Origin of the sequence: Thalassospira lohafexi, from assembly GCF_002844275.1 — a bacterium.
Lineage (GTDB): Bacteria > Pseudomonadota > Alphaproteobacteria > Rhodospirillales > Thalassospiraceae > Thalassospira > Thalassospira lohafexi.
The window spans coordinates 461,373-576,715 of record NZ_NXGX01000004.1 but is presented as its reverse complement, the minus strand read 5'-3'; the positions used below and the strand labels follow the sequence as shown (position 1 = coordinate 576,715).

General features: G+C 53.2%; 98 protein-coding genes (1 of these 98 only partly in view). 43 read left to right on the top strand and 55 right to left on the bottom strand.

Annotation, left to right across the window (positions count from 1 at the left end; genetic code table 11):
- The 4 genes from COO92_RS12435 to COO92_RS12420 form a co-directional block, all read left to right on the top strand.
- Positions 1-1,129, top strand: the 3' portion of a protein-coding gene (locus COO92_RS12435; RefSeq protein ID WP_165792342.1) for a glycosyltransferase family 4 protein. The gene continues 95 nt to the left of window position 1, outside the view; the window shows 1,129 of its 1,224 coding nt (coding positions 96-1,224); its start codon lies off the left edge, out of view; it ends in the stop codon at positions 1,127-1,129.
- Positions 1,092-2,060: a sulfotransferase domain-containing protein gene (locus COO92_RS12430; RefSeq protein WP_165792341.1), complete on the top strand. Its 969-nt coding sequence runs from the start codon at positions 1,092-1,094 to the stop codon at positions 2,058-2,060. Before COO92_RS12435 ends, COO92_RS12430 begins: the two co-directional genes overlap by 38 nt.
- Entirely contained in the window at positions 2,057-2,851 is a 795-nt protein-coding gene (locus tag COO92_RS12425) for a glycosyltransferase family 2 protein (protein ID WP_101302497.1), read from the top strand. The genes COO92_RS12430 and COO92_RS12425 overlap by 4 nt, the downstream gene beginning before the upstream one ends.
- 172 nt (positions 2,852-3,023) lie before the next feature.
- Positions 3,024-3,860: a sulfotransferase domain-containing protein gene (locus tag COO92_RS12420; RefSeq protein WP_165792340.1), complete on the top strand. Its 837-nt coding sequence runs from the start codon at positions 3,024-3,026 to the stop codon at positions 3,858-3,860.
- A 132-nt stretch (positions 3,861-3,992) separates the two neighbouring features.
- Here the strand turns inward: COO92_RS12420 and COO92_RS12415 are convergent, their stop codons facing one another.
- From COO92_RS12415 to COO92_RS12355, 12 genes are all read right to left on the bottom strand, one after another.
- Entirely contained in the window at positions 3,993-4,835 is an 843-nt protein-coding gene (locus tag COO92_RS12415) for a glycerophosphodiester phosphodiesterase family protein (RefSeq protein ID WP_101302494.1), read from the bottom strand.
- Positions 4,836-4,867: 32 nt separating this feature from the next.
- Entirely contained in the window at positions 4,868-6,238 is a 1,371-nt protein-coding gene (locus COO92_RS12410) for a sulfatase-like hydrolase/transferase (protein ID WP_101302492.1), read from the bottom strand.
- Positions 6,239-7,016: 778 nt separating this feature from the next.
- Entirely contained in the window at positions 7,017-8,066 is a 1,050-nt protein-coding gene (locus COO92_RS12400; protein WP_101302488.1) for a sulfotransferase family protein, read from the bottom strand.
- Between the two features lies 1 nt (position 8,067).
- Positions 8,068-10,071, bottom strand: a complete 2,004-nt coding sequence (locus COO92_RS12395) for a sulfatase-like hydrolase/transferase (RefSeq protein WP_101302487.1) — start codon at positions 10,069-10,071, stop codon at positions 8,068-8,070.
- 282 nt (positions 10,072-10,353) lie between these two features.
- Positions 10,354-11,034, bottom strand: a complete 681-nt coding sequence (locus COO92_RS12390) for a class I SAM-dependent methyltransferase (protein WP_101302485.1) — start codon at positions 11,032-11,034, stop codon at positions 10,354-10,356.
- A gap of 4 nt (positions 11,035-11,038) precedes the next feature.
- Positions 11,039-11,722: a WbqC family protein gene (locus tag COO92_RS12385; protein ID WP_101302483.1), complete on the bottom strand. Its 684-nt coding sequence runs from the start codon at positions 11,720-11,722 to the stop codon at positions 11,039-11,041.
- A complete protein-coding gene (locus COO92_RS12380; protein ID WP_101302481.1) occupies positions 11,719-12,786 on the bottom strand; it encodes an N-acetylneuraminate synthase family protein in 1,068 nt (355 codons plus the stop codon). Before COO92_RS12380 ends, COO92_RS12385 begins: the two co-directional genes overlap by 4 nt.
- Before the next feature lie 132 nt (positions 12,787-12,918).
- On the bottom strand, positions 12,919-13,854 hold the full coding sequence (locus tag COO92_RS12375; protein ID WP_101302479.1) for an aldo/keto reductase: 936 nt from the start codon (positions 13,852-13,854) through the stop codon (positions 12,919-12,921).
- Positions 13,854-14,840 (bottom strand): hypothetical protein, encoded by a 987-nt coding sequence (locus COO92_RS12370; protein ID WP_133125067.1) that lies wholly within the window; start codon positions 14,838-14,840, stop codon positions 13,854-13,856. The genes COO92_RS12375 and COO92_RS12370 overlap by 1 nt, the downstream gene beginning before the upstream one ends.
- 62 nt (positions 14,841-14,902) lie before the next feature.
- Complete coding sequence (locus tag COO92_RS12365; protein WP_101302475.1) at positions 14,903-15,604, bottom strand: PIG-L deacetylase family protein; 702 nt, start codon at positions 15,602-15,604, stop codon at positions 14,903-14,905.
- The gene (locus COO92_RS12360) at positions 15,594-16,559 is read right to left on the bottom strand and encodes an SDR family oxidoreductase (RefSeq protein ID WP_165792339.1); all 966 of its coding nucleotides are present in this window, start codon (positions 16,557-16,559) and stop codon (positions 15,594-15,596) included. The genes COO92_RS12365 and COO92_RS12360 overlap by 11 nt, the downstream gene beginning before the upstream one ends.
- 11 nt (positions 16,560-16,570) lie before the next feature.
- A complete protein-coding gene (locus tag COO92_RS12355; protein ID WP_101302471.1) occupies positions 16,571-16,930 on the bottom strand; it encodes a hypothetical protein in 360 nt (119 codons plus the stop codon).
- 692 nt (positions 16,931-17,622) lie between these two features.
- Between COO92_RS12355 and COO92_RS12350 the strand changes: the two genes are divergently transcribed.
- From COO92_RS12350 to COO92_RS12340, 3 genes are all read left to right on the top strand, one after another.
- Positions 17,623-19,116, top strand: a complete 1,494-nt coding sequence (locus tag COO92_RS12350) for a lipid II flippase MurJ (protein WP_165792338.1) — start codon at positions 17,623-17,625, stop codon at positions 19,114-19,116.
- A 127-nt stretch (positions 19,117-19,243) separates the two neighbouring features.
- On the top strand, positions 19,244-20,008 hold the full coding sequence (locus COO92_RS12345; protein WP_276307564.1) for a glycosyltransferase family protein: 765 nt from the start codon (positions 19,244-19,246) through the stop codon (positions 20,006-20,008).
- Positions 20,008-21,222, top strand: coding sequence for a DegT/DnrJ/EryC1/StrS family aminotransferase (locus COO92_RS12340; RefSeq protein ID WP_206186405.1), 1,215 nt, complete (start codon positions 20,008-20,010; stop codon positions 21,220-21,222). Before COO92_RS12345 ends, COO92_RS12340 begins: the two co-directional genes overlap by 1 nt.
- Before the next feature lie 706 nt (positions 21,223-21,928).
- On the opposite strand, the gene COO92_RS12335 is transcribed toward COO92_RS12340, so the two are convergent.
- Positions 21,929-23,389: an exopolysaccharide biosynthesis polyprenyl glycosylphosphotransferase gene (locus tag COO92_RS12335; RefSeq protein WP_133125065.1), complete on the bottom strand. Its 1,461-nt coding sequence runs from the start codon at positions 23,387-23,389 to the stop codon at positions 21,929-21,931.
- A gap of 696 nt (positions 23,390-24,085) precedes the next feature.
- Here COO92_RS12335 and COO92_RS12330 point away from each other — a divergent pair.
- A complete protein-coding gene (locus COO92_RS12330; protein ID WP_206186404.1) occupies positions 24,086-24,277 on the top strand; it encodes a hypothetical protein in 192 nt (63 codons plus the stop codon).
- 102 nt (positions 24,278-24,379) lie between these two features.
- Here the strand turns inward: COO92_RS12330 and COO92_RS12325 are convergent, their stop codons facing one another.
- The 3 genes from COO92_RS12325 to mobA all read right to left on the bottom strand — a co-directional run bounded on the left by COO92_RS12325 (position 24,380) and on the right by mobA (position 26,642).
- Positions 24,380-24,850 carry an NfeD family protein gene (locus COO92_RS12325; protein ID WP_101302464.1) on the bottom strand — a complete coding sequence of 157 codons (471 nt, stop codon included), beginning with the start codon at positions 24,848-24,850 and terminating at the stop codon, positions 24,380-24,382.
- Positions 24,851-24,871: 21 nt separating this feature from the next.
- A complete protein-coding gene (locus tag COO92_RS12320; protein WP_022732194.1) occupies positions 24,872-25,798 on the bottom strand; it encodes an SPFH domain-containing protein in 927 nt (308 codons plus the stop codon).
- Positions 25,799-25,994: 196 nt separating this feature from the next.
- Positions 25,995-26,642: a molybdenum cofactor guanylyltransferase MobA gene (gene mobA, locus COO92_RS12315; protein ID WP_101302462.1), complete on the bottom strand. Its 648-nt coding sequence runs from the start codon at positions 26,640-26,642 to the stop codon at positions 25,995-25,997.
- Between the two features lie 198 nt (positions 26,643-26,840).
- On the opposite strand from mobA, the gene sugE reads away from it, so the two are divergent.
- Positions 26,841-27,161 carry a quaternary ammonium compound efflux SMR transporter SugE gene (gene sugE, locus COO92_RS12310; RefSeq protein WP_022732192.1) on the top strand — a complete coding sequence of 107 codons (321 nt, stop codon included), beginning with the start codon at positions 26,841-26,843 and terminating at the stop codon, positions 27,159-27,161.
- A gap of 78 nt (positions 27,162-27,239) precedes the next feature.
- On the opposite strand, the gene hydA is transcribed toward sugE, so the two are convergent.
- The 7 genes from hydA to aptA form a co-directional block, all read right to left on the bottom strand.
- The gene (gene hydA / locus COO92_RS12305; protein ID WP_101302461.1) at positions 27,240-28,691 is read right to left on the bottom strand and encodes a dihydropyrimidinase; all 1,452 of its coding nucleotides are present in this window, start codon (positions 28,689-28,691) and stop codon (positions 27,240-27,242) included.
- A gap of 162 nt (positions 28,692-28,853) precedes the next feature.
- Complete coding sequence (locus COO92_RS12300) at positions 28,854-29,840, bottom strand: ABC transporter substrate-binding protein (protein ID WP_101302460.1); 987 nt, start codon at positions 29,838-29,840, stop codon at positions 28,854-28,856.
- 62 nt (positions 29,841-29,902) lie between these two features.
- The gene (locus COO92_RS12295) at positions 29,903-31,060 is read right to left on the bottom strand and encodes an ABC transporter permease (protein ID WP_101302458.1); all 1,158 of its coding nucleotides are present in this window, start codon (positions 31,058-31,060) and stop codon (positions 29,903-29,905) included.
- Positions 31,057-31,986, bottom strand: a complete 930-nt coding sequence (locus tag COO92_RS12290; RefSeq protein WP_101302618.1) for an ABC transporter permease — start codon at positions 31,984-31,986, stop codon at positions 31,057-31,059. Before COO92_RS12290 ends, COO92_RS12295 begins: the two co-directional genes overlap by 4 nt.
- On the bottom strand, positions 31,976-32,767 hold the full coding sequence (locus COO92_RS12285) for an ABC transporter ATP-binding protein (protein ID WP_028791527.1): 792 nt from the start codon (positions 32,765-32,767) through the stop codon (positions 31,976-31,978). Before COO92_RS12285 ends, COO92_RS12290 begins: the two co-directional genes overlap by 11 nt.
- A gap of 213 nt (positions 32,768-32,980) precedes the next feature.
- Entirely contained in the window at positions 32,981-33,847 is an 867-nt protein-coding gene (locus COO92_RS12280) for a nitrilase-related carbon-nitrogen hydrolase (protein WP_022732186.1), read from the bottom strand.
- 253 nt (positions 33,848-34,100) lie between these two features.
- The gene (aptA, locus tag COO92_RS12275; protein ID WP_101302457.1) at positions 34,101-35,432 is read right to left on the bottom strand and encodes an omega-aminotransferase AptA; all 1,332 of its coding nucleotides are present in this window, start codon (positions 35,430-35,432) and stop codon (positions 34,101-34,103) included.
- Positions 35,433-35,907: 475 nt separating this feature from the next.
- Here aptA and COO92_RS12270 point away from each other — a divergent pair, with 475 nt between their 5' ends.
- The 3 genes from COO92_RS12270 to COO92_RS12260 all read left to right on the top strand — a co-directional run bounded on the left by COO92_RS12270 (position 35,908) and on the right by COO92_RS12260 (position 39,290).
- Complete coding sequence (locus COO92_RS12270) at positions 35,908-36,588, top strand: TetR/AcrR family transcriptional regulator (protein ID WP_101302455.1); 681 nt, start codon at positions 35,908-35,910, stop codon at positions 36,586-36,588.
- A gap of 294 nt (positions 36,589-36,882) precedes the next feature.
- Positions 36,883-37,587, top strand: coding sequence for a substrate-binding periplasmic protein (locus COO92_RS12265; RefSeq protein WP_240626420.1), 705 nt, complete (start codon positions 36,883-36,885; stop codon positions 37,585-37,587).
- A 191-nt stretch (positions 37,588-37,778) separates the two neighbouring features.
- Positions 37,779-39,290 (top strand): alkaline phosphatase D family protein, encoded by a 1,512-nt coding sequence (locus COO92_RS12260; protein WP_101302454.1) that lies wholly within the window; start codon positions 37,779-37,781, stop codon positions 39,288-39,290.
- Between the two features lie 97 nt (positions 39,291-39,387).
- Here the strand turns inward: COO92_RS12260 and COO92_RS12255 are convergent, their stop codons facing one another.
- From COO92_RS12255 to COO92_RS12245, 3 genes are read right to left on the bottom strand one after another with little or no spacing between them, the layout of a single operon-like run.
- Positions 39,388-40,665 carry a Zn-dependent hydrolase gene (locus COO92_RS12255; protein WP_101302452.1) on the bottom strand — a complete coding sequence of 426 codons (1,278 nt, stop codon included), beginning with the start codon at positions 40,663-40,665 and terminating at the stop codon, positions 39,388-39,390.
- A 47-nt stretch (positions 40,666-40,712) separates the two neighbouring features.
- Complete coding sequence (gene preA, locus COO92_RS12250) at positions 40,713-41,990, bottom strand: NAD-dependent dihydropyrimidine dehydrogenase subunit PreA (RefSeq protein ID WP_101302451.1); 1,278 nt, start codon at positions 41,988-41,990, stop codon at positions 40,713-40,715.
- A gap of 22 nt (positions 41,991-42,012) precedes the next feature.
- Positions 42,013-43,374, bottom strand: coding sequence for an NAD(P)-dependent oxidoreductase (locus COO92_RS12245; protein WP_101302450.1), 1,362 nt, complete (start codon positions 43,372-43,374; stop codon positions 42,013-42,015).
- A gap of 529 nt (positions 43,375-43,903) precedes the next feature.
- Here COO92_RS12245 and COO92_RS12240 point away from each other — a divergent pair.
- Positions 43,904-44,320 carry an acyl-CoA thioesterase gene (locus tag COO92_RS12240; protein WP_101302449.1) on the top strand — a complete coding sequence of 139 codons (417 nt, stop codon included), beginning with the start codon at positions 43,904-43,906 and terminating at the stop codon, positions 44,318-44,320.
- On the opposite strand, the gene COO92_RS12235 is transcribed toward COO92_RS12240, so the two are convergent.
- The 6 genes from COO92_RS12235 to COO92_RS12210 form a co-directional block, all read right to left on the bottom strand.
- Positions 44,311-45,375, bottom strand: a complete 1,065-nt coding sequence (locus COO92_RS12235) for an osmoprotectant NAGGN system M42 family peptidase (protein WP_101302448.1) — start codon at positions 45,373-45,375, stop codon at positions 44,311-44,313. The two genes, COO92_RS12240 and COO92_RS12235, sit on opposite strands and share 10 nt — an antisense overlap.
- A 43-nt stretch (positions 45,376-45,418) precedes the next feature.
- Positions 45,419-46,288, bottom strand: coding sequence for a FadR/GntR family transcriptional regulator (locus COO92_RS12230; RefSeq protein WP_101302446.1), 870 nt, complete (start codon positions 46,286-46,288; stop codon positions 45,419-45,421).
- A 55-nt stretch (positions 46,289-46,343) separates the two neighbouring features.
- On the bottom strand, positions 46,344-47,345 hold the full coding sequence (locus COO92_RS12225; RefSeq protein WP_101302445.1) for an ABC transporter ATP-binding protein: 1,002 nt from the start codon (positions 47,343-47,345) through the stop codon (positions 46,344-46,346).
- Positions 47,338-49,287, bottom strand: a complete 1,950-nt coding sequence (locus COO92_RS12220) for a dipeptide/oligopeptide/nickel ABC transporter permease/ATP-binding protein (protein ID WP_101302443.1) — start codon at positions 49,285-49,287, stop codon at positions 47,338-47,340. The genes COO92_RS12225 and COO92_RS12220 overlap by 8 nt, the downstream gene beginning before the upstream one ends.
- Positions 49,284-50,231 (bottom strand): ABC transporter permease, encoded by a 948-nt coding sequence (locus COO92_RS12215; protein WP_028791526.1) that lies wholly within the window; start codon positions 50,229-50,231, stop codon positions 49,284-49,286. Before COO92_RS12215 ends, COO92_RS12220 begins: the two co-directional genes overlap by 4 nt.
- An 86-nt stretch (positions 50,232-50,317) precedes the next feature.
- Positions 50,318-51,886 (bottom strand): ABC transporter substrate-binding protein, encoded by a 1,569-nt coding sequence (locus COO92_RS12210; RefSeq protein ID WP_101302442.1) that lies wholly within the window; start codon positions 51,884-51,886, stop codon positions 50,318-50,320.
- Positions 51,887-52,127: 241 nt separating this feature from the next.
- Here COO92_RS12210 and COO92_RS12205 point away from each other — a divergent pair, with 241 nt between their 5' ends.
- From COO92_RS12205 to COO92_RS12185, 5 genes are all read left to right on the top strand, one after another.
- Positions 52,128-52,793, top strand: a complete 666-nt coding sequence (locus COO92_RS12205) for a DUF1028 domain-containing protein (protein WP_101302440.1) — start codon at positions 52,128-52,130, stop codon at positions 52,791-52,793.
- Between the two features lie 13 nt (positions 52,794-52,806).
- Entirely contained in the window at positions 52,807-54,036 is a 1,230-nt protein-coding gene (locus COO92_RS12200) for an allantoate amidohydrolase (RefSeq protein ID WP_101302438.1), read from the top strand.
- A 349-nt stretch (positions 54,037-54,385) separates the two neighbouring features.
- Complete coding sequence (locus COO92_RS12195; RefSeq protein WP_022732168.1) at positions 54,386-54,820, top strand: universal stress protein; 435 nt, start codon at positions 54,386-54,388, stop codon at positions 54,818-54,820.
- A gap of 37 nt (positions 54,821-54,857) precedes the next feature.
- Positions 54,858-56,378: an alanine/glycine:cation symporter family protein gene (locus tag COO92_RS12190; protein WP_206186403.1), complete on the top strand. Its 1,521-nt coding sequence runs from the start codon at positions 54,858-54,860 to the stop codon at positions 56,376-56,378.
- Positions 56,379-56,661: 283 nt separating this feature from the next.
- Positions 56,662-58,308 (top strand): U32 family peptidase C-terminal domain-containing protein, encoded by a 1,647-nt coding sequence (locus COO92_RS12185; protein ID WP_101302437.1) that lies wholly within the window; start codon positions 56,662-56,664, stop codon positions 58,306-58,308.
- Positions 58,309-58,371: 63 nt separating this feature from the next.
- Here the strand turns inward: COO92_RS12185 and COO92_RS12180 are convergent, their stop codons facing one another.
- The 3 genes from COO92_RS12180 to COO92_RS12170 form a co-directional block, all read right to left on the bottom strand.
- The gene (locus COO92_RS12180; protein WP_101302435.1) at positions 58,372-58,965 is read right to left on the bottom strand and encodes a DedA family protein; all 594 of its coding nucleotides are present in this window, start codon (positions 58,963-58,965) and stop codon (positions 58,372-58,374) included.
- A 143-nt stretch (positions 58,966-59,108) separates the two neighbouring features.
- Positions 59,109-59,522, bottom strand: coding sequence for a DUF3830 family protein (locus tag COO92_RS12175; protein WP_101302433.1), 414 nt, complete (start codon positions 59,520-59,522; stop codon positions 59,109-59,111).
- An 8-nt stretch (positions 59,523-59,530) separates the two neighbouring features.
- Positions 59,531-60,766, bottom strand: a complete 1,236-nt coding sequence (locus tag COO92_RS12170; RefSeq protein ID WP_101302432.1) for an SLC13 family permease — start codon at positions 60,764-60,766, stop codon at positions 59,531-59,533.
- 580 nt (positions 60,767-61,346) lie between these two features.
- Between COO92_RS12170 and COO92_RS12165 the strand changes: the two genes are divergently transcribed.
- Both COO92_RS12165 and COO92_RS12160 read left to right on the top strand, forming a co-directional pair.
- Positions 61,347-62,480, top strand: coding sequence for a type III PLP-dependent enzyme (locus tag COO92_RS12165; protein ID WP_101302430.1), 1,134 nt, complete (start codon positions 61,347-61,349; stop codon positions 62,478-62,480).
- A 23-nt stretch (positions 62,481-62,503) separates the two neighbouring features.
- Positions 62,504-63,010, top strand: a complete 507-nt coding sequence (locus COO92_RS12160; RefSeq protein ID WP_101302428.1) for a GNAT family N-acetyltransferase — start codon at positions 62,504-62,506, stop codon at positions 63,008-63,010.
- 83 nt (positions 63,011-63,093) lie between these two features.
- On the opposite strand, the gene COO92_RS12155 is transcribed toward COO92_RS12160, so the two are convergent.
- A complete protein-coding gene (locus COO92_RS12155) occupies positions 63,094-64,659 on the bottom strand; it encodes a YbaY family lipoprotein (protein ID WP_101302426.1) in 1,566 nt (521 codons plus the stop codon).
- 276 nt (positions 64,660-64,935) lie between these two features.
- Positions 64,936-65,826 (bottom strand): SMP-30/gluconolactonase/LRE family protein, encoded by an 891-nt coding sequence (locus COO92_RS12150; RefSeq protein WP_101302424.1) that lies wholly within the window; start codon positions 65,824-65,826, stop codon positions 64,936-64,938.
- A 285-nt stretch (positions 65,827-66,111) separates the two neighbouring features.
- Here COO92_RS12150 and COO92_RS12145 point away from each other — a divergent pair, with 285 nt between their 5' ends.
- From COO92_RS12145 to fhuB, 4 genes are read left to right on the top strand one after another with little or no spacing between them, the layout of a single operon-like run.
- Positions 66,112-66,888 (top strand): ABC transporter ATP-binding protein, encoded by a 777-nt coding sequence (locus tag COO92_RS12145; RefSeq protein ID WP_101302422.1) that lies wholly within the window; start codon positions 66,112-66,114, stop codon positions 66,886-66,888.
- Positions 66,889-66,898: 10 nt separating this feature from the next.
- Positions 66,899-67,834, top strand: coding sequence for an iron-siderophore ABC transporter substrate-binding protein (locus COO92_RS12140; protein ID WP_101302420.1), 936 nt, complete (start codon positions 66,899-66,901; stop codon positions 67,832-67,834).
- Between the two features lie 3 nt (positions 67,835-67,837).
- Positions 67,838-68,782, top strand: a complete 945-nt coding sequence (locus COO92_RS12135) for an ABC transporter substrate-binding protein (protein ID WP_101302418.1) — start codon at positions 67,838-67,840, stop codon at positions 68,780-68,782.
- Between the two features lie 14 nt (positions 68,783-68,796).
- Complete coding sequence (gene fhuB, locus COO92_RS12130; RefSeq protein ID WP_240626419.1) at positions 68,797-70,800, top strand: Fe(3+)-hydroxamate ABC transporter permease FhuB; 2,004 nt, start codon at positions 68,797-68,799, stop codon at positions 70,798-70,800.
- Between the two features lie 58 nt (positions 70,801-70,858).
- Here fhuB and COO92_RS12125 read toward each other — a convergent pair whose 3' ends face one another.
- The 10 genes from COO92_RS12125 to kdgD all read right to left on the bottom strand — a co-directional run bounded on the left by COO92_RS12125 (position 70,859) and on the right by kdgD (position 81,223).
- Entirely contained in the window at positions 70,859-71,260 is a 402-nt protein-coding gene (locus tag COO92_RS12125) for a GFA family protein (RefSeq protein ID WP_101302415.1), read from the bottom strand.
- Positions 71,261-71,363: 103 nt separating this feature from the next.
- Positions 71,364-71,774 carry a hypothetical protein gene (locus COO92_RS12120; protein WP_101302613.1) on the bottom strand — a complete coding sequence of 137 codons (411 nt, stop codon included), beginning with the start codon at positions 71,772-71,774 and terminating at the stop codon, positions 71,364-71,366.
- A 67-nt stretch (positions 71,775-71,841) separates the two neighbouring features.
- Entirely contained in the window at positions 71,842-74,256 is a 2,415-nt protein-coding gene (locus COO92_RS12115; protein ID WP_240626418.1) for a TonB-dependent receptor, read from the bottom strand.
- A gap of 86 nt (positions 74,257-74,342) precedes the next feature.
- Positions 74,343-75,437 carry a FecR family protein gene (locus tag COO92_RS12110; protein WP_101302413.1) on the bottom strand — a complete coding sequence of 365 codons (1,095 nt, stop codon included), beginning with the start codon at positions 75,435-75,437 and terminating at the stop codon, positions 74,343-74,345.
- 89 nt (positions 75,438-75,526) lie between these two features.
- Positions 75,527-76,051: an RNA polymerase sigma factor gene (locus tag COO92_RS12105; protein WP_101302609.1), complete on the bottom strand. Its 525-nt coding sequence runs from the start codon at positions 76,049-76,051 to the stop codon at positions 75,527-75,529.
- 158 nt (positions 76,052-76,209) lie between these two features.
- A complete protein-coding gene (locus COO92_RS12100) occupies positions 76,210-77,004 on the bottom strand; it encodes an NAD-dependent epimerase/dehydratase family protein (RefSeq protein WP_101302412.1) in 795 nt (264 codons plus the stop codon).
- A 34-nt stretch (positions 77,005-77,038) separates the two neighbouring features.
- Complete coding sequence (locus COO92_RS12095) at positions 77,039-78,328, bottom strand: TRAP transporter large permease (RefSeq protein WP_101302410.1); 1,290 nt, start codon at positions 78,326-78,328, stop codon at positions 77,039-77,041.
- Entirely contained in the window at positions 78,329-78,874 is a 546-nt protein-coding gene (locus COO92_RS12090) for a TRAP transporter small permease (RefSeq protein ID WP_101302408.1), read from the bottom strand. It abuts the gene before it with no gap.
- A 174-nt stretch (positions 78,875-79,048) separates the two neighbouring features.
- On the bottom strand, positions 79,049-80,041 hold the full coding sequence (locus COO92_RS12085) for a TRAP transporter substrate-binding protein (RefSeq protein ID WP_101302406.1): 993 nt from the start codon (positions 80,039-80,041) through the stop codon (positions 79,049-79,051).
- Positions 80,042-80,296: 255 nt separating this feature from the next.
- On the bottom strand, positions 80,297-81,223 hold the full coding sequence (kdgD, locus tag COO92_RS12080; RefSeq protein WP_101302404.1) for a 5-dehydro-4-deoxyglucarate dehydratase: 927 nt from the start codon (positions 81,221-81,223) through the stop codon (positions 80,297-80,299).
- 292 nt (positions 81,224-81,515) lie between these two features.
- Between kdgD and COO92_RS12075 the strand changes: the two genes are divergently transcribed.
- Complete coding sequence (locus COO92_RS12075) at positions 81,516-82,280, top strand: 2-keto-4-pentenoate hydratase (protein ID WP_101302403.1); 765 nt, start codon at positions 81,516-81,518, stop codon at positions 82,278-82,280.
- A 98-nt stretch (positions 82,281-82,378) separates the two neighbouring features.
- Here the strand turns inward: COO92_RS12075 and COO92_RS12070 are convergent, their stop codons facing one another.
- The 3 genes from COO92_RS12070 to COO92_RS12060 all read right to left on the bottom strand — a co-directional run bounded on the left by COO92_RS12070 (position 82,379) and on the right by COO92_RS12060 (position 85,308).
- Positions 82,379-83,278, bottom strand: coding sequence for an SMP-30/gluconolactonase/LRE family protein (locus tag COO92_RS12070; protein WP_101302401.1), 900 nt, complete (start codon positions 83,276-83,278; stop codon positions 82,379-82,381).
- Positions 83,279-83,509: 231 nt separating this feature from the next.
- The gene (locus COO92_RS12065) at positions 83,510-84,226 is read right to left on the bottom strand and encodes a FadR/GntR family transcriptional regulator (protein WP_101302399.1); all 717 of its coding nucleotides are present in this window, start codon (positions 84,224-84,226) and stop codon (positions 83,510-83,512) included.
- Positions 84,227-84,321: 95 nt separating this feature from the next.
- Positions 84,322-85,308: an aldose 1-epimerase gene (locus tag COO92_RS12060; RefSeq protein ID WP_101302398.1), complete on the bottom strand. Its 987-nt coding sequence runs from the start codon at positions 85,306-85,308 to the stop codon at positions 84,322-84,324.
- 162 nt (positions 85,309-85,470) lie between these two features.
- Between COO92_RS12060 and COO92_RS12055 the strand changes: the two genes are divergently transcribed.
- Entirely contained in the window at positions 85,471-86,202 is a 732-nt protein-coding gene (locus COO92_RS12055) for a FadR/GntR family transcriptional regulator (protein ID WP_101302396.1), read from the top strand.
- Between the two features lie 57 nt (positions 86,203-86,259).
- On the opposite strand, the gene COO92_RS12050 is transcribed toward COO92_RS12055, so the two are convergent.
- Positions 86,260-87,039, bottom strand: coding sequence for an HAD family hydrolase (locus COO92_RS12050; RefSeq protein WP_101302394.1), 780 nt, complete (start codon positions 87,037-87,039; stop codon positions 86,260-86,262).
- Between the two features lie 193 nt (positions 87,040-87,232).
- On the opposite strand from COO92_RS12050, the gene COO92_RS12045 reads away from it, so the two are divergent.
- The gene (locus COO92_RS12045) at positions 87,233-88,831 is read left to right on the top strand and encodes an FGGY-family carbohydrate kinase (RefSeq protein WP_101302392.1); all 1,599 of its coding nucleotides are present in this window, start codon (positions 87,233-87,235) and stop codon (positions 88,829-88,831) included.
- Between the two features lie 241 nt (positions 88,832-89,072).
- On the opposite strand, the gene COO92_RS12040 is transcribed toward COO92_RS12045, so the two are convergent.
- Both COO92_RS12040 and COO92_RS12035 read right to left on the bottom strand, forming a co-directional pair.
- On the bottom strand, positions 89,073-92,219 hold the full coding sequence (locus COO92_RS12040; protein ID WP_101302391.1) for an efflux RND transporter permease subunit: 3,147 nt from the start codon (positions 92,217-92,219) through the stop codon (positions 89,073-89,075).
- Positions 92,220-92,230: 11 nt separating this feature from the next.
- The gene (locus COO92_RS12035; RefSeq protein ID WP_240626417.1) at positions 92,231-93,385 is read right to left on the bottom strand and encodes an efflux RND transporter periplasmic adaptor subunit; all 1,155 of its coding nucleotides are present in this window, start codon (positions 93,383-93,385) and stop codon (positions 92,231-92,233) included.
- 182 nt (positions 93,386-93,567) lie between these two features.
- Between COO92_RS12035 and COO92_RS12030 the strand changes: the two genes are divergently transcribed.
- The 6 genes from COO92_RS12030 (at position 93,568) to COO92_RS12005 (ending at position 98,945) form a co-directional block, all read left to right on the top strand.
- Positions 93,568-94,236 (top strand): TetR/AcrR family transcriptional regulator, encoded by a 669-nt coding sequence (locus COO92_RS12030; protein WP_101302387.1) that lies wholly within the window; start codon positions 93,568-93,570, stop codon positions 94,234-94,236.
- Between the two features lie 216 nt (positions 94,237-94,452).
- Positions 94,453-95,616: a hypothetical protein gene (locus tag COO92_RS12025; protein WP_101302385.1), complete on the top strand. Its 1,164-nt coding sequence runs from the start codon at positions 94,453-94,455 to the stop codon at positions 95,614-95,616.
- A complete protein-coding gene (locus COO92_RS12020; RefSeq protein ID WP_101302383.1) occupies positions 95,606-96,001 on the top strand; it encodes a VOC family protein in 396 nt (131 codons plus the stop codon). Before COO92_RS12025 ends, COO92_RS12020 begins: the two co-directional genes overlap by 11 nt.
- Before the next feature lie 118 nt (positions 96,002-96,119).
- Entirely contained in the window at positions 96,120-97,106 is a 987-nt protein-coding gene (locus COO92_RS12015) for an ABC transporter substrate-binding protein (RefSeq protein WP_101302381.1), read from the top strand.
- A 116-nt stretch (positions 97,107-97,222) separates the two neighbouring features.
- The gene (locus tag COO92_RS12010) at positions 97,223-98,008 is read left to right on the top strand and encodes an ABC transporter ATP-binding protein (protein ID WP_101302379.1); all 786 of its coding nucleotides are present in this window, start codon (positions 97,223-97,225) and stop codon (positions 98,006-98,008) included.
- Between the two features lie 4 nt (positions 98,009-98,012).
- A complete protein-coding gene (locus COO92_RS12005) occupies positions 98,013-98,945 on the top strand; it encodes an ABC transporter permease (protein ID WP_022732126.1) in 933 nt (310 codons plus the stop codon).
- Positions 98,946-99,025: 80 nt separating this feature from the next.
- Here COO92_RS12005 and COO92_RS12000 read toward each other — a convergent pair whose 3' ends face one another.
- Positions 99,026-100,828 carry a hypothetical protein gene (locus tag COO92_RS12000; RefSeq protein WP_133125064.1) on the bottom strand — a complete coding sequence of 601 codons (1,803 nt, stop codon included), beginning with the start codon at positions 100,826-100,828 and terminating at the stop codon, positions 99,026-99,028.
- A 218-nt stretch (positions 100,829-101,046) separates the two neighbouring features.
- Between COO92_RS12000 and COO92_RS11995 the strand changes: the two genes are divergently transcribed.
- From COO92_RS11995 to COO92_RS11950, 10 genes are all read left to right on the top strand, one after another.
- Positions 101,047-101,424 carry a c-type cytochrome gene (locus tag COO92_RS11995; RefSeq protein WP_101302375.1) on the top strand — a complete coding sequence of 126 codons (378 nt, stop codon included), beginning with the start codon at positions 101,047-101,049 and terminating at the stop codon, positions 101,422-101,424.
- 283 nt (positions 101,425-101,707) lie between these two features.
- Complete coding sequence (locus tag COO92_RS11990) at positions 101,708-102,502, top strand: alpha/beta fold hydrolase (protein ID WP_101302374.1); 795 nt, start codon at positions 101,708-101,710, stop codon at positions 102,500-102,502.
- Between the two features lie 247 nt (positions 102,503-102,749).
- Positions 102,750-103,484 (top strand): substrate-binding periplasmic protein, encoded by a 735-nt coding sequence (locus COO92_RS11985; protein WP_240626416.1) that lies wholly within the window; start codon positions 102,750-102,752, stop codon positions 103,482-103,484.
- Positions 103,485-103,802: 318 nt separating this feature from the next.
- Complete coding sequence (locus tag COO92_RS11980; RefSeq protein WP_022732118.1) at positions 103,803-104,525, top strand: FadR/GntR family transcriptional regulator; 723 nt, start codon at positions 103,803-103,805, stop codon at positions 104,523-104,525.
- Positions 104,509-105,696, top strand: a complete 1,188-nt coding sequence (locus COO92_RS11975; RefSeq protein WP_101302370.1) for a PLP-dependent transferase — start codon at positions 104,509-104,511, stop codon at positions 105,694-105,696. Before COO92_RS11980 ends, COO92_RS11975 begins: the two co-directional genes overlap by 17 nt.
- A gap of 49 nt (positions 105,697-105,745) precedes the next feature.
- A complete protein-coding gene (locus COO92_RS11970) occupies positions 105,746-107,014 on the top strand; it encodes an ABC transporter substrate-binding protein (RefSeq protein ID WP_101302368.1) in 1,269 nt (422 codons plus the stop codon).
- A complete protein-coding gene (locus tag COO92_RS11965) occupies positions 106,993-107,952 on the top strand; it encodes a carbohydrate ABC transporter permease (RefSeq protein WP_101302366.1) in 960 nt (319 codons plus the stop codon). Before COO92_RS11970 ends, COO92_RS11965 begins: the two co-directional genes overlap by 22 nt.
- Positions 107,953-107,964: 12 nt before the next feature.
- Positions 107,965-108,816, top strand: coding sequence for a carbohydrate ABC transporter permease (locus tag COO92_RS11960; protein ID WP_022732114.1), 852 nt, complete (start codon positions 107,965-107,967; stop codon positions 108,814-108,816).
- Between the two features lie 13 nt (positions 108,817-108,829).
- A complete protein-coding gene (locus COO92_RS11955) occupies positions 108,830-109,951 on the top strand; it encodes an ABC transporter ATP-binding protein (RefSeq protein ID WP_101302365.1) in 1,122 nt (373 codons plus the stop codon).
- Positions 109,952-110,378: 427 nt separating this feature from the next.
- The gene (locus tag COO92_RS11950; protein ID WP_101302363.1) at positions 110,379-114,044 is read left to right on the top strand and encodes an autotransporter outer membrane beta-barrel domain-containing protein; all 3,666 of its coding nucleotides are present in this window, start codon (positions 110,379-110,381) and stop codon (positions 114,042-114,044) included.
- Between the two features lie 82 nt (positions 114,045-114,126).
- On the opposite strand, the gene COO92_RS11945 is transcribed toward COO92_RS11950, so the two are convergent.
- The gene (locus tag COO92_RS11945) at positions 114,127-115,050 is read right to left on the bottom strand and encodes an arylamine N-acetyltransferase family protein (RefSeq protein ID WP_206186402.1); all 924 of its coding nucleotides are present in this window, start codon (positions 115,048-115,050) and stop codon (positions 114,127-114,129) included.
- Positions 115,051-115,343: the final 293 nt, after the last annotated feature.

Sequence of the window (115,343 nt, the reverse complement as noted above, 5' to 3'; positions counted from 1 at the left end):
CCATGACGTCGTCGTCCTGACCCCGATCGCCGAGAACATCGACCACCTTCGAGAGCGCAAAATAGAGGCTCATCTCTATGCCGATGGGGCCTGGACGCGTTTTTGCGATACCATAGGCGGTCTCATGCCCAGAAGTGAACGGGTACTGCGTCTCATCCGACGTTTGGGGCTCAAACGCCTTGGACAAAATTTGGACATTCGCCTGGACGGGCTTGGCATCGACATCGCTTTTTTTAATGCGCGGTCCGCCACACCTATCAGGTTGTCCAGACATTCCTACATGTTCACCGTCTGGGACTTATGCCATCGGGACCATCCCGAGTTTCCCGAAGTCTTTGCCAATCGGGAATTTGAACGCCGCGAGCAAATCTTGAAGGCCGTTCTGCCCAAAGCCGTGGCAGTAATTGCAGATTCCGAGATAGGTGCTGACAAAATTGCTTCGTGGTACGCGGTTGATCGGGCCCGCGTGCACGTCATTCCCTTTCTCCCCTCGGCTAGTGTGCGTACATACGCGCGCGGGGAAAGCACGTCCTCACCTCAGGCTGTCCGGGAGAAATATGGTCTTCCCAACGACTACATTTTCTATCCAGCACAAATGTGGGCCCATAAGAATCACGTTTATTTGCTCGAAGGGATCGCAGAACTTAAATCCCGCTACGGCCTGACAATCGGAGCGGCCTTAAGCGGCGGCGACAAGGGAAATAAAGACTACCTTCGCGCTTGCGCACAAAAGCTTGGCATCGCAGATCAGGTCTTTTTTTTGGGGTTTGTCGATGATGACGAGATTCCCGCTTTATACGACGGCGCAAAGGCATTGGTGATGCCCAGCTATTTTGGCCCCACCAACCTGCCCCCCGTTGAGGCTGCGTTATTAGGTTGCCCTGTGATTTATGCTGATCAGCCAGCCTTCCGCGCTCAAATGGGCGATGCTGCGCTTTATTGCGACCTCACCGCCCCGCCAAGCCTTGCAGAACACTTGCGTACAGTCATTGAAGACGCGTCTAAAGTTAGGCGCCTCAAAGCCGCAGGACACACTCTAGCGGAAACGTTGAGAGATGACACGACACCCCAAAAGCTTAAGGGTATTTTTGATGCTTACGACCTTAAGCGGCGTCGGTGGAAGAACTGAAAATTCAGGTTTAAATATAATGCCATCGTTACCAAATTTCATTTGTGTGGGCGCCCCAAAAACCGGCACCACGGCCTTATACGAGGACATCGCGGCCCACGCTGATGTCTTCGTGACTAAGGTTAAGGAAACGCACTTTTTCCGCCTAGCTTTCGATGGTTTGCCTTGGAATGGCCCAGGTACACCACCGCCCATGCAGGTAGATAGCCTTGAAAAATACAAAGCTCTGTTCGCCGACATAAAAACCGAAAAGGCAATCGGCGAGGTTTGCCCGTCTTACTTCTCAGATGCCCGCACGCCCGGTCACATATACAACACACTGGGCAGCATAAAGATTATTATTATGCTGCGTGATCCAGCAGAGAGAGCTTTTTCGCAGTTTCTCCATGCTCGTCTCATCGGTTGCGAACCAGAACCGTCTTTCTTGAAAGCCGTAGCCTTGGAGCCAGAGCGGCATGCTGCGCAATGGGGTGAATTTTGGTCGTATTTAGGACAGAGCTATTATGCACCGGTTCTGGAAAGATATTTTTCCACCTTCGGCAGTGAGAACGTACTGGTTCTCCGCCACGAACGCTTTGTTCGCGAACGCAAAAAAAGTCTGCAGGACATTTATAACTTTATTGGCGTCAGCCCAGATATTGCCCAGCAACAATGTGCTCCAAAGCGACAGGTTAATATTTCTGGCGTCCCGACCAATAGGACAGCGGCATTCGCCTTTCGGCACATCGAAAAGATGGGAACGATCGCTCGATTTTTATTCCCTACGCCCATTCGCAGAAAAGTGCGCTCTATAATGGATCGGTCCCTTACAAAAGCAACCCTGACCCAAGAAGAACGACGCTACATTATATCCCGCCTGTCCAACGACCTCACGCAGGTCGAAAAGCTTACCGGATGGGACGTTAGCGACTGGAAAGCACCTTATCAATGAGCGACACTGCCTTCACCAAAAGCATCAAGCCGCTGATTTCGATTATCACGTCTACCTATAATGCAGGAAAGCACTTATCGGACCTGATCGACTCGCTGCGTGTCCAAGATCGGACCGGGATAGAATGGATTGTTGTCGATGGGGGATCTAACGACAATACCATAGCACTTGCCAATGACGCGCCCGACGTGATTGACGTGCTCATCAGCGAACCTGATCGCGGTATTTATGATGCTTGGAACAAAGGTGTCGCCGCTGCTAAAGGCGACTGGATCGCCTTTATGGGTGCTGACGATTATTACCTTCCAAATGCCATGGACATCTGCCGCGAGGCGGCACTAGGCGCCCCTTCCGAGATCAATATGATTGTCGGGACAATCCACTGGGTTGACGCGTCAGACAGCCATATTGTCCGTACCATCGCTTCACCTTGGGATTGGCAGAAGATGCAAAAGTGGATGAATATTGGCCATCCTGGGACCCTACATCATCGCACACTGTTTGATCGCTTTGGAATGTTCGACATCTCGTTTCGCAGCGCTTCTGATTATGATTTTCTGCTTCGGGTCGGCCCAAATATCTGTGCATCTTTCATCGCGACACCGCTTGCCCGTGTTCGCATTGGCGGAGCCAGCCAGCAGACACAAGCATTGAAGGAAGCACAGCAAGTCCGCCGTCGCAATTTGAGACTATCGGAGTTTCAAGTCGGCATGGCCTATGTCATAGCATTGACTAAACTAGCCATCCGCAGGAGAATTCAGAGCTTGAAAAACATGATGACCTCCCGATAACAGATTTTGCCGAAAAACAGTATCGAGGCTCCGCAAGCGCTGTGCATTCATGGGACATTCGGTATTTTTGGGTCTTTGTTTCCCTAAATTGGTTTAGACTTTTATTCTCCGGCTGATCATTTACCCAAAAAATCAGCTTGGCATATTAAAGCTGTTAAAAGGATTTTCTTTCGTGGCGGACAAGTTCAAGAAAATCAAAGCAACCTCAAATGCATTTTGCCGCGGGTTGCGAAGGCGTTTACGTGACCAGCCTCATCTTTTGACCACGCCGTCCACACCGCGTATCGACGATACCTTTTTGGTCGAGTTCCCCAAAAGCGGGATCACTTGGCTCACATTTCTGATTGCGTCCGTCAATCTGCAAAAAAGCGGTATTGACCGTCAACCAACATTTTTTGCCATAAATGATTTAGTCCCGGACATCCACACATCACGGCACCTGCCCAAACCACTCCCCTTTCCGGGACATCGTTTTATTAAAAGCCACGCTCCCCATAACCCGCTTTACAGCAAAGTCATTTATTTGGTTCGTGACCCCCGCGACGTGATGGCCTCTTACCATGCCTTTGCTACTAAGCTGGGGTGGTACCAAGGGTCGTTGAGCGACATGATCCGCGATCAACACTTTGGGATAGAGGCCTGGGTCAACCATGCTCAAAGCTGGCTGACGCAAACGCGGCCGAGTGTTTCTTTTAATGTCATCAGATACGAAGACCTACGCAGCGATACGGCTGGCGTTTTAAAGCATATTTACGCGCTACTAGGCTTCACCATAGAACCGGAGGTCATCCATACTGCTGTTGAGAGTTCGTCATTTTCTAAGATGAAAGCGAACGAAGATTTCTGTACGGACAGAAATCTAACCCTCCCCAGCGACTTTACCTTCGTGCGCAAAGGAGGCAACTCTCATAAAGAAGAAATTTCAGCAGAAGATCTGGGCTATATCGAACAGCTCGCTGGCGAAACCATGAAGGTTTTTGGCTACGAATGCCACCCTAATGAAGAATGAAGCCTAGTGTTATTGCTCGCGGAAAAAACCTATGCTTCAAGACATTGAACCTGATAGTTGATTTTTGCATTGCTACAGTAAGTGCATGCCGCGTTTTCTCGCGATTAGCTTAGAAACTTTACTGCCCCACCTCTACGTCGGGGGCAGTTCGTTGCTATAAACGCCCTTAAATCCGCGCTGCAAAAATCTACCAGCCTCAATTGGATCATCAATCGTGTGCGTAAAAACAGAAATGTTCGAAGGTACAGACGCAAGCTTTAACGCGCGTTCTTCGGTTAACGTCACGGCTTCTATATGCGTCTCCTTCGCATAAAAAAACATTTGTTCCGTGGTTAGGGCACTTAGATATGAAGTGAACAAAGCGCCTGAGAAATGGTGCTGACGGACCCAGACAATTTGTTCGAAATCGTATAGTTGTGGAATGAGTTGACGCACAATGTCTGGCGCTATTTTGAGGATTGAGCTGTAAGTCGCCACAAAATCGTCCTTGGCATCTACAACAAAGTAAACCTCCGGATGTGCGCGCAAAAGGTTCGCGATATCTGAAAAATAGCATGGGGCTTGCTGCCCTTTCTCTATCGCTTTCAGATAGCTTTTAGTTGAGATTGGCTTTGCATCCTCGCCATGAAAGCAGACCAAATCGCCATCCGTCGTCAGGCGCAAATCGCCTTCGATAATGGTGTATCCTGCCGCGATGCTATTTTCAAAAGCTCCCACCGAGTTTCGCGAAAACATGGGTGTCCGTCCCATGGCATGCTTAATAATACGCGCGCCATCGTGTTCGAGCCAGGCATAAGCATTTGGTTTCGGTGCAGGAACTGTCGCGGGCAGAACCGGCAACCGTTGGTGATGATAAACGCGACGAAGTGCGCCATCGAACACGATTGCATCGGCTTCAATAAGCCGCTCCTTCACGCTCTCATCTAAAGCGAACAGTGCAGCCGAACTTACAACGACAACCGCAATAGCGATCATCAGACAAACTCGCCAGATCCAGCGCGCGCATTTCATTTGGGCACCAATTCAAGGAAGGGGACCTCATGCGTTGAAAATTCCTTGCGGCTCTTTAAATCCGCAAAGGGTGGCGCATGATCGCCGACAAGTAACACCTGCATCGGAGGCACGGTCGGATCAGCCAAAATACGCCCCAAAGCAGCAAAAAACTCTTCATGTAATTTTAGAAGCGTGCAAATTTCCTGTGTTGGCACTCCATCACAGGAAGCCGGAGACTTGTTTGCCAATTTGGGACTGTTGGGAAGATGCGTATTCAGCGTCAAATAATAAACGAACGTTTTTTGATTTTTACGTTCGCGCATAAGTGAAGCGATCTTGGATAGAATGTTCGTATCGCATTCGCCGCGAAAAACAATCCCACATTTTTCCTCGGATGTATCATCCCCAAAATTTAAATGTTCGAAGCCGACAAGAGGAAACCATTCCTGACGTTTTAAGAAAGCTTTTGCGAAACCATGAAAAGCATACGCCTCATAACCAGCCGAAGCGAAACGACCGGGTAAACAATTTGCTGACCCCAATTCTATTGCATTCGTAAAACTGGCGCGAATGCCGCAAAATTCTCGCATTTCGCCGCTGGTCGTCGCGCCAGAAAAAGGAACACGGCCACGATTCACATCATATCGCTGCAAGACCGATGGAACCAACAAACGATTAAGCGGAATACTGTTTAAAAGGGGATTGTCCGATACCCCCCAAGATTCAACAACAATCAACATCTTATGATCGTTAGAGGGGGCACCTTGATTAGGAATTAAGCGCGTTTCGGACGCACTGTCGATTTGGACCGGGACAACTGTTTTTCGCTTACGCGCAAGATTAAAGGCAAGCTTTCCAATCTGTGACGTACCTATATTTTCAGGAAGGACCGCCAAATTGATAGTCGCTTGGATTGAACCGGGAAGAACGCCGTTTGTCCCGTTTATGAAATCGAGTCCCAAAACCACAACAATTGCTATGACCATAAACTTGATATTTTTACAATTTCTATAAAACAAACGCGATATAAAATAAGAAACAGAAGTCAGGAGTATTGCCAAAATCGAGGTTAAAATGAATAAATTGCTTTGGAATATTTGTATTAAATTTATTTGCGACATCGACATCGCAACGGAATTCACGTCGAAATAAAATATTCCTTTGGCTGACATAACAACGTCGACAGCAAGGAATACTACAAATATTAGACAGGAAAAAAAGGGACGCATAAAACACGAAACGATCACATACAGCAGATAGTCTACATTCAAAAACGCCCTATCGATAAAAAAATAACTTGAATAAAAAATGAACAAAAAGTTCATTGAAATAAAATACAGAAGCAACAAAAAAATATTTAATACATCTTTACCCAAATACTTCATTAAAAATATATCTTATACCAACAGAAATAAAAAAAGATACTTAACACAAAAAAAATCATTATTAAATCAAGATCACAAAAATAAATATGCTTATCAAGATAATTTGTTAAATTTAATTTTTTAATGTGAATACAACTTTATATGGCGAAGCACCTTTATTTAACCAACCGACATGTTAGCACTTAATGAGCCCCCCCTTCATCTATCAGATCATGCGATCCCTTCTCACCACCTTTCAAGCCGCAAGCCCCCCCCTACAACAGCCACTCAGAGAGAAACAATCGGCACCAACATCTCGAACATAAAACAGAAATATTGAAAATATACCTATAAGAGCGAGGAATTGAAGTTTTAAGATCAGCTATCCCCTGCTAAGCTTCAAGACTTGAACCAAATCACTTAAACTGCTCAGTCAAAACACGATTCAGCAAACGCACGATAGGCGCCTTTTACAAGCCAGCCTGTCTTAGGAACGCGACAACAGCCATGGCTACGGACATGAAATTTATCAAAGATTTTCTAAAAACATCTCTCTTTTCATGCTTCTTACTTTTGTCTATTTGCCCTGCACACGCCTACATAGACCCAAATACTGGCAGTCTTTTACTGCAAATACTAACGCCCATCGTTGGTATCGTAATATTCACATGGAAATTTATCGTCGCCTATGTAAACAAGGCAATATCTAAGCTGTTCAGAAATAAAAAAATTCGACACATAGCGCGCCCACCGCATCTGCCAGACCCTAGCGACAACTAAGACGATCAGGCCACCATCTTTAAAAGAAATCACCCCATTGAGAATGTATACGTCGCTGCCACTCAGGCGATGGGACATTATTTCCAGCTCGGTACAACCGGCTCCGCTCAATTTGTTGCGCGAAAAACTCGGATGTTAAAAATTCGGGATCAAGCTCCAACCTTGCATAAAGGCTTTGCATCTCTCGCAGCGGGTCCCTGACAAGCCGCTCGTACTCAACTTGAGCAACCATATGTGCAGGCAAAGCTGCTAGCTCCCGAGAAAGCTTTCGCTCCATAATCACCCTGTTCTCAAGGATAATCTCTCGCAAATCGTCATCCCCTATGGGCTCGCCCAGGCGATATAGGTCAAAAAGCACTTTCCACATCCGAAACGTTGATTCAAACACCTCCAACGGATTTCGCCGTATGGAAATGAATTTCGCATTGGGAAGCAAGGCAGAAATAGCTTTAACCCGATAAGAATGAGTTGGCGACTTCACAACAACAGCACGTCGTCCCCCGACAAACGAAACACCCTTGATAAAATCACAGAATGTACGCTCCCACACCTGTCGATCAAGCTCTGGAAGCTCGGCAGGATCGGCTAAAGACAGAGCATCAAAAAGACTTCTGGGAAACATCAAACCTTCATAAGGTGAACGCGCGCCCAACGCGAGCAATGCAAATTCATCCTCCTGCGGAGAGTCCGCCGCTACTTGCACGTCGTCCATTGGCCTATTTGTTTTCCTGTTCGCCCCGCTAGGAATACCCAACATAAAAGCATGAGGATTCATGCAAGCCTGGGTAGAACAGAACGTAAATTGCGGATCACAAGATATGAGATTATGAAGGTATGTCGTACCAGATCGCCAGTGCCCAGTTATCACAAGATGCGGAAGCGATTGAGCTGATACGAGCTCACTCTCAAGAATCTTAGACTGCAAGCGTCCGCAAATTGAGAACAAGCTTCCAAGCAAACCTTTCCGCACAAAGGATGTGTACGGATCCAATTTCCCAAAATTTAAAACATTCTCCCAGGCCAATTTATTAAGGTTAATATACGCTTTTTTTTTTTGAAATCTGACCATGTTAGATATTCAATTCAGGAAATTTTTCTTTCACTTCTTGCCTGATACTTCTCATCATATCTGGCATATCCCGCTTAACATCTTCCCGCACACGATCAAAAGCACCCAAACCCGAAGCATTATCTTCGAATTGGTAAAGTTTTTCTTCGCCTGTCGCGAGTTCCCGCACATACTGCATGCCACTGGTCACCGCCCCTATGGTACCGGTAGATATGGGTTCAAAGCTGCTATTTTGTTCCAAGTACTGAGTGAACGAGATTTCTGAAGACGCAGCTGCATCGCCCTGATAGCTACGATACATTGCACCACCCTGCATCCATTCAGGCACAGACAGGCCGGCGATCTCCAATACTGTAGGGGCGATAGATGTCTGATCGGCAACAGCGTGCAAACACCTTCCAGTTTTTTGCCCCGGCATTCTGACAATCATCGGAATATTGACCAAAGCCTTGTGAAAAACATTGCCCCCATGCCCGTAAGAATCAGGCATAAAAAATTCACCATGGTCTGCAGACAATATCGTTGTCGTATCATCTAGCAGCCCGGATCCGCTCATATAGGCCATAAATTCTCCGAAGGCGCTATCTGCCTCTGAAACCCATTCGTTATAGCGGAGCCGTAAATGTTCAATATCCGTTTGGATCTTTGATTTTCCCTTTGCCCGATCCATAATCCGCGGGCGTAGCATATCTTGCCTTGTCTCAAGCAAGCCGGGCTTAAGAAAGCGGTGACGAAACTCCTCCGATGGAAGAAACGGGCCGTGCGGCGCCATAACATGGATCCAGATAAAGAATGGACTTTCTGTTTTGGAAATTAGTTTTTTTGCCGCTTCAAAAGTAGCATGCGGCGGAGTTTGTGAGAATTCTTGCCGTAAGGCAGGAACGACAAGCCCCGAGACAGTGACCGTACGCTCAACCAAATCCATCATATCCGTCATTCCAGGAAGCGCGACGAGTTCTGCTGGGGGAATATCACTCCACCCGGACCTAGGTGCCGCCCACAAATGATCAAAAGCCCCATGTGTTGAGCCTATTAAAGGCATCGCGTAAGGATTGCCGCAGATCATACCTGTCTTATATCCCGCCGCCTTCAAGATCGCTGGCAGTGTACGATAAATATCCTGTTCATGTAGCATCCCGTGCAACTGATGAACATGAGATCTTGAAGGATATCGGCCTGTCAAAATGGTCGATATACATGGCGTTGTAAAAGTCGAACATGCATAAAAATTCGTATGCACATCCGACAAATCGGCAAATGCGTCAATATGGGGGGTCGTTTTCAGACCATACCCATAAACCGACATATCCGCCGCGGCGAGCGCATCAAATGTAATAAGAAGAACGTTTTTACGATCTTCTTTTTTTTCAAAAGAAGAAGCAACGGGCAAACCGAAATGATTTCCCATTACTATCTTAGAGCCAACAGTTATCGCCGCCGCAGCTGATGCAGAAGAAGTCAGAAGAAGCCGACGCTTTAAGCCATCTACTTTATATTCTTCCGCCCCCCTCTTATCCGGTCCATTTTGCAAAAGGGCTTCCCTCTTACTAGACCTCAGCGCCAGATACAGAACGACCAAAAGTATTGCAATACCGTAGAAAAGCTCGAATACAGCACGCCACACTTCTGTAAAATGAAATTTATTCAGCCAATATTGATCAATAAAAATACGTTCAACAGAAAAAACAAACGAAAATAAACTTATAGAATACCCAAACGAAGAAATTAACTTATAAAAAACACTGAAGTATCCACGCCCCCCCAAAAACCTCTTTGCGAAAAAAAATGCAGAAAACAAAAAAACCGATACAAACAAAGAAAAAAGCTGAGATAATAAAAAAGAAATTGAAAAATAAATAAAAAAGTCAAAAAAATTCATGTAAAAAGTAAACGAATTTATCTTGTAAACAACAAAGAAAAACAAAACTATTAAGACATTCTTGCTTACATTCAAGAATGTTTTCTGAAAATTTTCAGCGTTTATTTCAGAAAAAATATTAGTCATGCGAGTTCACTTTTGAATATTATGTAAAATAAAAATAATCTACACGAAAGAGATTCCTAAAAAATCTCACAAACTTCTAGCGCAATTTATCTGTGTCCTTAGTCCGATTAAAACCCAATGAATATAGGCCGGATAAAATAGCTGACGATACGCGCGCAATATGCAGTCGAAGAGATCGCCATCAGGCGCAGAGACACAAAATTCATTCAGATCATTTGCTGGACATAATACCACGCCCCAAAGGAAAATTTGTTTAACTTAAGTAAGAAGAGGTTCTTAACATTACACTCGGTTGTCCTCTTTTTTTCTTGCGACAATATTCCACCACCCTAATCGCTGCGGATGGGGTATTTTTGTCTCGCTAATTACATGGTCCATCACCTCAAGAGTGAACCGTGAAAAAAGCTGCTCTAAACGGGCTTGATCAGAAAAGTGGATCAGACCAACGCCTGCGAAATCACCACTTGTATAGCCTTTTCGTACATATCGATCTTCCGTAGGTTCTCCACGACTGAAATCATCACAATCGGTCGAAAACCAATGGGTGCCGACATAGACACCGCCCGGCGCCAAACGCGCTTCCAACATATCCAAACTGCGCCTGATGCCCGCGGTATGGTTATGCGTGAGCGACGCACGGTCGATAATGATGTCGAAAGGCCCCGCAAAGGGAATCTCTTCACAAAAATCAGCTTTGGCCAACCGCACTTGATCTTCGTATCTCTGACGAATGCGTTCTAATGCACTCGCGCTGTTATCAACACCATGGAACTCACCTCCAAACCATTGAACCAGCGGAATATTAGCGCCAACACCACACCCAATCTCTAAAACCTTCGCTGGCTTTTCGCTCTGGTGCGGTCGCGCATGCCGCATGACCAAAGATATCAACTCGCTCCATGGCCAAACGCTTTGATGCGCCCCGGCGGCGTAAATATCTTCCCACTCAGGAGAAAAAAACATCCTGCTATCCTCTCAGAAAAGCTGCTGGCTGAGGTTCGTTCATCAAAAGATCGATCACCCCCATATATGGCTCAAACCCTGAATAGGTCTGAACATATGTCGGATGTTTGTAATCCTGATAAACCACCGAGATACCATTATGCGCAAATGAGGCTTCATCCAAATACCTACGCCCTTGCGAACCGGAAAAATAGGTATCGGCCTCGACCGCGTGACAAAGGTTCCGAATGAGATCGCTCTTTGGCCCCTCAACAGAAGGCAGCTTCGAGGTTTTCTGGATCGGGGTGGTAATCTCCAAAGCTTGATTGAAGACCATCATCATATCCCAACACAGATCGCTCAGCCGGTCATAGGGGGTATGGTAAAACGGCTCCAAACGCGGCAACCACTCTTTAGCAAAGGGAGCTTTGCGGTAATTTTGGGTGATCGCCGCCCAATGTTTGGACTGCCAACCCATTTGATTGTTGATCTCCAGGTCGGCAATTGTCTGGTCAAAATGCTTGCCCTTTGTTTTCACCGGCACCGTTTGCCAGATCCATCCCTCTTTGGTGCGGATCTTATTGCGGTTTTGAAAGCTGCCCTTCTGAAACTGGACTGTATCAAGATATAGAAAAATATCGGATTTTTTGATCTTCTCAAAATACCCCAACCAAGGCAAATACGCTGGCTGATGAATGGAAACGATCATTTTCCATCCACCGGTTCCAAATCATTCATATCAATCCCTTCGGTCGCCGCCTTAGCCGTGCGTAAGGTACGCCCCGTCACGTCGTCCCAATCTCCGACATACAGTCCTTGTTCAGCGCGCTTAAACGTCACCGCACTATCGTCCAGAACTGTACCAGCGGGCAAATCGTGGCGTGCGATAATCCGTCGGCGCATAATGGCTCGGCTTTTTTCTTCTTCCACATTTGGCGCAATTTTATCGCTGCCCTGTGCAGCTTCCGCAAAACGGATATGTGCCACCATTTCCGTTAATTCTTTTGGATCCATTGAAAACCAATGATCCGGTCCAGCCATGCCGTGACTTAGTGTGAAGTGTTTTTCAATGATGCGAGCGCCCAAAGCCACAGCCAAGGCAGGCGCGACCGTTGACCGACTGTGATCAGAGAAGCCCCAAACGACATCGGGATGACGCTCACGCAATGCGGGGATCTGCGCCAAATTCAAATGCTTAGGCTCTGACGGATAAAGCGATACGCAGTGAAGAACCCCCAAGTCAGCACAGCGACTTTTCAAATCTCCAACTATTTTATCGACTTCCTGGGCATCCGCCATGCCTTTGGAAATAATCAACGGCAAACCGGTCGCAGCAAAGTTACGTAGATTGGGTAAATGATCGAAATCATCTGATCCAACTTTAATCGCCAAAAGCCCCAGTTCCTGCATCATTTCCAGATTAACAGGGTCCTGAACCGTCGTCAGGAACATGATACCTTGGGCTTCACAGTAAGCCATAAGCTCGACCCATTCCTCACGGGTGAATTCCAACCGGCGAAACATCTCGTATTCGCTTTCGGTAACTTCTTTCCCTTGACTAAAATAGGTAAAGTTTTTGGTCCGGTCGGCACAAAATTCGGCTGCAGTGAATGTCTGGAACTTAACGCAATCGGCACCAGCAGCCTTGGCAACATCCACGAGCTGCTTTGCCAACGACAATTCGCCATTATGATTGGCACCCGCCTCCGCCATCACAAAAACCGGATGGTCATCTCCGATCAACCGTGAGCCAATTTTCATCTGCGCCGCCATACGCCATCACCTTTTCATTCTTAACGCTATATCTGTGCCATAGGGCTTATACCCTGCAGGCGATTTGAGCAGGTACATAACAGCTCGCCCAATTGCTTACCAGTCGTGCAAAGAATATTCAGCAACGCGCTTTCACCACAAACCAGGATTGAGCAAAGCAGAAGGAACCCGAGGTATTAAGCTATCGACCAAAAGCCGTTCTTCCGCGCTCAATGGAGAATGAGACACCAAAGCAAGATTTTCCTCGAGTTGCTTGGCAGTTTCCATTCCCAGAACGAGGCCCGCAATCTGAGGATAACTCAAAACATAAGCGATACAGAGATCCGCAACAGACGAACGACCAATCGCTTGCTGCGCTGTTAGCAACGCGTCCCGCACAGCGGGGCCTACCCCATTTGCAACGGCAGGCCAAGATATCCCATCCCCACCGAGCAACAACCCCTGTAAAAACACCGAGCGAACATGCACGGTTAAGTCTGGACGGTCAGATATGCGATCAAGAACACTAGTCTCTCTCCAACGGTAGTCCAGAACATTAAACGGTATTTGCAAGTGACCGATGTCACTACAGCCCGCAGCAAGTTCTCCTTCTTCAACCGTTTGGGCCGATAAGCCTAAGATGCCAATCACCCCCGCAGTGCGTAACCTCAACAAGGCCCGCCAAAACCCATTGGGATGCTCCAACGGCCATGCTTCCCGGATGAGCAGGACGGGTATTCTATCAATACCCAATGCGCAGCAGGATGCGCGTACACCATCTTCAGCAAAACGCTCTAACGCGGCATCATTCATGATAGCCGCTTCTTCAGCCGAAGGAGTGTTCACCTTGGTAATCACTATGGTTCGCAGCGAGTTTCCTTGATTGGCAGATGAAAGAGCCTCCTTAAGAACGTCTTCGGAGTCTCCGTAACACCGCGCAGTATCCAGGACACACACACCGGCTGCCAACGCAGTGTGAACCAACTTCACCGCAGCTCTTCGATCAGGCTTTCCGCTTTGATTGGCGATCCCATAGGACAATCCTAGCTGAGCGGTCCCTAAAACTAACTTTTCGGCATTTGCAGACATTACGGCAAAATCTCCATCAAAGATCGCGCCAAATATCGCCCTCCAGGGGCTGGAAACAACGTTTTTCCCAGGGTAATACGCTCGTTGCGCCAAGCGGCATCAGACAACAGGCGGCGTAAGATGGTTCTGACAGGTTCGGCCGGGCGCGAAGAACAAACAGGTGCAGGCCCGGCCAAGGGGACAATTCCACCCAAATGCTCCAGCGCCTTGATAAAGGTAATTTGATGCTCTTCAACTGCCAACGCCGCAACGGCCACGCCCGCTGCCTGAAGTTCACAGCAACTCGTCCCGCCCGCTGAAAGTGCCAAAAATGAGCGTTCGGCAGCCGGAATTAACGACGGTGGTGCATGAATAATTTCTGCTTGCGGAAGATACTGACGAATGGCTGTAATAGCCCCGGCCCGATCAGGATGGGCCGGTCCGATTACCACCAAAACCCTATAACCTGTAAGCATATCGCCGACCGTACGGGCAATCCACGCCGTATCGTTTGCCGGATCTTCTCCGCCCATCGTGATCAAAACAGCCTGACGGTCGGTTTTTTCGGCAGCAGCAAAATAGTCAGGATGAATGGCGTTATAGCGGCCTCCGGCTAAAATCCACCGCCCAGTGCGATCCAGGTAATCCTGTTCGTCAGTCCATGGTTGAGCATTGATAATCACGGTAGCGGGGAAATCGCGGTACGGAGTGTCATCGTAACAAATGAGCCGAGACTTCTCGGCTAAGGGAACTAAAGCCGACGGATCTGCATATTTTCCGTCCACAACGACCCAAGGCTTCGCGGCTTGGGGGCCACCATTTTTCTGACACCATTCCAGAAGCTGAGAACAATCATGCCCTGCGGATCCAGCAACTGACGACGTCGCCAATACCGAAAATCCGGCGTCGCTTACCCTTTGGAGAATGTCGTCTGGGGCCTGCATTACAAACTGTGCGACCGGCCCGCCCTCGGCGCGCAAGGATTCCGCCAAGGACAAGCAGCGCATCAAGTGCCCTAAACCATGATCCGTCCCGCCGTCACACCGGATAAGAAGCGCTGGCCACACCATTACAAATTAATGCCACGAATCAGCGCGAAACCCTCAGCATAGGGTAAACCCGCTTGTGCTCCACGGAAACGCCCCAAGGCGCGGATGACTTCTGGAGAACGCGGATGGGGTGCGGGATGCATCTCGTCGTCATAAGCCGTCATCGCAGCAACTTTCTGGTCCATATGATCCGTGATGTCATGGAAGACGGTTGGTGCAAAAGGTTTTAACGGGTTCCATTCGGTGCTGGACAAAACCTCAAAGGAAAACACAGCACGCAAACTTTGTCCACTCAGAGGGCGCACCGCAGGCAAGACGGCGCGATGAGCAACCCCATGGTCAACATTTGGATCATCCGCAGAGTGCGTAAATAAGCGTGTCGGCAGGAAATCGCGAATATGAGATTCTATTTGCTTGGTCAGATCAAGAAGCGGTACCTGATCCAGCCGGCAACAAGGACGTTCGGAAAAAAACATCTGGTCAGCCTCGACCCCCAAAACTGCCATAGCCTTGACAGCATTCGCATTTCGCCGTGACGATTTTTCTATTACTTCAGAGGCGTCAAACTGCTCAGGTGTGAAGCGGGCGGTGACACCTTCCGCCAAAAAAACCACTCGCACCGCCCCCCCATGAGCACGGTATCTCCCGATGGCCCCACCACACCCTAGCACTTCATCGTCGGGATGCGCGGCAATCACTAGAACCCGCTCTTCAGCAAACATTATGCTTTCCCACTTCTCGCCATTCAGCCACCAGCGCCTCGAGGGTTTCCAGAAGGGATGGCAGCTTTTCTCCCAAGGCGGCCTCCGTCAAAGAAACATCCATACGCATATCTAAAGAGCGCGGCGCGTTTAAGGACAAGTCGCTCAATCGACCAAGCTTCGCAGTTTGGGTCGGCAAGCTGAGCTTTTGTGCAACCCCCAACAAGAAATCTGCTTTGGACAGTCCTCCGCCGCGTGACCCAAGATTAAAAGTCCCTTTGGTCTGCGCCATGATCATACGTTCGACGACCTGCGGTACCAAGGCTCCGTGGCAGGGATTAAAAAGCGCGTCCTTAAGCAAAGTGACAGGTTTCTCCGCTCGCAGGCTATCGACCAGCCAAGTGACCAATCCCGGACGAGCAGAAGTCCCCCGCCCCACATAATTAAGTCGGAGAACAGTCGTATCCTTATGCTCACGGGCGATATCTTCGCTCCACAGCTTTGTCCATCCATACAAGTTGACGGGACCGAGGTCCCCCCTGCATCCGCCGCCGTCGCGATATACTTGATCGGTGGAAATATGCACCAAATGGCAGTCTGGCGCATGGCGCCGCAAAGCGTCGACGATTGATAGTGTCCCTTCTACATTGTCACGAAACGCCGCATCCCGATTTTCCTCGCAACGATCCACATTTGCCAAAGCAGCACAATGGATAACAACGCTGGGTCTCAAACGGGCAATCAAACCCGCGGTTTGCGAGTGGTCCGCAAGATCAACCCGCTCAATCGGTGCAAGGTAACGTCCTGTCATAACAAGCGTGCATTTCTGTTGCGGTCCGCTGCGAATAAGAGGAACGATGCAACGCCCTGCCAATCCACTATCGGCCCAAGCAGCGCAGAAATAAAAACCCAAAGCACCACCTGCGCCAGTTATCAGGACGGGCGATTGCTCTTTGTGATTATCGATGAGTGCCATTTTAACCGTCTTCATCTAACAAACTGACACATTTTGGCCGTTGAACACTCTGCCTCTAGACGGTCCGAATTGTTGTCGCTAACGCGATGTAACCCGTCCGCGATAGGTATGCTTTTGCTTTTGTTTTTGCCATAGCTGCGGCAAATGAAGGTCAGACTTGATACCAAAAAGAACACGCACTGCGCCAAGATCAACCCGACGAGGCTCAATGAGCTAGAGGCCGTGTTGATAAAAAATCCAACCACTTTTTTCTCATCAGTCCAAAGGCATGCCGCCACCGAGTTTTCGGAGGTGATGACGTTCGTCCGGATACATTCGAAGAGGTTGAGTTCAGCAATCACTTCATGCTTTAGCTCTTTGGGGGGGATCACGATATAAACATCCCGGAATCCTCGACAAGACGGTCGATATCGCACATATCTCCAAGGACAAGGCACCCAACTAAACATAGGATGAAATTGGAAATCATAATCCATCTATTAATATTTTAACTCGTAAAACGTCAAAGATTACAACTATACAATGGAATACAAGATCGGGCAATGTGAGAGAAAATTTTTGCTCATAAGATACTCCCCCACCGCTAAGCTAGGCATATTCACCTTTGAAAATCGGCCAATCGGTATTTTCGCCCTCGAAGCAACCTGCACTCATACTTTCTGTCTTTTTGATTAAGTGGCCATCCCCTATTTAGTCGACACGGACCCACACCACAAAGATGCTGTTCTCTTTGACGATGCCTATTCTTGCACCTCACTTTCTGAAATCCTGGGCGATAAATTGCCACAATTTGCAAACTGACGGCCTCTGGTAAGCTTTAAACAGTACAGCAATTTATGTTCGATTGTTTTATGAGGCCATAGGCCTTGCTGAAAATTTTTAGCGAACGATACAGCAAAGAGGTTGACTAGGCCCCTTAACCATCATTCGCCCAAATTTTAAAAGTAAAACATGATCGGCAGAAGGTTCATTTTCCTACAGACGTCGATCATGCTATAGGGTGCATTCTCTGTAAGATTTTCTGTGGCACTTAAATATCTATGCGCATATTTCAGGAGGCATGATGTCGGTTGGTCGATCTATAGCAAAACAAATTTTGCTTGGAGGCCTTACCCAATTTTTGGTCAGCTTCCGTGGCCTGATCATCATGCCCATCATCGTCAAAACAGCCGGCGATTCCGTTTTTGGTGCGTACGTCCTTCTTTCATCGATCGTTGTATTTATTAGTGGAATTTCATCATTCGGCACCAATTACACGTTCCGCCGTGAACTTCCTTCGACAGACACAGGACGTCAGCGTTGCGCATTGCTGATGCCGCCACTCACATTCCGGATTTTTTCAACTGCTGCCTTTGCAACCCTGCTCTACTTTGGCAGCCCCGGCTTGTTTGGTATGTTCGGAGAGAGTATCCCCTTCTCCCCGGAGTATCTGGTCATCTGGCTGCTGGGATTATTGTTTCAAGAAAAGGCCACTGACTACTATCGATACACGTCGCGTTTTGGCATCTATAATCTGCTGACCTTGGGCCAAATCTACATTCATATCGGCGCAATCATCGGCGTCGTTTTGTTTTGGCATGATCTCAGTTTGGACACCCTTTTGCTGCTACAAGGCAGCTCACTCGTGATTTTGTCACTGCCAACACTCGTACTTGGTGTTTTCCGTGAAACAGGGCTAAGTTGGCCTCAGTGCAATTGGCGAAATTTTTGGACAGACGCGCGCTTGGGCCTTCCGCTGACTGGCGAATTTATTGTCGATTTTTTGGTGGCCTTCGGCGACAGATACCTCATCGGTCTTTTTCTCTCCTTGGCGGCGGTGGGACAATATCAGTCATCCTATGCTTTGGCAGGCCTGCTTGCTTTTTTACCCAAGGTCTTAGGCTCCGTTTTGCCCCCGCCGCTATGCCGCTTGTGGGACGATAAGAAACATCAACAAGCAGAACAGCTCGTTTCAAACGCCCTACGTTTATTTTTAATCATCGCCATCCCCTTTATGGTCGGCGCCCTGATTATCGGCCCTTCTGTTGTGGCAGCCCTCACCACACCAGAAATGGCTTTTGCTGGGCGGTGGGCGGTAGCATTAATTGCGATAGGGATGCTGTTCTATGGCATCATTATCCTTCTTTCGAGCGTCGCCTTTGTCACTCGTCAAACATCGGTTATTTTTACGGCGAACCTTATAGCTATTGTTGGGAATGTCGCTTTAAACTTAGTATTTCTCTCAATTTGGCCCACAGTGACCGTCCCAGCAGCTGTCTCGGCCATCGTCTATGGAATAGCGTTTTCATATGCACTCTATAAAGTCCGCAAGCACTTCAGTATCTCTTTCCATTGGTCGAGCCTGATCCGCTCGATTTTGGCAACATTGGTCATGAGTGCTGTCTTATGCTTAACCGGCTACACACCTGGAACGATCGGCTCCACAGACATCTTGGTACTCGGATTGACCGTTTTTGCCGCGATGGTTAGCTATTTTGCGGTATTTCTTGTGATCGGGGGCCTTCCAGCAGTTGACAGGGCTGCACTCGCTATTTTGATCCGGCAACATCGCAACTAGCAGCCCCCGCCAGTCGTTTTATCGGCTCTACGCCAACCCGGTTCTTATTGAATCCCAGATACCAAAAGAGTACTTTGCCGAACTCCTGCAACTGTGAACAAGCATAAAAGGCAAAACAACATTGACAGTGACTGCTATTATTCAGGCGCGCATGGGATCAACACGCCTCCCAGGCAAGAGCCTAATGGATCTCGCAGGAAAACCGGTCGTTATGCATCTGGTGGACAGGGCCAAATCAGCCCGGTTGATTGATCGGGTCATTGTCGCCACAACGACTGCAGCCACGGATGATATTCTTGAGCAAAGGCTGAAAAAAGCTGGCGTTTTGGTTTTTCGAGGCGCGAAAAATGATGTTTTAAACCGATATGCGCAAACGGTACGGGCCATCATTCCAGAAAAGGAAAGAGACGCCGGTGCTGTCGTTCGCCTGACCGCTGATGACCCGCTGAAGGATCCGGCGGTGATGGATGCAACGATTGATACCTTTCTGGCCGAACGAGGGCGCTGGGATTACGTGAGCAATAATCAGCCCCCTTGGCTACCTGAAGGTCAAGACACCGAAATATTGTCAATTAAGGCATTGCTCGCCGCCGACGATGCATGCGACGACGCCGATGAGCGCGAGCACGTAACACCTTATTTGTACAACCATCCGGAGAAATTCCGATGTCACAACCTGCATGGTACGCCCGATCTTTCCGCGTGCCGCTGGACCTTGGACACCGCTATGGATATGGCTTTCTTTAAAGCCGTTTTTGCGCAATTCCCCAATGAGCCCATGCCTCGCATAGATCAAATTCTCAGCCTGTTAGACAGAAAGCCGGAAATTGCCGCCTTGAATTCACAGGTTGCACGCTCCGCCCTTTACCGCACAGAAACAGGTGATCACTGATGTTTTCCTATCCCGCCCCTAAAAAGCGCATCATTGAGCGCGTCTCTGACTTGGAACGCAGCTATTTGTTACAATGTCTGGACTATGGGTTTGAAACATCGAAAGGGTCAGAATTCTGCACCCGCCTCGAAAAAGCTTTCGCCGAACACCTTGGAATGGAATTCGGCATTTCCTTCATGAACGGCACCTGCACGATGCATGCCGCCTTGGAGGCCGCTGGCGTCGGCCCCGGAGACGAAGTGATCGTCCCTCCTCTCACCATGTCCTCAACGACTTTTGTCGTTTTACAGGCTCATGCCGTGCCAGTTTTTGCGGATGTCGACCCAGACACCTTCCAAATCGATCCAGCAAGCATCCACGAACGGGTCACCGAGCGGACCAAAGCGATTATTCCCGTAGCCCTTTATGGCCTGTCGCCTGATATGGATGCCATCATGCAGATCGCCAAAGACCATAACCTTGTGGTGATAGAAGACGATGCTGAAGCCATCACCAACACTTATAAAGGTCGAAAAATGGGAACCGTCGGCCACATGTCGAGCTTTAGCTTCCAAAGCTCCAAGCACCTGACCGCGGGAGAAGGTGGTATGATCGTCACCAACGACGAAACGCTCGCCAACAATATCCGGCGCTTCAACAGCTTGGGTTACGCAGGTGTTGGGTCACGCAAAGGGAAGATTACAAAAAACGATATTCAAGATCCCAATTATTCCCGCCACGTTTCGACAGGCTTCAACTACCGAATGCCGGAACTCTGCGCCGCAGTAGTGTTGGCCCAACTTGAACGGATCGACGAATTGGTGCAGCGCCGCGTTGATGTCGGCCTCCTGTTTAAAGAGGCCATCTCGGGATGTGACTGGTTCGTACCGCAGAAAACCCCTGAAGACTACACCAACAGCTACTGGACTTTCGTCGCCAAATTGGAACACCCGGATGTGACGTGGCATCAATTCCGCGACGCGTTCCTTGCCCATGGGGGCGATGGTGTCTATGCAGCATGGAAGCTTAGCTATCTGGAACCGATGTTTGCAAAGGGTTGCCCGATTACCCATCCCGCATATACCGGCACCTATCAGAATTTTGCGCTTGGCTTATGCCCCAACGCGGAATTGGTGCAACCAAAAATCTTCCAGTTTAAAACCAACTACTGGAACTGGGGTGAAGCCGAACAACAAGCTGAAATATTGCGTAAAACCATCAATCAGTTTTCGTAATTTTTTCTGCGTCACGAAGCGAGACAGGCCCCAATGAGTTTCCTATAGGATTTGCCGGAACTGAGACGCATTTCTTCGAAATTTCGTCTCTATTGATCGAATTTTCCAAGCCATAGAGCTATTCTCTAATGTCCCATGATTGAGGAAAATGCGGCCATATTTTTTCAGGTTATATCTCAAATGGTCCAACCCACAGAGCATCGCATAGACGGAATGCCGAAAGACCGACCTTCCAAGATTATGCTTTCCCGACCCTAGCGAAGAGAAATGTGATCCCGTCACAACCGCCCCCTGCTGCTGCGGCAGCAGGTCGATACTTTATATTCCCTGTTTCACTTAGGACCGGGACGGAAAACGCCCCATCTACCTCACCATGCTCAACAGAACGTTTGCAAATATCAAACATTTCCGGAACGTGTCCTTTCAGATATTATCAGAGAACTCCCGGGCACACCGTAAACATCCCGGAACTCTCAAGACATTTCTTGGAAACTGTATATTCCATCGCCCGTTTCTGGTCCGGTTTTTCCCAAAACCGCAGCCCCGCCATCCACCGTTTGACAGGCCTTCTCCAAGTTCAACATATCCAAAGGCCGTGCTTGAAAAGCAAGGTTCGAGACCAATGGGTTGAAACATGATACAGGGATGCCACTTCAAACTGGAACGGCATGAACGATTTATTGCGCCCAAACCATTAGAGAAAATATCAAAAAGCGTTTTTATTCGCGAATCCCGACAGTAGAGTCAAAAACAGAATACGGATATCAAACCAGATTGACCAATGCCGTATGTAGTAAAGGTCACATGCAATCCTCTGCCGAATTTTTTCGTCAGTATCTGTTTCTCCACGCCAACCATTAACTTGCGCCCACCCTGTGATCCCTGGGCGGACACGATGTCTCGAGAAATAGGTATCAACCTTTCCCTGGTAAAGCGCATATTGATTAGTCGCATGTGGACGAGGTCCAACAAGTGACATTTCCCCGTTCAAGACATTGAAAAGTTGGGGCAACTCGTCCAAACTTGTGCGCCGAAGAAACAAACCAAATCGGGTTACGCGGGGATCCCCCCTTTTTACTTGAGATAGCTCTCCTGAGGTGACGGGATCACAACATTCCGTATACATTGACCGGAATTTAAGGACTTGGATGTCCTTACCGTTGAAGCCATGACGCAGTTGACGATAGAGGATTGGTCCAGGGCTTGAAAGCTTAACCCCAACGGCTGCAACAAACATAACAGGCGAAAACAGAACGATTAAAAACGCCCCCAAAATAATATCTTCAAGTCTCTTGATCCACCACCCTCGTCCAGAAAGAGGTTGCTCTGCACTTCGAACAAGAGGCAATCCAGCGACAACGACCCATTCAGTTGGTTGTCCAGAACTCATATTTATCGTGCCTCTTTCAGATTTCAGGTTATCTGTCGTTAGGGTAGAAAATTCCAATATTTCTGATGGCATAGCGGAAATTAAGGGGAGAAAAGCTGAAAACCTGCTGCGATCTTCTTTGGAAAGCGCGAGAATCAGCACATCTGGTACGGACTTGCGAAGTAAAGCTATCTCAGCTTCAAGTTGATCTTCAAAATGACTATCAGCCTTTAAATCCGGCAATTCAATGCATTTCAATACATTGATACGATGTGTATCTGTCGCCGCAGTAATTGCATCCATCACATTCCTGTATGACTTGCTATAGATAACAGAAAATGCCGGACGCAACTTCTTGATGGTGCCAGTTTTATATAAAACATACCCAAAAACCAATCGATATGATGTAAAAAGAACAAGGCAAGCAACAAAATTATACGCAAACCACAACCGGGAAATGTCACCTGACGATTTTGTAAAATAAGATAGAGATAGGAAGACGGCATACGCAGATATCAATGATATTGTCAGTCGAACAATACCAAACCTAAGGAAACTCAAGTCCAGCTTTGTATAGGCTTGCATTATAACCATAAATGCAATGTAAAATAACGAAACAAAACATAGGGGAAAATACAAAAATTCGGGAATAATGAAACTATCAAACCGAAAAAAAGATGAAATTGATGCCGATACAAACAAAACAATTACATCTCCTATCGACATCACATCTCGAACAAATAATCTATTTCTTCCGTATACATATTCGACATCACCTCTTTTTAATTTATCTCTCACTTCAAACCTCTACGCACGATAATTACTAATTAAATATAAAAATGAATTTTATCATGCAGTTATATTGATAAACATATCCATTCAGGGAATGACTTCAGACAGAAGACGAAAGCCCAACGTGATCCACATTCATAAAAGCTGAGGTACACAAAAAAACAAATATTGTCCAAAAGGAAAGATAAAAATTCAAATTCTCTGTAACAGACCTTCTTTAACACACAGCAAACACCATTTGAAATTGTTAGAGAAATTCAATATTTTTTATTTTATGCAAAATTTCCTTCTTAAAACACATCTGCCTCTTCTCATTCCAACCTGGCTTGCATCAACCAAAAGCCCAATTGCCATTGCCACCTCACTGACGGTTCACATCAAACGTTGAAGTTTTGCTGCGACAGATAATAACGCAGTCGTTATCGATTGCGCAGTCAAACTTACGGAAATTTCCTACACCTAAGGCCTAAATGAGATGAGGCATGGACTGATCATATTATTTAACAAATCGGAGCCAAATTGGAGACAGCGGTGTAGTCTTTGCGTATTGGCAACCCTTGATACGTCTAAAATAAAAGGAATGACATAAAGGTTATTGTTACCGGTGGTGCTGACTTTATCAGGACCACCGGCTGCGCCTTCTTGATGGCAAAAGAGCTATGACTTAATCTTGATAAGATGATTTATCCTGCTGATTTACGCATGCCAAAGTGGTTTCTGACCGAGGAAGCCAAGTCCCTTATCGATGCGGTCGAAAATAACTGCTCGAAGTATGATAAGGACCTTGAACCGACGGAGCGCGCAGCCAACCGCGAACGGGTTGATCAGTTCCTGGCCCGGTTCTTTGACGGCTATAAGCCTTGGACACCGTGGCGCGCCTGTTCGGTCAACTAACCAAATCAAGAAGGCCCCGCCCACCCAAGATCGGAGCCTTTAATTTACCAGAAACGCGACTAGGGTCTGAACCCAATTGAATGCTTGAAATGGGTTCAGACCCTAGCTTGGCGCGTCGGCTTTGACCGCCTCGATAAGAAGCGTACTGCCTTCGATGCCGCACACACGGACTTTCTGTCCTTTGGCAAGGTCTTCTTCTGATTTCAGGATCCAGCTTGAACCATAGACACTTTGGCGCACACGGCCATTGGTGGTTTTTTCGGTCAGGACCGTTGTTTTACCAACCAGAGAAGAACTGGCACTACTGACATCTTGCTCGTTCGCACCGGAAATCCCGGGACGAAAGAACCGCCGTCCGATCACGAACGACAGCACACTAAACACGCCAAACGCAATCAGTTGCAGTTCCACCGAAATGTCGGGAACCAACAAAACGACAAATCCCACGGCCGCCGCCGCAACGGACAGCCACAAGAAAATGATCCCGGGCAACACCATTTCAAGCACGAGCATCAGGCAGGCCAAAATCCACCAATGCCAAAACTCGATACTCAGATCAGCAAACAAATCCATTACAGCGATCCCAAGGTCACGTTAGCTTTTATCCGTCTGCGAAATCGTTTTGATCAACTCGGCAACACCGCCAATCGATCCAACGACACCTGACGCATCAAGGGGCATGAAGACAAGTTTACTATTGGGGCTTGATGCAATTTGGCCCAGTGACTCAACATATTTCTGAGCAACAAAGTAATTGATCGCCTGAACATCGCCTTCGCGGATGGCTTTGGACACCGTTTCGGTTGCTTTGGCTTCTGCCTCGGCCGTACGTTCACGGGCCCGTGCATCCAGCTCGGCAGCGGCCATGCGGCCTTCGGCGGCCAGAATGGCAGCCGATTTTTCACCTTCGGCGCGTTTGATGTTGGCTTCACGTTCACCGTCCGCTTCAAGGATAAGCGCGCGCTTCTCACGTTCTGCCTTCATCTGACGGTTCATGGCATCGGTCAGATCTTCTGGCGGATTGACGTCCTTGATCTCAACCCGGGTGATTTTAACACCCCAATCGCTTGTCGCTTCGTCAAGAACTGCCAAAAGCAACAGGCTGATCTTTTCGCGGTTTGACAGCATCTCGTCGAGTTCCATCGAGCCGAGCACACTGCGCAAATTGGTCATTGCCAAATTCTGAACCGCATAATCAAGCCGTTCGACTTTATAGGCCGCATCTTTGGTGGTGGTCACCCGGATGAAGACGACACCATCAACCGCAACGGACGCATTATCCTTGGAAATGACTTCCTGACTGGGAATGTCGAGCACCCGTTCCATCAGGCTCATACGCTGTCCGAGCCGATCAATAATCGGGACCAGAACGTGCATACCGGGATCAAGCGTGCGCAAATAGCGCCCCAGTCTTTCGACGGTAACTTCGTAGCCCTGCGGCACGATCTTGACACTCATGAAAGTCAGAACGACTGCCAGCACAACAAAGGCGAGCGAGAATATTGCAAACGTCGATTGCATCTTTAGCCCTTAGAATGTCGAATCTGATAACGAAGATTCGGTGTTTAGGTGGCCAGATCGGCGCAAAACATAGCCAAACGAGAACCACCAGAAATGAACAAGTCCAATCATACCTGCAACCTGCATTTGGTGTGCAATAATATTGTTCGAACTTTGATTTTCTAGAACATCACCCAAATGCCGTCCGGGGGAAGGGTTAGCCCCCCTTGCCGCCGACAAAGCCAGACAGCATTTTATGAAGTGCGTTCAAATCCTCTGGCGAATTAACATTGGTAAAGGGCTCAAGTACCCCGTCGGAAACAGGAAACGTAACCTTTGCTGCATCCATCACCCGCAAGGCCGCCCCAACGCGGCGGTTATCGTCGGCAAGCTGCCTTGCAATAACCGGCGCACTGCCGCGATGCCAGATGCTTGAAAGATAATGATCCCGATCCGCGTGACTGGCAAAGGCGGCTTTGACGTCTGCATTTCGGGCACCGTTCAACAGCTGCGCGACCATATCATCGGGCACAATCGGGCAATCGACTGGAAAACTCACAAGCCAGTCAATGTCGCCCGGCAACGCATCCAGCCCGCCCAGAACGCCGCCCAACGGTCCCTGCCCGGCTTTGGGAAGATCCCGCACCACGGGCACGTCATTTTCGGCAAAGATCGCGGTATCTTCGTTTGACGAAATCATCACATGATCGCATTGGGTCCGTGCTGCTTTGATCACGCGCGCCAGCAATGTCATGCCGCCCACTTCGCGAAACGGTTTATTACCGCCCATGCGCCGCCCTTCGCCGCCCGCAAGGATCAGGGCGGCGGTCTTTGGTATGGCACGGGTATCAGATGATCTCGTCATGTCGCCCAGAATGCTCAGAGTAATGACAAAGTGGCATAGCGCCATTGCCAATCAGACAATTGCCCACCGGTGATTTGTCGCCTATAAATCCTGTTAGCACAATGGTGACCTTGCGCGCGTAAGGCACCCAGAAAACCGGACGACCGGTTTTCGGTATCAGAGCAACGGGGACGGCCCCTTTTTTAAAGGAGGCCGCCGATGGCCTGGATTGCATTGATCATTGCCGGTGTTTTGGAAGTTTGCTGGGCATCTGGCCTGAAATATTCCGAAGGTTTCACCAAACCCGTCCCGACCATTTTTACCCTTGTCACCATGGCGGGGAGTTTCTGGCTGCTCGCACTTGCCATGCGGACCATTCCGCTGGGCACGGCTTATGCCATCTGGACCGGCATCGGGGCGGTTGGTGCGGTGATTTTTGGCATCGTCATGCTGGGCGAAGCGGCAAATATTGGCCGTTTGATCGCAATTTGCATGATCCTTGGCGGGATTGTGATGCTGAAACTGTTTAGCCCAAGCTAACAGCCCCAAACACAGCGCAGAATGCAAAACGGGGCAGCCGATGACTGCCCCGTTTGTCGTGCGATATCTGAACGAACCTTAGACGCCCGCTGGAATGCCTTTTCGTTCGACTTTGCGCGGTGAGGTCAGCTCTTTCCACTTTGAAAGCGCCTTATTGACTGCCGGGTAAGCATCACGACGGACAAACTCGCCATCCCCACATTTGGCAACAACAACGCCTTCTTCGGCCGCGATGCGGCCACGGCTGATGGTGTAGCGCGGAAGACCGGTGACTTCGATGCCTTCAAACACATTGTAATCAATTGCCGATTGCTGGTGTTTCGCCGTAATGGTTTTTGAAACCTTCGGATCCCAAACCACAAGGTCCGCATCCGCCCCGACAAGGATCGCCCCCTTACGCGGATAGACATTCAAAATCTTGGCAATGTTGGTCGATGTGACGGCCACGAATTCATTCATGGTCAAACGACCGGTATTCACACCGCGCGACCAAAGAAGCGGCATGCGGTCTTCAAGACCACCCGTCCCGTTCGGGATTTTGGTGAAATCACCAACGCCCATGCGTTTCTGTTCCGTCGTGAACGCGCAGTGGTCGGTTGCCACCACCTGAAGGCTGCCCGATGCCAGACCGTTCCAAAGACCGTCCTGATGTTCCTTGCTGCGGAATGGCGGGGACATAACCCGGCGTGCGGCGTGATCCCAATCGGTGTTTTTATATTCGCTGTCATCCAAAACAAGATGCTGGATCAGCGGTTCGCCAAACACACGTTTGCCGTTCTGACGCGCACGACGGATGGCCTCGTGAGCCGGTTCGCACGACACATGCACGATATAAAGCGGCACATTGGCCATATCGGCAATCATGATCGCACGGTTACATGCTTCGCCTTCGACATCCACGGGGCGGGAATAGGCGTGCGCCTCGGGCCCGTTATTGCCTTCGGCCAGCAGCTTTTGCTGCAAGGTCGCGACCACATCGCCGTTTTCGGCATGAACCAGTGGCATTGCCCCCAGTTCGGAACAGCGCTGGAAGGATGCAAACATTTCATCATCATCGACCATAAGCGCGCCCTTATAAGCCATGAAGTGCTTAAAGGTGTTGATGCCCTTTTCCTCGACGACGATTTTCATTTCGTCAAAGACCTGCTCGCTCCACCAGGTCACCGCCATATGGAAGGAATAATCACAAACGGCTTTGGATGATTTGTTATCCCACGCCTGAAGCGCTTCAAGCAGCGACTGGTTCGGGGCAGGCAAACAGAAATCGACCACCATGGTCGTGCCACCGGCAACAGCCGCCTTGGTACCACTTTCAAAATCGTCTTCGGAATAGGTGCCCATAAAGGGCATTTCCATGTGGGTGTGCGGATCAATCCCGCCGGGCATGACATAGCAACCGTCGGCGTCAATCACCTTGTCACCGGTCAGATTGTCCCCGATCGCGGCGATCTTGCCGTCTTCGACCAGAATGTCAGATTTATATGTCAGATCGGCGGTAACAATGGTTCCGCCACGAATAACCATGGACATGGGTGGCTCCTTGTCTGTCTCTTGCGGAAAGGTGCGGGCAGCCCGGCATTCCGTCTGTTTCCCCAACTATGTCGGGGCATCACGATAAGCATTTTCGGAAGGTAAACCCGTCCGGCGAACCGATGTCCGCCGGACGGTTTAAAGTCGCGGTTCAAGAACCGATTACATTGCCGATTTATCGGTTACGGCATGGGTCCAGGCACCTTCCGGTTTTTTGGTAATCACCGGATCAGAACCACCCGACAGCAGGCTATCGACGGTCCGCTGATAGGCCGCTTCGTCCAATGCACCGCTATCACCAAGCAGTTTGGCAACTTCGGTCATCATGCGGACCTGATGTTTTTCGGTCTGGGCACCGGTCATATCGTTATCAAGAACGATCATGGCCGCGTCTTGCGGGTTTTCTTTCGCCCACATCCAGCCTTTCATGCTGGCATCGACGAAGCGCGCCATTTTATCGACAAATGCCGGATCCTTGAGGTTGTCCTCAAGCACATAAAGACCGTCTTCAAGGGTCGCAACACCCTGATCTTCGTATTTGAAGACCTTCAGGTCATCGGCTGAAATACCGGCATCAATCACCTGCCAGTATTCGTTATAGGTCATGGTCGAAATGCAATCGGCCTGTTTCTGGATCAGCGGATCAACGTTAAAGCCCTGTTTAAGGACGGTAACACCCTTGTCGCTGCCATCGGTCGGAATGCCAAGTTTCGACATCCAGCTTAGGAACGGATATTCATTGCCAAAGAACCAGACGCCAAGGGTCCGGCCCGGGAAATCGTCCGGGCTTTCAACGCCGGTTTCTTTCAGGCAGGTCAGCATCATGCCCGATTTGGCAAATGGCTGTGCGATATTGACCAGCGGAACGCCTTTTTCACGTGACGCCAATGCCGATGGCATCCAGTCAACAATCACATCCGCACCACCGCCCGCAATGACCTGAGGCGGGGCCACATCCGGGCCGCCCGGATTGATGGTAACGTTCAGATCGGCGTCTTCGTAGAAGCCTTTATCAAGTGCCACGTAATAGCCGGCAAACTGAGCCTGCGTAACCCATTTAAGCTGCAGGGTTACGTCATCTGCTGCCATCGCCGAAAGCGATGTCAAACCGAAACTCAACCCTAGTGCAGTCGCCAATAATTTCTTCATTCGTCGATGTCTCCTCAAGGTTATCGTCAAGTCCTCCCGGTGGGTCGTCTTTGATTGTGCCTTTAATGGCGACGTACCCTAAAAGACGGATGCCATGACGTTGCTTTTCTCTCAACATACGCAACGGCCCCGTAGAAGGCGGTCCCCGCAAGGGCCGCCAGTGCGATTTCCGCCCAGACCATGTCGATATTCATGCGGCCCACCTCGGTCGAGATGCGAAAGCCCATACCAACAATCGGGGTGCCGAAAAATTCGGCGACGATTGCACCAATCAGCGCAAGCGTGGAATTGATTTTAAGTGCGTTGAAAACAAACGGCATGGCCGCCGGCAACCGCAGACGGAAAAGCGTCGACCAATAGCCCGACGCATAGGTCGCCATCAGGTCCTTTTCCAGTTTGCCCGCCGCATTCAACCCGGTCACCGTATTCACCAGCATCGGGAAAAACGTCATGATCACAATGACTGCGGCCTTCGATTGCCAGTCAAAGCCAAACCACATCACCATGATCGGCGCGACCCCAATGATCGGCAAGGCCGAAACCATATTGCCCAGCGGCAAAAGCCCGCGTTTAAGGAACGGCACACGGTCCACTGCAATCGCGACCAGAAACGCAGATCCGCAGCCCATGACATAGCCACTGAGTGCTGCCTTAACAAAAGTCTGGTAGAAATCGGCCATCATGGTGTCGGTCGAAGAAACGAAACGTACCCCGATCATGCTGGGCGGCGGCAGCAAGACCTGCGGCACACCAAAGCCCGACACAACAACTTCCCAGACAAACAGCAACCAGACGCCAAACGCGATGGGCACAATAATATTGGCCGATTGCTGTTTGACGGTTTCAAGGCTGTGGTAATTGGCGATCACATCAATCGCGCGCCAGACAAACGCCCAAAGCGAAATGATAAACAGCCAGAACCCAGTGCTGGCATAGCCCGCCACACCGTAATCATATAGCGCATCAATCGCCTGCCAGGCGCCAAACACCGCCACCGCCAGAAGGATTCCAGCATGCAATATGGTGCATACCCCAATCCAGGTAAACGCCGCCCCGGCAATCACGCACAGCGCCATCGCACTGGCAAGACCGGGAATATCACCGACAAAGGCAACCTGTTTACCCGTGTCACCATCAATGCCCGCCAGCGGGAAAATCAGGGCCAACAGGGCAGCAACGGCACCAACAAGGCAGAATTTATCAAGCTTTACCTGTGTCATGCGCTTACCCCCATCCGGACGAGAACACGCCGTTCACACCAGCCAACAATCACCACCATCATCGCGGCCAAAAAAGCTGCGGTGAAAAGGGCTGACCAGATTTGAATGGTTTGGCCATAATACGACCCGGCAAGAAGTCGTGCGCCAAGGCCAGCTTGCGCACCCGTTGGCAATTCGCCAATAATCGCGCCGACCAGACTGATCGCAATCGCAACCTTCAGGCTCGCAAACAGGTACGGCATGGCGGATGGCAACCGCAGTTGCCAGAATGTCTGCCATTTTGATGCGTTATAGGTCCGCATCAGATCAAGCTGGATCACCTGCGGGGATCGAAGGCCTTTAACCATGCTGATCGTGACCGGGAAAAAACAAAGATAGGTCGAAATAATCGCCTTTGGCACCAGCCCCTTGATCCCGATCGCACCCAGTACAACGATGACCATCGGCGCAATGGCAAGGATCGGGATGGTTTGTGATGAAATCACCCACGGCATCAGGCTTTTTTCCAGCGTCATGACATGGACAATCCCCACCGCCAAAACAATGCCCAGCAAGGTTCCGATGCTAAACCCCAGAAGTGTCGACGAAAGCGTGACCCAACTATGATAGACCAAGGACCGCTTTGACGTGATCTTGATCGCAAAGATGGATTTATACATCTCCTCGACGACTTGATGCGGCGCAGGCAGGATTGGACGTTCCTGTGCCAGCGTATCTTCAATCAGCTGACTGGTCGTCCATGTTTGATCCGCCCGGTCATATCGGTCGATCTGGGTCGGCGCATTCATGAAAACCGCACCGACGTACCAAAGAACCAACAGGGCCAGCAGAACAACACAGACCGGCCCGCTGTGCCCCGACATCATCCGGGTCCAAAGCGACGGTCCTCCAACTGATCCAGACAGGGTTGCGGTGTTACTCGTCATGGCCATGCCCCGCGCGCAGTCCTTCGCGTACCCGATGGGCAATCTCAAGGAATTCCGGCGTTTCGCGAATATCGAGTGTTCGGTCCTTGGGGAATTTGGTTTCGATCACATCAATGATCCGCCCCGGGCGCGGTGACATCACGACAATCTTGCTTGAAAGATAGACCGCCTCGGGGATGGAGTGGGTGACAAAGGCCACCGTCTTGTTGGTCCGCGCCCACAGTTTCAAAAGCTGTTCGTTCAAATGATCGCGGACAATTTCATCCAGCGCGCCGAACGGCTCATCCATCAATAGCAAATCAGCATCAAAGGATAACGCACGCGCAATGGAGGCGCGTTGCTGCATCCCACCTGAAAGCTGCCATGGGAATTTCTTTTCAAACCCGTTGAGTTCGACAAGCTTGAGCGCGTCATGGGCGCGTTTGATGCGTTCTTCCTTGGACAGGTCCATGATCTCAAGCGGCAAGGTCACATTGCGTTCAATGGAGCGCCACGGCAACAATGCCGGCGCCTGAAACACATAGCCATATGCGCGCGCTTCGCGGGCTGCCTCGGGCGAGACGCCATTGATCGAAATTTCACCGCCGGTGGCTTTTTCCAGATCGGCAATCACGCGCAAAAGCGTTGTTTTGCCACAGCCCGACGGACCAATGAACGATACGAAATCGCCTTCTTCAATCGTAAGGTCAACTTCTGACAGCGCGTAAACCGGGCCATCAGCGGTTTGAAAAGTCAGCGATAAATCTTTGATATCAACAACGGCTTTTTTCGATGCGGGCATCGCGGCAACGTTATCGACAACTTGTTTTAGCGTCATGGGGTGTCCCCTGATCGTATGTCTCTCTCGGAACCAAAAGAGTTTCTTTTGGCACACTCGATGGAAGCCTCCCTCAGGGACGTTGCCCTGAACTTTGCCGGAATTTCGGGGTCATTGCCCCATATGTCGGTCAAAGCAAAACGGCGAGCGGGTTTCCCCGTTCGCCGGTATTCAATGTCAATTTCCGTCTGTCAGTCGGGTATAGGTCGATGGACGACGATCACGGAAGAACTGCCAGTTATTGCGAATTTCACGCACCATCGACATGTCCATGTCATGGACCAGAAGTTCGTCATTCTCACGCGATGCCTGTGCTTCGATTTCGCCGCGCGGATTGACGAAATAGCTTTGTCCATAGAACTCGCCAATATCCCAGGGCTGTTCGCGGCCAACCCGGTTGATCGCCCCGATAAAGCAGCCATTGGCAACGGCAGATGCGGGCTGTTCGAGTTTCCAGATATATTCCGAAACCCCGGCAACGGTGGCCGATGGATTGACGATATATTCCGCCCCATTTAAGGCCAGCGCACGCCAGCCTTCGGGGAAGTGGCGGTCATAGCAAATGTAAACGCCAAGCTTGCAATACTGGGTTTCAAACACCGGCCAGTTTGACGCACCGGGTTTGAAAAAGAATTTTTCCCAGAAACCGGCGACATGGGGGATATGGGTCTTGCGGTATTTACCAAGATAGGTGCCATCGGCGTCAATCACCGCAGCGGTATTGTAATAGACCCCGGTGATGTCTTCCTCATAGATCGGAACAACAATCACCATTTTGTATTTGGCCGCCAACTCACACATCAATTGCGTGGTTGGGCCATCGGGGATCTTTTCCGCCGCCGCATACCATTTCTTGTCCTGACTGGGACAGAAATAGGGCTGGGTGAAAACTTCCTGAAAACACAGGACCTGCACACCTTTTTTACCCGCCTCTTCGATATAGGGCAGATGTGCCTCGATCATGGCTTTGCGGATTTCTTCGGGGGTCTGATCGGTTGAACCTTTCAGGCTCATTTGAATCAGGCCGCCTCTCAGCTTTGACATCCGAGATAACCTCCTTGATCTGATATTTTAATGTCCTTTTGCCGGCTTATGCCGATCTTCGGACTTATGTCCAATCGCGCCCCAAAGACCCCTTGTTTTTATGCGGGTCTATTTCCCAGTCGGGACGAGATCAGAAAAATCGCGAAACAGATGTTTCCTCATCATGCGCCGATCTGCTGTCGTTTTTGCAATCAGCAGACCGGGCTTTTGTCCCCTGCCCGATCCGGGCAAGGGACATAGGTCAACGACCGACTTAGTCGATTTCTTTAAGCACTTCGCGCAGCGTGCCAAACAGCTGATCAATGTGTGATTTTTCAATAATCAGCGGCGGCGACAGCGCAATGATATCCCCGGTGGTGCGGATCAGGATGCCTTTTTCAAACGCCTTCAGGAACGCGTTAAAGGCCCGCTTGGTCGGGAATCCTTCGATCCCTTCAAGCTCAATCGCACCAATGAGGCCAAGGTTACGGACATCCTTGACCAATGGCAGGTCGATCAGGCTATGCACCGCATCTTCCCAATACTGGCCAAGTTCCTTGCCCTTTTCATACAGACCGTCTTCTTCATAGGTCTCAAGCGTTGCCATGGCCGCCGCACAGGCAACAGGATTGCCCGAATAGGTGTAGCCATGGAACAGCTCGATCATGTTTTCCGGGCCGGTCATGAAGGCATCATGAATATCATCGGTGGCAAACACTGCCCCCATCGGGATGGTGCCGTTGGTAAGGCCCTTGGCCGTTGTCACCAGATCAGGCTGAACACCGAAATAATCCACCGCAAACGGCGCACCAAGGCGACCGAAACCAGTGATGACTTCATCAAAGATCAGAAGGATGCCGTGTTTGGTGCAAATTTCACGCAGGCGTTCAAGATATCCCTTTGGCGGGATCAAAACGCCGGTGGAGCCTGCAACCGGCTCGACAATCACGGCCGCAATGGTTGATGGATCATGCAGTGCGCAAATGCGTTCCAGATCATCGGCCAAAAAGGCCCCATGTTCTGGCATGCCGCGCGTCACGCCGTTTTCTTCTGGAAGGTATGTGTGGCGGATATGGTCAACACCACCCAGCATCTGGCCGAATGTCTTACGGTTGCCCGAAATACCACCCACCGAAATGCCGCCAAAGTTCACACCATGATAGCCGCGCTCACGCCCGATCAGGCGGGTGCGCTGGCCGTCGCCGCGTGCACGGTGATAGGCAAGGGCGATTTTAAGGGCGGTCTCAACCGATTCCGAACCAGAGTTGGTATAGAACACATGATTAAGGTTCCCCGGCATGATCTGTGCCAAACGATTGGCAAGCTCAAACGCCTTGGGGTGGCCCATCTGGAAGGCTGGTGCATAATCCAGCTCGTCCATCTGCGCCTTGACCGCTTCGACAATTTTCGGACGTTTGTGGCCAGCGTTGCAGCACCAAAGACCCGCCGTCCCGTCAAGGATCTGGCGGTTGTCATCGGTTGTGTAATACATGCCTTCGGCCGCGACCAGCATACGCGGGGTCTGCTTGAACTGGCGGTTGGCCGTAAACGGCATCCAGAATGCCGAAAGATCATTCGGCCGGCTGATTTTCGTGGTGGCTGTCATAAAAGGTCTCCCGTACCTTTTCGCATTGCTTCCCTGATATCGGTCGGGGGACTTTCCCCAATCGCCGATACCTGACTTCTTCATCCAAACGTATGTTTTTCATCCAGCCCAAAGACCAACGCAGTGACCGAAATGTCGAACATTTTTAATTTGGGGTTGTCCGGCATACGGACACGCAAAAATCGTTAGCATGAGACACGCCCATGCACTAGAGCTTTAACACCACCGGGGAATTGTTTCGAATTTTCGACCGTCAAATGCCATTTTAGGAACCCTGATTTTTGTTTACGGCGCCTTTTTTCTGTTTATCTTTCATCGGGAGTGTTCGATATTTCGGACAAAACCGACTCTGGAACCCTTTTTCGGGTCCCCAAAACATGACGCGCATAAAAAAGTTTCTTTTGCATATTTAAGGTAGAGGTTATTTTAACCTGACCAAACGGTCAAGATAAATGACGCAAATCAGAGAGCATGAATGACCCCACTTAAAACCGGCTCAAAAACAGACAGCAAGACAGCGGTAAAACCGGCGCAAAATGGGGCACACAAAGCCGCCATTCGCCAGGAAAACGAAGAGCAAATTCTTGCTGCCGCCGAGAAGGTTTTTGCTGATTACGGCTTTAAGGGGGCCACCACCGCATTGATTGCCGAAGTTGCCAACGTCCCCAAGGCAAATGTGCACTATTATTTCAGCACCAAAGAAGCACTATATCGCCGGATTATGGAAGATGTCTGTGATCACTGGCTTGAAGCGGCCATGACGTTCGACAACAGTGCCGATCCGGCCATCATCTTGCGCGGATACATCGAAGCCAAGATGGATTTATCGCGCGCCCGGCCCTATGGCTCGCGGCTTTGGGCGCATGAAATCATTCGTGGGGCAAAATTCTCGTCTGATTACATCTCGACCACGGTGAAAAACTGGCTTGATAGCCGCGTTGTCGTCATTCGCGGCTGGATTGCCGAGGGCAAGATGGACCACATTGAGCCCTACTCACTGATGTATATGATCTTTGCCACCACCCAGCATTACGCCGATTTCGGGGCCCAGATCGAGATTTTCAATAATGATCAGCCACTGAGCGAAACCCAATTCGCCGAGGCCAAGGAAAATGTCGTGCGCATTATCCTCAAAGGCGTTGGACTGAACGGATAAGACATCAAAGATCGGCTTGAATGCGCGTCCTGCCCCCACTTATGGATAGTTGCAAGCCCCACCCGCGGAACAAACCTATAGCAGCAGATGTTGATATAACTTCTGCCGAGGTCAGAAATGGTGTGCACGCCCCCGCGATCAGGTGCGGTTGGCTTTTTTGACGCTGCTTTATTTGTTGGTGCCTTATTTATTGGCGCCGGGAGTATTTTGTCGATCAGCAGCGCGATTGCCGACGAACCTGACGCACCCAATAATCAAGCGACACATTCTGTTGCGATGCAGGGATGTGAAACCATGTCTGTTGGCGGTGCTGAAGGCTGGGAACCGATCACCTATATCGACGAGAATGGCCGGCAGTTGGGCCTTGCCATCGACATCCTTGATGACTATGCCGCGCAACATGGCATTCACCTTGACCTCATGCTTGATATTCCCTGGTCACGATCAATTCAAATGCTCGAAAAGGGTGAGATTGACGTCATTGCCGGTGCCTATTTCACCAAGGAACGCAACCGTATTTACTCCTATAGTGCGCCATTCGCCTTTGACGATGTCATGGTTTTCCAGCACCGTCAGAACCGTTTTCCAATGAACAATATTTACGATTTGATCGGCTATCGCGGGGCACGTCCGCAAGGTGGAAGTTATGGCGATTACATCGATCATTACGCCGAAACCAGCCTTGATATGATCTATTCCCCGACAGGAAACAGAATTTTCGATGTTCTTATCAATGGCCGTGCCGATTATGTGATGCTGGGCCGCTATGATGGCTTGACTAACCTGTATAAAAACCATCTTGAGGACGTAATTGAACCGGCAGAGCCCCCACTTGCCCGCAACGAAGTTTTGCTGATGTTTTCGCGCCAAAGTCCCTGCGCACAGCATATTGCCGAAATTAATCTGCTGATCAAAAGGTTGAAAGAAGACGGTACGCTTGAAAGATGGACAACCGTCCACCTTCGCGGCGTTATGAACGAGACGCCCTCAGACAGCTAACGCATTACACGTTCCTTCAGATGATATTATTTCGGCACTGCCCATTCATCATTGGGTCCCCCTTGTCCAAATTTCCAAATTTGCCGCCGCCACCGAGAAATAGCTTTATAACGGGCGTTCAAATCCACTTTAAATTGCAATATATTGGCGCCCCAAAGCGGGCATAAAGTCAAAACAAAGGGGCGGGCACGATGAAAATCCTGATGGGACCGGTACTGTCATTTCGCGGTTATGACGCAGCAACAAACCGCTGGAAACTCACTGCATTGATGGTGACCAAAAACGGGCCACCCGGCGATATTTCCTTTACCGGCGATGTCCAAGTCCCCACCGCCAGCGCGACCCTCCTTTGGCAGCTTGGCGACCGGGCGGCGTACAGTTTTTCCTTTGAAGCGCCGCTTGCAGATACACCGACCACGCTGACATACAGTCCGGCACCGGACACCTATTATGATATTCATCTACCGTCCCGCGACCATGCACCAAACATGTCCTATGCGTCGTGCAACGGGTTTTCATCGCAAAAGGTGATGAAGGGGGTCGATGTTAAAAACAAGATGTGGCTTGAGATGGCCGGGCGTCATGATCAAGCCCCCTATCATCTGATGCTTTTGGGCGGGGATCAGGTCTATGCCGATTCCGTTTGGGAAGTGGTGCCAAGTATCAAGACATGGAACGCCTTACCCAATGCCAAGGCCAACAAGGCAACCTTTACCAAACCGATGGAAAGCCAACTCGAAAGATTCTATTTCGATCTTTATACCGAACGCTGGGCCCAGCCCGAAGTCGCGCAAATGATGGCGACCGTTCCGGCAATTTCGATGTGGGATGATCATGATATTTTCGATGGCTGGGGCTCCTATCCGCCCGAACGCCAGAATTGCGATGTGTTTCAGGGCATCGGCAAAATCGCCACCCATGCCTTTGGCGTGTTTCAGCAACACCTGTCCCCCGAAACCGAAAAACCTGCCTTCTATCTGGCCCCTGATCATGGATTTTCGGTTGGGCACATTGTCGGCAGTACAGCGATCCTGTCTGTTGATATGCGGTCCGAACGCACCCAAAGACAGGTCTTATCGCCCGATCACTGGGACAAGATATATGACTGGCTCTCAAAGCTTGAAAACATCGACCATCTGTTTGTGATGTCGAGCATCCCGGTCGTCTATCCCGACTTTAATGTGCTTGAAACCTTGCTGGGTGCCGTACCCGGCCAACAGGAACTTGAAGATGATCTCCAAGACCATTGGAGCAGCCGAAGCCATAAGGGCGAACGCAGCCGCATGGTCCATCGCCTGTTTAAAATTCAGGAAACCGGCATCCGCGTGACGATCCTGTCGGGCGATGTGCATGTCGCGGCCTTTGGCATGCTTGAAAACAACCGGACCGAATACATTGGTCAGACGCGGGTGATCAATCAGCTGATTTCTTCGGCAATTGTCCATCCGGCACCGGGCAAGATGGTGCTGTTTGCCCTGACTCATTTGCTTGATAACGAAAAGGAAATCGATCCGTCGATCATATCGCGGATGGGCACATTCCCCGGCACCAACACCAAGTTTGTTGGCGCCCGCAATTTCCTCAGCCTTGAACCCGATACAAGCCGGGCTCGCCCGCGCTATTGGGCGCACTGGATTGCCGAAAACGAAGACGAACCCTTTACCAAGGTCATCCATCCGGTGGAAAACGAATTCCCCGTTTGATTGTCATGACTGGAATAGAAAACGGGCGAACCGGATAACCGGCCCGCCCGCAAGGACAGCTGCATGGTCAGCCGTCCCGTTATTGTCCGTCCGAAACTCAGTCGGATTTTGCCATCACCGTTTCATCGGCCTTGGCCAAAACCGCACTTAAAAGAACCTGCCCACCGGCATCGGACCAGTGTTTGTGGACTTCTTCGATTTCGTTATGGGAAATACCATCGACACACGGGATAAAGATCATCGCGGTTGGGCACACCTGGGCCAAGTAGCACGCATCGTGCCCCGCCCCCGATACGATTTCCCGCGCCGAGAAACCACCAAGTTCGGCCCCCTTACGCACCGCATCAACACAGGACGCATCAAACGGGATCGGCGCGTAATAGAAAATATTGTCCAATGCGCTTTCAAGCCCGATGTCTTTGGCTATTTTTTCCACACCTTCGCGCAGGGCCTTGTCCATGTCTGACAGTACCGCATCATCGGGGTGACGGAAATCGACCGTAAAGGAAACCTCGCCGGGAATGACGTTGCGTGAATTGGGATGGATTTGCATCATCCCCACCGTCGCACAGGCCAAAGGCGACCGGTCCAGACCGATTTTATTAACCAGATCAACAACCCGTGCCGCCCCCAGCAAAGCATCTTTGCGGGTTTTCATCGGGGTCGGTCCGGCGTGGGCCTCGACACCGGTGAATTTGATTTCGTACCAGCGCTGGCCTTGGGCATCGGTGACTATGCCAATGTCCTTGCCTTCGTCTTCAAGGATCGGACCCTGTTCGATATGGGCTTCGAAATAGGCCCCCATCGGATGGGCATCAATGGTCGGTTCATCCGGCCCCAAATAGCCGATGCGTTTAAGTTCCTCGCCCATGGTTTTGCCATCGACATCAGCCCGGCCATGCCCGTATTCAAGATCAAAGACCTTGGCAAAGACGCCTGACGATACCATCGCCGGCGCGAAGCGCGATCCTTCTTCGTTGGTCCATGACACAACTTCAATCGGGGCTTCGGTTTCGTATTTGGCTTCATTGAGGGTCCGGATCACCTCAAGCCCTGACAACACGCCATACACACCGTCATATTTCCCGCCCGTGGGCTGGCTATCAAGGTGGCTTCCGATGACAACCGGCGGCAGATCGGGATTTTTGCCTTCGCGACGGGCAAAGATATTGCCCATCTGATCAACACGGATCGAGCAGCCTTCGGCTTCGCACCATTTGATGAACAAATCACGGCTTTCCCGGTCCAGATCGGTCAGCGCCAGACGGCACACGCCGTCCTTTGCTGTTTTGCCGATCTTGGCCATTTCCATCAGGCTATCCCAAAGGCGATCACCATCAATCGACAGGTTACGTACACTGGGTTGAACGGTCATTATCTAGTCCTTCTTGCTTAGTCACGTGGAGCTGGTGGCCTGATGGATTATTCCGCCGCGGCCCGCATCGGGTTAAGCGGATGTTCGGGCCATGTCATCGGTGGCTTGTCGGTTTTGACTGGCTCCATGGTGATACAATCAGGGACCGGGCAAATGTGGTAACACAGGTTACAGCCAACACATTCCTCGTCGACCACCTCAAACACGCGCCCGCCTTCGGGCTTGTCGGTCATGGTAATCGCCTGATGGGATGTGTCTTCGCACGCGATATGGCACCGGCCACATTCGATACAATTGTCGGTGTTGATCACCGCCTTGGTATCGTAGTTCATGTTAAGCTCGTTCCAGTCAGCAACCTGCGGGACGGCGGCCCGGGTGAACTGTTCGACACTGGTATAGCCCTTGTCGTCCATCCACTGGCTCATGCCGTCAATCAGGTCATCCACAACGCGGAAGCCATAGATCATCGCAGCAGTACAGACCTGAACCGCGTTGGACCCAAGCGCCATGAATTCAACCGCATCTTTCCAGGTGGTGATGCCGCCAATGCCGGAAATCTCAAGGTTCTTGGTTTCCGGTGTGCGGGCAATTTCGGCAATCATATTCAGCGCAATCGGTTTAACCGCCGACCCGCAATAACCACCATGCGTCCCTTTGCCATCAACAACCGGCTCGGGGATCATGTTGTCGATATCGACCGAAATGATCGAGTTAACAGTGTTAATCAACGACACCGCATCCGCCCCGCCCTTATAGGCGGCCTCGGCCGACCACAGGATGTTGGTGATGTTTGGCGTCAGTTTGGTAAAGACCGGAATATCAACGGCATCCTTGACCCAGCGGGTGACCTGTTCGACCATTTCGGGCACCTGCCCGATGGCCGAGCCCATGCCGCGTTCGCACATGCCGTGCGGGCAACCAAGGTTAAGCTCAATCCCGTGCACCCCGCTTTCGGCGATCTGCTGGGCAAGGTCCTTCCACACACGTTCCTCAATCGGGGCCATCATTGATCCGATGATGACGTGATCGGGGTATTCTTTGCGACATTCACGGATTTCCTGAAGGTTCACCGCCAACGGGCGGTCGGAAATCAGTTCGATGTTGTTAATGCCCAAAAGACGGCGGTTTTGATCATGATGCGCGCCATAGCGCGACGATACGTTGATCACCGGCGGATCAATGCCAAGGGTTTTCCAGACAACCCCGCCCCAGCCTGCTTCAAAGGCACGCACGACGTTGTATTTCTTATCCGTCGGCGGTGCGGATGCCAGCCAGAACGGGTTTAGTGAATCGATCCCGGCAATTTTACAGCTTAGATCAGCCATGTTCTCTCTCCCTGTGCTGGCGTTATGCGCTGGTGGTTTTCAAAAATGCATCAATGGCGATGGCGGCCTGTTTGCCGTCCTCGACCGATTGAACGGTCAGGTCTTCGCCACTTTTGATGCAATCCCCACCGGCAAAGACGCCGGGCGCGGTCGTTTGATAGGTGTCATCGACGATGATTTTACCACCGGTGATTTCCATCCCGGCAAGGTCATCGGGTTTGATTTTTTGCCCGATGGCTTTTAAAATCTGATCGGCGGGAACGTCGAATGTTTCACCCGTACCCACCAGCTTGCCACTGGCATCAAGCTCGGTTTTTTCAAACGACATGCCCATCAACTTGCCATTGGCCTTGATCGCGACGGGCTTTGCCCAATATCGCACAACAACACCGTTGGTTTTCGCCAGATCCTGTTCAAACTCGGTCGCCGACATGTTTTCAGGCCCGCGACGATACACAAGGGTGACTTCGCCAGCACCAAGACGCTTTGCCTGAACCGCGGCATCAATGGCGGTATTGCCCCCGCCAATAACGATCACGTTGTTGCCAACCGGCATATCGGATTTCGGTTCGGTCTGACGCAATTGCTCGATGAATTTGATCGCGTCATCCACGCCGGGGAATTCTTCGCCCTTAAGCCCAAGATTATTGGTCGATCCAAGACCGACACCGACAAACACGGCGTCATAGGAATCTTTGAGTGCCTGAAGGTTGATATCCCTGCCAAGCGCCTTGCCGTATTCAATGCGAATACCACCAATACCGAGCAAGAATTCAACTTCGCGCTGGGCGAAATCATCGGTCATCTTATAGGCAGCCAAACCATATTCATTAAGGCCGCCCGGCTTTGCCTTGGCTTCAAACACCGTCACATCGTGGCCCAGCATGGCGGCCCGGTGCGCACACGATAGTCCGGCGGGACCAGCACCGATAATGGCAATCTGTTTGCCGGTTTCAGGCGCACGTTTGAACGGATGGGGCAGATCGCGCGCCATTAAATGATCAACGGCAAAACGTTGCAGGCTTCCGATTTCAACGGCGGTATCTTCGGCGACATTGCGTACGCAGGCTTCTTCACACAGAACCTCGGTCGGGCATGCACGGGCACAGGTGCCGCCCATGATGTTGGCCGACAAAATGGTTTTGGCCGCACCGTCGGGATTGGCTGTGCTGATTTTGCGGATGAAGCTTGGAATATCGATTGATGTCGGGCATGCGGTGACACATGGCGCGTCATAGCAATACAGGCAGCGATTGCTTTCTGCCATGGCCTGTAGGGTGGAATATGCCGGATGCAGATCGGAAAAACCGTCATCGGTGTGGCTGTCTGCAACACTGTGGTTCGCACCGGATTTCTGGGCTTGCTTGGCCTGCAAGATGGTCATGTGTTTTGTCTCCCTGCCTAAAAGGCGTCCTCTCCTGACGTCATCGAGAGACAAAACAAGAATGCAAATACGGATCGACCAACAGCCAAAATGATGCCCCCAAAATCGGGATCAGAATGGATTTATGGCGTTACGCGGACGGGCGGGCCCGACCAACTGTTGATCTTCACGTACGGACATTCTTGGCGTATCCGTCCGGCATTCGCCGGACTGTTTCCCAGTATTTGATCTGCCGCGTCTTTATGTTTTCGGGTTTATCCCCGGTTGAGTACGCGTGCAGATGCCTCTCTCTGACAGATACAGCATGTCCAATCCTGATCATTTGGTCAAGATTAAAAATGCGAATTCTTGTTTGACCCCGAAAACACCTGAAATTTCCCCAAAAACCGGCGATCGACACCGTTCGATCCACACAACAAACAGCCTGCCCAAGTTGGGTCAGTCTGCTGATTTGGCGATATTTTTACTGGCTATCACGCGATCAATTACAGTAACGTCATATTGGTTATGCCCACTTCGGAACGCTTTAATGACACACCAAGATGATGCAACGCACACCCCGCCCGACCGGCAACCGTCGGTCCGTGCCGTTGCCATGCCTGCCGACACCAACCCGTCAGGGGATATATTTGGCGGTTGGCTGATGTCACAAATGGACCTTGCGGCCGGAACAACCGCCGCCCGGCGCGCCAAGGGGCGTACCGCGACCGTGTTTGTTGATAGTATGTCGTTCCTGCGCCCCGTCCATGTCGGGGATGAAGTGTCAATTTTTACCGACATCACCCATGTGGGCCGCACGTCGCTTCGCATCAATGTCGAAGCCTGGCGTCAAACGCGATTTGAAGAAACGTCCCAGAAAGTCACCGAAGGGGTGTTTACCTTTGTCGCCCTTGACGAACATGGCCAGCCCCGCCCGCTTGATCCCAAGGCCGACGATCAGACCTGATCAATCGGCGGGCTTTGCAAATAGGCCACCAGAAGTTCACCCACCGCGACAAAACTGTCGATATGGGCACGTTCATGCCCGTGCGATGCATCCAGCCCAAAACAAATAAGGGACGCCCGTGTGTCGTACCCGGCTTCAAGCGCAGATGCGACGTCACTGCGATAGAATTTAAACACATCGCGGGAATGCTCGATGCCGTTTGTTTCACATAGATCCAGTAAATGACGGTTTAGCTTGCGGTCAAACGGCCCTGACATATCCTTCATCGCAATGGTCACACCAAACTCGCTGGTGTTCTGGCCCGGCGCAAAGGTGCCGTTATCAACCGCGACCAGTTCGGCAATATCATCGTGCAGGATATGGGGTGCGCCAAGGCCGACTTCCTCGGCAATGGTAAACAGGATATGGCACTCAACCGGCAAGGACGCCTGCCCGTTAACCACGGCACGCACAGCCGCAAGCACGGCGGCCACCCCGGCCTTGTCGTCAAGATGGCGCGACACGACAAAGCCGCTGTCGGTAAATTCGGCATTGGTATCAATTGCCACCATATCGCCGACATGAATGCCAAGGGCACGCACGTCATCACCATTGGCTATGCGGGCATCCAGACGCAGTTCAAGCTGTTCCCACGTTACCGGCTGGCTTTCAATTTCGGTGTTATAGGTATGCCCCGATGCCTTGATGGTCAGGATCGTACCCCGGAACGTCTTGCCGCCATCGGCATAAACGGTCACCCGCGCACCTTCGGCAAAGCGCGACGACCAATGGCCGATCATGGTGACTTCCAACCGGCCATTATCCTTGATCTGTTTGACCATGGCACCAAGGGTATCAAGATGCACCGCCACCGCGCGATCCGGGCTTTTGCGTGCGCCGGGCAAATCGGCCCGGATGGCACCACGTCGGGTCAGTTCAAACGCAATCCCCATGTCGCGCAATTCATCGCAGACAAATGCCACCGCCCCGTCGGTCATGCCCGTCGGACTATCAATCGTCAGAAGCTTCGCCAGAACAGCACTCAGATATTGGCGGTCGATATGGGGAGCTGTCATGATAATCGTCCTGAATGGCGTGTTGAGAGAGCGTAGAGAAGACTTAGTGTTTGGTGGCAATACCCGAAAGGGCACGTAATTCCGCACTGGGCGGTAAATCGCGCGGCAGATCAATATTGCCAACGCGCAGAAACCGGTTTTCAACCACCGCTTCCTGTTCTTCCATCAAACGCTGGGCCGCGCACATGTGCTGATAGGTTACCGCACGTGCGGTTTCACCATCCCCGTTGCGCAGGGCTTCGATCAGACGGAATTGATAGTTTCGGCCCGTTTCGCGCAATTCGGTGTTGGGCTGATCATAGATTTTTTTGCACACGGTCAAATTCATCAAAAGATCAATCATGAACCGACAGAAAAACGACAACAGCGGATTGGGGCACAGCTCCACCAGCACCAGATGAAACTCAAGTTCCTTATGGCGTTGGCGGCGGGCTTCTTCGATGGATTGCGGGTGGCTTGCGTACCATGTCATGACTTCTTCAAGACGCTGAAAATCATCCTCGGACAAATGCCCGATGCAGGCTGCGGCCATCTCCGGTTCCAGCAATATCCGCAATTCATAGATATCGCGGATCGAAAGGTTCTTGAAAAAGAAGTAATTCGACAAAAGCTCAACCGCACGCCCCTCCGACACGCTGTCGATAAATGCCCCGCCCCCCGGACCGGTACGGGTGGTGATGATGCCTTGGGTTTCCATGGATTTCAGCGCTTCGCGCACCGTGCCTTTCGATGCGCCTAACAACGCGATCAGGTCCGCTTCCTGCGGCAAGCGCGCACCGGGGCGCAGACCCTTTTGCGCGATGTAATCTTTCAGCGCATCGGCAATGATATCGGGCCGTTTACGGTCGCGTTTTCGCGGTCGCGTCGTAAGCTCCATATCTTTTAACGGACCCTTGATCGGGTTTTTGGTCATCCTGTTTTCCCTGTCGCGCCCTGAAGGTAATTGATCGGGCACATATTAGTTTATTTTAGGCCGATGTCACCGGATTGAGCGGATGGAAACATGCCGCGTCATGATTTTCGAGGCCATATTGCGCATCGGGCACCTTGGCAACGCAATCATCCTGCGCACGTGGACAGCGCGGGGCAAAGGCACATCCGGGCGGCGGGGCCAATGGGTCGGGCAGTTCGGCACTGGCATCCTCAACCGTCAACCCGCGCTTGCCCGGCACCGGCGCGCTATCAAGCAGCAAACGGGTATAGGGGTGCAGGGGTTTGTCAAACAGCGCACGGCCTTTTGCCTGTTCGACGACGCGCCCGAAATACATCACGGCCACCCGGTCACTGACCGCTTCGACCACGGATAAATCATGGCTGATGAAAACATATGTCAGGCCAAATTTCTTTTTAAGATCGGCCAAAAGGTTCAGCACCTGTGCCTGAACCGACACATCAAGTGCCGAAACCGGTTCATCCAGAACAATGATTTCCGGTTCTGCGGCCAACGCCCGCGCAATGCCAACCCGCTGCGCCTGCCCGCCAGAAAACTCATGCGGATAACGATCCAGAAATTCCGGTCGCAGATTGACCGCATCCATCAATTCCGCCAGTCGCTTGTTCAGATCCTCCCCCGAAAGCCCACGCAGATACCGCAACGGTCCGGCCAGCGTTTCACGGATCAATTTACGCGGATTAAGCGAACTGATCGGATCCTGAAACACATATTGAATGCGCCGTGACAACGCATGACGATCATGCGCAATCAGATCGTTCATATCCGATCCGGTCAGGGTGATATTGCCCTCTGTCGGGCGATCCAGCCCAACCAACATCCTGGCCAATGTCGATTTTCCGCACCCTGATTCCCCAACAATGCCAAGGGTTTCGCCCTTACGCACCGCGACGTCTATACCACGCACGGCATAGACGGTTGGCTTTTGCCCGCCAAACAGGGTCCGGCCACCACCGAACGTCCGCACCAGATCGCGGGTTTGCAAAACGACATCAGAAACATGAGACGCATCAGACATCTGCACCCTCCATCGGTTTGATACAGCGCACACCATGGCCATTACCAAGATCATCAAAGGCAATTGAGCCAACCCGACATGCTTCCTCGACCCGGTCACAACGATCGGCAAAGGCACATCCGGCCGGCAGATTATTAACCGCTGGCGGCAATCCCGGAATGGCAGACGTCCGACGGTCGGGTTCGCCCAAACGCGGCACACAATCAATCAACCGCTTGGTATAGGGATGGGCCGGATGATGAAGCACTTGCTCTGTCGTGCCCATTTCAACAATCCGTCCGGCATACATCACCGCCACCCGGTCACAGATTTCCGATACCACGCCAAAATCATGGGTAATGAACAACACCGACGTGCCGTGATCATTGCGCAGGTTGTTCATCAATTTCAAAATCTGCGCCTGTACCGTCACATCAAGGGCCGTGGTCGGCTCATCGGCAATGATCAGGCGCGGTTCATTGGCAAGCGCCATTGCAATACCAACGCGCTGGCGCATCCCGCCCGACAATTGATGAGGATAGTTATCAGCCCGGCTTTGCGGATTGGGAATGCGCACCATGCCAAGCAACTCAACCGCCTTGGCCCACGCATCCTTATAGCTAACAGCATTATGCGCCCGAATGGCTTCGACCAGTTGATCGCCGATGGAAAACAACGGATGCAGGGTCGATAACGGGTCCTGAAAAACATAGGCCGCTTTACCGCCGCGAATGTCGCGCACGTCGTCTTCCGACATGCCATAGACATCCTTGCCATCAAACATCACCCGCCCGCCAACAATCGTGCCGGGCGGTGAGGCAACCAGCCCCAAAAGCGACAATGCGGTAACCGATTTTCCTGAACCAGACTCCCCGACCAAACCAACGCATTCGTTTTTGCCGACATGGAAACTGACCCCGCCGACCGCCTTATAGCTGTCATCGCCCAGAACAAATTCGGTGCGCAACTCATCGACCGCCAGAACCGTGTCATCGGGATAAGTTGTGCCTGCCCCCTCGTCCGTCCGGTCAATGCGGGTCAGTGGTGCAGGACGTGCCAATGCACCCGATTTCAAACGCGGGTCGAGCACATCGCGAATGCCATCACCCAACAAATTGATGCTCATCACCAGAACAAAGATCATCGCACCGGGAATGGCCGACAGATGCATCGCGGTCGTGATCAGTTTCCGCCCTTCGCCCAGCATCGACCCAAGGTCGGCCTGTGGCGGCTGTGCGCCCAGACCAAGGAAGCTTAACCCCGCCGTTTCAAGGATCATCCAGCCGACCGTGGTCGAGATCGTAATCACAATCACCGGCATCACATTGGGCAGGATTTCTGTCAGGATAATCCGGATATGTCCTTTGCCCGAAAGTTTGGCCGCATCGACAAATTCGCGGTGCGCAATCCCGACGGTCACACCGCGGATGTTACGGGCAAAGAACGGAATATTGACCACCGCAATCGCATAAAGCGCATTCATCAACCCCGGACCAAGGGCGGCAACAATCGCCAAAGCCAGCAGGATGTAAGGGAAGGCCATCAGCATATCAATGCCGCGCATCATGATGTTATCGGTACGCCCGCCAAAATAGCCAGAGACAATCCCGATGACCGAGCCAAACAGCGCAGCAACAAGGGATGCCGAAATCCCGACCGCCAGGCTGACCCGCGTGCCCCAAATTAACCGGGACAGCAAATCACGACCCAGATGGTCGGTGCCCAGAAAATGCCCATCGGCAAGGGGGCGCAACAAACGCTGAGCCGGGTCCGTGGCATCCGGATCGGGCAGCGGCAGGATCGGTGTTATAATAACAATTAAAACCACCAACGCCAAAATCACCGCCCCCATCAGGGCAAGCTGGTTACGCGCCAAAAGCTTGAACGCCGAGGGGCGCGCGGATCGCTTTTTTGCATTGGTATGAGGATTTGAATTTGGGCCTGTCACGGCGGTACTGGTCATGCCTTCACCCTTGGATCAAGCAGATGCTGGATGACATCGGCAAACAGGTTAAACAGAACGTAACTGCCCGCGACCAGAACCACCCCGCCCTGTACCAGCAGGATATCGCGCGTTGAAATCGCATTGACCAGCATGCGGCCAATACCGGGCCACTGGAACACGGTTTCAATATAGACCGCCCCGCCCAGAACAAAGCCCGCCTGCACCCCGATCACCGGAATGACATTGACCAGGGCCGCCTTGAACGCGTGACGATAAATCACCCGGTTTTCATCAAGCCCCTTGGCCCGTGCCGTGCGGATGAAATCCTGACGCAGCACTTCAAGCATGTTGGATCGTGTCAGCCGGGCAATAATCCCGGTCGCCACCACGGCCAAGGTGACCGATGGCAAAATCAGATGCCGAATCAAATCGGGTAAATCACCACCGCCGTAAATGGCGTACATGCCACTGACCGGCAGCCACCGCAATTCAACGGCAAAAAACATCATCAACAACAGACCAAGCCAGAAACTTGGAATGGAAATCCCGATCAAAACCGCAAAGGTCAGCGTCTTATCCGCCCAGCCATATTGACGCACGGCCGAGACAACCCCGGTCAACAGACCAAAGATCGTACATAGAACAAGGGCGGTTCCTGCTAAAATCAATGTCGCGCCGAACCGTTCAAGAATTTCATCGAGAACCGGACGGTTCAGGCTGTAGGATCGCCCAAAATCGCCCTGAACCATATTGGTCAGCCAGATCCAGTATTGTTCGACCATGGATTTGTCCAACCCAAGATCGGCGCGCAATTTTGCGACGTTCTCTGGCGTGGCATAGGATCCAAGGATCGCAAGTGCCGGATCACCGGGGATCAACGACATAATCAGAAAAACAATCACTGTCAGACCCAGTAAAACCGGGATCATCAGGATCAATCGACGCAGGATATAGACGTGCATGGCGCGGCTCGTCCGTTGATGTGCGGGAAATGCGGAAAATAAAAACGCCGGGGCAAGAACAGCCCGCCCCGGCATCAAAGATCAGATCAGTTCTTCACGACATCATCTAGCAGCAGGAAGAAGGATGGCTGCAATTTAAAACCATCAACCATGGTGCTTGAAACGGCGTTTTGCTTCCAGTTCGCGATAAAGGCCCACGGGGCATCGTCATAAACGATTTCCTGCATTTCGCGGTACAGCTTGGCCCGTTCAGCCTGATCGGTGGACGAACGTGCAGCTTCAAGAAGTTTGTCGACTTCGGGGTTGGAATAATACCCGGAATTAAACCCGCCCTTGTCGGGCCACGCATCGGTGCGCAATGCCAGATATGGCAAGGTGTCTGGATCATTGGTCATCCAGGCCATTTCCGCCATATCCGCCTTGCCTTCAAGACCCGGGTTCACCTTACCAAGGAAGGTGTTCCATTCGTATGTCTCGATCGCAACGGTTAGACCGATCTGCGCAAGGTCCGCCTGAATGGCCGCCCCCATCGGGATCGGATCAAGCATGCCGGAACCGCCTTCGGTGACATAGAAGGTCACTTTCTCACCTTCGGCACCGGCTTCCTTGATCAGCTGTTTTGCCTTTTCGATATCATGGGGATAAGGCTGAAGCTGTTCATTATAGGCCCATGCAAATGCAGGTGGGGTTGGCCCCGTCGCAATTTCGGCCGTGCCCTGAAGGACGTTTTCAACCAATGCCTTTTTATCAATCGCATAGTTGATCGCCTGACGGACTTTCTTGTCTTTGAACGGGCCTTCTTTCATGTTCAGAATAAGGAACCAAAGATGCGGTCCGGCCTGTTCATAGACACTGAAATTGTCGTCACCCGATAGCTGCGTCAGGCTATCTGGCGGCACTTCGACCATCAGATCAATGCCCCCGGCCATCAGTTCCGCCACACGGGTATTGGCATCCGTGATCGGACGGAACACAACCGCCTCAAGCTTGGCGACATCTTCCCAATAGTCATCGTTGCGCACGACAACGACCTTGGCATTGCTTTCCCATTCGGCAAATTTGAACGGGCCTGTACCCACCGGATGACGACCGTAATCCGCACCAAATTCCTTCACGGCTTCCGGTGAAACGATCAGGCCGGTCGGATAGGCAAGGTTGGACAGAAACGGCGCATAAGGCGCATTAAGCGTAAATTTGACCGTCAGGTCGTCCACGACATCAATCGTTTCCACAGCACTAAAGAAAAACGCCAATGGGAACGGGCCGGTGTCATGTTGGGGATGGTTTTCGTCAAGCATACGGTCAAAATTGTATTTCACCGCCTCGGCATTGAACGGGGTGCCGTCATGGAATGTCACCCCATCGCGCAGCTTGAACGTATACACCGTCCCGTCATCAGAGATAGTCCAGCTTTCGGCCAAGGCGGGCTCAACTTCAAGCGTGCCATCCTTGTAACGGACCAGACCATCATAGACATTCATCAAAATACGAAAATCGTTCACAGCGGTCACTGCCGCCGGATCAAGTGATTTGGGTTCTGCAATCTGACCCACCACCAGGACACCTGGTGGGGTCTGGGCTTCGGCGTGGCCGAACCCGAATGCACAAACCGCGAGGGCGGCTGCTGTCAGCGCCCCTTTAAACAGGCTTTTCATTCAAGCCTCCCTTGTTGAAACCTTCCTGTTACCCCGGTTCAAACCGAACCGACCGACAACGCACCGCTTTTGTGGTGTTCTTTTTTTTAACGACGTTTCCCGTTTTCCGAACCCGTTGTCGATGCGTTCGGATGTGACGGTTGCAAAACCTATTTATAATGATAAATTCGAATTCGGCAATTATTTATCATAATAAATTTCCAGACCGCCATCGTGCTAAGCTGGGACACAGGCAGGAAACATGACTTACACAATCGTCGCCAGAGACCCGAAAACCAATGCACTGGGCATTGCCAGTGCAACGGGAAATCTGGCCGTGGGTGGCTTTGTCCCGCATCTAAAACCCGGTATCGGCGTGATTGCGACGCAGGGATTTTCCACCAATTACTGGTACGGGATTAACGGTCTAACCTTGCTTGAATCCGGCAAACGGGCCGATTCGGTGCGTGATGAGCTGATAAATGCCGATGATGGTCGCCAATGGCGGCAATTGCTGGTGCTTGATGACAACGGCGAAACGGCGGCCTGGACCGGCGAAAAAAACCGCCCTGAAACCACCCATCTTGTTGAACGCGACCTTGTACTGGGTGGTAATATGCTGGCCCATCCCAATGTGCCAAGCGTGATGCGCGACCGTTTCCATGCCATGGCGCAAACATCGCAACGGTTTGATCTGTGCTTGCTGGAATCCCTTGTTGCCGGGTTTGATGCTGGCGGGGATGTACGTGGCACAACATCGGCGATGATCAAGGTCGTCTATCCAAATGCCTTGCCGCTTGATCTGCGCGTCGATGATCATGCCGATCCAATCGCGGAATTACAGCGCCTTTACGACATGACCCGCGATCCTGAATATCGTAGCTTTTTTGACCGACTGCCGACCCCTGACACGCCCCACCAGTACTAAGGTTCCAATCATTATGCTTGGCCAACTGATCTTTGACCGTCTCGAAGACGCCGCCCGCCACAGCCAACCCGGCCCCGGTGTGACCCGCCTGTTTCTAAGTGACGAACACCGCGCGGTAACCCCGTTGATCCGCGACTGGGTGACCAAAGCCGGCCTAACCAGTGAAATTGACGCGGCAGGCAATATCGTTGGCCGCGATGCCAAGGCCCTTTCTGGTGCCCCAACCCTGATCCTTGGCTCGCATCAGGACACGGTCGTGTCTGGCGGGAAATATGATGGAATGCTCGGCGTTGCCCTGCCGATTGCGGTGATTGAGCACCTTTTAAAAACCGGCATTGAATTGCCGTTTGGCATCGAAGTTGTTGCCTTTGGCGATGAAGAAGGCACGCGTTTTCAATCCACCCTTGTCGGGTCACGCGCCCTTGCCGGGACGTTCGATCCCAAGGCACTCGATGCCACCGATGATCAGGACATCACTGTCGCCGACGCGCTTAAGGCTTTTGGCTGCAATCCCGATGACATCCCCACCCTTAAGCGGGACCGCAAGAATGTGCTGGGCTTTGTCGAAGTCCATATCGAACAGGGGCCGGTTCTTGAAAAAATGGACCTGCCGGTTGGTGTGGTCACGGCCCTGACCGGGATCGAACGCCACCGCGTGCGTATTCAGGGCAAGGCAAGCCATGCCGGAACCACCCCGATGCATGACCGTCATGATGCGTTGGTTGCTGCCGCCGATGTCATCCATCAGGTCGAAGGCATTTGCAGCGCGACCGAAGGGATGGTTGGTGTGGTTGGCAAAATCGATGTCACGCCAAATGCGGTCAATGTCATTCCTGATCATGTCGATTTGACGATTGAGCTGCGCGCACCGGAACGCATCGTACGGGTCAATGGCCGGGGACAGATTCTGTCGGCCCTGCCCAACATTGCACGTAACCGCCGGGTCGAAATATCGGCGGATCAAACCTATGAAGCAGAAGGTGTTAAATGTGCCGACTGGATCATGAATGGTTTGGGTCAGGCCATTGGTGAACAGGGTATTTCACCCCATCGCCTGTTTAGCGGGGCGGGCCATGATGGACTGGCGATGCATGATCTGTGTGACATCGGTATGCTGTTTGTTCGTTGCCGCGACGGGCTCAGCCATCATCCGAACGAAGCCATCACGCCAGAGGATGCCGATGTCGCAGCAGCCGTATTGATCGATTTCCTGCAAATGGTTGGCCCGATGAAGGGCCTGTAGGGCAAGTCATCGGTCAAACACGGCCGGTTCTTCCCACTCTTTTTCGATAAACAGACAGTATTTTACGACGCGTCGAGTTCATTTCGGCGCGTTTTATTTTGTTTTGGCCCCGGAAAGCCCAATCCTAAGCACATACGAAATACCTTTAAATCAACTTTTTAGCGAAATTATTTCATTTTTATGTATCCTTTGTTTTGTGTCGCCTCAACTGGCGGTGTGGGAATGCATATCGGGGAAACCGTCGTCCTGCCGTCATTGACCATCGCGACAAGGTGCAAAAGAACGATTTTTGCATTGCGTGCCGTGGGAGAATCTACCTGACAAATTCGTCTCTGATCAGGAGAAGCACATGACCGACCAGCCGATACTCGTAGGCTACGACGGAACTGATGCAGCACAACGTGCCGCAGAATTTGCCGGTCAACGCGCAGCAGCCGTAGGCTGTGCCGTTCATCTGGTTTTTGTTCTTGAGTGGTCCCCATACAGCTTCCTTTCAACAAAGGAACTGGAAGAACGACATCAACGCCGTACAGAAGAATTGTCGCGCGCAGAGGAAACACTCAAGCCCGCGCTCGACGCTCTTGCCAAACTAAAAGTTCCGGTGACTTCGGAGGTCCGATACGGCCATTCCGGCGAGCTGATCTGTGCGATCGCAAAAGAAAAGAACGCATCGCAGATCATTCTTGGTCGTAAAGGCGGTTCCGCGCTGGGTGCGCGGTTACTGGGCAGTTTGCCGCTGACACTGGTGCAGGCATCGCCTGTTCCGGTCACGGTCGTTCCGTAAGGCAATCACACCAAAAAAGATAAACCGGAGAAACTTCATGTTTTGGAAAAAGACAGCCACGGCAAGCGCCGTTGCACTGATGTCTGGCCTTCTGCCACATGTCGCCGCCGCGCAGGAAGCCAGTTTCGACGAACAAATCAACCAAGCCATCGCCCCCATTTCAAATGTGATCGCCGGGACCATATTTTATTCGATTCCGGTTGCCGGCACCGCCTTTCCGCTGATTGTCGGGTGGCTGGTGATTGCGGCCACCATATTCACCCTGTATTTCGGGTTTGTGCAGTTCCGCAAATTCGGCCACGCCATTTCACTGGTCAAGGGGGACTATTCCCATCCAGAGGACGCCGGTGAAGTATCGCACTTTCAGGCGCTTGCCACTGCCCTTTCGGGCACGGTTGGCCTTGGCAATATCGCAGGTGTGGCCGTCGCCGTTTCCATTGGCGGTCCGGGGGCGACATTCTGGATGATCCTTGCCGGGTTGCTGGGCATGGCATCCAAATTCACCGAATGTACGCTGGGCGTGAAATACCGTAACGAATACCCCGATGGCCGGGTGTCGGGTGGTCCGATGTATTACCTATCCAAGGGGCTGGCCGAGCAGGGCAGACCGGGACTTGGCAAGGTATTGGCCATTCTGTTTTCGGTGTGCTGTATCGGCGGCGCGATTGGCGGCGGCAACATGTTCCAAGCCAATCAGGCGTTTCAGCAGGTTGTCAATGTCACCGGGGGCGAAAACAGTTTCCTGGCCGGGTCTGGCTGGTTGTTTGGTCTTGTCATGGCAATCATTGTTGGCGTTGTCATTATTGGCGGCATTAAATCCATCGCCAAGGTCACGGAAAAAATCGTGCCCTTAATGGCGGTTATTTACGTCACTGCCGGTATGATTATTATCATCAGCAACATCAGCATGGTCGGCGATGCCTTCGCACAGATCTTCGTCGGGGCCTTTACCGGTGCCGGGGTTGCCGGTGGCGTTGTTGGCGCGCTGATCCAGGGCTTTAAACGTGCCGCATTCTCCAACGAAGCGGGCATTGGTTCTGCTGCCATTGCCCACGCGGCGGTGCGCACCAAAGAACCCATCACAGAGGGCTATGTCGCCCTGCTTGAACCGTTCATTGATACGGTGGTGATCTGCACCATGACCGCCCTTGTCATTACCATCAGTGGTGAGTTGAGTTCCGGCCTGACCGGGGTTGAACTGACATCGGCGGCATTTGCATCGGCCTTTACATGGTTCCCGTTGATCCTGGCTCTGGCGGTTGTGCTGTTTGCCTTTTCAACCATGCTGTCATGGTCCTATTACGGGCTTAAGGGCTGGACCTATCTGGTTGGTGAAGGCAAAGGCAAAGAGATCGTTTTCAAGCTGTTCTTCTGTCTGTGTGTCATCGTCGGGGCATCCATGAGCCTTGGTCCAGTGATTGATTTTTCAGACTCCATGATCTTTGCCATGGCCATTCCCAACATCATTGGCCTGTACTTCCTGATGTCGGTGGTGCGCGGCGAGGTCACTCAATATTGGGACAAGATTGAACGCGGCGAAATCAAGAAGGTCAAATAGGCACCTTCTTGCGATATGAACCAATGCGTAGCACCCCCGCACATTCTGCGGGGGTGCTTTGCGTTCTACTTTGGGCTTTATGCGCCACGCCGCAAACCGCCCTGCGTCGGCGTCATGGCTGCTGATCACGCCGGCTCCCTATGCAAATGCGGGAAAATATGCGATTTTAATCGGCAAGAATGGGGCTTCGTGATATGAAGCGCCCTACTTGATGAGAGACGCCTGATAAGAGATCAGGCACAGAGATTTCCCGCAGACGATCAATAGAAAAGACCCGCACGTGATGAGTAATCAATCGCACCGTTCCGAATTGCTGATGCCCGCAGGCTCGCTCGAAAAGCTGAAAGTCGCCGTGCTTTATGGCGCAGATGCTGTTTACATGGGCACGCCGGACCTGTCATTGCGGGTCAAAAGCCAGATGTCACTTGAAGATGTGGTTGAGGGCATCGGATTTGCCCATGAACATGGCGTTCGCGTTTATCTGACGCTGAACCTGTTTTCACACAACAAGGACATCGACAAGCTGCCGGAATATGTCGATACCGTGCGCAAGGTCAAACCAGACGGGTTGATCGTTGCCGATCCGGGCGTCTTCATGTTTGTTCGTGAACATGCGCCAGAACTTGATTTGCATGTATCGACACAGGCCAATGTCTGTTCTTGGCAGTCGGTCAAATTCTGGCAAAGCATCGGGGCCAAGCTTGTCGTGCTCGGCCGTGAGGTTTCCTATGAGGAACTGACCGAAATCCGTGCCAAATGTCAGGACATCAAAATCGAGGCCTTTGTGCATGGCTCGATGTGCATGACCTATTCCGGGCGTTGCTTGCTGTCGAACTTTATGTCCGAACGTGGCGCCAATCAGGGGGCATGTGCCAATTCATGCCGCTGGAAATACAAAGTCCACATGAAGCTTAAGGACGGCACGGTCAAGGAACTCAACCTGACCGAAGAAAACCTTGAGATGTTTGATTTCTTCCTTGAAGAAGAAATGCGTCCGGGTGAGCTGATGGAAATTCAGGAAGACGAGCGCGGGTCCTACATCCTTAATTCCCGCGATCTGTGCATCATGCCGAAGCTTGAAGATTACCTGAAAATCGGGGTCGATAGCCTCAAGGTCGAGGGGCGTGGCAAAAGTGCCTATTACGCGGGTCTGGTCGCGCGTGCATACCGCATGGCAATTGATGACTGGTACGAAGACCCGGAAAACTGGTCGGCTGAAACCTATATGAAGGAACTGTCGACCATCCCGAACCGGGGCTATACGCTGGCCTTCCACGATGGCCGCCTGACCAACTATGCGCATGGCTATGACACGTCGGGCAATGTGTCCGATTGGGAATTTGCCGGGCAGATCGAAGCCGTCGAAGACGATGCCTTTATCATGTCGGTCAAAAACCGCATGCTGGCTGGCGACGTGATTGAAATCGTCCCACCGCGCGGGCGTAAAACCGTTTTCATCCGCATGTATGAATTCATAGATGCCAAAACCGGCAAGGTCGGCGAAGCCGTGCATGCGGGCAACAAGCCGCTGGTGCGCATTCCATTTGATTTGATGGAACTTGAAGACCGCGAATATCTGCGCACCGCCTTCCCGCCGATGACCATCATCCGCAAGGAAAAGGCGCTGACCGAAGACGAATGGCAGCGCATGAAACTTGATCAGGAAGGTCACAAGATCGAAATGGGCAAGGGCAACGAAGAGCGCTATGACGCCAAACGCGAAGCGCTTCAGACCGCCCTTGACGATCGCCAGAAAGACCGTTCGTTCCGCACTCCGCGCGTTGGCACCAAGGGCTGCTGTGGCCGGGGTTGCAATGGTTGCCTGATCTTCTGGCATGATGACAGTTATGCCAAGGCACGCGAGGTCCTTGCCAAACGCAAACAGGGTGAGATGTTGGAGCGTGACGGCAAGACGATTGCCGCGGAATAAGCATTCCGACCCTAAGCACCAATTAAAAACGGCAGCCTTTAAAAGGCTGCCGTTTTGTTTTGCCTATTCCGAGGCCTTCAAGGCCCGTTCTTCCAGCTTGTCAATCCGGCGCAGCGCCAGCCAGCCCACTGCGACAAAGACCAACAACAAGACCGGCCCGAGCAGCATCAGGTTATGTTCAAGAAGTTCGGACATACTCGCGCCCAAGCTATACCCAAGTGCGACGTAAATCCCGATCCAAAGCAGAAGGGATAGGGTGCTAAGCGGCAAGAAACGGATCAGCGACATCGAACTCATGCCAACCGGCAACATCCCGATCATGCGGATGGTGTTGGGATAACGACATAAAAGGATATAGGCGACGCCATAATGTTCAAACAGGCGCATGGTCTTGCCCATCCAACCGGCAAAGGACTTTGGCATTTTGGCAACGATCACCTCGCCATAGCGCCGCCCCAGCCCAAAGCGCAACATGTCCCCGGCAAAACCACCAGCAATCATCGCGGTCAATGATGGTACCAAAAGCAGACTTTCCGATGCGACCAGAATGCCGACGAACACAGGTAAGATGCTGCTTTTGCTGACGCAATAGGTAAAAATCAGGATATAGACCAGATCCTGATGATCCTGAATCCACAGATTAATCGTTTCTATCACGTCGACACTCGCCTGCTTGATAAAGGGGTGTCGCGTTCTAAAGCACAGCCATCCATTCGACCAGTGTGCCACATCACACTTCAGTCAAGACCACCGCCCAAGACCAACAAACCAGACAGACTGACGGGATCATTGGCCAAGCTTTACGCCAGTTCAAATTTGATCGGCTGGGCCCCTTCCCAAAGCGTCATTTTACCGAGCTTTTCAAGGTCTTCGAGATTGCTGGTCACGGTGATAAAGTGGTTCCCGGCAAGCTGGCCCATTTTCGATGCGAAATGCACCCCGCCGTACGCCAGCAGGATTTCGGTTTCACTGATCCCGCCGGGATAGAGGATGATCTGCCCCGGCGCCGGATAGCTGGTGTGGTTTTCATAACCAACGCCAAACTGATAATCCCCCAACGGCATCCACACCCCCTCGCCGCTCCAGCGGACATGAACGGCCTTGCTTTCAAACGGCATGCGGTCAACAAAGGCCTTGCAGGTTTGCGGCGCCTTTTGGGTTTCCAGCACACCGTCAAAGGTGAAGGGGCCAGCGGTGATTTTGATCTTGGTCATCGGTAATCCTATGAAATGAAGGCCATCCAGCCCAGTGCAAGGGCCAGACTGATCAGTGTAATCGGCACGCCAAGGCGCGCATATTCGGCGAAGGAAATCACCGTTCCGGTTTTTTGCGCCTGTTCAACAGCAATGATATTGGCAACCGACCCCACGATCAGGAAATTTCCCGACAATGTGCTAAAAACGGCCAAGCCATGCAACATGCTTTGGCTCCAGTCCGGGCCAAGTGACAATAACATCATGACCAACGGCACATTCCCGATGGTGTTTGATCCGGCAAGCGAAACCGCAGCCAGCACAGCCCAATGATCAATCTGCAAGGTAACAAGAATGTCGCGAAACAGTTTGGCAATTTCCGCATCCTGTGACATCGCGCCGGTCACGATGAACAATCCGCAAAACAGCGCAAGCAAATGCCAATCAACCCGTCCCAAAACCTGATCGGTTGGCAGACGTCGGCTGAGCAGCAGGATAGCTACGACCAAAAGCGACCAAAGTGCGCGATCTTCGACAAAGACAAAAATCGCAATCACCGCAAACGTCGCAACGACGGCCTTGGTCAGGATTTTCTTATCCAAAACAGGTTGGGACGCATTGGCGTCTTTTCGCTTAGGTGCCATCCCCCCGCCATCGGTCAACTGGGCGCGCATCATCGGGCTTCGCAGGATCAGGGCATATACCGTGACAAGCCCAATGACCGCCGGGACACCACAAACCATCAGGAAACTGCCAAAATCCAGATTGCCAAATTCGGCAATCATCAGGTTTTGCGGATTACCAATCAGCGTTGCCGCCGATCCGGCATTAGCAGCACAGACAACCGCAATCACAAAGGGTTTGGGATCAAGCCCGCGTGCGACAACGCCGGAAATCAAAACCGGTGTTACTGCCCACACCACCACATCATTGGTCATTACCGCTGATAAAATGCCGCAAACCGCAATCACCCCGGCCAGTAACCCGCGCGGGCCGCCGCCAAGATTGGTAATCCGATCCCCAATCCAGTCAAAGAATCCGCTGGCGGCATATTGCGAGGACAACACCATCAATGTCAGCAAAACAGCAAGGGTGGCAAAATCAATCGCCGCCAAGGCGCCTTCGCCGCTGATTGCACCGCTGAGTAAAAGGACCACCGCCCCGAACACGGCAATGCCCGTGCGGTTAATCGCAAGCCCCGGCCAACGGCCAAGCGCCATGCCGATATAAACACCGATAAACACGACTGCGATCAGCCAGTTCATGCGAAATCCCCCGATGACCACGGCACAGCGCACAGGTCTTGAACATGGCTACAGCGTCATTTTCAACCGGTCAATTGACTTTGCATTCATGCACAAATTGCAATGCCCCATACCAAAATGCAGTAACTCGACTTCTTACGACCCGAGAAAATGGCCTTTTGAGCCATTTTTTGCGCCGCAACATCACTTCTTCGACGATCCTGCGATTGTTTCATGACAAAACGGGTGAAAATTTCACTTGCGTGGAAAAAGCAATGGGCGTAAATCGCGACTTGCCCAAAGTCGCACGTGCCTGTGGTGGTCTTACTTCAAGAACCCTGTAGGACTTACTTAAAGCAACGACGGTGTAGGGCTTTTTTGGTCTCAGGTGGTTGTCCAAATCCACCGACACTAAAGAGGCACACCATCATTGCCCACGTGCGGACGGGAAACTCCCATCCATAGCGAGGCAGACTTCGCAAGTTTCGGTAGGCACCGGAACCTTATTCAGCCTGCAGGTAGTCCGCGTCACGCGCCTCCACCGCGCCAAAACGCATCAGGTACCGCAAGCTGCCATAACGTGGAATGGGAGAACGCCCCAATGGCAACGCAGCGTATTATTGATTTTCTTGCCCAGAACCGACCAGAAGGCCCGTGCCTTGTTGTCGATCTTGACGTGGTTCAGCGCAACTACGAAACCTTTACCCGTGCCCTGCCCGATAGCCGCATTTTCTATGCGGTTAAGGCCAACCCGGCACCGGAAGTCCTCAGCCTGCTGGCTGATCTTGGCAGCAACTTTGACACCGCATCGGTCGCCGAAATTGAAATGGCGATGGCCGCTGGTGCGACGTCTGAACGCATTTCATTTGGCAATACGATTAAAAAAGAACGCGACATTGCGCGCGCTTTTGAACTTGGCGTGCGTTTGTTTGCGGTTGATTGCGTCGAAGAAGTCGAAAAGATTGCCCGTGTTGCTCCGGCATCGCGCGTGTTCTGCCGCATCCTGACTGACGGCGAAGGCGCTGAATGGCCGCTGTCGCGCAAATTTGGTTGCGCACCATCCATGGCGCTTGAGGTTCTTGAGCATGCCCATCACATGGGTCTGGATGCGTACGGCGTATCGTTCCACGTCGGATCGCAGCAATGCAATCTTGATGCATGGGATACCGCCCTTTCCGAAGCCTCCGCGATCTTCCGCACGCTTGCCGATAAGGGCATTGTCCTTCGTATGGTCAATATGGGTGGCGGTTTCCCGACCCGTTATCTGCGCGATATTCCGAAAACCGAGGCCTATGGCACCGCCATTGTTGACGCGCTTCACACCCATTTTGGCAACCACATGCCAGAAACCATCATCGAACCGGGCCGTGGCATGGTCGGTGATGCGGGCGTGATCAAAGCCGAAGTGGTGCTGATTTCGCGCAAACATGCCGATGATCCGGTACGCTGGGTGTATCTCGATATTGGTAAATTCGGCGGCTTGGCCGAAACCATGGACGAAGCCATCCGCTATCCGATCACGACCATCCATGATGGTGGCGATGTTGCCCCGTGCGTTTTGGCCGGTCCGACCTGTGATTCGGCCGACGTGCTCTATGAAAAGAAACCTTATGATTTGCCGATTGCCTTGACGATTGGCGATGAGGTTCTGATCGAGGCCACCGGTGCGTACACCACCACCTATGCGTCCGTGGCGTTCAACGGCTTTGCGCCGTTGGCCTCCTATATCATCTGACCCCTTTTGGGAACGATAGGACAATGATCACGATTGATCGCGAAGGGCAGTTTGACCACGTCGAACGTGAAATCCTGCTCGACCGCGTCATGGGACAGGCCCGGTTTACCAAATCGTCCGAAGTGCTGCGCCGGAATCGGCGCCCGGCAGACGGTCTGGCCTTTGTTGCCTTTGACGGCAACCACATGATCGGCACCGTCCGGTTGTGGAATGTTGATGCTGGCAACGGCGGTTCTGCGCTGTTGCTGGGGCCGCTTGCGGTTGAAAAAGTCTATAACGGGTCTGGTGTCGGCGCAGCGCTGATGTATGCCGCACTCAATGCCGCCCAGTCGGCTGGCCACCGGTCGGTTCTTTTGGTTGGCGACCCGGATTATTATGCTCGATTTGGCTTTACTGCCGATCCGGCCAATGGACTTCTGATGCCCGGTCCTTTTGATCGCCACCGGTTTCTTGGCATCAATCTGGGCAATGGTGACACCCTTTCGGGTTCGCAAGGGCTGCTGACCGCAACCGGTGCCACAGCTCACTAGTCCGACTAAACCGATGAACACTCCAAACAAAAAGCCCCGCAGCAATGCTGCGGGGCTTTTGCGTTCCGGCCAATTGTGTTGGCCTAGCTTGTGCAACGATTGTGTGACAACCAGCCGATAAACACCCCATCCTGTTCAAGCCGTTCGTGACTGAAACAGTCCCCACCGGGATAGGCCCCGTTGGCCGGGGTAAACAGAACCTGATTTTCACCGGGCAGGATATTGGTGGTGGCCTCGACCAATTCGGTATGGGCCGTGCCAAACCCGTCAGACGGCACCAGACAGTCATAGCGTCCGCCATTGCCATTAACCGTACGCACCCCGACCATGCCATGGTTGGTCGGCCAGGCTTTCAGTACCGACACCAGATCTCCCGGATTTTCAACAATGCAGGCATTGATGGCCGGCCACAGGTCTTCGAAATAACGGGTCCATTCATTGTTTCCCGGTTTTTTCAAATCAACGGTCTTAACAAGTGGGAAGTTGCCCGGCGCCAGGGCAAGTGACATCGCATTTGCCGAAACGGCACAGCGCGTGGTCCCCATCGGGCTTTGCCATGTGGCTTCCTGGCCTTTGCCGCGCAAATCGTACTGATCATTGCCGTATTCATAGCCAGATGCCGTACGCTTCTGATCGAGTGCGATCGGTTCACGGCCGGGGAATTCAATCACAACCGTATTGGCCTGATCGTCAAATCGGGCGGAAAAACGCCCCTTGTCCTCACAGACAAAAATCTGTGGTCCGGCAAGGGGGACGGCACTGCTTTCGCTGAGTTTTGCGTCAATTCGTGACAATGCCACCTTGCTTTGGGACAGTGCGCCGCTGATTTCATGTTCGTCAGGTTCGCTTGCTTCGCCGTTGATGGTTTTGCTGCCGTCTGAAAAACGCCCCATCGCAAAATCAAGCTCAAGCGTGTATTGCAATGCGCTGTCTGATGTATTCCCGCCGAAATTGGTGCGTTCGGCGTCCTCGGCAAACCGCAACAAGGTGCCATTGCGATAATAAAACTTCACATCCGAACGACCATATTTCCCAAGATCGCGATGCTCTTCGACATAGACCGGGACATCGTCGGTCGTGACGTATGCCTGATAGCTGACCGTATTGTCGCCATCGCGGTATTGACCGGGGATGACCCGCAAATCGCCAAGTCGGCTTTCGATTGCGGCCACATCTCGCGACACATCCGATCCATTCGTTTTGCGTGCCCCGTCTGACATCGGTCGTGCGATCTGCTTGACCATGATCTCGACATCACTTGGGGCATTGCCCGTAATGACCCGGTATGCCTGATCATTGCGAAACACAAGATCGCCGTTCTTGTTTATGATCGACGCTTCGACAACATAGGTGAAGCGCGCATCAATCTTGTCAGGATCATAGGGCAGGATAAAACCCATCGGCGGGTTTGAAACCGGATTGGACACGGACGCAATTACGGTTGCCGGTGCGTCGGCGCGCGACACATCGAGAAGCCGGACAACAAGGGTGTTGCTTTCGGGTGATAAGGCAATGCGTTCCCGGTACGTCACCGTCCCGGTTACTTTTGCTGTATGTGATTGCATCCCCGCGCACCCGGCAATCAGCATCACCATGCTGATTGCACATATCGTGCGCAGCGATCCCCAAGTAAAAGAAAGTCGTTTCATTCTGGCCCCAGTTTGCTCGTATTTTGCTGGCGATTTTTTTTAAGTTCGTTAATCGTGCCGCCAAACATACGTAAAACCAAGGCTAAAAATAGGCAGAGCACCGAAATCAGCCAAATTACATCAATTGGTCATGTAGCAAGACGGAGACAAAGCATCTGGCGATCTATCAGGAAAGGGTCCCTGATTTTCAGAACATGCTTAAAATCAGGGACCCGAAATCCTCGGCGCAGAAACCGGGATATTTAATCATCATACAATTACCCGGACCAGCTTGCCTTACCCGGCAAACCGCGTGCAGGCCTGCCCGGCAACATCGGTCCTGATCGACAGAAGCGCCCCTTCAAGCGGATTGCCATTGCCCTCCAACCCGACTGCGGCCGAGGTGATATAAAGCGTTTTAAGGTCCGGGCCACCAAACACGCAACTGGTGGGCTGTGTGACCGGCAGTTCGACAATCCGGTCAACCTCTCCGGCCGGATTAAAGCGGATCAGGCATCCCCCGCCCCAGCGCGCGTTCCAGATATAGCCATCCCCATCCATCGCCGATCCGTCCATATTGCCGCGATCCTGCGGGCCAAAGAAGGCGCGCGGGTTCGATGGCACACCGGTTTTCATGTCAAAATCATAGACATTCAGCGTGTTTTTGATGGTGTCGCCAAAGAACATCTTTGTGCCGTCATCCGACCACAGCAAGGTGTTCGAAATGCCGATATAGGATTCAAAGCGTGTCACATCGCCATCAGCACTCACCCGGTTCAAGGTTCCGGTTGAAACCGTCACCGGCAAATCTTCACCGTTCGGGCCGATATTGTTTTGCATGGTGCCGTGCCAGAAACGCCCCATCGGATCAACGCGGCTTTCATTCGAACGGTTGCCCGCATGATCGGAATCCGGAGCGACAAACGGCGTGGTTTCCCCACTTTCGGCATCCAGAAACGCCAAGCCATCCGCCAAGGCGACTAAAAGTCCGTCGTTTTCACGCGGGACAATTGCGGCCACCGGCTGGTCAAACGTCCAGCTGCGCGAACCACCATCATTGGGGCGCAGTGCATAGGCCGTCTTGCCAACAATATCGACCCAATACAAAACGCCATCCTTGGCATCCCAATGCGGTCCCTCGCCCAAGCTGCAGCGTAAGTTCGGCAAGACCGTTTTAACGTCGAACATGGTGTCTCCCTGATCATTCCTTGCGGTTTTCCGCTTTGTTTTATCGTCTGCGCCCCTGCCCGTCAGCATGGAAAACAAGATCGACAATCATTGACCCATATTGCTACCCGGAATGGGAATTGCTGAAAAGTCATTTTGTATGATGATTGGTATTTTTCGATTTGCAATCGCAACTCGGTTGCATTTGCTGCAAGTAATTGATAGGCATTCTCATATTGGGAAGGCGCGCGGGCCATGCTTCGCTGACCGTCTTACCCCATTCCCGTTTTTGCGAGTTCCCGGCACATGTTCGATCTGAAAGACGTCACCTTTAAAAGTGACGGCAAACATCCCAAAACGCTGCTTGATGACATCACGGTCAGCTTCCCGACCGGAGCATTTAGCGCGATTGTCGGCCACAACGGATCGGGCAAAAGCACGTTGCTTAAACTGCTGGCGCGCAAAAACAAACCGGCATCGGGCGACATCACGCTTGATCGCGCCGCCCTTGCCGGGCATGGCACACGCGACTTTGCGCGCAAGGTGGCCTATTTGCCGCAAAACCCGGTGGTCCCGCCGCATTTAAGTGTGCGCGAACTGGTTGCGTTTGGCCGGTATCCATGGCGCGGCGCATTTGGCCGATATCGGACCGAAGACCACGCCATGATCGACCGGGCGATGGAGATGACCCATGTTACCGAATTTTCCGACCGTCTGGTCGCCAGCCTGTCGGGGGGCGAACGCCAACGGGTTTGGCTGGCGATGTTATTGGCGCAGGACGCACCCGTCCTGTTGCTGGATGAGCCGACCTCGGCCCTTGATGTCGGGCATCAGCGCGACATCCTGCATCTGATTGCCACGCTCAAAGACGAAATTGGCCTGACGGTGATTGCAGTTTTGCATGACATCGACATGGTTGGACGGTTTGCCGATCATATTCTGGCCTTGCGCGGCGGGCGGACCTGCTGGCAGGGCGATGCGCAAAACTTCATGCGCGGCGATATCCTGCGCGACATCTTCCAAACTGAAATCGACGTCATCGCGGTGCCGGGCAGCACCCGTTTCGTCAGCTATGTTGCATAGGAACGCAAAGATGCAAAAGTTCTCGTTTGGCCGGGTTGCGGCCACCTGCCTGTTTGTGCTGGGCGGGTTTGCCCCGATTTCTGCCGGGGCGGAAACATTCTCCCACGAACTGGGCAACGCCACCTTTGCGCAAACACCAACCCGCTTTGCCACGTCGAACTGGTCGCTGACCGAAAGCCTGTTGGCACTGGGGATTGATCCCGTCGCCATCCCCGAATCTGATGGCTATCGCACCTGGGTGGTCGAACCGGAACTGCCCGAAACATTTGCCAATCTTGGCACCCGCCGCGAACCCAATTTCGAGGCGCTGCGCGACGCCAAACCCGACGCCATCCTGATCAGTTCGGACGTTGCGATGGCCTATGACAAACTGTCGGGCTTTGCCCCGACACTGGTCTATTCGATTTATAATACAAATACCGACGAGCCCGCCATCGACAGGGCCGAGGCATTGCTTCGCAACCTTGGCAAACTCGCGGGAAAAACAGACACCGCCGAACAGGTCATCGCATCGGCCAATGACCGGATTGCGGCCGCCGCCGCACGCATTCGCACATCGGTCGGCGATGATGCGACATTTGCCATCGTGCGCATTCTTGATGACGCGCATTTTCGCATCCATGGCAAAAATTCACTGTTCGGGTCTGTTTTAAACCGGATGGGATTTGCCAATGCCTGGACCGGGGACGTCAACAGTTGGGCCTTTCGCAATGGCGATGTGTCCGACCTTGCCAAGCTGGGCGATGTGCAATTTGCCCATGTTGAACCGGTCCCGCCCGCCGCCAAGGCAAAGCTGTTTAATTCCGCGATCTGGAAGGCCATGCCATTTGCACGCAATGGTCATGTCTATGACGTCCCGGCAAGCTGGTCGTTTGGCGGCGTATTGTCTGGTGCACGGTTTGCCGAACAGCTTGCCGATGCGGTTACTGCTGCCAACGGATCCTGAAAAATGAAAATCCTGCGCCTGTTTGTTTCCTGCCTTGCCGTTCTTGGTGTTTTGGGCGCCTTGCCCGTATTCCTTGCTGGCCGCGCATCCGCCGAACCGATTGTCATTGACCATGAACGCGGTACGCTGACCCTTGATCACCCGGCCAAACGGGTGGCTGTGACCAACTGGGCCTTTACCGAAACCGTGATGGCACTGGGGCTTGATCCGGTCGCGATTGCCGATCCGGTCGATTACCGTGAATGGGTTGCCAAACCGGATTTGCCGGAAAATTTCACCGATATCGGACAGCGCGGATCGCCAAACCTTGAAGCCCTGCGTGCGGCCAAGCCCGACCTGATCCTGATCAGTCAGGAACTGGAAATGGCCTATGAAAACCTCTCGGACATTGCGCCTGTGATGGTTTTGTCGGTCTATAATGATGGCAATGTCGCGTTTGATACCGCAAGCACCATGATGCGCAAGGTCGCCAAGGCCATCGGGCGTGAGGCAGAAGGCGAGGCATACCTTAAACAAGTTGATGAAAAACTTGTCGAGTATGGCGCGCGGGTGCGTGCGGTTCTTGGCGACGGCAACAAAATTACGATTGCAAGCTTCTATTCAGAAACCAATATCGGCGTGTTTGGCGCCCCGTCCCTGCCCGGTTCGGTTTTAAAGCGCATGGATGTACCGATGTCCTATGACGGACCGGTCTCAAAGTGGGGGTTTGCCCGTGGCGGGCTTGAAATTCTGGCCCCACTGGCCAAAACCACCTTGGTCTATACCAACCCGATCCCCGACGTGATTTATCAGAAAGTCTGGTCATCCCCGATGTGGAAAGTCATGGATTTCGTGCGCAACAAGCGGGTCTATGAGTTGCCGGTCGTCTGGGCCTATGGCGGGGTGGCATCAGGCTTGCGCTTTGCCCGGCTTTTGGCCGAAAGCCTTGAAAGCGGCCCCGTGCAATGAGCCCGACCGCCCATATGAACATAAAACGTGTATTCCCCCGCACGCCAACCATCTTGCTTGGCGTTCTAGCGCTGAGTTGTATTGGCGTGCTGATTGCTGATTTCTGGCCGTTTTTGCAACGCGGCCTTGCCGGTCAGGTGATCCTGTCACCCGATGAAACCGACTTTGACCAGATCCTGTTTCATTACAGCACCCTGCCGCGCCTAGCGATGGCGTTTCTGTGCGGGGCCGGGCTTGCCCTTGCCGGGGCGGCCATCCAGACGGTTCTGCGCAACCCATTAGCATCGCCAACCACCCTTGGTGTCGGGGCCGGTGTTGAATTTGCCCTGACAATTTTCATTCTGATTGCCCCGGCCTCCTTTGCGATATTTCAAGAAGCCTTCGCACTTGCCGGGGGGATGATTGCGCTGGGGGCTGTCTATCTGATTGCGGCCAAACGCGGTAATGCGACGTTATGGCTTATTCTGGCGGGGATGATTGTTAATCTGTTGCTGCAATCGGGCACGCAGGTTTTGCTGTTGTTTAACGAACAGTATTTGCAATCGGTCTTTATGTGGGGGGCTGGTGATCTGGCCCAAAATGGCTGGGACGCCACGCTGTTTATCCTTCCGCGTGTGGCGATTGGCATGATTGCGGTATTGGCGCTGTCACGTCCATTGGACCTTTTGGCGCTTGGCGATGAGACCGCCAGTTCACTGGGGGCCAAGGTCACGGTTTTACGCCTGTTGATCCTTGGCTTTGCCGTGTTCATCACCGCATCGGTGATTTCAGCCGCCGGCATGATCGGCTTTGTCGGCTTGGCTGTGCCCGCCGCCTTGCGGATTGCCGGACTGACCCGATCACGTGATCTTATGATCTATTCGGTGTTTACCGGTGGATTTGCGTTGCTGTTCATTGATTTCATGGTGCGCCAGTTTAACGGGCTTGGCGGCGACATCCTGCCGACCGGGGCGGCGACGGCCTTGTTTGGCGCACCATTTATCATCCTGATCCTGCGCAAAGCCCGGATCATACCCGGAAACCAAAGCGACGATCAGCACAGCGACCAACAGATCATTTCCAAAACCGGGTTGAGCATCCTTTTGACCGTCATCCTGATTGTTGGCGTGGTGTTCTCACTGTTTACATCGCTTGACGGGAATGGTTTTGCCGTTCTGGGCTGGACCGGCCCATGGGGCGACAGCAGTTTGGACATCTTCACAGGCCGGGCCGAACGCACCTTTGCCGCGATGATTTGTGGCGCCGCCCTTGCCGTCTCAGGCACCCTTATTCAACGCGTCGGGCGCAATCCGCTGGCCAGTCCGGAAATCACCGGGGTCAGTTCGGCCACAGCCCTTGCGATTATCATCGCACTGGCCATTTTCGGGGTTGGACAGCGCGCTGATCTGATGCTGGTCGGGGCGTTTGGCGGGATCATTTCGTTGATCGTGTTACTCGCCCTGTGTCGTAAATTCAACCATGCGCCGCATTACATGTTGCTGAATGGCCTGGCGCTCACCGCCATCCTCGGTGCCATCGTGCGCATTGTGCTGACCCGCAGCGGCACACAGACATCAATGTTGCTGTCGTGGCTGGCGGGTACGACCTATTTCACCAATATGGACGAGGTGATGATTGTCGCGGGTGTTACCGGTGTCTTGCTGATTGTTGCGATTGCCCTGCGCCGTCCGCTTGAACTGGCATCCCTTGGCACGGATCAATCGGTGTCGCTTGGCCTTGGCATTTCAACGTTCCAGTTCGCCATGATGTTGGTCGCCGCCATTCTGGCCGCGGCGGCAACGCTTCTGGTTGGGCCGCTCAGCTTTGTCGGGCTGATGGCACCGCATCTGGCGCGCGTGGCCGGATATAGGCTGGCCGGTGGGCATTTGCTGGGATCGGTTTTGATCGGGGTCAATGTGATGATGGTGGCCGAATGGCTGGCACGCAACATACTGTATCCACAGCAATTGCCAACCGGCCTGATTGCCGCATTGATCGGGACCAGCTATTTCCTGATCCTCGCCGCGCGCAAACGATAACGAACACAGGCGTCTCCGGTTCCCCTAACGCCTGTGTCGCCGGGTCCGTACGTCGGCATCAATTTGACGGGATGTAGTCACCGTCAAACTTGATCAAGTCATCCTTGATCTCATACCAATCGGGTTTGGATGCGGTATGGATATGAACCGACGGACGAATTTTCGGATCATCATCCAGTGCTGATGCCGCAACCACATAGATTTTCTCTGACGACATATCGCCCAAAGATGTCCCGCATTCCTTACAAAAGCAACGTTCAAACTTTCCATCCGGCCCTTTGTAAAGGCCAATCGACTCTTTACCCGACAGGAGATGAAAATCATCGGCCTTGCCAATCACCACCGCAGAAAATACCCCGGCAGCCTTACGACAGCGTGAACAGTGACAGTAACTCAGCGATGACGGTTCACCGGAAATCTCGAACCTGACATTCCCGCACAGACAGCTTCCCTTGATCATTTCACATCCCGATTTTATGCTTCAAAGAAATAGAACATAACATGAACATTTAGCGCCTACCAGCAAGAATACCCCTGATGCTCGTCCATCATCCTTTTTGGTTTCACCCACCCAATTCAGGCGGCCAATTCTTTGCCATCTCGAATGCGCTATCCAGCGTTCGAGCATGTTTCATTGGAAATGGCAGCATGCGGGCGAAGTTACTGTTTTCAACTTTTTCTGCATGATCATGCAGATGGCCACCCCCGTGATGATGGTCTTGTTCGACACGGATCACACCCTTGGCAAACACCGTCAAGCGATCGCGGTTTTGCTTAAACCATGCAGCGGCCTGTTTGCGGGTTTCGTGATCCTGTTCCGTCATGCCTTTGACCCGCATGATCAGCAGTGCCGGTTGGCTGCGTTCCGACAGGTCATAAAGGGCCTTGATGTAGGCCTTCCCGTCGGCGGGGCTTTGCCGACCAATCATTTCAAACAGCACAATGTCATGTGCAGGCATGCTGGATCTAAACACGGTCGTTTCCCAATCAAAATGGCCCGGCGGAAAACCACCGGGCCCGTATTTCAAACAAAATGCGGCGTTAAAATTCGCGCCGGAACCCCAGCATAACGGTTCGGCCATGTCCGGCGACGGAATAGCCGCGCAGTGCGGTTGCCGCCGGGTTTTCATAGCTGGCGTCAAAGATGTTTTCGACCCCGAACCGCGCTGTTCCGCCCAATACCGGGTAATGGGCCGACAGGTTAAAGACGAGGCTCGATTTGATCTTTGCATCTTCGATCTTACTCCGCGGGGCGGTGTATGTGCCATCAAAGCGCATATTCAGATCATCCCAGACGTAACTGTCGACATATCCGGTAAAGCGGAACGGCGATGGAATGCGGTTATTGGGAAGCCAGCTATCAAGATCACCGTCTTCGTTGGTGTCATAGCGTCCTTCGACGTAGGATGCCAAGGCACCGACAAAGGTATCTTCGCTGATGTCGTATTCGGCACTGAGTTCGGCACCAAGAATGCGTTCTTTTTCCTGACTGAGCTTGTTGGTCGATGAATCAAAGTTATCACCGCGCTCGTTCGTGCTCATGTAAACAGCACCCGTGGTGCGAAAATCGGTCCCGGCATAGCGTGCGGCCAGCTCATAGGTTTTGACCTTGGACGCCTCAACATCAATATCGGCAAAATCAAGTGGAATGCCGGTCAATCCGGCCCGGCGGGTATAGGCCCCGACATCGGGAACAGAGAACCCTTCGCTGTAACTTAGCGAGGTATCAATTTTATCAGTCCAGTGCACCACTGCCGATGCATTATAGGTCACCGCATCATAGGTCGTGTTGCCGCCAACAAAATCGGCTGTTCCGAAATAAGCCTGCCCGACACCGCCGACATAGCGCATATAGTTCGGACGGGTGAAATCCTTGACCGTCAGGTCATATTTTTCATAACGCACCCCACCCGATAGATCGAGGTATTCGGTCACCGGGGCGGACAGTTGGGCAAAGACCGCCGTGCCGTCCTGCGTCATCGGGGCACCAATATCGCGCCCACTTACCGTGCGGTATTTGACATCATCATATGTCAGGTCCCCGCCCCAACTAACCGTCATGCCGTCATAGATCATATCAAGCGACGTATCGGTCGAAAGTTTCACCCCGGTTTTCACCGTATCAATCACCGACTGGCCCCGCGGATCTTCGGCTGCGGGGCTACCGGGCAGTGCGACCAGTGCAAAGTTATAGGTCGCGTGATATTGCGCGTTCGCAGCCTGTTTATAGCTGTCATTGTAAAACAGCTTAAGATCGCCAACGCCAAGCTTGCCAAAGTCATATTCATATCCGGCGGTGAAATACTGGCTCTCATCCTCAAGCGGCTGGGCATTGTACGGTTCGTCATAATCAACCGAAATCGGATCGGTGGTCAGGTCGGGATAATATTCAATATCCTGACGAAACCGAACGACTTCGCCCGACAGAAACAGACGATGCCCATCAGCCAGCGTCAGGCCGGTTTTTGCAAAAATGTTGAGATCCTCGGCATTGTCAAAACCGCCCTGCCCCAGCATCGCGTCGGACGGCATCTGATTGCCGTAACCGTCATAGTAGTTTTCTGATTTGGCTCCGGTGATGCTGGCGGCGTAATCCACCGCACCAACACCGCCACTTCCCGACAGGGTCAGGGATGGGGCAAGACTGTCACCAACATCTTCGGTAAAGGCCTTGATATGACCATCAACCGTAAAAGTGTTTACCCCGGCCTCGCCGGTTTTGGTGATGATGTTGATGGTTGCCCCGGTGGCACCATCGCCGTTCATGGCGTTTGATCCGGGGATGACTTCGATGCTTTCGATCTGGGCAACATCAATCATCGACAGAATGCGGCTTGAATTACGAAGCGGCGTATTGCGCGAAATCCCGTCGACCAGCACCTGCACATCACGCCCCCGGAAGGTTTCTGTACTGCCAATCAGGCTTTGGTCATCAAACATGAAGCCCGGCACGGAATTGCGAATGACGTTGGTGATGTCGCTTGTTTTCGCCAGTTGGGCGTCAATCTGATCACGACCAATCACCACAACGGATGGCGACATCGATGTGATGGAACGGCGCGACCGCGTGGCACTTACAACAATGTCAGGAAGGACCATCGAGCTATCTGTTTGCTGTGCCGCCAGTGGGAAAACCCGCACGCTGTCTTCGGTAATGAATTCAAAGCTATGCCCGGACCCTGCCAGCAAAGCCGTCAGGGCGGCTTGTGCGTTGAACTCCCCGCTGACCGACGGGCTGTTAAGCCCCGAAAGGTTGCCCTGAACAATCAGTTGAAGACCGAACTGCCCGGTCAATTGATCAAGTGCCGTCCGCAAATCGCCCGCAGTGATCGCCACCACTTGCGGTATGCTTGCGCCAGATTGCGCAAATGCGTTTGGTGTTGAAATCCCCAGCACGGCGGCAACCAGCGCACTGGTGCCCAGCATGCGTGCTTTTGTCATTTTCGTGTTTTTCACGCGTTTTCCCCAAGATCAGAAATAATAATGCAACTCACTATTATCCTCATGACGCATGGGGACGGGGTTTGAGGATGTCGGTTATGCTATTTTTTTGAAATTATTTCGAAGCCACCCGGGAAGGATTCCTTTTTAAGTGCGTAAGCACCGAGCACTGCGGCAATTGCACTTTGCGGTTTGCTGAGGTCAAAGCTGCCGGTGACATAGACATCATCCAAAAGCGGATCAAGAACATAGGTTTCATCGGCGATCAGGGGCGTGATTTTTGCCAGAAGTTCTTCAAGTGGCATGTCTTCTGCGATCCATCGCCCATCGCGCCATGCGGCCAACCGATCAATGTCGTAGGCGCCATAGCGCATATCGCCCTGTGCGCCCTGCCATGCGGCGTGTCCGGCGGACAATTGCGCCAATCGAAGATCACCGCTTAGAACATCAACCACACCTTCGCGGACTTCGACCCGCGGATGACCCGCCCAGTTTGACGCGGCAAATTCCGTACCCACCGCACGCGCCACCAGATCACCGACACCAACGCGAAGCGGACGTGATGCGTCCTTTGCCACCTTGATATAGATACCGCCCTGCAGCACCGTGATATCGCGGAACTCCGGCGTATAATCGATGTTTAACCGTGTGCCCGGCTCCATCCAGATCTGCGACCCGTCGGGCAAGTCATGGATTTGCGAAATGGCATTGGCCGACTTTTCCGCCATCAGGTCGGGATCAGGGCGCACCGCCCCAAAAACAAACAATGCGATAATCACCATCAAGGTCGCCACCGCCATAACGGGTCTGAATTTCCGGTTTACCGGACGCATGCCCGGCAACCGTCCCGTCCCACCACCCAGAGCACCAAGGCGTTCAAGATCATCGCGAATGCCATCAAGATCCGTTTGATCAAGCGCACGCGGCATATCTTTTGACACGTTATGTGATGATCGGTTTTGATCAACCGCAAGTGGCCCGGCAGGGCCTTTGGCGTCGGCGGCCACAATTTCCATACTGCGCCATGTTTGGCGCGCCCGGTCGAGCAGCCCCAAATTTTGTGGCGATGCCGCCAGCCAGCGATCAAACGCAACCTGTTCGGTGCGGTCAAGATCACCGCCGTCAAACCGGACGGCCCAAAAATCGGCAATGTCCTTGTCGCATGTGCAATCGTCAGGATAACGGAATTCTGTCATGGCAATTTTGCGGCCCGGCCTTTGATAAAGTGTCTTATTGGTTAAATGACGTTCGGAACGGGGAAATGAGGATATCAAGGAACAATCCCCTAATTCTCATGACGCGCCAAGACTTCCCGACAATGCTTTAACGCAGTTCGCAAATGCTTTTCCACCATATTACGACTAACCCCAAGCTTTTCTGCCGCCTCGGCCGGGGTCAGATGGTCGCGTTTGCAGAAAAGAAACGCTTCGCGACAGCGTGGCGGCAAACTTTCAACCGCCATTGCAATGATATCAAGCCGTTGACGATCTGAACTGATTTGTTCGGGTGTCGCGTAAAGATCACCGCTGCCCTTCATCTCGGCGATGTCGGAAGGGTCGCTAAATTCCAGCGGGTTGCGGCTTTTCCGGCGCAGAACATCAATCGCCAGATTGGTTGCCATGCGCATCAAATAGGCCGGCGGATTTTCGACTTCTTTGGGGTCAACATCCCGGCGGCGCAATTGCACATAAAGATCCTGCAACACGTCCTGACTTTCCTCACGCGTGGGCAGGTATTTTTCAACCTGACGCAGAAGACGCGGATGATATTGTTGGTAAATTCCATCCCAGAAACGGTCACTGGCCGCCATACTCATACACCGGCATAATCAATAATGATAACGGTTATCATTTTCAATGACGGTTATAGTCGATGAGAAACAATCGTCAATCCCAAAGATGAAAGGCCCGCACATGCGGGCCTTTCGGGCATCTTACCAAATCAGATGATTGGACCTATTTACTCACCTCAGTCTTCGAAATGACCTGCCGAGGCAAAAGGTCCACCTTGATAAATCACCGCCGGGTCATGGCGGTCTTCGGCCTCAGAGGCGGCTTCAATTTCCGCACGGAACTGCTCGGAGCTGTCTTGGGGATTCCATCCCAAAAATGCGGCGTGGTCGTTGCTCCACCATTTGGATGCGTTGTTTGAAACGCCATACATCACCAGATGGCCGGTCATCGGTGCATCAAATACCGCCTTTATCAGCGACATAAAGTCACGCGGGCTCATCCAGGTTGACAGCATCCGGCGATTACGCGGCTTGTCAAAGCACGACCCGATGCGAAGCGACACGGTTTCAACATCGAACTTGTCGTTATAGTAACTCGCCAGTGCCTCGCCATAGCATTTGGTCACGCCGTACAGGCTATCGGGGCGCTGTTCGGAGGCATCATCAAGTTTGGTGGTGCGCTTGTGAAAGCCAATGGCATGGTTTGAACTGGCAAACAGGATACGAGGCTTGCCATTCTTGCGCGCCCCTTCATACAGGTTATAGGTACCGAGCAAATTGGCCTGAAGCAGGTCATCAAACGCGGCTTCAATCGAAATGCCACCCAGATGAACGATGCCATCGACATCCTTGGTCAGTTCATGCACTGCTGCACGGTCGGCAAGGTCACACTGAACGACTTCCTCGTTCGGGCCAGCCGGGTCCATCGGGGCAAGGTCCGACAGGCGAATGACATCGGCATAGCCTTTAAGCCCTTCGCGGCAGATTTTACCAAGGTTGCCGGCGGCACCGGTAATCAGCAAACGTTTCATTATAGTCCTCTTTGATATGCGTCTTGATCCGCGATCAGTTGCTGCCAAACACAAGGTTAGGCAAGGTCAATGAAATCGCCGGAACATAGGTTGTCAGAAGAAGCGCGGTTAGGATCGCCAGATAAAATGGCCAGATCGTACGCACCGCGTGTTCGATTTTCACCCCGCCAATGGCACAGCCGACAAACAGGCAAGACCCCACCGGTGGTGTGCACAGGCCAAGGCCCAAGTTCATCATCAAAACCATGCCAAACTGGATCGGGTCCATGCCAAACTGCATCGCAAGTGGCAGGAAGATCGGCGTACAGATCAGGATCAGGGCCGCCATATCCATGATCATGCCCGCCACCAGCAACATCAGATTGATCAGCAACAGAACCATGATCGGATTATCGGTGATGCCGGTAATGGCTTCGGCCAGCGCATCGGGTACCTGATAGAAAGCCAGCATATAGCCATATGCCGAGGCACAGCCGACCAAAAGCATCACAAGCGACGTCGTCTTGGCCGATTGTTTGACCGCGGCAATAAACCCGTCCCAACTCAGCTCACGGTAGACAAAGCCCGTAATGATGAGCGCATAGGCAACGCCAATGGCACCAGATTCTGTCACGGTGAACACACCGCTCAAAACCCCGCCGACAATGATCACAGCAGTAAAGAAGCCCGGAATGGCCCGAACGGCGGTGCGCCAGACAACACCCCAACCGGGGAACGGCTCGGACGGATAGCCATGCTTGATCGCCACAAGCCACGTCGCCAAGCCCAGCAGCACGCACATGATGATGCCCGGCACAACACCGGCCATGAACAGCTTGGAAATTGAAATGCCGCCACCGGCTGCCACCGCATAAAGGATCATATTGTGACTGGGCGGGATCATGATCCCGGCGATGGAGGATGTGACCGTCACATTGACCGCGTAATCAGCCCGATACCCTTCCTTTTTCATCACCGGAATAAGGATCGAGCCAAGGGCGGAGGTATCGGCAACGGCTGAGCCCGAAATCCCGCCAAACAGCATGGATGAAAACACGTTCACAATGCCAAGCCCGCCCCGGCGGCTGCCGACCAATGCTGTGGCAAATTGCACCAGCCGGTTGGCAATCCCGCCATGCAGCATCAGCTCCCCGGCAAAGATAAAGAACGGAATGGCCAGAAGCGAAAAGGCACTGACGCCCGACCCGATCCGCTGAAACGCGATCAGGGTCGGCAACCCTTCAAAGAAAAACGCCCCAAGCGCAGCAATGCCAAGTGCGATGGCAACGGGCATGCCAATGATAATACCAATGGCAAACAGGCCCAGAAGAATGGTCATGCCCATTTATTCAACGTCCTTATTAAGCAAATCGTCGTGGTAATATTCGGCGTCGGAAATGGCTTTCCACCGGGTGATGATCTTGAGGATATGAACCGCACTGTAGAATGCAATCCCTGCCCCGCACACCGCCATCGGAACGGATCGCCAGCCATCGGAAATATGAATGATCGGCATTTGTTTGGCCCAGTTAAACGCCACCAGATCCATGCCCCCCATCATCATCCAATAGCCAAACCACGCCATCGCCGCGTAGCTTATGACCGCGACAACCGCCGCGACCTTTGACGGCAACGCATCGCGAAAGAACGACACGGATAAATGGCTGTTATCGCGCATGCCAGCAGCCGCCACCGGAAAGGTAATCAGGACAATCAGGATCAACGAAAACTGCTCGACCCATGTCGGTGTTTCGTTAAGGACATAGCGCCCGAAAACAAGCCAGGCAAAGCTTGGGATCAACGCAACAAGGGCCAGACCGCCGATCAGGTTCAAAACCCCGGCAATGCCACCGCCCAAACGGTCCATCAAATTGGTAAAACTGGAAAACATGTCTGCGCCGCCAGAATGTGAGTAGTGTGATTGGTATGACTAGGGTTTGAACCCAATTGAATGATTGAAATGGGTTCAAACCCTAGTCAGAAATAGAATAAACCAAAGGTCAGCAGCCAGGAAAAACAAAGAAGGGCGACGATATTATCGCCGCCCCGCTTTTAAACATATGGTTTATTTCTGCGCATCCTGGATGGCTTTGACCAGATCGGCCAGATCCGGATTTGCCTTGGCAAAGTTGTCATAGACAGGCTGCATTGCATCCTGGAAAGCCGCTTTGTCAGCGATTTCGTTGACTTCGATGCCCGCAGCAATAACTTTTTCCTTGGACTGTTCAGCACGTTCTGCCCAGGCAGCGCGCTGTACCTTTACCGATGCATCGGCTGCTTCTTGGACGATTTTCTTTTCGTCGTCCGACAGGCCGTCATAAAGCGCCTTATTGATGCACAGGCATTCCGGCAGGATCAGGTGCTGGGTGACTGAGTAGTATTTCGCAGCCTCAAAATGGCCCGAACTGTCATAGGACGGATAGTTGTTTTCCGCCCCGTCAATCACACCGGTTTTCAACGACTGGTAAACTTCGCCGTATGCCATCGGGGTTGCGTTGCCACCAAGGGCTGCGACCATCTGAACATACAGATCGTTGCTCATCACACGGAATTTAAGACCTTTGAGGTCTTCTGGCGTGTTGATCGGGTGCTTGGTGTTATAGAACGAACGCGCACCAGAGTCATACCAACCAAGCGGCTGAAGACCTGCTTTGATCAGGCCATCGGCAATCTGCTGACCGGCCGGACCGTCCATGACTTTGTGCATGGCATCGACGTTTTTAAAGATGAATGGCAGTGAAACAACGTTTGCTTCAGGGGCCACTTCACCAAGCGGGCCGAGGTTGAACACAGCCCAGTCCAGACCACCAAGACGCACCTGCTGGATCGCATCAGGCTGATCGCCCAGAACGCCACCATGGTAAACCTTGGCTTCAAGGTCGCCACCGGATTTTTCGTTGATCAGCTTGGCAAATTCTTCCATGCCGGTCGAAACCGGATATTCTGGCGGATGAATGTTCCAGCCGCGCCATTCTTTGGCCTGAGCACCGGATGCAAGCGCCATCGATACGGCGGCTGCCGCAATCGTAAGGGTCGTGTTTTTCAAAAAGGTGTTCATTGGAGTCCTCCCGTGACTTTTTGTCGTGGTACGTTAAAGCCTTGTTTTCCCTAAAAGGAACTTCTTATTGTTAGGCAACCTTACAATTTGTCACTTGTAACGACAAGTGAAAGGTCAATTAACAACTAGTCTAATAGTCCCGCCGTCGTCTCCTGCGCACCGATTGTTATTGTGGTGTCGCAAATGCCACCCCGACAGAACCACCTGCCGGGACAACAGGAAGGGTCCGTTAAACCAACGGCCCCACCTTCTGGCCTAGGCCGCGCGCAAAGCCCCATCGCCGAACGCCTTGCGGATGACCTCGGCCAGCATGTCGTGTTCTTCGACGCTCAGGTCCGTCAATGGACTGCGCACCGGACCGGTATCGCGTCCGATAACGCGCATGCCTGCCTTGACGATTGAAACGGCGTAGCCTTTTCCACGGTTACGGATATCAAGATACGGATAGAAGAAATCCATCGTGATCCGGTCCATGGTGGCATGATCGTCGCGCGTCAACGCGTCATAGAATTCCAGCGCCTGTTGCGGCAGGAAATTGAAAATTGCCGATGAATAGGTCGTCATGCCCGCGGCCTTATAGGCCTTGGCAAAGACTTCTGCGGTCGGCATCCCACCGATATAAGACAGGCGATCACCCATCGTGGTGCAGACCTTGGTGACCATTTCGATATTGCCGTGACCGTCCTTGAACCCGACAAGGTTCGGACAGACATCGCACAACTTCGAAAGCGTCTCAGCCGAAAGGATCGAATTATCGCGGTTATAGACAATCACCCCGATATCGACCGCATCACAGACCGCCTTGACCCGTTCATACATGCCGGTCTGTTCGGCCCCGATCAGATATTGCGGCAACAACAACAATCCGTCCGCACCGGCCTTTTCACATGCCTGTGCCAGTTCAACCGCCATCGCCGTGCCATAACCGCACCCGGCAATGATCGGTGTATCACCGGCAACTTCCTTGGCCGCACGAACAGTTTCAACAACCTCGTCCGGGGTCAGGGAAAAGAATTCCCCCGTACCGCCCGCCGCAAACAGTGCCGTTGCCGGGAATTGCGACAACCAGCCGACATGTTCGCGATAGGTCGCAAGATCAAGCGCGCCCTGCGCGTCAAAAGGCGTCACCGGAAAGGATAATAACCCGGCGCCAATCGCCTTTTTCATCTCAAGATAATGCATCAACGGTCCTTCAATTCTTTAATACGGCGTAATATCTATGACGAATCTATAAATTCATCATATTACTTTGTCAAACATATTACCAAGATATCTATTCCAACGCAGAATACCTTGAAATTTGCGGTATTTTCAGCGGGTTTAGGATCATTCTACTTTGGTATGATGACTGGAATTTTACCTGCAATCGCCCGAATCGACAAAATTGGTATGATGACTTTGAGGCCGATTCCCTTTAAGCTCCGTCACCCCGCAACGCCCTGAAGAAACAGCGAAAACAGCGAGAACAACTGGAATGACCAACCTCACCGAGGCAAGCCGCGTCCTTGCCACCGCCTTTACCGCGCACCAACTGATTGATCCGTTGCCAGCCGATCTTGCACCCGACAGTTTTGACGCGGCCTATGACATTCAGAATGAAACCCTGAAACAGACCGGCGCCAAACAGGCCGGCTGGAAAATTGCCGTCGCCACCCGCGCGGCACAGGAAAAAATCGGAAGTGACGGCCCGCTGATTGGTCCGCTGCTCAATGGGCGTATCCTTGGCGACGGTGCGCATCTGACCACCAACGACCTGCATTTCCCCAACATCGAAGCGGAAATTGCCGTGGTCATGGCCAGTAGCCCCGCAGCAGACACCACGCCCGACAGCATCCTTGATCACATCAAAAGCGTGCATCTGGCGATTGAGATCGCCGACCGGCGCTTTCATGAAAAACAAAACCCGCTGCAAACTCTGGCTGATTTGAACTCAACCGGCTATTTCGTGCTGGGTGCGGAAATTGAAAACTGGCGCGATATGCACTTTATCGGCGGCACGGTCACCACCAAAAGCAATGGCGAAATCCTTGCGACCAACAGCGATCCCGCTGCCTGGCCGGAAATCTTTAATGGCTTGGCGTATCTTGTGAACTTCCTTGCCAACCGCGACAAGGTGCTGAAACCCGGCGACGTCATCACGACCGGCGCCTGTGCCACCCCCACCATCAGCCCACATGGCAAAATCGAAGCGATCTTTGATGGTTTGGGAACGGTCACAGCCGAGATTGCAAAAGTCTGATTATTTCAAAACCGCACACAGAACCAACAAAGGCCATGCAGCATTCCCTGCATGGCCTTTTGATTTTGATACCTTTGCACGTCGTGCGCGCTGGCGTTTTAGCTTGCCTCAACAAAGCGATGCACGGCCACACCGGGCACATCAACACGCAATGTCACGATCTTGCCCGCATCAGGGAACTCCGCACGTTTTTCCGCGCTGTAATTTTCCTGATGGCTGGTGACATAGAGCGTTTTCATATCCGGCCCGCCAAAGCACGGCATGGTCGGATTGGGCATCGGCATCGCGATTGACAGCAATAATGTGCCATCCGGCGCAAACCGGTTCAGGTTACCGGCCGACACGCCCGCCGACCAATAGCAACCTTCCATATCAACAGCACCACCGTCCGGGCGCCCCAGCGTATCATCAAGATCAAGATACCGCTCACAATTGCCAATCGCGCCGGTCTTCGCATCAAAGTCCCAGCGATTGACCCATGGACCACGGGAATCCGAATGGTACATTTTTGCGCCATCCGGTGACCAAGCCAAACCGTTGGAAATCTTGAACCCTGTAACTTTTTCCTCAACAGCACCATCGGCGGTGATGCGATAGAGCGATGCAATCGCCTGCTTGTCGGCATTGTCATCCATCGTGCCGACCCAGAACGCCCCGTCCGGCCCGATCTTGCCATCGTTGGTGCGGCTGTGGATGCCGTCTTCGATCCGCGCCAATGGCGTGCGGACATCCGTCTGCGGATCAAGGAAGATGATATCCTTGCGCAGGGCGACGATGATGCGGCCCTGATCGGTCAGGCCAAAACAGCCCAGTTCGCTTTCGAATTTCCATGTCTTGCGTGCGCCGGTTTCGACATCAAGCGCATGAAGCGCACCATTAAGGATATCGGTCCAATACAACCGGTTGTTCGCAGCATCCCAATTCGGGCATTCGCCCAGTGTAAATGTCTCATCAAGCAGGATGCGCGGCTCATTGAGCCCGCCAGTTACACCTGACATCTGTATCTCTCCGTGGAAATTCATCATATCACATTGATGCCATTCGGTTTGCCGGTGCACCCCGAGCTTGTCAACAAAATTAGCAATTTTTATTTACAGGGGAGCGAACAAGCCGGACGGGAAAAACAGCCCGCATTTTGCCGTCGCGCACCGTGCTTTTGACACCGCGAAACAGAATATACGACCTGATTTTCCAAGATTTATAGCCCGCGTTGCGCGGCGAATTTGCGCCTACATATCGCGGGCGTGATCGGTGACGCGCTGGCGGGCCTGATGCAAATGATAGCGCATCAGAAGTTCGGCGCTATCGGCATCTCCACCGACAATCGCATCATAAATCTGGCGATGTTCGTTGAGCACTTTTTGCGCCCGTTCTTTCGATCCACCGCGCGTGATGTTCAACGCCACCATCATGCTTTTGCTCATGACGTCATGAAGCGACGTCAGGATGGTGACAAAGATTTCATTGCCGCTGGCGCGTGCAATCGTCATGTGAAAATCAAGATCGGCCTTATCGGCGATATCGCCCGCAGCAATGCCATCTTCAAGCATTTTCAAGGCGTTCTGAATGTCGCGATGATGGCGCAGGCTGGCACGGTTGGCCGCCATACGCGCCGTGGTGCCCTCAATCGCAATGCGGGCTTCAAAACAGCGCAACAATCCCGCAACGTCACTGACACCGCCAAAGTCGATCAACCCCTGTGGCGGGCGGCGCTTGACAAAGGATCCAACCCCTTGGCGGGCATATACCAATCCGTCCGACTGGAGCTTGCGCAAGGCTTCGCGCACAACAGGGCGCGACACGCCAAAGGATGCGCAAATCTCGTTCTCGGACGGAAGCTTGGTCCCCTCGCCCAGATTACCAGAGACGATCTGTTCCAAGATCTGACCATAAAGCTGGTCTGCAAGTTTTTCACGCTTTTGAAGTTTGAGTTGCAAACCGTTCATCCCCCGAACCACCCCTATTGAACTTGTTATCTTGTCATTTTCACTTGTAAGTTTTATCGGCAAATGACAGGCGGGTAAAGGGCCGTTCGCACCGATCAATCCACCAGTGAATAATCACGGTTTGGCGCAACACCGATATCATCGTCATCAACAAGACCACTGTCGGGACGTTCAATCAGGCTTGGGGTCAGCGTCATGGCACCAATCAATGTTTCATTTTTATCAAGTACCATCACATCCCCAAGTTCCTTGAATTCGGGATGATTATGGACATTGGGCACATGTGATACCGGCTCGACACAGAATGTCTTGCCGTCTTCGGGGATGTAGAATTGCAGGTTAGATAAACTGTCACTGGCCGACAGATGCAAACGATACCCCGCATTATCCCACATCATTTCGGCCTCGCCCTCCCAGCCGGAATAATGCACATCCAGCCCCATATGATGGCGGATCATTTTACCGTCGGAGAAATCCCGACCAAGGTCGATCACGGTGCGTGTGGTCGGCAACATGTCGTCGTCAGTGGAAAAACAATCAGCCGCGACAAATGCGACCGATGCGTCCTCGCCGCCCGGGAACCACGGGTGCAATCCGATGCCATAGGGCATGGGCGTTCGGCCAAGATGACGCACACCGATTTCAATCGTCACATCGTCCTGCGTGACTTTGAATTCCTGCCACGCGACATAGACAAACCCGCTGCTGGGATCGTCATGCTTGTGATTGAACCGCAATGTATCAACGGTCGGACGTTCAATTTTCCATTCCGCCCCGCGACCGAACCCATGAATGGCATGCGGGCTGGGCGGACGGTTGGCCGGAACATTGACAATCCGTCCATCAAATTCAAACTGCGAAAATGCCAGCCGATTGGCAAATGGCACCATCGGGAAACAGCCCAAAGACGACGGATTGCCAGACTTAAGGGCTTGTTCTGTCACCGGACGCAAAAGATTGATCGTGCCATTCCCGTCAGGACGGATCCAGTCAATCCGCGATATCGCACCGCCATTGGGAACGATCCCGATCTGAAAAGGTCCACTGTTCCAACGATATTCCGGCGCGTCCTTTTTGGACATGGCAGATGCCTTTATTCTGTTTAAAATCATATGATGACTTTACATCACCGATGACGTTCGACTATTTGAAGATGGTAAAACAAATCGCGCCAAGCAAAGATTAACGTCAGACCGTCATTTTACATCTGGTTGTCTTTACACCGGATTTACCGGACACGCAAAATGAACAAGACCCGTGCGTCAAACACGCCCCGCAAAGTTTCGCTGACCGAAAAGGTCATTGCAAGCCTGCGTCAGGAAATCGAAAGCGGTCAGCGCGAACCGGGCAGTAAACTGCCGACCGAACCGGTCCTGACCCAGACATTTGGCGTCAGCCGCACCGTGGTCCGCGAAGCCATCGCGGCACTCAAGGCCGACGGATTGCTTGAACCGCGCCAAGGGGCCGGTGTGTTTGTCCTCTCTCCCGAACCGCGCGGTAATGATAAATCGATTTTTGCCGTCGACTATGCACAGGTGTCTGACGTTCTCGAAGTCCTTGAACTGCGCATGGCGGTCGAGATTGAGGCTGCGGGCCTTGCCTGCACCCGAAGCTCGGTCGCACAGCAGGCAAAAATCTACGAAGCCATGCAAAAAATGGAAGATGCCGCCACCCGAGGCGAACCGACCGAACTGGCCGATTTTGAATTCCACAGCGCGATTGCCGCAGCCACCAACAACCGCCGCTATGCCGAGTTTCTCGAACATCTTGGCGATAAAACCATCCCGCGCGCGCAGCTGCGCCGTCGCCCACCCGAAGTCGAAGATCAGAAAAACTATATGCAGATGATTCTGGGGGAGCATCGTTGCATCTATGATGCCATTGCGACCCGCGATGATGACAGTGCCCGCAAAGCAATGCGCGCCCATCTTAGCCAAAGCCAGACCCGTTATCAGAAACTTCTGACCCAGCGATAAGGCGGCGCTCCCAAATCCACGTGATCGGGAATGGGGCATAAGCTTTAGATGGTGCGGCTAAGCTTCACCAAGGGCATTGGAAAGCTCCATCATATCGGACAACACAATATCCGCCCCGGCGTCATAAAGCCGATTGGCCGCCCCTGCCCGATCATCGGCATAATGGCCACCGCCAACAAAGCCGATGCATTTCATGCCCGCAGCAACCGCCGCCGTCACACCGGCAACGGAATCTTCCACAACAATTGCCTGATTGGGAGCATACCCCATGTCATCGGCGGCATATAAAAACAGGTCCGGTGCCGGTTTGCCGTTGGCAACAAAGTCGGCACTGTAAATCCGCCCGTCAAACCACGGACCAAGTCCGGTGACATCCATGGTTTTTCCCAGACGTTCGATGGAACTGCTTGATGAAATGCAGAACCCAAGCTGGCGTTTCTTTAACGCCGCCAGAACGCTATCAATCCCGTCGATTTTAACAAGTTCATGATCATAGCGGGCAAACAGCAGGTCATAGTAGAACGGCTTGAACTGATCGCGAATGTCCTTGCCGGTTTCATCGCGAATATGATCAATCGGGGCTGAACTTGATCGCCCGGTAAAGCGGGCGGCGACTTCCGCCAATGTCAATGGCGCGCCAAAATGGGCAAGCACATCGACAAGTGTCGCAAGCGAGATCGGCTCGCTGTTGACAAGAACGCCGTCGCAATCAAACAGAACGGCATCACAATCGGCAAACAGCTTTCGGATCGCTGCCCCCGAAGGAGCAGATACATTTGCGTGATCGTTTACAGTCTCGTTTCCAGTACCGTTTCCAGTCTCATTTTCTGGGGCCATGTTAAACCTGGCTTGTTACATTTATATGATTGCCATCAGCCTATCGAATGATCCGATTGACCGTCAACAAAAATGAACATTTGACCATTAACTGAACTTTTGATCAAATCAGCCACCAAATGCCAAACCAAAAGAATAACCGGCGGCCGTCAAAACGTCTGTCAGCCGGGAAAAGCGGAGGAAAAAGACCCACATGAGCCACAACGAAACCCGTTTTATTGGTGTGGATGTTGGCACCGGAAGTGCGCGCGCGGGTGTCTTTGATGCCAATGGCAAGCTACTTGGAAGTGCGGCCCACCCGATTGCCATGAACCGTCCAAAGCCCGATTTTGTCGAACAGGATTCGGAAAATATCTGGCAGTCGGTCTGCCAGTCGGTTCGTGATGCCATGACCCAATCGGCCTCCTCCGCCGACCAGATTGCCGCCATCGGGTTTGATGCGACCTGTTCACTGGTCATCCGCGATCAGGACAACCGCCCGCTTGGCGTAACCCCGAATGGGGCCGATAACTGGGACGTCATTGTCTGGATGGATCACCGTGCCGTGCGCGAGGCCGAGGAATGCACCGCCACCAGATCACGGGTCCTTGAATATATCGGTGGCACCATGTCCCCGGAAATGGAAGTGCCCAAACTGATGTGGCTTAAACGCCACCACCCCGATCACTGGAACAAGATGGGCGCGGCCTATGATCTGGCCGATTTCCTGTCATTCCGTGCAACCGGCAATACTGCACGGTCGTGTTGTACGGTAACCTGCAAATGGACCTACCTTGCCCATCAGGATGATCCGTGGGATCGCGATTTCCTGTCGCAGATTGGCCTTGATGATTTCAACAAAAAAACCGGGATCGATGCCAAGGCGCTTGCGGTTGGCGACCGGATTGGCACGCTGTCGCAACAAGGTGCCGATGATCTTGGTCTAACCACAAATTGCGTTGTGGGTGCCGGACTGATTGATGCCCATGCCGGTGCGCTTGGCACGCTTGGTGAGTATCTTGATGGCAACCTTGATCAGCATTTTGCGATGATTGCCGGCACATCCACCTGCCATATGGCACTGTCATCCGAACCGCGCTTTATCAAGGGAGTCTGGGGTCCTTATTTCGGGGCGATTGCACCGGGGCTTTGGCTGAACGAAGGCGGGCAGTCGGCCACGGGCGCGTTGCTTGACCACATCGTGGCAATGCATCCGTTTTCCCATGACATGGGCCGTGATGGGCATAAGCTGGCCGGTGAAAAGCTGTTGCCGATGATGGGGAATCAAACCGATCTGGCGCCGCGTCTTCATGTTTTGCCTGATTTTCATGGCAACCGGTCGCCACTGGCCGACCCCGAAGCACTTGGCGTGATTTCCGGGCTGACACTTGATCAAAGCGAAGAAAGCTTCTTAAAGCTGTATTGGGCAACGGCCTGTGCGATTGCCTATGGCACGCGCCACATCATCGATGCGCTAAATGACACCGGATATGACATCACCCACATCCATTTAAGCGGCGGGCATACGGCAAGTGCGGTTCTTGTCAAACTCTATGCCGATGTCACCGGATGTACTGTTGTGATGTCTGATTGTCAGGAACCGGTATTGCTGGGGTCGGCCATGCTGGCGGCGGGTGCGCTTGATGATGCCGATGGCATCGACGGCCTTGCAAAAGCGGCGCGCAAAATGGCCGGCAAGGAAACATCACTTGCCGCTGACCCAACGGCCAAGGCGGACCATGACCGTCGATACGCCATTTTCCATATGATGCACGCCCAGCGTCAGGCGCTTGACGAAATCAGTAAAAACTAAAGTAAATCCGGGGCGTTAGGCCCCAAACGCGTAATCCTGCTCCCCGTCCCCTATCCAAAAGCTGCTTGACGCCTCTTGGCGATGGGGTCAAAACAAAAGGGCCGATGCTTTTGCATCGGCCCTTTCTTTCGCACGCGCAACGGCGGGGTCGGGGGATCATGCAGATTTAAATATCTGCACCGTCACGAGCACGATGCCTTACAAGGCCGGTCCGGTTTCGGACCGGCCTTGTTCGTTTTGCTTATTCAGCCGGATGTTCGTGGGCTGCTTTGACATCACCGCGTTTTGAACGGCTTTTGGCAAAGGTCCCGACAATCAGCACGAAGAACAACGGCACAAAGAAGATCGCAAGCAACGTCGCGGCAATCATCCCCCCCAGCACCCCGGTGCCAACGGCAACACGCGCAGCCGCACCCGCACCGGTACTGATCGCCAATGGCACAACACCAAGTGTAAAGGCCATCGACGTCATGATGATCGGACGCAGACGTTGACGTGCAGCTTCTACCGTTGCCTCAAGAAGCCCCATGCCCTGATCGTAAAGTTCGCGGGCGAACTCGACAATCAGAATGGCGTTCTTGGCCGACAGACCAATCGTGGTCAGGATCGCAACCTGGAAATAAACGTCATCTGGCAACCCACGCAGCAAGGCTGCGATCACGGCACCAAGGACGCCCAAAGGCACGACCATCATCACGGAAATCGGGATTGCCCAGCTTTCATACAAAGCCGCCAAGCACAGGAAGACGACAATCATGGACAGCGCATACAATGCCGGTCCCTGCTCGCCTGCTTCGCGTTCCTCATACGACAGTCCCTGCCACTCAAGGCCGATACCGCCCGGAAGCTTGGCAACCATTTCTTCCATCGCCAGCATCGCATCACCCGATGCCACACCCGGAGGTGCCGATCCCTGAATGTTCAGCGACGACAGACCGTTAAAGCGTTCAAGACGGGGTGAGCCATAATCCCACTGGGTCGAGGAGAATGCCGAGATCGGCACCATTTCGCCCATGCCGTTGCGGACGTACCAGAAATCAAGGTCTTCCGGCATCATGCGGTATTTCGCATCTGCCTGCATATAGACCTTTTTGATCCGCCCGTTTTCGATGAAGTCGTTGACGTAACTCGACCCCCACGCTGCTGCCAGCGTACGGTTCACATCGGCCAGATCTACGTTAAGCGCACTTGCCTTTTCCTGATCAATATTGATCTTGAACTGCGGCATGTCATTGAGGCCGTTCGGACGAACACCCACAACGCGCGGATCCTGTGCTGCCATCCCCAGAAGCTGGTTACGGGCCGCCATCAGGGCGTCATGGCCAATACCGCCACGATCAACAAGCTGCAAGTCAAAGCCGTTTGCCGTGCCAAGTTCAACAATGGCCGGCGGCGCAAAGGCAAACACCATTGCCTCACGGATTTGGGCAAACGCACCATAGGCACGGCCAATCACTGCACCAACAGCCTGATCAGGACGCGTACGTTCCGACCAGTCCTTCATATTGACAAAGGCGATACCGGCGTTCTGACCACTCCCGGCGAACGAGAAGCCTGCAACGGTGAAGATACCGTTGACGTTTTCCTTTTCCGCTTCCATGAAGTGGGTTTCGAGCTTTTTAAGCACGCCAACCGTACGTTCCTGCGAGGCACCCGCGGGAAGCTGAACCATCGAGAACATGATGCCCTGATCTTCTTCAGGAAGGAACGATCCGGGCAGGCGTATGAACAACGCCGCCAAACCACCAACCAGAATGACATAGACAAACAGATAGCGCCATTTGCGGTGTACGACATGGTCGACACTGCCCTGATAGAACCGGTTGGTCTTATCAAAGCCGCGGTTAAACCAGCCAAACGGACCTTTCTTTGCGCTCGGGTCCGCGTGCGATGGTTTAAGCATCGTCGCACACAATGCCGGTGTCAGAACAATCGCCACCACGACCGACAATGCCATTGCCGACACAATCGTGATCGAGAACTGGCGATAAATTGCGCCCGTCGACCCGGCAAAGAATGCCATCGGCACAAACACTGCCGACAGAACCAGCGCAATACCAATCAAGGCACCGGTAATCTGACTCATGGATTTCCGCGTTGCTTCGCGCGGCGGAAGCCCGTCTTCATGCATCACACGTTCGACGTTTTCGACAACAACAATCGCGTCATCGACCAGAAGGCCGATGGCCAGAACCATGGCAAACATGGTCAGCGTGTTGATCGAATAGCCAAACGCAGCAAGAATACCGAACGTGCCCAGCAAAACCACCGGCACCGCAATCGTCGGGATCAGGGTTGCCCGCCAGTTTTGCAAGAACAGGAACATCACCAGGAAGACGAGAACAATCGCCTCAAACAGGGTGTGAACCACTTCTTCAATCGATACTTCGACGAACGGGGTGGTGTCGTACGGATAGACAACTTCGACACCCGCCGGGAAGAACGGTTTGAGTTCTGCCAAACGGGCTTTGACGGCCTCGGCGGTATCAAGTGCATTCGAACCGGTCGCAAGGTTGATCCCGATACCGGTTGCGGACTGCGCATTGTATCGCGCAACAACTTCATAGCTTTCGCCACCGATTTCGATGCGGGCCACGTCACCAAGACGCACCTGCGATCCATCAGTATTGACCTTCAGCAGGATGTTGGCGAATTCATCAACCGTTTGCAGCTTGCTTTGTGCGGTGATGGTCGCGTTGATCTGCTGACCGGGGATCGACGGCGCACCACCAATCTGACCGGCAGTGACTTCGGTGTTTTGCGACTGGATTGCCGCACTAACGTCCGACACCGTCATGTTATAGGAAATCATCTTGTTCGGATCGAGCCAGACGCGCATAGCATGCTGTGCGCCAAACACCTGAACCGAGCCAACACCGTTCACACGGGCAAGCGGATCTTCGACCGTGGAGACCACAAAGTCAGACAGATCTTCGGCCGACATCGACCCGTCGCCCGATACAAAGCCAACAACCATCAGGAACGATCCCGATGACTTGGTGACCGTGACACCCTGCTGCTGCACTTCGCTTGGCAGCGACGACATCGCCCCTTGCAGTTTGTTCTGCACCTGAACCTGTGCGATATCGGGGTCTGCTTCGGGTTCAAACGTCAGTGAAATAGACGCCTGACCGTTAGCCGATGAGTTCGAAGACATATAGCGCAGATAATCGATGCCGTTCATCTGCTGTTCGATCACCTGTGTGACCGTGTTTTCGACTGTCTCGGCGGACGCACCCGGATAGCTTGCCGAAATCTCGACAGATGGCGGTGCAATAGACGGGTACTGCTCGATGGGCAATTGCCACAACGAAAGTCCCCCCGCCAACATAATCACCAGGGCGATAACCCAGGCGAAGACAGGGCGGTCAATAAAGAATTTTGCCATTGAATACGTCCCTATTCGGCGGCTTTGGCGGTGTCATCGGCGGGTTTAGCCGACCCATCGTCGGCGGCAGTCTCGACCGGCTGCGGCGCGACAGCGGCACCCGGTCCAATGCGTTGGATACCGTCAACAATCAGTTGATCGCCATCTTCCAGACCTGCAGAAACCAGCCAGTTTTCACCCTGCGATTGTTCGATCTGAAGGTCCTTTGACACGACTTTTCCATCGACAGCGACATAAGAATATGCCGTGCCATCAGGACGGCGCATCACAGCTTTCTGCGGCACGAGGAAGGCCCCTTCAAGACGACCCTGACGCACCTGACCACGAACAAACATGCCCGGCAGAAGTGTGCCATCCGGGTTCGGGAAAACTGCGCGCAACCGAACCGTACCGGTGGTTTCATTCACCGTTACGTCGGAAAACTGCAAAGTTCCTTTTTGCGGATATTCCGCACCGGTCGCATCAATGATCAGTGACACCTCGATATTACCGGCATCAACACCCTTGATCCGGCCGTTTTTGACAGCCTGCTTGATTTTAAGCAGACGGCCACCGGCCTGCGTCACATCGACATAAATCGGATCAAGCTGGGTAATCGTGGTCAGTTTGGCCGCCTGATTGGCGGTCACCAACGAGCCTTCGGAATAATCCGACGAACTGATCTGACCGGAAATCGGTGCAGTCACCGTTGTGTATGCAAGATCAATCCGGGCCTGTTCAAGCTCCGCACGGGCGGACGCAACTGCGGCCTTGCCCTGTGCCTCGGCGGAAACCGCGTCGTCATAGGTCTGACGGCTGACCGCCTGGGATTTCACCAGCGGGTCATAGCGCGTACGGGTTTTAACAGCCTGATCAAGACTTGCACGCTGGCGCGAAAGTTCTGCCTGTGCGGCATCAACCCGGGCCAGATAAACATCCTGATCAATCATATAAAGTTGCTGGCCGGCTTCAACGATACCGCCTTCGGTAAAGTTGCGCTCCTTGATGATGCCATCAACCTGCGGACGGATGTCCGCCTTACGGAAAGCAACGGTACGGCCCGGCATTTCTTCGACCAGCCCGACAGTCTGCGCTTCAAGGGTTACGGTGCCAACCGGTGTTGCCTGCGGTTGCGCATTGGCCTGTTGCTGACCACCTTCATTTTGCTCGCTACAAGCAGCTACCATAAGGGTAAGCGCTGCGACGCTCGCAAATTTTAAACAAGTTCGCATGGACAAATTGCTGTTCCTTCTAAGTCCCGTCAGCAAAGCATACCACGCGCTTTGCCGTTGCATTTCAAAATACTGTACGGTACAGTACACATTGTGCACTGCACGATCAAGAGCCAATAACAAACGAATTGGAAACGATGAAAGAAACATCGGAAAAGCAAGAAAACCAGTCCTCTAGAAGGTCTGCACGCCGCCGTGCCATGATGGATGCGGCATGGGAACTCCTCCTTGAAAAAGGGTTCTCTGGTGTGACGCTTAATGACGTTATTTCCCGTTCTGGCGGTTCGCGCACCACTGTGTACGAAGCTTTTGGCGGAAAGGATGGCTTGCTCGCTGCCGTGATGGAAGAGCAATGCATGGAGTTTTCCGCAGAGCTTCATATTTCGCTTGAATCCGATCTCCCTCCCCGTGATGCCCTGACAGACTTCGGTAAAAAACTGGCCAAAAAGATACTAACCGAGGAAGCCATTCGCTTCACGCAGATTCTGTTTTCTGAAGGCCAACATTTTATACCTTTGGTTGAGAAATTTATGAAAGTCGGCCCCGATAGCACGCGGGCACGCCTGTCCCGGTATCTGCGACGCCAACATGACCTTGGTCACATTGTGGTTGATGATCCGGTTCACGATGCCGAACTGTTCAATGCGATGATCATTGGCGACTGGCAAAAACAGATCCTCAAAATGATTGATCCCCCAACATATAGTAACGCCGAGATCGAAAAACGCGTTTTACGTGCGGTTGAGGTTTTCTTATGTGGTGTCGGCAGTGAAAATTACCGCAAAACAGCGGATGATAAAAACTGACCATCCCCTGCTGGTCAGCGACTTGATATCCCCGATCCTAAAGCCCCCCTCCTGACAGCATCCTGTCAGTTAGAGTGATCCGTTGCGCAATATCTGCCCTATGATTACCAAAATTGAGGTAAACGTTAGGGCAACGCTTTTGGGCCGGTATGGATAAGGCTCATGCCACGCCAGCCCTGCAAACCCCGGTAACGGGCCCGCAACGGAGATATCTGCATGCGCATTCGTACGGCTTTTTCATTGATTGGCTTATGGGCACTTTCCCTGCCTGCCTTCACAGTGCAGGCACAGGCCATCACCACAGATAAAGCACGCGATGTCATGGATGCCATCCTGATGCAAAGCGGCATTTCAGCAACCCTGTCGGATGCCACGCTCACATCCGATGGCGCCGCAGCACTGACCTATGATGACATCTCGCTGGGCCTGAGCGGCTATTCCACTCCGCGCACGCTCCGCATGAATGGTGTCCATGTCACTGTCCGTGACACCGATCAGGCCAATCAGGTCGATCTCGACATCAAGCTGCCCGAACGCGCAAAAATGAATGCCGAGGCAACCTCGGATCAACGCGATCTTACCATGCGCAATGCCGGTGGGTATCTTCGCTGGGACACGGTGAAAAATGCCCCGGTAACCTTCGACGGCTTTGCCGACTTTTTGATTGGTGATGAACCGGTCACGCGCAAACACTGGCTGATGAACGGCCTTGTCTTGCAATGGTTGCCCCAACAAGCCCGTGTTTCGTGGCAAAGTGCCGAATGGACCGGCCCGAACCGTGAAAAGCGCGGCTCAACCAAGGCCGCCAGCCTGATTGTCTATCCCGGCGACAACGGTGAAACCCACCTTGATTACGCCCATGATGGATTATGGCTTCCCAGCCTTCTGCAGCCCCGCACCGTGCGCATCAAAAGCAGCAGCGAAGGCCTGCCCTGGACCGAGGCCAAACCGATCATTGAGAAGGGCTTCCTTGACATGCTGACCGGCACCGCCCCGCGTATGGCCCGCAAGCAAATCGGCAATGCCCTTTGGCAAAAGGCCGCCGATAATGGTGCGCCGGTCAAAATCGATGAGTTTTATATTGAATCACGCGGTCTTGAGGCGCTTGGCACCGGTGAACTTCTGGCCCAACATGCCGCCCGATATGGCTTTACCGGCGAAATGGACTTCAACCTTCTGGGCAAGGACCTTTTGCAAAATTTGATTGGCACGCCGGAAAGCCCGACCCTTCTGGGCGCGCTAGTCCCATTTGCCGTCAATGGACTGGCATCGGGCGAACCGGGCCCCGGCGGCACGACGCAGTATGGCACGCGCCTTCTGGCCGATGGCCGCATTGTGGTGAATGGTGTTACGGTCTATCAGGCACCAAATGGTGGTTAAGACCGAACCCGCCACGCCGCCGTTCTCGCCCGGCCCATGCAACCGCATTGTGGTCTATTGCAAGAATATCGATGCGATGACGCAGTTCTATACCGATCACTTTGGTTATCAGCCCTCCCAAAAAGACGGGGATCGAATTCTTGAACTGATCGCACCTGATGGCGGTCTCATCCTGATGCTCCATCAGGCGGGCAAGGGACAGCGCAACGGCCAGTCCCTGATCAAGCTGGTATTTGACGTGCGCGACGTCGAACATACCCGCAGTAATTTGCTGGAACGCGGCATCAAGGTCGGACCACTCCATCAGGCGGACGGCTATTGCTTTGCCAACATGAAAGACCCGGCGGGCAATTCGGTTTCGATCTCAAGCCGGGCGTTTGCGTAACGTGTAAGCGCATTTCAATCATACATCTTGTTGACGCCCCCACCGGAACTTCGCATGATCCGCAGACGAGACTGGCCACCGAAAGTGCCGGTCCACGCAAATCAGGGAGTTTCTCAGAATGAAGATCAACAAAACCGGCCTCCTTTCCGGACTGGTCGTCGCCGGTAGCCTTTTTGCATCAATCAGCAGCGCATCGGCCGACACCATCAAGGTCGGCATCGCCAACTTTGGCGAGCATCCCCAGCTCAATGCCGCGATTGCGGGCTTTAAGGACGCCATGGCCGAAAACGGCTTTGTCGAAGGCACCGATGTCACCTATTCCGAAAGCCACACCAACTTTGACGCATCTCTGGTGCCCCAGATGATCACGAAGTTGCAGGCCGAAAATCCCAAACTGATCTATACCGTAACCACCCCGGTTTCCCAGATCGCCAAACAGATTTTGGCCGGTTCAGACATTCCCATCGTGTTTTCCGCTGTGACCGATCCGGTTGCTGCCAAGCTTGTCCCGTCGTGGGACGCTGGTGACACCAACATGACCGGCGCTTCGGATCTACAGGACATCGCAGCGGTTCTCGAATTCACCCGCAAACTCCTGCCCGATGCCAAACGTCTTGCCATCCCCTACAACCCGGGTGAGGCCAATGACGTTGCCCTGCTTGAAAAGGTCAAAGAACTCGCACCTGCTGCCGGTTTCTCGGTCGTTTCGGTGGGCATTGATAACGTCAATGACATCTTGCAGCGCATCACATCGGTCGCCGGCAAGGCCGATGTCATTTATACCCCGGCATCCAACCTGATCCAGCCTGCGATTGCAGCCGTGTCGGCTGCTGCCCGCCAGATCGGTGTTCCGATTGTCAATTCTGACAGTTCGGCCGTTGCCAACGGCACCGTTCCGGCCAGTTTCTCGGTCGATTATGGGCAGGTGGGCCTGAATGCCGGTAAAATTGCCGCGGAAATTCTCAAGGGCAAATCACCGGCAGACATTCCGCCGTCCGCCCCGACCTATGAAACCCACGCGCCGATGATTTCAAAATCTGCCGCCGCCGCCTTCGGGATCGAAATCCCGGCATCATTTGACGATTGCGGCTGCATTGTCGAATAATTTCGCCCTGACGTGAACACCCATTGGCGCCGCGCGGGTCCGCCCCCGTCGGCGCCAATGACATTCGGGCATTATGCCATCGCGAATGACGGCACAATGCCCCAAGGAGAAGACGGATGCTTGAAATCCGATCTGCACGAAAAGTCTTTTATGCCGGTCAGCCAGATGAAAAAGTCGCACTTGATAACCTTGACCTGACCCTGCAAACCGGGGAATTCGGGGTTGTCATCGGCTCAAACGGGGCCGGGAAAAGCACCATGCTCAATGCCGTGTCGGGCGCACTCCCCCTTGATAGCGGTCAGATCGCCATCAATGGCGATGATGTTACCGATACGCCGGTCCACAAACGCGCCAAACGGATCGCACGGGTGTTTCAGGACCCGATGCTGGGCACCGCCGCCAGCATGACCGTTGCTGAAAATATGCTTCTGGCCGATTTGCGCAGCACCGACAGGACCCTTGCGCGCGGGCTCAATGCCAAACGTCTTGCCGATTATAAGGACCGCCTTGCCGCCCTTGGTCTTGGCCTTGAAAACCGGCTCGACACCAAGGTGGAATTGCTTTCGGGCGGGCAGCGTCAATCACTGTCCCTGATCATGGCTGTCGGTGGATCGCCCGATTTATTGTTGCTTGATGAACATACCGCCGCCCTTGATCCACGCACGGCTGATCTTGTGATGCAGGCCACCGTGCGCGCCGTTGATACCTTTAAGCTGACGACATTGATGGTGACGCACAATATGGCCCACGCGGTTGATTACGGCCATCGGGTGATCATGCTCGATGCCGGGCGCGTCAAACTGGAAATCGGCGGCGACGAAAAAGCCAATGTCACTGTGGCAAAACTGGTTGATCATTTCGCGGTCAAGACCGACGCCATGATGCTGGGGGCGGGAGCATAAGATCATGATGGAATTCATATCCTCGACCTTTACCAGCTATGTCGCCCTTGTACCGGTGACATTATCGCAAAGCTTTATTCTGGCCTTTGTCGTGATGGGGATCATGATCCCGTTCCGCACCCTGCAATTCCCCGATCTCACCAGCGAAGGCGCCTACCCGCTGGGCGGTTGTGTCTGCGGGGTTTTGATTGCGGCCGGGGTTAATCCGGCACTGGCGATTGTCGCGGCCCTTGCGTGTGGTTTTTTGGCCGGGTGCTGTACAGCCCTTATTCATCTGCGGTTTCGCATCCACACGTTGCTTGCCGGGATCTTGATGATGACGATGCTTTACAGCATCAATCTGCGGATCATGGGCAAATCCAACCTGTCGATCTTTGGCTCTGACACGGTTTACAACTGGGCACCCTTTGTCACGCCGGGCTTCCCGGTCAGCAAGATCATCATCGCCGGGCTGATTGGGGCGGGCGTATTTCTCGCACTTAACTGGTTCTTTAAAACCGAAAAGGGCACCGCATTACGTGCGGTTGGCTCCAACCCGGCGATGGCCGAGGCACAGGGCATTTCGGTCTGGGTATCGACCATTATCGGTGTCGGCCTTGCCAGCGGTTTTTCCGCCACAAGTGGCGCACTCATGGTGCAGGCACAGGGCTTTGCCGATGTGAACATGGGCCTTGGCATCCTGATCAATGGCCTTGCCGCCCTGATGATCGGCGAGGCGGTTGTCGGCAAACAATCGGTCTGGCGTCAGTTGCTCGCCCCATTTGTCGGTGCGATCATTTATTATCAGCTGGTGTCGCTGTGTCTGGCGGCGGGCATGCCCCCACCCGACCTTAAACTGGCCACGGGCCTTTTCGTTCTGGCCATGCTGGCCCTGCCCAGCCTGAAACGCGGGCGCGGTGCCGGTGGCACCCCGGCCCGTGAAAAGTTCCGCGAATAGGATGTGAACTGTAAAATATGACAGAGGACATGCATTGCATGCCCTCTGTTGTTTGTAGCCGACGTTTGTAGCCGAGCGCCTCAACCGTTACTGGCGACGGCTGCGCTGATCACGGACTGGCAATCCGATGACGTGCTGCTAGTTGGCCAATTTTCCGGAGCGACCACGAGATTTCGAATGTTCTCGAAGCTGTCGAAGGTCAGGCTCTGGATCTTGATCCCTTTGACAATCGCCTCGACCGCGTTGACATCGGTTCCATCGAAGCCATCCGGGAATGCAACTGGCTTTTCGAACTCGATCCCCAGTGCGACCGGCTTCTGATTGGCGACGCGTACAACCATTGCTATTGATATCAGCTGACTCTTAGTCGCCTGGTAGCAAACTGTGTTTCGCATCCGCGGGATGCTTCCGATCCAGTCGAGTGCGTCTACTTCTTCGAAGTAATCCGCATCGACATCAAGGCCGAACTCCGCTGAGGACGCGGGAACAACGTAGAAACCGCTACCTGCCGTCAAATCAGCAAGTCGCTTCTTGCGGATGCCGCCCGGGCTTTTGAGGATCGATGCGATGATGTTTGAAAACCGGACGATGACGGCATCACGGTTGAGCTGTTCAATGCCGGCGGGCAACTCCCACCCGACAAGCGTCTTGAGACGCTGCTGTTCAACTTCACTCAGACAGTCATCGCTTCTAAAGGCCTGTTCTCGCCAATAGCGCCCGTAGGACCGCAAGAAGGCGGCGCGCGCGAGCAACTCATCACTGCTGTTCAGACCATAATTGTTACTCAGATACTGGCGCAGAGACCGACACAATCCGGCATAACGATCGATATGGGATTGCTGACCGGGATCGAGCAATTCAAAATTCGAGGCCTTGGGCCCTGTGCCGTCCTCGACTGTTGCCAGATCATTGATCGTTGTGTGTTCATGTCGCGGCATATCGACATTCAGGTACTTCGTCGGCGTTTTTGGGAAGGCGCCGCCATTTTCTCGAAAGACGGACTCACGTATATCCAGCGATATCTGGACATAGGTTTCAATCTGATCTGACAGTTCAATGCCGCCCCAGTCACTGCTGATCCCGCGCAGAGAAAAGACAATCGCATCGTGCGTCGGATCGCCAAGGATTGATAGCGTCTCATCAACATCCAATCCCGCCGTAAGCGTTGCGCCTGCATCATCAAGTTCGCTTTCGATCTTCTCAACCTGACTGGCAACCTGATTAGCTGTTTCTGCCACAGCCAGAAAACCCGGCCCGGTAAACGCTGTTGAGAGAACACCAATCGTCTTGCCAACAGTTTCAGTCAGCTTGAAATCTGTTGCCTTGGAATATTCGAGATAGAATTTCAGGCTGAAAACCGCATCCGGCGGCATGTTGTAGAGCGGCGTCAGCCGACTTGAAGAAATATAGACCCGGCAACGATCATTGCCCTTTTCTTTTTCAGCACGCGAAAACAGCGGCAAACGTTTGACCAGCGTCGAACCATCGGGTCCGGCAATATCGACAAACAATGCAATCGATACTGCATCTTCGGAGAACAGGGTGCGTGCCTGCCGCCAGAAAGATGGATCAATGCATTTCGTCGGATCGGAAACTGCAGTACTACCTGTCGACACCAGCCGTGCATAAAACTCGTGCGGCTTCTTGCTATATTTCTGTTTATAGCTTGTAAAGTTTGCCGTACGCGCCCTGTTGATGGTGTCGTTTGGCGTATCCGGGATAATCAAGACATTGCTACTCGTCTCAACTGCGGTCTGACCGATCTGAGTAGAAGCTGCGCTACTGCTAACCTCCGTGGCCTGACTCCTTCCCCCGGTGGAGAGACATCCACTCAATCCTACGACCACTAAAAGAGCGATCAGAGATCCCTTGCACGCTGACATCGTATACCCCCTGAATTTTATCCCTATTTCAGAAACAAACACCAAATACTATAAACCTAAGGTTATATAAGGATAGTCTTAATATTCGGAATATTTGAAAACCTGATTGCCGGCGCCCAACGCAACCTCTTGATAGTTTCATTAGGGAAATCGTTACAATGGCTTGCTATAGGGGAGTGACATCCACAAAAAAACCGACAGCATCTGGGAGATCACCGTTGCAAAAAATCAGTCTTGTCATTCTTGCCACTGGCGTTGTCGCCGCGGGCCTTTGGGGTGTTGGCGATTATATGTCGCGCAAGGGCGAAGCACATGGCGATGTGGTGCGCGGTCAATCCATTGCCGAACAAACCTGTCTGCGCTGCCACACCAAATTCGCAGGCGATCCATTGCCCGATCCAGCCATCACTGACGCCCCGGCACTGGCAAGCTTCGGGCAACGCTGGCCACTTGAAAACCTTGAAGAAGCGCTGGCCGAAGGCATTTCCGTATCGCATGACGATCTGACCATGCCGGAATTCACCCTCACACCCGAAAGCATTGCCGATCTTCTGGTTTATTTCGAAAGCCTGACCGACGCGGCGAACGCCAAGTAAACAGCCTGCCGGGTCGTCCGGCGGCACCGACGTCGCGATATCGGTCATCGGCCAAATCCTCCCCAATCTGCTTTTATCCTTGATGACGCCCACCGGTGATGACGCGCCGGGCAAGCCAACCGGGGCGTTGGCGCGTCTTTTCCGCGTCATCACGCTGATGTGATCGCGCATAATTAAATCGCACACGATTTACTATTGCGTGATTATAATTGCCCTGCTAAAACCCTTCATCGCAACCACAGCCGCCGCACGCCAACCCGGCCCCGGCATATGGAGAGATGAAATGTTCAATCTGAAAAACCTGATAAAAGCAGCCGCAGTTGGCCTTGGTTTAATCGCAGCACACGCACCTGCATTCGCCGCCGACAAAGACGCCAAACCAACCATTGTTCTGGTTCATGGTGCATTTGCCGCCTCCGACAGCTGGGATGGTGTTGCCCCGATCCTTCAAGACGAAGGCTATCAGGTCATCAGCGTTGCCAACCCGCTGCGCAGTGTATCTGGCGATGCTGCCTATACCCGCTCCTTGGTCGATAGCATTGCCGGTGATGTTGTTCTGGTTGGTCATTCTTATGGCGGCCCGGTCATCACCAATGCCGCAAAGGGTGCCACCAATGTCAAATCACTGGTTTATGTCGCCTCTTTCGCCCCGGAAAAGGGTGAAACCATTGCCGAACTGGCGGCAAAATTCCCCGGCAGCACATTGGGCGAGGCACTGGCAGCCCCGGTTCCACTCGGCAACGAGGTGAATGACCTTTATATTGATCCGGCTAAATTTGCGGCACTATTCGCCGCGGATGTCACGGCGGACAAGGCCCGTCTGATGGCCATCGCCCAACGCCCGGTCACTGACTATGCGCTCAACGAACCGTCTGGCGATGCCGCATGGAAAAACATCCCGTCGTTCCACATCTTTGGCACAGCAGACAAAGCCATCCCGCCTGCGGCCATGGAATTCATGGCTGAACGCGCCAATTCGAAAAAAACGGTTGTCATTGACGGCGCATCCCATGTCGTCATGGTCTCAAACCCCAAAGCCGTCGCCGACCTGATCGTTGAGGCCGCAACCGCCAACTGATCAGCAACACTTTACTTGATACCTCCCGCCTCCCTCAACGATGCCCCACTGCGCGCTGCATTCCTGATGCGGCGCGCTTTTTTTTGCACGAAGCTGACGGTGCAATTGCTGATACGGCCACGTTTCGGACATCCCCGGCGCATCCCCGGCGCATCCCCCTAATAAATGCGTCAAACTTGCCCATATGTCATAGATGACACCGCACCCAAGGTTTACATATGCTTGCAGATTGCCGGCGATTTTACTGGTGACTTTTTGTGGCATCCGCACACTGAGCGCCAAAGAAGTTCTGGTGATCGCAACCAATGACGACTATCCGCCTTTTATCCTGAAGGATCAGAAACACAGCTTTCTGCCCGATCTGTTCAAGCAGATCGGCGACCAGATGGGTGTGACGTTTGAGTTTCGCTATCTTCCATGGCAACGCTGCGCGCAAGCCGTTCAAAACCATGAAGCATGGGGCGCAATTCCCTATACCCGAAATGAAGAGCGCGACAAAATCTATGACTTTTCCGACCCGATCTATTTTAGTGATGCCAAGTTTTTCGCCTATGATCCCAAGGGCGAAGCACCGCAGATCTCCTATCAAAATCTAAGCGATCTTGACGGCTGGACCATCGGTGGCATTCAGGGATATTATTACGTTCCGATGTTTACCGACGCCGGTCTGGATGTTGATTACGTCCATTCAGAAGAACAGAACATCAAACGCCTGCAACTCGGCCGGATTGACATCACCCCGCTGCCCAGCCCAATTGGGTGGTATCTTATCAACAAACTGTTCCCACCCGATGTCGCCAAGAATTTCTATACACTTGAAAAACCATTGCTTTCCGAGGCATCGCTACACGTCATGGCGTCAAAGAACTATCCCGACAATGCAAACCTTCTGGTGCGTTTCAACGCCGCACTCGCGAAAATCAAGAACAACGGGACCTTTGCAGAACTGATTAACAGGCACGGGCTGGTGCTAAGCTTTTAAAGCCAGGCTGCCTCAATCAATGCTGCCGGTCTTAGTCAACTGCCCCCATCCCTGCACCGATTCTCAACCACATCCGCTGACATTTGACCAAACTGTCGGCGCATACCGCGCAGGATGCAGTGCAAAGTCATGCCCGGTCACCAAAACCGCAAACGCCCGGATAAAGCCGGGTCTTCGCCATTCGCGGTTGCAAAACATATCCCGAAATTGAATTCTTTCTTGACTTGAACCGATTCAATCTCAAAATTGGTCTGACGTCTGATAACTGACCAGATAAATGGACAATCAGACGATTTGGAAATCAGATAAAGGTGTGATGTGTCGCAATCGGCAGGTGCCACTATTCGACCCATACAAACGTCCGGGCGTCGCGATGCGATCCTTGAATCCCTGACGCACTTCATCGTGCAGTCAGATTTAAAACCCGGCGATCAACTGCCCCCGGAACGCGAATTAATGGCCGGGCTGAAAGTCGGCCGGTCCAGCATCCGCGAGGCCATCGGCCATATGCAGGCGCTTGGCATCGTCGAAATCAAACGCGGCTCGGGCACCTATCTCAAACGCCCGGTTTCTGAAAAAACCCTGTATATGCCGCTCTCCATCGCCACCCAGCGCGACGGCCTTTTACAAACCCTTGAAGTCCGCCGCGGGCTGGAGGTCGAAGCCAGCATGCTGGCCGCCAAACGCGCTACCCCCGACGACATCGCCGAAATGCGCACCGCCCTTGATGCGATGGAGGCCGAACATCTTGAATTTGGCACCGCCGGTCAGGCCGACCTTGTCTTTCACCTGTCGATCTACAAGGCATCGGGAAACCCGCTGTTTGAACAACTTCTGGGCCAGATGCGCGAAGCATTCGAAAGCTTCTTTGCCCAACCGTTCAACCGCCCTGATTTCGCAGGTGAATCGTTTGAATTTCACCGCATGCTGTTTGACGCGATTGTTGCAGGCAACGCCGAAGATGCCCGCCAGCAAACCCTTGCCATCCTTGAAATCGTTGAACGCGATATCGTGAGAATGTCTGATGAAGAACAACAATAATTCCACCACGCCCAAAGCCCCCATCACCGCCCCGGAAAGTGTCGTCGCCTATGACGAAAGCCACTTTGCCAACGCGGTCGTGCCACCGATTTTCCAAAACTCGCTGTTTACCTTCGAAAATTGCGCCGAGATGATCGAAACCTATGCCGGGCGTAAAATCCGCCCGGTCTATTCGCGCGGCCTAAACCCGACCGTGCGCGCCTTCGAAGACAAAATCGCCGCGTTAGAAAAAACCGAAGACGCCCTTGGCCTTGCCAGCGGCATGGCCGCCATCTCGTCAGCCGTGCTATCGGTCGTCAAACCGGGCGACCGGATTGTCTCGGTCGAACATTGCTATCCCGATGCCTATCGGTTTTTTGAAATGTTCCTGCGCGACATGAATGTCACCGTCGAGTATGTCGATGGTCGCGATATTGATGCAGTGCGCGCCGCCCTGCCCGGCGCCAAGGTTCTATACCTTGAAAGCCCGACAAGCTGGACCTTCCACACCCATGACATTGCCGCCCTGTGTGATGCGGCGCGCGATCATGGTGCGGTTTCCATGATCGACAACAGTTGGGCATCCCCCATCTTTTGTCAGCCAGCAACCCTTGGCTGTGACGTGGTCATTCATTCGGCCTCAAAATACCTGGGCGGGCACAGTGATGTGGTGGCCGGCGTCATTGCCGGGACAAACGAGTTTATCGGACGGGTCCGCTCCAACGTCCTGCCTTATCTGGGCGCGAAATTATCGGCCTTTGACAGTTGGCTGTTGCTGCGCGGCTTGCGTACCCTTCCCGCCCGCATGCGCGAACATCAACGTTCCGCCCTGATCATTGCGCAAAACCTTGCCGACCACCCACAGGTCACCGCAGTTCACTACCCCGGACTGATGACCCCACCCGCACCGGGTTTAAGTGGATCGTCCGGACTTTTCTCATTCGAGTTTTCGCCAAAGGTCGATATCCCGACCTTTGTTGACGCGCTGCGCTTTTTCAAGATCGGCGTGTCATGGGGCGGACACGAAAGCCTGATTGTCCCCGCGTTGGTAACGCGGGCGCAAGTGGGCGGACCCAATTCGGCGATGCGCTTTGGCGTGCCGGAAAATCTGGTCCGCCTGCACATCGGCCTCGAAAGTGCCGAAGACCTCTGGTCTGATCTGGCCACCGCAATCGAGGCGAGCCTGAAGTAATACCAAGGCAGAAGAACACCAAACGTTTAAAAAAACAGGGAACTTCACAATGAACTGGAAAACAACGCTACTGGCAGGTGTGACCTCTATTGTACTGACGGGTCAGGCATATGCCGACACAACCTTAAAGCTGGTCGAAGTCATCACCAGCCCGGAACGCACCGAAACGCTTAAAACCCTTGTGGCACAATACGAAGAAGCCCATCCGGGCGTGACGGTTGAAATCACATCCCTTCCATGGGGACAGGCGTTTGAAAAATTCGCCACCATGGTCTCGGCCGGGCAAACCCCCGACATCGTTGAAATGCCCGATACGTGGCTGACCCTTTATGCCAACAATGGCGCGCTCGAAAGTCTTGAGCCCTATATCAAGGACTGGGAAGGCGGCAAAACGCTCAATGACCGCGCCCTTGAGTTTGCCCGCTCGGCCGACGACACCGCCTATATGCTGCCCTATGGCTTCTATCTGCGTGCGATGTTCTATAACAAAAAACTGTTCAAGGAAGCCGGTGTCACCGACGTTCCCGTCACCCTTGAAGATTTCCGCAACGCCGCCCAAAAAGTATCCGCCCTGCCCGGAAAATCCGGTTACTGCATGCGCGGTGGCCCGGGGGGCTTGAATGGCTGGGTGATGTTTGGTGCCACAGCGGCGGGATCGAACGAATTCTTTACCGAAGACGGACAAAGCACCTTTAATTCTGATGGCTGGCAGGACGGCCTTGAATATCTGGTCGATATTTACAAGGACGGTCTGGCGCCAAAAGACAGCCTGAACTGGGGCTTTAACGAAATCGTCGCCGGTTTCTATTCGGGCACCTGTGCGATGCTTGATCAGGACCCCGATGCACTGATTGCGATTTCAAGCCGCATGAAGGAAGAGGACTTTGGCGTCACCACCATGCCCAAAGGCCCATCGGGCAAGGCATTCCCGACCATTGGTTATGCCGGTTGGTCGATGTTTGCCAACAGCGAAAACAAAGACGAAGCATGGGATCTGATTGCCCATCTTGAATCCAAGGAAAGCAACCTTGCGTGGAACAAACGCATTGGTGCCCTTCCGATCCATGATGGTGCTGAAAGCGACCCGTTCTTTGCCAGCCCGCAATTCGAAGGCTGGTTTGCCGAGCTGTCTGACCCCGATGTCCATCCGACGGTCATGCCGACCCACCTTGAAGAATTCGCGTTCTTCAAAGACAGTCTGGTCATCCGCACCAGTCAGGAAGCCATGCTGGGCCGGATCAGTCCTGAAGAACTCGCCAATCAGTGGGCGGAATATCTGACCGCCGCACAGCAAAAATGGATGCAGGCAAAGCAGTGACTTTGGCAACGCAAACCGGAAAACTCCCCGTCGAAAGACGGGGGGTCTTCTCCAAAAAACTTTCCGGTATTCTCGAACCCTATCTTTATGTCTCCCCGGCACTGGTTCTGATCATTGCGGTCATGTTGATGCCGCTGATCCTGGGCCTAAGCTATGCCTTCCGCGACATCCGCATCCTCAATCCGTTTAGCGGCGGCTTTGTCGGCATGGCCCATTTCCAAACCCTGATGTCTGATCAGGCGTTTTTGGGCGCACTGGCCAACACCGCATGGTGGACGTTTGGATCGCTGGTGTTTCAGTTTGGCCTTGGTCTTATTCTGGCCCTTCTGCTCAACCGGGCCTTTTTGGGCCGTGGTCTCATTCAGGCGCTTGTGTTTCTGCCGTGGGCGGTGCCGACCTTCCTGTCGGGGCTCAACTGGGCATGGATGTTTAACCCGGTGGTCGGTCCCTTGCCCCACTGGATGACGTCCCTTGGCCTGATGGCCGAACCTTACAACATCCTGTCGGACCCTGATCTTGCGATGTGGGGACCGATCATTGCCAACATCTGGTTTGGCATTCCGTTCTTTGCCATCACCATGCTGGCCGCCCTGCAATCCATCCCCAAGGAATTGTACGAGGCCGCCTCAATTGATGGCGCAACCACGCGCCAGCAGTTTATCAGCATTACCTTGCCCTTCCTTGCGCCCACCATCGCGATCACCTTGATGCTGCGCACCATCTGGATTGCCAATTTCGCCGATTTGATTGTCGTCATGACCAAGGGCGGCCCGGCTGATTCCACCCAGATTGTTGCCTCCTACATCTTTACCCAGGCTTTCCGCCGACTTGATTTTGGCTATGCATCGGCGATTGCCGCAGTCCTTCTGGTCTTGTTGCTGGCCTATGCGCTCAGCGTGATTGCGCTGCGTCGTGCCATGACGCACTCAGATAACTAGGGAAATCCCCAAATGACCCTGACCGGACACACATCAACGCGTAAAATGCTCTATTGGGGCAGTCATTATCTGATGATTGCCGCCTTTGTGATCTTTGCGCTGTTTCCGCTTTACTGGTTGCTTAAGGTGTCCGTGACGCCAAACGACATCCTCTATACCGAAGGTGTGCGGATGTGGCCGTCACGCACCACGTGGGACAATTACACATTCGTTCTGACCCAAAGCAACTTCCCCCATTACTTCATGAATTCCGTGATTGTCGCGGGCACAACGGCGGCGGTGACAACCGTAATCGCCGCCCTGACCGGCTATGCGTTTTCGCGCTTTGCCTTTCGCGGCAAGGTGATCATCGTCGCCCTGATGCTGATCACGCAGATGTTCCCGCTGGTCATGCTGATCGCGCCGATCTTTAAAATTCTGGCCCCGCTTGGCCTGACCGACAGCCTGACCGGGCTGATCATTGTCTACACCGCCTTTAACGTGCCGTTTGCCACCTTCCTGATGCAGTCGTTCTTTGACGGCATTCCCAAGGATCTCGAAGAAGCCGCGATGATTGACGGCAACACCCGGTTTGAGGCGTTCCGCGCGATCATTCTGCCACTCACCCTTCCCGGTGTGGCGGCAACCCTTGGCTTTGTCTTCACCGCCGCCTGGAGCGAACTTTTATTCGCCCTGATGCTGGTCAGCAGTGAGTCCGCGTCCACCTTCCCGGTTGGTCTTTTGTCGTTCGTCTCAAAATTCAGCGTCGATTTCGGCCAGATGATGGCTGCTGGTGTGCTGGCACTTATTCCCGCCTGTCTGTTCTTCCTGCTGATCCAGCGTTATCTGGTGCAGGGCCTGACAGCAGGCGCGGTCAAAGGATAAGAGGACAACTTTTATGGCTTCTATTGAAATTGCAAATGCCCGCAAAAGTTACGGTGCGGTTGATGTGCTGCACGGCATTGATCTTGACATCAGCGACGGTGAATTCATCGTCCTTGTCGGCCCGTCGGGCTGTGGCAAATCAACGCTTTTGCGCATGATCGCCGGGCTGGAAGACATCACATCGGGCGATATCTCAATCGCTGGCAATGTCGTCAATGACCTGCAACCCAAAGACCGCGATATCGCCATGGTGTTTCAGTCCTATGCGCTCTATCCGCATATGTCGGTGGCCGAAAATATGAGCTACGCGCTCACCTTGCGCAAAACCGCCAAGGAAAAAATCGCTGACGCCATCACCAATGTCGCCGACATCTTGGGGCTCAGCGCATTGCTTGAACGCCGCCCCAAGGCACTTTCGGGTGGGCAGCGCCAACGTGTTGCCATGGGGCGTGCGATTGTCCGAAAACCGCAGGCCTTTTTGTTTGATGAACCACTGTCAAACCTTGATGCCCGCCTGCGTGAACAGATGCGCACCGAAATCCGCAAACTCCACCGTCGTTTGGGTGCCACATCGGTCTATGTCACCCATGACCAGATCGAAGCCATGACCATGGCCGACCGGATTGTCGCCATGCATGACGGCATCATTCAGCAGGTCGGAAGCCCCGTCGAAATCTATGACCACCCGGCCAACATCTTCGTCGCCAGCTTCATCGGCTCGCCTGCCATGAACTTCCTCGAAGGCACTTATGAAACCAAGGACGATAATGGCGCTGATGGTGCGGGCATCCGTCTGTCAGATGGATCATTGGTTGCGGTTCTGCCCGCGCGCGGGGCAACAAACAATCAGGCCGTCACCCTTGGCGCACGGCCCGAACACATCACGATTGCGCCCGACGCCAATTCGGGTTTAGCCGCCCGTATCGATCTGATCGAACCGATGGGTCTTTCGACCCTTGTCCATGCCACACTGGCGGGCAAACCGATCAAGATTTTCACCATGGACCGCCCGGACTATGCCGTCGACAGCACCATTCACGTCAGCTTTGACATGGAAAAAGTGCATGTCTTTGACACCAAGTCCGAATTGCGCCTGCCCCCGGTTATCGAACCGCATCCGGGCCACCGCGATTAAAAAACAGGGCGGGGTGCGATAAACGCCCCGCCCATCATCCACGGCACCCCTTATCGGTTTCGGTCAACGCTGGTTTGTTAAAAACCCGCAAGAAGCACGACCCAAAGGCATTTGCCTGTCGCAGGGCGATCTGAGCATGCCCGACTGACCATGCCTGAACGCCCCCTCACATCCGAAAGCATTGCCGGTCTTCTGTTCCGTCTTGGTGAACGGACCCGCGAGGCAGATGCAAAATCGGGGAGCTGATTCCGTCGGGCAAAGGGTCTTTTTACATTAATAAACCCTGATAAATATCCACTTTGTGTCACCCGATATCCACTTTTCGCACAAGAAAGTCGCTCACCCCAGATTGCCAGTTGTGGCCTTCACAGAAACCGCCCAAGAGAATGGGAAACATTCAATCTCATGACCCAAGGCGTGCTGTCATATGGATCCGCATCCCCCCTCCTGGCGGACAGGACAATTCTCCTACTGGCGCGGTGTCTCCGCGCACGCCCGATGCTGCCTTGTTCTCCTGATCCTGTTATCCGCCACACCAACAAGATCGGCACAAGCCGCAACTTTCAGTGTAACCAACACCGCCGATAGCGGTGCGGGTTCCCTGCGTCAGGCGATTTTTGATGCCAATGCTGCGGGCGGCACCAACACCATCGAAGTCCAGAACGGTCTGGGCACCATCACACTGACCAGCGGTGATCTGAACGCGCTAAACAGCAACATCACGCTGAACGGAAATGGCAATACGCTCAGTGGCAACAACGCGTTTCGCGGCCTGTTTGTTTATTCCGGCACCGTGGCAATCAACGACCTGACCATCGAGAATGCGGTTGCATCTGGCGGCGATGCCGGTCAGGCCGCAGGTGGCGGCGCCGGGCTTGGCGGGGCCCTGTTCGTCAAGGATGGCGCCAACGTCACCATCAGCAATCTTGTCGCGCAAAACAACGCCGCAACCGGCGGCGATGGCGGCGCGCAAGCCCCAGCGGGGGTCACCGGCGGCGGCGGCGGCATGGGGGGTGATGGCGGCGCGGTTGCCGCTGGCAACGCCGGCGGTGGTGGCGGCCTTGGCAGCGGGGCAACCGGTGGATCAAACGGTGGCAATGGCGGTGACGGGATCGCCCAGGGCGAAGGTGCCGGTGGGGATGGCACCAATTCCGGCGGCGGTGGCAGTACTGGCGGCAACAATGGCGGCGGCGGTGGTTCCGGCGACAGCGTGGCCGGCGGCGGCGGTGTCAACGGCATTGATGGCGGGCTTTCCGCCGACCCCGATGGCGGGTTTGGTGGTGGCGGCAGCAGTATCGGCAATGGCGGTTTTGGCGGCGGGGGTGGCGCATTCCGGGGCGACGGCGGATTTGGCGGCGGCGGCGGTGGTGGCGGCCTTGGCAGCGTCGCCGATGTCGGTCAGGGCGGATTTGGCGCGGGCAACGGTGTAACAAGCGGCACCATCTCTCAGGCGGCCGGGGGTGGTGGGCTTGGTGCCGGGGGCGCAATCTTTGTCATGGAAGGCGCAACCCTGACCATTGCCGGAACCCTGACCGTCAATAACAACACCGTCACCGGCGGAAACGGCGGAACCGGCGGGGCGGGCACGGCCCAGGACGGATCGGCCTTTGGCGATGGTGTTTTCCTGCAAGGCAGCGGCACCCTGACCTTCAATCCCGATACCGGCAACACACAAACCCTTGCCAATACCATCACCGATCAGGCCGGCTCGGGCGGAACCGGCAGTTGGGCACTGACCAAAAATGGCGCAGGCACCCTGACACTCAGTGCTGCCAACACCTATACCGGCGCAACAAACCTTTCGGCCGGGACATTATCCCTGTCAGGATCGGGAACACTGGGAAATGCTGCCGGGGCACTTAACCTGACCGGCGGTACGCTTGATCTCGGCACCACGACACAGACCCGGACCGGCACCATCACACTCAATGGTGCAACCGTGTCAAACGGTACATTGTCATCATCGGGAACGTTTGCGACCCAGTCGGGCACCATCAGCGCCGTTCTGGCCGGAACCGGCACACTTGCCAAAACCGGCACCGGCACCGTCACACTCAGTGCGGCCAACACCTATACCGGCGCAACAAACCTTTCGGCCGGGACATTAACCCTGTCAGGATCGGGAACACTCGGAAATGCCGCAGGAACCCTTAATCTGACCGGCGGTACGCTTGATCTCGGCACGACGACACAGACCCGAACCGGCACCATCACGGTCAGTGGCGCAACCGTATCAAACGGCACATTGTCATCATCGGGAACGTTTGCGACCCAGTCGGGCACCATCAGTTCCGTTCTGGCCGGGACCGGCACGCTGACCAAAACCGGCACCGGCACCGTCACGCTCAGTGCGGCCAACACCTATTCCGGGGCAACAACCGTCTCGGGTGGCACATTGTCGGTTAACGGCTCTGCCACGTCTTCGGCCTTCACGGTCCAGAACGGCGGTACCCTTGGCGGCACCGGCACTATCGGGGCGACGACCTTGCAATCGGGCGGCATTCACGCGCCGGGCAATTCCATCGGCACACAAACCGTCAATGGCGCCTATGTTCTCAATGCCGGTTCGATCCTCGAGATCGAGGTGGATAGTGCAGGAAATTCCGACAAGGTCATTGTCAATGGCACAGTCGATATCACCGGCTCGACGCTGCGGGTCAAAGGCGTATCGGGTAACAATTTCTCCGGTCAAACCACCTATAGCTACGTGATCATCGAAAATGATGGTGTTGACGCGGTTACCGGCGATTTCGCAACCATCGACAATCAGCTCGCCTTTTATGACGCCGCGCGTTCAACCATCGGCGGCACCGGCAATGATGTCTCCCTGACACTGACCCGCAACGCCAGCGGCTTCACCGACATTGCCACAACCCCCAATCAAAAAGCCGTCGCTGGCCAGATCAACAATATTTCGGGCACGGACGGCACCACCATCAGCAACGCCATTCTCGGCCTGACAAATGCCGGGGCACAACGCGCCTTTCAACAGCTCTCAGGCGATATCTTCGCTGCCGCCCCCGCCTTAAATAGCCGCATCACCCATCAGGCCACCGGCCAGATCGGCGCACGCCTTGCCGACCTGAACCGCGGCCGCAACATTGCCCAAACCACCAGCGGATCGCTTGTCGCCGCCAGCACCCTGTCCCCCGCCGCACTGACCGGCTTTGCCAGTTCCGGCCCGATGGCAAGTGACAGTCAAACATATGCCAGTGATGCAAACATACTCTCGCTGGGCTCTGAAAATGGGCCGCAGGCCGCATCCGCCATCTGGCTTCAGGCCATCGGAGCAACCGGCCGGATCGACGGTGACGGCAATGCCGACACCACTGATTACCAATGGACCGGTATGGTTGGCGGCTTTGACACCCAGCTTTCCGACACCACTATTCTGGGGGTCTATTTCGGATATGCCGACGCCCAAAATCAACAGTCCGGGCGGGACGCCACCCTTAATAGCAACAATCTCATGGCCGGTTTTTACGCCACACACGATCTTGGCCGCGATCTGCAGCTTTCCGGGCAAGCCGGCTGGACCCGAACGGCAAATGACAGCAATCGTAATCTTGATTTTGGCGGCATCAATCGGACGGCCACGGCGGAGTACACCGACAATGCGCTCAATGCCAACCTTGAACTGGCCCGGGGATTTGATGTTGCCCATAACTGGCGGATCGCGCCCTATGGCGGGCTGCGTGTTCTCTGGAACGATCAAGACAGTTTCAATGAAACCGGGGCCGGATCGGCCAATCTGTCGCGCCAAGCCGACAGCACCCTGACCGGCACCGCAAGGCTTGGCCTGCGCATGGCGGGCCTGTTTGAAACCGGCAATGGCAAAACAATTATCCCGCAGTTCCGTCTTGGCTGGGACCATCATCTTGGCCCGACCAGTAACAGCACCACCCTGGCCTTTGCCGGGACATCTTCCTTTAACGTCACGGGCAGCGAAACCGACCGCGATACCCTGACCGGCAATCTCGGCTTTGCCCTTGCCGATGAAGACGGATGGAGCCTGTATGCTGATTATCAACCGTCCCTCTCCGAAACCCGCACCGAACACGCCTTCGCCGCCGGGTTCCGGGTGGCGTTTTAAACATCGACAAAATCATGGGGCGGAGCGCCATAAACGCCCCGCCCCTGATCATTCACAATCGCGATAAACACCGCACAACCGTTCATCCGTGACTGTGTTTGATCATTCTTGCAAAGGTGCCCTGCCACCGCGGGTCCGGTTCAATCCCAAAGATGTCTCTCAGCGTTTGCGAAATATCGCCCACGCTTAAGGTATGTTGCTCTTCCTCGCCCGAAACAAGCCGGATGGTCAGGCGGTTATTGAGCAAGGTAAACCGTGCAAACGGCGCGGATCGCGCAACCATCAGCGTCTTGCAAAACCCGCTTTCGGGGTGATCGGACGCATACCAGTTCATGACCTCATAATCGATATCAGCCACCGGGGCATAATCGATCTCATGCACCGCTTTCCAGACCCCGCCGCGTTCCATCTCCACGCGGTAACTATGCGCGCCCTTAAGGACCCGGTATGTGTCATGCGGGGTGACTTGCGGCGTTGCAACGTCGAGCATCAGCGGGGCGGTTGGCACACACCCGCCCAGCCCGACATCGGCAAGCCACGCGTCGCCATCAATCATCACCCGGTTGGCCATGTGGCAACGTGGACGCGGCATATCGGCGTCGCCAAAGCCCCACAAAACCCGGCCCGCCAGTCCTTCAACCTCAAAGCCAAGGCTGCGCAACACCCGGCCAAACAGCGAATTATGCTCAAAACAATATCCGCCGCGCCCGTCATGGATCAGTTTCTGGTCGATCTTTTCTGGCGCGATGCTGATCGGTTTGTCGTTAAACACATCAATCGCCTCAAACGGAATATTGGCCGGATGCAGCGCATGCAGGCGCTGCAAAACCTCAAGCGTTGCATTGCGTGGGCCGTCATAGCCAATCCGCGCGAAATAGGCATCCAGATCAACGTGCTGTTTGGGGCGACGGGTCGGCATGGCCCAGCTGGCATTGATCCGGCTTTGCAATGCGTCGCGGTCGTTAACAACCGACATTTGGTTCACGACTGGCAGAGGGTTGTTCATTACAGGGCTCCATTTCCCAACGATGTTTTTCATCTCATGAACAGGACGATAAAACCTCAACTTATGTTAGGGTCAAAAGGAATTTTAGGGCCTGAACCCAATTGAATGTTTAAAATGGCATCAGAACAATCAAGACATGCAAGGAAATCGCCGCAGCGCGGGGTGGAGCCCCGGGCAAGGGGATTGACGCCGCAGGTCGTAGAGTGTCCTGATGTCCTTCGGATCGGAGGAATTTGCACGGGCTATTACGTCGCATCACCTTGCAAGGCAGCGAGCCTTGCTGCCGTAATGCT

Coding starts and splice junctions, on each gene's coding strand:
- COO92_RS12145 (WP_101302422.1), top strand. CDS start 66,112: ATGTTCGATCTGAAAGACGTCACCTTTAAAAGTGACGGCAAACATCCC.
- COO92_RS12060 (WP_101302398.1), bottom strand. CDS start 85,308: ATGTCCAAAAAGGACGCGCCGGAATATCGTTGGAACAGTGGACCTTTT.
- mobA (WP_101302462.1), bottom strand. CDS start 26,642: ATGACGAGATCATCTGATACCCGTGCCATACCAAAGACCGCCGCCCTG.
- COO92_RS12300 (WP_101302460.1), bottom strand. CDS start 29,840: ATGAAGAAATTATTGGCGACTGCACTAGGGTTGAGTTTCGGTTTGACA.
- COO92_RS12105 (WP_101302609.1), bottom strand. CDS start 76,051: ATGGCGGCCAGTGACCGTTTCTGGGATGGAATTTACCAACAATATCAT.
- COO92_RS12010 (WP_101302379.1), top strand. CDS start 97,223: ATGCTTGAAATCCGATCTGCACGAAAAGTCTTTTATGCCGGTCAGCCA.
- COO92_RS12400 (WP_101302488.1), bottom strand. CDS start 8,066: ATGGTCAGATTTCAAAAAAAAAAAGCGTATATTAACCTTAATAAATTG.
- COO92_RS12055 (WP_101302396.1), top strand. CDS start 85,471: ATGAACAAGACCCGTGCGTCAAACACGCCCCGCAAAGTTTCGCTGACC.
- hydA (WP_101302461.1), bottom strand. CDS start 28,691: ATGTCCATGGTTATTCGTGGCGGAACCATTGTTACCGCCGATCTGACA.
- preA (WP_101302451.1), bottom strand. CDS start 41,990: ATGGCTGATCTAAGCTGTAAAATTGCCGGGATCGATTCACTAAACCCG.
- COO92_RS12360 (WP_165792339.1), bottom strand. CDS start 16,559: ATGGCACTCATCGATAATCACAAAGAGCAATCGCCCGTCCTGATAACT.
- COO92_RS12340 (WP_206186405.1), top strand. CDS start 20,008: ATGTTTTCCTATCCCGCCCCTAAAAAGCGCATCATTGAGCGCGTCTCT.
- COO92_RS12100 (WP_101302412.1), bottom strand. CDS start 77,004: ATGAAACGTTTGCTGATTACCGGTGCCGCCGGCAACCTTGGTAAAATC.
- COO92_RS12050 (WP_101302394.1), bottom strand. CDS start 87,039: ATGGCCCCAGAAAATGAGACTGGAAACGGTACTGGAAACGAGACTGTA.
- COO92_RS12155 (WP_101302426.1), bottom strand. CDS start 64,659: ATGAAACGACTTTCTTTTACTTGGGGATCGCTGCGCACGATATGTGCA.
- COO92_RS12075 (WP_101302403.1), top strand. CDS start 81,516: ATGACCAACCTCACCGAGGCAAGCCGCGTCCTTGCCACCGCCTTTACC.
- COO92_RS12160 (WP_101302428.1), top strand. CDS start 62,504: ATGATCACGATTGATCGCGAAGGGCAGTTTGACCACGTCGAACGTGAA.
- COO92_RS12365 (WP_101302475.1), bottom strand. CDS start 15,604: ATGTTTGCTGAAGAGCGGGTTCTAGTGATTGCCGCGCATCCCGACGAT.
- COO92_RS12015 (WP_101302381.1), top strand. CDS start 96,120: ATGAAGATCAACAAAACCGGCCTCCTTTCCGGACTGGTCGTCGCCGGT.
- COO92_RS12240 (WP_101302449.1), top strand. CDS start 43,904: ATGACACACCAAGATGATGCAACGCACACCCCGCCCGACCGGCAACCG.
- aptA (WP_101302457.1), bottom strand. CDS start 35,432: ATGACAGCCACCACGAAAATCAGCCGGCCGAATGATCTTTCGGCATTC.
- COO92_RS12325 (WP_101302464.1), bottom strand. CDS start 24,850: ATGGATTTGTTTGCTGATCTGAGTATCGAGTTTTGGCATTGGTGGATT.
- COO92_RS12280 (WP_022732186.1), bottom strand. CDS start 33,847: ATGTCAAAGCTGAGAGGCGGCCTGATTCAAATGAGCCTGAAAGGTTCA.
- COO92_RS12200 (WP_101302438.1), top strand. CDS start 52,807: ATGCTTGGCCAACTGATCTTTGACCGTCTCGAAGACGCCGCCCGCCAC.
- COO92_RS12000 (WP_133125064.1), bottom strand. CDS start 100,828: ATGTCAGCGTGCAAGGGATCTCTGATCGCTCTTTTAGTGGTCGTAGGA.
- COO92_RS12265 (WP_240626420.1), top strand. CDS start 36,883: ATGTCTGTTGGCGGTGCTGAAGGCTGGGAACCGATCACCTATATCGAC.
- COO92_RS12090 (WP_101302408.1), bottom strand. CDS start 78,874: ATGTTTTCCAGTTTTACCAATTTGATGGACCGTTTGGGCGGTGGCATT.
- COO92_RS12260 (WP_101302454.1), top strand. CDS start 37,779: ATGAAAATCCTGATGGGACCGGTACTGTCATTTCGCGGTTATGACGCA.
- COO92_RS12245 (WP_101302450.1), bottom strand. CDS start 43,374: ATGACCATCTTGCAGGCCAAGCAAGCCCAGAAATCCGGTGCGAACCAC.
- COO92_RS12290 (WP_101302618.1), bottom strand. CDS start 31,986: ATGACGAGTAACACCGCAACCCTGTCTGGATCAGTTGGAGGACCGTCG.
- COO92_RS12135 (WP_101302418.1), top strand. CDS start 67,838: ATGAAAATCCTGCGCCTGTTTGTTTCCTGCCTTGCCGTTCTTGGTGTT.
- COO92_RS11950 (WP_101302363.1), top strand. CDS start 110,379: ATGGATCCGCATCCCCCCTCCTGGCGGACAGGACAATTCTCCTACTGG.
- COO92_RS12395 (WP_101302487.1), bottom strand. CDS start 10,071: ATGACTAATATTTTTTCTGAAATAAACGCTGAAAATTTTCAGAAAACA.
- COO92_RS12215 (WP_028791526.1), bottom strand. CDS start 50,231: ATGCACGTCTATATCCTGCGTCGATTGATCCTGATGATCCCGGTTTTA.
- COO92_RS12255 (WP_101302452.1), bottom strand. CDS start 40,665: ATGACCGTTCAACCCAGTGTACGTAACCTGTCGATTGATGGTGATCGC.
- COO92_RS12380 (WP_101302481.1), bottom strand. CDS start 12,786: ATGGCGGCGCAGATGAAAATTGGCTCACGGTTGATCGGAGATGACCAT.
- COO92_RS12190 (WP_206186403.1), top strand. CDS start 54,858: ATGTTTTGGAAAAAGACAGCCACGGCAAGCGCCGTTGCACTGATGTCT.
- COO92_RS12285 (WP_028791527.1), bottom strand. CDS start 32,767: ATGCCCGCATCGAAAAAAGCCGTTGTTGATATCAAAGATTTATCGCTG.
- COO92_RS12125 (WP_101302415.1), bottom strand. CDS start 71,260: ATGATCAAGGGAAGCTGTCTGTGCGGGAATGTCAGGTTCGAGATTTCC.
- COO92_RS12035 (WP_240626417.1), bottom strand. CDS start 93,385: ATGGTAGCTGCTTGTAGCGAGCAAAATGAAGGTGGTCAGCAACAGGCC.
- COO92_RS12165 (WP_101302430.1), top strand. CDS start 61,347: ATGGCAACGCAGCGTATTATTGATTTTCTTGCCCAGAACCGACCAGAA.
- COO92_RS12045 (WP_101302392.1), top strand. CDS start 87,233: ATGAGCCACAACGAAACCCGTTTTATTGGTGTGGATGTTGGCACCGGA.
- COO92_RS12270 (WP_101302455.1), top strand. CDS start 35,908: ATGACCCCACTTAAAACCGGCTCAAAAACAGACAGCAAGACAGCGGTA.
- COO92_RS12425 (WP_101302497.1), top strand. CDS start 2,057: ATGAGCGACACTGCCTTCACCAAAAGCATCAAGCCGCTGATTTCGATT.
- COO92_RS11945 (WP_206186402.1), bottom strand. CDS start 115,050: ATGAACAACCCTCTGCCAGTCGTGAACCAAATGTCGGTTGTTAACGAC.
- COO92_RS12195 (WP_022732168.1), top strand. CDS start 54,386: ATGACCGACCAGCCGATACTCGTAGGCTACGACGGAACTGATGCAGCA.
- COO92_RS12025 (WP_101302385.1), top strand. CDS start 94,453: ATGCGCATTCGTACGGCTTTTTCATTGATTGGCTTATGGGCACTTTCC.
- COO92_RS12410 (WP_101302492.1), bottom strand. CDS start 6,238: ATGAAGTATTTGGGTAAAGATGTATTAAATATTTTTTTGTTGCTTCTG.
- COO92_RS12040 (WP_101302391.1), bottom strand. CDS start 92,219: ATGGCAAAATTCTTTATTGACCGCCCTGTCTTCGCCTGGGTTATCGCC.
- fhuB (WP_240626419.1), top strand. CDS start 68,797: ATGAACATAAAACGTGTATTCCCCCGCACGCCAACCATCTTGCTTGGC.
- COO92_RS12020 (WP_101302383.1), top strand. CDS start 95,606: ATGGTGGTTAAGACCGAACCCGCCACGCCGCCGTTCTCGCCCGGCCCA.
- COO92_RS11960 (WP_022732114.1), top strand. CDS start 107,965: ATGACCCTGACCGGACACACATCAACGCGTAAAATGCTCTATTGGGGC.
- COO92_RS12210 (WP_101302442.1), bottom strand. CDS start 51,886: ATGAAAAGCCTGTTTAAAGGGGCGCTGACAGCAGCCGCCCTCGCGGTT.
- COO92_RS11965 (WP_101302366.1), top strand. CDS start 106,993: ATGGATGCAGGCAAAGCAGTGACTTTGGCAACGCAAACCGGAAAACTC.
- COO92_RS12225 (WP_101302445.1), bottom strand. CDS start 47,345: ATGTCTGATGCGTCTCATGTTTCTGATGTCGTTTTGCAAACCCGCGAT.
- COO92_RS12385 (WP_101302483.1), bottom strand. CDS start 11,722: ATGATCGTTTCCATTCATCAGCCAGCGTATTTGCCTTGGTTGGGGTAT.
- COO92_RS11955 (WP_101302365.1), top strand. CDS start 108,830: ATGGCTTCTATTGAAATTGCAAATGCCCGCAAAAGTTACGGTGCGGTT.
- sugE (WP_022732192.1), top strand. CDS start 26,841: ATGGCCTGGATTGCATTGATCATTGCCGGTGTTTTGGAAGTTTGCTGG.
- COO92_RS12375 (WP_101302479.1), bottom strand. CDS start 13,854: ATGTCTGCAAATGCCGAAAAGTTAGTTTTAGGGACCGCTCAGCTAGGA.
- COO92_RS12185 (WP_101302437.1), top strand. CDS start 56,662: ATGAGTAATCAATCGCACCGTTCCGAATTGCTGATGCCCGCAGGCTCG.
- COO92_RS12005 (WP_022732126.1), top strand. CDS start 98,013: ATGATGGAATTCATATCCTCGACCTTTACCAGCTATGTCGCCCTTGTA.
- COO92_RS12150 (WP_101302424.1), bottom strand. CDS start 65,826: ATGTTCGACGTTAAAACGGTCTTGCCGAACTTACGCTGCAGCTTGGGC.
- COO92_RS12295 (WP_101302458.1), bottom strand. CDS start 31,060: ATGACACAGGTAAAGCTTGATAAATTCTGCCTTGTTGGTGCCGTTGCT.
- COO92_RS11990 (WP_101302374.1), top strand. CDS start 101,708: ATGTTCAATCTGAAAAACCTGATAAAAGCAGCCGCAGTTGGCCTTGGT.
- COO92_RS12175 (WP_101302433.1), bottom strand. CDS start 59,522: ATGACCAAGATCAAAATCACCGCTGGCCCCTTCACCTTTGACGGTGTG.
- kdgD (WP_101302404.1), bottom strand. CDS start 81,223: ATGCATTATCTTGAGATGAAAAAGGCGATTGGCGCCGGGTTATTATCC.
- COO92_RS12070 (WP_101302401.1), bottom strand. CDS start 83,278: ATGTCAGGTGTAACTGGCGGGCTCAATGAGCCGCGCATCCTGCTTGAT.
- COO92_RS12170 (WP_101302432.1), bottom strand. CDS start 60,766: ATGAACTGGCTGATCGCAGTCGTGTTTATCGGTGTTTATATCGGCATG.
- COO92_RS12140 (WP_101302420.1), top strand. CDS start 66,899: ATGCAAAAGTTCTCGTTTGGCCGGGTTGCGGCCACCTGCCTGTTTGTG.
- COO92_RS12220 (WP_101302443.1), bottom strand. CDS start 49,287: ATGACCAGTACCGCCGTGACAGGCCCAAATTCAAATCCTCATACCAAT.
- COO92_RS12205 (WP_101302440.1), top strand. CDS start 52,128: ATGACTTACACAATCGTCGCCAGAGACCCGAAAACCAATGCACTGGGC.
- COO92_RS12415 (WP_101302494.1), bottom strand. CDS start 4,835: ATGATCGCTATTGCGGTTGTCGTTGTAAGTTCGGCTGCACTGTTCGCT.
- COO92_RS12235 (WP_101302448.1), bottom strand. CDS start 45,375: ATGACAGCTCCCCATATCGACCGCCAATATCTGAGTGCTGTTCTGGCG.
- COO92_RS12095 (WP_101302410.1), bottom strand. CDS start 78,328: ATGGGCATGACCATTCTTCTGGGCCTGTTTGCCATTGGTATTATCATT.
- COO92_RS12110 (WP_101302413.1), bottom strand. CDS start 75,437: ATGACAGAATTCCGTTATCCTGACGATTGCACATGCGACAAGGACATT.
- COO92_RS12350 (WP_165792338.1), top strand. CDS start 17,623: ATGTCGGTTGGTCGATCTATAGCAAAACAAATTTTGCTTGGAGGCCTT.
- COO92_RS11970 (WP_101302368.1), top strand. CDS start 105,746: ATGAACTGGAAAACAACGCTACTGGCAGGTGTGACCTCTATTGTACTG.
- COO92_RS12320 (WP_022732194.1), bottom strand. CDS start 25,798: ATGCAATCGACGTTTGCAATATTCTCGCTCGCCTTTGTTGTGCTGGCA.
- COO92_RS12430 (WP_165792341.1), top strand. CDS start 1,092: ATGCTTACGACCTTAAGCGGCGTCGGTGGAAGAACTGAAAATTCAGGT.
- COO92_RS12390 (WP_101302485.1), bottom strand. CDS start 11,034: ATGTTTTTTTCTCCTGAGTGGGAAGATATTTACGCCGCCGGGGCGCAT.
- COO92_RS12065 (WP_101302399.1), bottom strand. CDS start 84,226: ATGAACGGTTTGCAACTCAAACTTCAAAAGCGTGAAAAACTTGCAGAC.
- COO92_RS12085 (WP_101302406.1), bottom strand. CDS start 80,041: ATGAACACCTTTTTGAAAAACACGACCCTTACGATTGCGGCAGCCGCC.
- COO92_RS12230 (WP_101302446.1), bottom strand. CDS start 46,288: ATGACCAAAAACCCGATCAAGGGTCCGTTAAAAGATATGGAGCTTACG.
- COO92_RS12030 (WP_101302387.1), top strand. CDS start 93,568: ATGAAAGAAACATCGGAAAAGCAAGAAAACCAGTCCTCTAGAAGGTCT.
- COO92_RS12370 (WP_133125067.1), bottom strand. CDS start 14,840: ATGCGCTGCTTGTCCTTGGCGGAATCCTTGCGCGCCGAGGGCGGGCCG.
- COO92_RS12330 (WP_206186404.1), top strand. CDS start 24,086: ATGCCAAAGTGGTTTCTGACCGAGGAAGCCAAGTCCCTTATCGATGCG.
- COO92_RS11975 (WP_101302370.1), top strand. CDS start 104,509: ATGAAGAACAACAATAATTCCACCACGCCCAAAGCCCCCATCACCGCC.